This window comes from Xanthomonas massiliensis (genome assembly GCF_900018785.1).
Taxonomy (GTDB): Bacteria; Pseudomonadota; Gammaproteobacteria; order Xanthomonadales; family Xanthomonadaceae; genus Xanthomonas_B; species Xanthomonas_B massiliensis.
On record NZ_FCOY01000007.1, the window covers coordinates 1 to 115,343 of the forward strand.

A 115,343-nucleotide genomic window follows, 5' to 3' on the forward strand; every position below is an offset into this window, starting at 1 on the left:
CCGCCGAACCGGTCATGCGCGGCCAGCGCGAAGGTGGCACCGGCCTGCAGCTGGCGGCCGCTGCCTGCGCCGGCGTGCACGCGGCGGGTCAGGCGCAGGGCGTCCAGGCGCGCCTGGGCGGCTGCCACGGCCTGCTCGCCGGTAGGCAAGGCGCCGCTGCGCGGGGCGACGAAGATCTCCAGTGCCGGCAGCTCCGGCTCCTCCGCGGAGGCCTGGCCGGACACCGCGCCGACCTGCTCGCTGTGCCAGCTGGCGACGACCGCGGCATTGGGCGCGATGCGGCGCTGCTCGCCGAAGGCGGTGATGGCATCCTCGGCCTCGGCATAGTCGGCGCGATGGAAGCGCAGCGTACCGGTATCGGCCAGTTCGGCCTGCGGGTCGAACACCACCAGCGTGTGCGCGGCCTCCCCGTCCTGCGCCTGCTCGTAGCGCCAGGCCAGGCCTGCGTTAGCCAGCAGCCGGGTGACGAACCGTGCGTCGGTCTCGCGGTACTGGGTGGTGATCGCCGGCACGGGCAAGTGGGCGGCCACGTCGAAGCGGTAGCTGGCCTGCGGGTAGTCCGCGAAGACCTGCGTGCAGATCGCACGCACGTCCATCTCCTGGAAGATCACCGCATTGCGGCGCAGGCCCAGCAGCGCCGTCCACGGCTCCATGACCAGCCGGTAACGCGCCAGGCCGCCGTCGCCGCCGAGGCTGTCCACGCCGGTGCACAGGCCGTGCCAGCGGCGCAGGCCGCCATCGGCACGCGCCAGTTCCAGCACCAGCGGTTGCTCGAGCAGGTCTTCCACCGGCAGGAACGCCGACGTCGCCAGGCAGTCGATCTCGAAGCGGAACGGCGCGCAGACCCGTTCCTGGCCCGTGAACCTCTCCACCACCAAGCCCGGCAACGGGGAATGCAGTTGGATCAGGCGCGACTGCTGCGAGGGTGCGGCCAGGCGCGCCAGTGCTGCGGATACGTCCATATTGTCCTTCTCCATGACCATGGCCCTTGCGGGACATGCCGGGCCAGTTATACCAGAGCCCGGACGGCGATGGCCGCGTCCGCATGCCCCGGGAGCGGTCAGTGCGTGATGTCCGTTCCAGTCGCGGCGCCCGGTACATGGCGCCCCTGCCCACTGCGTCGCAGCAGACCATCTCGGACTTCGAGCCGGGGAGCGGAGAAGGTTTCCGCGCGCCGCTTCTGCCCGTTCGCAACAGTTGGATCAGCGGCCGGAGGCCGCTCCCGGGCGGCCCTTGGACGCGTCGCGTTCGATGACGTCCACCTTGGGCTCCTTCCACGGGCCGGTGACGTGGTAGGTGCGCGCGCCGATCTCGCCCAGCGGCCGGGACAGCACCGCGTTGGCGGCCGCGCCCACCGCCGCGCCCACCGGCCCGCCGGCCACCGCGCCGACCACGGTGAGCAGGTTGCCGGCCTTCGGGTTCACGTCCACGGTCTGGTCGAAGGTCTCGCTGCGCAGGTCGGCCTGGCCGCGCAGGGTGATGTCCGCGGCCGGGCCGATCATCGCGATGCGGTCCGTGCGCGCCAGGCCGTCGCCGAACTTCAGGGTGCCTTCCACCCTGTTGAAGGCCAGGCCCTTGGAGAAGAAGTCGCGGAAATCGAACATCACCCGCCGCGGCAGCTGGGCGATGCTGAGCAGGCCGAGCACGCGCCCGGCCCCGGGGTCCACTTCCAGCAGCTGGCCGTTGCGCACCTCGCCGTGCAGCTGCCCCTGCAGGCTGGCCAGGGCGAAGGCGGTGGGGCCGCCGGGCCAGGCCAGGTCCAGGTCCAGCGTGCCCTCGCCGCCGCGCAGCTGGCCACCGTAGCCCAGGTCCTGCATGAACCCGCCCATGTCGCGGGTCTGGATGTGGGTGACCAGGTGGGTGCGGGCGCCGCCGTCCTTGCCCAGCCACTGGCCGGTGACGTTGATCGATTGCCGCGGCGCGCTCATCTGCAGGGTCTGCAGTTGCAGGCCGCCGCTCACCGGGTGGGTGCGCAACACCGCCGAACCCAGCTGCAACTTGCCGAAGCGCAGGTCGGCCACGTCCAGCGCCAGCGGCGGGATGCCGGCCGGGTCGGCCTGTTCGGCGCTCTGGCGGGTCTGCTCGGGCAGCGCCTCCACCAGCACCGAGCCGGTATGGATCACGTCCTGGCCCGGCGGCGGCGCCGGCGGCGGGTTGACCGCCTGCCACCACACCCGGTCCAACGTGCCGGAGACGGCGGCGCTGGGCGCATCGGGAACGCTCAGCGTCCCGGCGAGCGACGGCCCGGCCAGCCCGACCTGCAATCCCGCGCCCTGCGGCCGCAGTTGCAGGCGCGTGTCCGGGAACACGCCGCCGATCAGCAGCAACCGGTCCACCTGCACGTCGACGCGGTTCAACGGCAGCTCCTCGCCGGAAGCCGCGGTGTCCGCGGAGGCCGCCGGGCGGCGGGCCAGGCCGATCCAGTCCAGCGCATCGAGGGCGTCGGCATGCCCGTCCACGTCCAGGCCGTTGGCCGGCGGCTCGCCGGCCACCCGGTCGCTGCCCAGGGTCACGCGTACCCCGGTGTGCTTGCCTTCGGTGCGTGCGGCCAGGGCCAGGCGCTGGCCGAAGGCCACATCGACGCGGCCGGCCTCCAGCGGCAGGGCGGCCCGCACCTGCGTGGCCAGCGTCTCGCCGGCGGGCTTGGCCAGGGGCTGCGGGAACTCGAGCGCGGTACCGGCCAGGTCCGAGGCCAGGGTCAGCTGCGATGGCGCCGTCGCGCCGCCGGCAGCCGCCTTGGGCATCGTCACGCCGACGGTCCATGCCGAGGTGCCGTGGACGTAGGGCTTGAGCCACGCCAGTTCCGGCGCATGGTCGAGCAGCTCGTCGGCGGCCATGGCCGCGGTCAGCCGCGCTTCGAAGGCATTGGCCGGATCGCCGACCCCGCCGCCGGCAAGCAGCGACAGCGTACCCGGCTCGCCCTTGTGCACCACTGCCAGCGCCGGCGCGGAGAAGCCGCCGTCGTCGTAGTCCACCTGCCCGTGCACCTGGTCGAAGGCCAGGTCCCAGCGCTTGTCGGCCAGGTGGTCCCCGCGCAACGCGACCCGGCCGCGCAGGTGGCCGCCGCGCCCGTCCTCCAGCAGCGGCAACAGCAGGTCGAAGTCGGTGCTGGCCGGCCCGGACACGGACACGTTGTCCAGCGTGTCGGCATATTCGGCATGCAGCGGGCTCTGCTTCAGCATCTCCAGCAGGTGCGCGGTATCGCTGTCGGAGGCCGCGCGCACGTACAGGCGCGAGCTGGCGAAGTCGTCGATGCCGGCCTCCAGCCGCTGCACCTGCACGCCGGCCAGGCCACCGTTGCCGGCGATGCGGAAGCCGTTGCCGACGAAGGCCACGTCCGCTTCCAGCCCGGTCATCGCCGGCCAGTCGGGCTGGAAGCGCACGCGGCCATCGCGGATGTGGCCGGTGGCTTCGAAGCGGCCGTTGCGGTCGTTGAAGGGCCAGTCGTCCAGGTCGCCCACCACCAGCCCGGTGCCGCCGGTGATGGTGCCGCCGGCCAGGGCCGTGTCCAGCCAGTCGATGGTGGCCCGGCTCATCTCCGAATGGATCCAGAACTTGCGTGCCACCGTCACCGCGGTGTCGTCGATCTTCGCCGCCAGGCCGATCCACGGCCGCGTGCCATCGCCCTGGAACCACAGCCCGCCACGCACCTCGGCACCGTAGTCCGGCGCCTGCACGCGCAGCGCCGGCGTGGCCACCTGCCAGCCCTGCCCCTGGCGCCAGCCGACGATGCTGCCGGCCAGGTGCAGCTCGTGCACCACGCCGAAACCGGTGGGCCAGTCGAAGCGTACCGTCGCCTGCGCATCCGGATCGAACTGCAGCGCCTGCGCGTCGCCATGGAAGCGCCCGCGCAAGCCGCTCAGGCCCGGGGCCCGGCCCACCGCGGCGAAGCCCAGCGCGTCCAGCCGGCCGCTGGCGCGCATTGGCCCGCCGGCCAGGCCGGCCACCTCGACATCGGCCAGGCGCAGTTGCGGATGCGCCTGCAGCAGCCAGCGCCGGGTGTCGTCGGGCACCTGCCCGGCCAGCGCCAGCAGCGGCAGCAGCGGCGAGGCGTCCAGGGTCCTGGCGGCCAGTGCCCAGCGGCGGCCGCCGGCGAGCAGCAGGCCGTCCAGTTGCTGGCGGCGGCCGGCGGCATCCACGCGCAGGCTGGGCACGTCCACGCGCCAGCCTGCGTCGCCGCGGCTCCAGCGTGCCCGGCCCTGGACCCGGTCCAGGCCGGCCGCCACCGGCGTTCCGGCCAGCGGGGCGCCGGCCAGCCGCAGCTGGCGCAGGTCCGCATCCAGGGTCACCGCCTGCAGCTGGCGCGCACGTACCTGCGCCCAGGCCTGGACCCGGCCCTGGCCCTGCACCGGGTGAGGCCACGATGCCGGCCACAGCGGGGTCCAGGCCGCGAAATCGGTCGGCCGCGCCTGCACGTAGAACTGGCCGTCGCCGCGGCTGCGCGAGAGGTCGAGCACGCCCTCCAGCGGGGCGGCCGCCGGGTCGATCCAGGCACGCGTGCCCACGCGCAGGCGGTCGCCCTGGACGCGCAGGCGCAGGTCCACCTGCGGCAGGCGGGCCTGCCATTGCAGCGACGGGACCGACAGCTGCAGCCGCGCCTGCACCAGCTGCAGCTCGCCCAGCCGCTGCAGCGTGTCCAGCGGATCGGCCTCGCCGCTATGCGGCAGGCCCTGCACGCTCCAGCTGCCGTCGTCGGCGCGCACCAGCTGCAGCGACACCCCGCGCAGGCGCAGTTCGGTCAGGGCGTGGTCCGGCAGCAGGCCGGCGTAGATGGACACCAGCACCTCGGCCTGGCCGATGGCCAGCCCGGGCGCACGGCCGATGCGCAGGCCGTCCAGCTGCAGCAGCGGGCCGCGCCGGGTCCAGCGCGTGGCGATGCGGTCGAAACTCACCGGCTGGCCGGCGCGTGCGCTCAGCCACGCCGCCACCTGCTGCGGATGGCGCTGCACCAGCGGCAGCAGCTGGCTGGCCATGCCGGCCAGCAGCGCCGCGCCCACCAGCAGGCCGGCGGCGGCGTAGAACGCGAGCCGCCGCAGCCGGGCGATCGGGTAGCGCGGGAACAGGCTCATCTCAACGACCGGCCACGCAAGGACGCAGGTATCCCGGCACCGTCAGCATGCACGGACCGGCGATATCCGGTCCTGGCGGCGACGGCCGCGGCCCACGATCCGGCACCTCACAGCAGCACCACGTCGAACTGCTCCTGCAGGTACTGCTCGTCGGCCTGGAAGCGGATGGTCTTGCCGAGGAACTCCTCCAGCTCGGCCACCGCCACCGACTCCTCCTCGGTGATGCGCGCGACCACCTTGGGCGAGGCGATCACCAGCAACCGCGCCGCCTCGAACTGGCGGGTGGCGCGGGTGATCTCGCGGAAGATGTCGTAGGTGACGGTCTCGGCGGTCTTGATGCTGCCGCGGCCGCCGCATTCCGGGCACGGCTCGGACAACTGCCGCTCCAGGCTCTCGACGGTGCGCTTGCGGGTCATCTCCACCAGGCCCAGCGGCGAGAAGTCGTACACCGTGGTCTTGGCATGGTCGCGCGCCAGCGCCTTCTCCAGCGTGCGCAGCACCTGGCGGCGGTGCTCGGCATCGGTCATGTCGATGAAATCGATGATGATGATGCCGCCCAGGTTGCGCAGCCGCAGCTGGCGCGCCACCGCCTGCGCCGCCTCCAGGTTGGTGCGGTAGACGGTCTCCTCCAGGTTGCGCTGGCCGAGGAACGAGCCGGTGTTCACGTCGATGGTGGTCATCGCCTCGGTCTGGTCGATGACCAGGTAGCCGCCGGACTTGAGCGGCACCTGCTTGTCCAGCGCGCGGGCGATCTCGTCCTCGACCCCGTACAGGTCGAAGATCGGTCGGTCGCCGGCGTACAGCTCGATGCGCTCGGCCAGCACCGGCATGTACTTGGCCACGAACGCCTGCAGCTGCGCGAAGGTCTCGCCGGAATCGACCTTCACCTTCTCCACGTCCTTGCGGATCAGGTCGCGCACCGCGCGCAGCGGCAGGCTCAGGTCCTCGTAGATCATCGTGCACGACGGCGCCTCGCGGCCGCGGCGCTCGACCACGTTCCATACCCGCGACAGGTAGGCCAGGTCCTCGGCGATGGCCTCGGCCGGCTGGCCCTCGGCGTTGGTGCGCACGATGTAGCCGTAGCCACCGTACTGCGCGGCCAGCTCGGCGACGATGCCCTTCAGGCGTGCGCGCTCGGCCTCGTCCTCGATGCGCGCGGACACGCCGATGCTGTGCGACTGCGGCAGCAGCACCAGGTAGCGCGAAGGGATGGAGATCTGCGTGGTCAGGCGCGCCCCCTTGCTGCCGATGGGATCCTTGACCACCTGTACCACCACGTCCTGGCCGTCGCGCAGCAGCTCGACGATGGGCATCGAGGCCGGCCCTTCCACCGGGCCGTCCTCGCCCGGCGTGGGCGTGGTGCGGACGATGTCGTTGGCGTGCAGGAACGCGGCGCGCTCCAGCCCGACCTCGACGAAAGCCGCCTGCATGCCGGGCATCACCCGCTGCACGCGACCCTTGTAGATGTTGCCGACCACCCCGCGCCGCCAGCCGCGCTCGATGTGCAGCTCCTGCAGCATGCCGTTCTCGATCACGGCCACCCGTGTCTCGCGCGGTGTCACGTTGACCAGGATTTCCTCGGACACCCTCATCTCCCCTTGGCGCCGGCATCGGGGCCGGGCACGGTGAATCCGGCCCGGCGCAGCAGCTCGGCGGTTTCGTACAGCGGCAGGCCCATCACCCCGGAATAACTGCCGTCCAGGTGGCGCACGAAGCAGCCGGCCACGCCCTGGATGGCATATGCCCCGGCCTTGCCCATCGGCTCGCCGGTGGCCACGTAGTCGTCGATCTGGGCCGGGGACATCGATGCGAAACCGACCTCGGAGACCACCCGGCCGGTCAGCTCGCGGCCATGGCCGACCAGCGCCAGCGCGGTCACCACCCGGTGGGTGCGCCCCGCCAGCGAGGCCAGCATCTCGCGCGCGCTGGCCGCATCGGCCGGCTTGCCGTAGACGCGATCGTCCAGCACCACCTCGGTGTCCGCTCCCAGCACCCAGGCCTGCGGATCGTCCGTGGCGGCCTTCTCCAGCCCGGCGCGGGCCTTGTCCAGCGCGACGCGGGCGACGTAGCCATCCGGGGTTTCGCCGGGCGCACGCAGCTCCGGCACGTCCAGGTCGACGGCCGAGAACGGCACGCCCAGGCGCGCGAGCAACGCATGGCGGCGGGGGGAGCGGGAAGCCAGATGCAGCATGGATCAAGCATAACCCGCCCGGCCTGACTGGACGGCGCCGCGCGCGCCGCGGCGGCGGGTCTCACGGCCCATTCATGGCCTCGCCGCCACCCTTGTCGCCGCCTGTTCAGGAACCCCGAGGATCGACAATGCACAAGACCCCGCTGCGGCCGTTGCTGCTGGCCCTTGCCCTGGCTCTGGGAGCGCCGATGACCACCTTCGCCCAATCCGCCGCGACGGCCCCGCTGGCCGCCGATGCCACGCAGCTCAACGTGTCCGTCCAGGCCGAGGTCAGCCGGGTCCCCGACGTCGCCGGCCTGTCCGCCGGCGTGGTCACCCAGGCCGCCGACGGCAATGCCGCCATGCGCCAGAACGCCGAGCAGATGAGCCGGGTCATGGCCGCGCTGCGGGCCGCCGGCATCGCCGAGCGCGACGTCCAGACCAGCGGCGTGCGCCTGGCCCCGCAGTACCGCTACGCCCAGGGCAAGGCCCCGGCGATCACCGGCTACCAGGCCACCAACACGGTCCGGGTGAAGGTGCGCGACATCGCCGGGCTGGGCAAGGTGCTCGACGCGCTGGCCGCCAACGGCGCCAACCAGATCAACGGGCCGTCCTTCGACATCGACGACCCGGCGCCGCTCTACGACCAGGCCCGCCAGGACGCCGTGCGCCAGGCCCAGCGCCGCGCCGAGCTCTACGCCAAGGCGCTCGGGCTGCGCGTGCGCCGCGTGGTCAGCATCGCCGAAAGCGGCGGTGCCCGCCCGATGCCGGTGATGATGATGGCCCGCGCCGCCGCCGCGCCCGAAGCCGACACCCCGGTCGCCCCCGGCGAGACCACCCTCTCGGTGAACCTGGACGTGACGTTCGAGCTGGGGCGCTGAGCGGGCCACCCGCCTCAAGCGCACTTGTCTGAGTGCAAGGCCCCCCTGGCGAACAGGACTGAAAAATCGATGGTCGCAACCTCGATGCCTCCCCGGGATGTCCCTCGGAACAGCGACAGGTGAGCGCTGAGCGAACCGGACCCGGTTAAGGGGGGCAATGCGACTCGGTCTTCACCTGAGTTCTTTCCCTGCGTTCTTGTTCTTCCCCCGGAGCTTGGGGGTCTGTCATCAGGACAGACGTAATGACCTACGCTCCGTGGCTGCACCCACGGAACCAAAGTTTCCTGCGCAGACATCGCGGCGTAGGGCTGCGGCATAGCCGTGCCTCGACCGTCAGCATCAATTGAGAGAAGGCCGGACAAATCCCCGGGATCCACTGGTGTCTCTTCACCTGGACGTCTTCTCGACCGGCCAAGGAACCGCGTTGCGGACTTCCTGGTTCAGCCATTGACGCGGTCCGGGGACAAGCTGAGACCCAATTGGGATGTCCAAGTGACACATGTGTCGTCTGCGACGATTGTTAGCAACATGTTGTCTTGTCGGCACATTGGGGTTAGGGTTTGGTTAAGCTTGCTCTCGATGAGCTTGCCCGAGCTTTATAAGCTATTGATAAAATTGAAATTTACATTGCCGAGGCTTTGGAGAGAGACCCCCAATGAAGCGACACACCAACGCAAACGCAGCAAAATTGAAGCGCACCGCCCTAGCCGTCATGCTGGGTGCCTGTCTCGCCAATGGGACCGCATTGGCCCAGAGTACGTCCGGCGATATCGTCGGCAACGTCAGCGGCGCCAGCGGACAGACCGTTCAGATCCGGAGCTTGGACTCGGGCATCACCCGTCAAGCGGTAATCAGTGCTGATGGCCGGTTTCGCGCTTCCTCTATACCTACTGGTCAATACGAAGTAACGGTCGCCGGCAAGACCACCACGGTCACCGTTATTGCAGGCCAGGCGGCAACAGCCCAGTTCGCCGATGCAACCCGCCTAGACACCATTACTGTTAAGGGTACTGGGCCGAACAGCATTGATCTAAGCAGTGTCGAAACCCGTACCACCTTCACGGCGCAGCAGCTCAATACACTCCCCGTCTCCCGAGACGTTACCAGTGTCTCGTTGCTGACCCCGGGCACGGTCGCAAGCAGTGGTTACTTCGGACCCGCCTCATTTGGCGGTGCATCAGCAGCCGAAAATAGCTATTACGTTAATGGATTCAACATTACGAATCTTTACGATAGTTTGTCTTTCTCCGAAGTTCCATATCAGGCTATCGATCAGCTTGATATCCAGACCGGCGGCTATGGCGCCCCGTTCGGTTTTTCCACGGGCGGTGTTACGAGCGTTAACACCAAGCGCGGCACCAATGAATGGAAAGGCGGCTTCAGCTGGGCTGGTGTACCTTCCAGCCTGAGGGAAAATATCGATAAAAATTATCGGACGGATGGAAGCCTGTACCGGTCTTACGATAATAACAGCAGTAGCTCCAATAACTACACAGCGTGGGTAGGCGGGCCGCTGATTCAGGACAAGCTGTTCGTCTTCGCGCTGGGAGAATTCGCAAAATCCAATAACACCACCTATGGCTCGCGTGTCGGCAGCCAGGCGCGCGATGCCAGCGGCAATCCGGTAATTCCCACATCGTTGAGCACAACGGGATACGATTACGAGTCGAAGACTCCCTATTGGCTGGTCAAGCTAGACTGGTATCCCAACGACAGCAACCATGTCGAGTACACGGGCTTTGATAACAGCCGCCGTTATACTTACGATTACTATAACGCTGCGTATAGCAGCGCTGATAGCAGCGGTAACCCGTCAAAAACCAGCTATCTCGGTCAGTTGGTTGGAAAAAGTGGGGGCCGGACCGATATCTTCAAGTGGACCAGCTATCTGACTGATGACCTCACTGCCTCTCTGCAATATGGGCGCATGCGCAATCAGAGTTCGCAGTTCACGATCAGTCCTGATGGGGTGATGAGCTATTACGATGGCGAAATCAATAGCCCGGCGGGAACCTGCCCTTATGTGATCGGTACATCGGGAGCCCAGATTGGTTGTGCAGTTGCCAGCTCCGTGGATATGAAGGGAGGATCCAACGAGCGCAAGACCTATCGCCTGGATCTTGACTGGCAGCTTGGCGACCACAAGATTGGATTTGGCTATAGCGACGAAAAGTGGGACTCGGAAGCCGGCTCGTCTTATTCCGCTGGCGCCTACTGGCGGCTATATTCGGCAGGGTATGCCATGCTGGTCAACTACCGTACCGGCGGCACGGTCGGAATTGACCAGAAGTCCTGGTATCTGGACGACCACTGGCAGATTACTGACAATTTCCTGCTTTATGCCGGCATTCGTAACGACTCGTTCGATAACAAGAATGGCTCGGGGGCTAGCTTCGTCAAGCAGGACAACATCTGGCAGCCTCGCTTTGGCTTTACTTGGGACCTGACCGGCAACGGCAATAGCAAGCTGTATGGTTCTCTGGGACGTTATTCGCTACCCATTGCTGCCAATGTCGCTTTGCGCGCCGCATCCGCCTCTTATTACACCGTGGCGTATTACACCTATTCAGGCTACGACGCCACTACAGGCGTGCCTAATGTGACGGGCCCCTTTAATGGCGGCGCGTATGATTACGTCGTCAATGGCGAGGATGGCAGCACTCCTGATCCCAAGGCCGTGGCAGCGAAGGGCTTGAAGCCCTACACCCAGGACGAGGCCATTCTCGGTTACCAGTATGATCTGTCTTCCAATACTGACTGGCTAAACGGCTGGACTTTGAGTGCAAAGGCCACCTATCGTCGCATCAACAACGTCATCGATGACACCTGCGATGTACGTTCTCTCTACGATGCGGCAACTGCAGCCGGCTATACACTTTCCAACTGGGAGGACGAGTGGACCATTCCCGATGGCCTGCCTGGGTGCTATTTGTTCAACCCCGGTAAGGACATGACTCTGACCCTCGACGTTGATGGTGACGGCCAGGGCGACACCATTACCGTGCCAGGATCGACCCTGGGCCCCAAGGCCAAGCGCACGTACAAGGCGTTGACGCTGGGTGCGGAGAAGCATGTCGACCGCTGGTATGCCAGCCTGACCTATACGTGGTCCAAGTTGCAGGGCAACTACGAAGGTCTAGTCAAGAGCACCAATGGTCAGGATGATACGGGCACGACCTCGGACTTCGATTTTGCCGAGATCATGTACGGCGCAGATGGCTATCTCTTCAATGACCATCGCCATAGCTTCAAGCTTTATGGCGGCTTCAAGTTCAATGATGAATGGCAGGTAGGCGCTAACATCTTGGTTCAATCCGGCGCCCCGATCAGCTGCCTTGGTGGTGGATATGGCACCTTCGGTACCGAGTATGGATACTCGGGCGTATTCCATACATGCAATAGCGACAACATTGGAAACGAAGAAATTTCTAAGCTGGGCACGGCTGGACGCACTCCTTGGACCGCGACCTTCAGCCCGAACGTCGTTTATACCCCCAAGTGGCTCGAAGGTCTGAGCGTACAGCTTTCTGTACTCAATGCTTTCAACTCGATCAAGCCGTTGCAGGTGTTCGAAACCAAGTATGGCCTCTCCTCGAGCGGCACCATTACTGACTACTACAACTACAAGGTCGGGAAATACTACACGACCCCTCGATATGTCCGCTTCCAGGTCCAATACGACTGGTAAGTCGACTTTCCTGGCTGTATAGTTAAAAAGAAAAGGCCGCCCAATGGGCGGCCTTTTCTCAATACTCTCATTCTTATATATTCATCCCCGATGGTACGGGTGATTGGCCAGCATTGCGCTGGCGCGGTAGAGCTGTTCGGCCACGACCAGGCGCACCAGCATGTGCGGCAGGGTGAGCGAGCCCAGCGACCAGGCCTCGTCGGCCGCGGCCTTCACTTCAGGGGCGTGGCCCTCGGGGCCGCCGATCAGAAAGGCCAGGTCGCGGCCCTGGCCACGCCAGAATTCCAGGCGCCGGGCCAGTTGTTCGGAGCTGAGCGGGCGGCCCGGGACATCGAGCGCCACCACCAGCGCGTTCCTGGGCAGGGCGGCCAGCACGCGGCGGCCCTCGTCCTCCATCGCCCGGCGCGGATCGCGTCCCTTGCCGCGCAGGCCGGGCTCCACCTCCACCAGCTCCAGCGGGAGCCAGTGCGACAGGCGCTTCTGGTATTCGGCGAAGCCCTCGGCCACCCAGCCGGGCGCGCGCTCGCCGGTGGCGATCAGGCGCGCCTTCATCGCGGACCGATGCGTTCAGGCCGGGGCACGACGACCAACGGCGAAGATCAGGAGGCGGCCGGCTCGGCCAGCGCCTCGTCCACGTCGGCCCCGGCACGCGGCGGCTGGTCGCCGACGGTCCACAGGCGCTCGAGCGCGTAGAACTCGCGCACGCGCGGCAGCATGACGTGGACGATCACGTCGCCCAGGTCCACCAGCACCCATTCGGCCTCGCGCTCGCCTTCCACGCCCAGCGGCATGACGTCGAGCTTCTTGGCGAACTTGACCACCTCGTCGGCGATCGACTTCACGTGGCGGCTGGAGGTGCCGGAGGCGATCACCAGGTAGTCCGCGACGCTGGACTTGCCGCGCACGTCGATTTCCACCACGTCGCGGGCCTTGAGCTCCTCCACGGCCGCACGCACGGTGGCGAGCAGGTCCTCGACGGAGGGGGCGGGAGTCGGCAGCTGGGTCTTGATGACTTGGGCTTGGCTGGTCAAGGCGGAAAAGCTCGATGGAAGTGGCGTGAATTATAGGAGAGCGGGCGTCGGTGCCGTGTTCAGGCTGCGCTGCCGTACAGGCCGTGGCCGGCGATGTAGCGGGCCACGGCAGCCGGCACCCGCGCCTGCCAGCCAGGATCGCCGGCGGCGATGAGCTCGCGCACCTGCGTGGCCGATTCGGGACGCAGCGGCTGGTGCATGACCCAGATGCGGCCGGCGGGCGCGCAAGACAAGTCCTCGCGGCGATCCGTCCTGGCCGTGGCCAGCCAGTCGGCCAGGGCCGGCGGCAGGTGTCCGGCCAGCGGGCTGTCGGCGCGCTCGGCCAGGACCAGGTGGGCCAGCCCGGGCAGCGCCTGCCATTCGTGCCAGCCCTCCAGGCCGGCGAAGCTGTCGGCTCCCATCAGCCAGGCGATGGGAAGCGCCGGGCCCCATTCGGCGCGCAGTTCGCGCAGGGTATCGACGGTGTAGGAAGGGCGTCCCGGCTGCCGCTGGGCACGGCGCAGCTCGCGGTCGTCGACGTACAGCCCCGGTTCGCCGGCGGTACCGAGCTCCAGCATGCGCAGGCGCTGGCGGGCATCGGCACCCGGGGGCGGGCGATGCGGGGGATCGGCCGCCGGCAGCAGCGCCACCGGTACCCCCAGTTCGTCGCGCGCGGCCCGGGCGATGGCCAGGTGCCCGTCGTGGAAGGGATCGAAGGTACCGCCGTAGTACAGATGGAGCCGGGACTGAGGCTGCATGGCGGAGTCAGGGGAGTCCGTCGGCGTTTGCGACGCCAGTTTCCCTGCGTGGTTGCCGGTCGCCGTCGCCATGCCCTCGTCCGGTCCCGTCAGGCGGTGAGCAGCGCGCCGGCCTTCGGCTCGGCCACCGCCAGCAGCAATCGCTCCAGCGCCACCCACGCGTCGCCCTGGCCGCGGCCCTTGGCGATGCGGTCGATGCGCGAGGCCTCGGCCAGGAAACGTTCCCAGCGCCGCGGATCGGGATGGCGCTGCAGCGCGCGCTTGAACGGCGCCTGCCGCGATTCCCAGATGCCCTGCTTCTTCATCTCGGCGCCGAGGTTGCCGCCGCGGGCCTGCACCTGCGCCAGGCCCGCGGTACGCAACAGCTCCCGGATCAGCACCGGCAACAGCGCGGCCACCGCCTCGCCCTCCCCGCGCAGGCCAGCGAGCATGCGCAGCGCCGGCGCGCCCTGGCCGGCGAGCATGACCTCGGCCAGGCGGAAGACGTCGTAGCGGGCGGCATCGGCGACCAGCGCCTCCATGCTGTCCACGTCCAGCTCGCGCCCCTCGGCCAGCAGGACGAGCTTGTCGATTTCCTGGGCGGCGGCCAGCAGGTTGCCCTCCACGCGCTCGGCCAGGCGCTGCACCGCCGCGGCGTCGGCGCGCAGGCCGCGCGCGCGCAGGCGCCGGCCGATCCAGTCCGGCAGCTCGTGCGGCTTGACCGCCCAGGCGATGGACACCACGCCCAGGCGCTCGACCGCCTCGGTCCACTTGCCGTGGTGCGCCTTGCTCCATTCGCCGGCGGTGATCAGCAGCACCACGTCCTGCGGCGGCCGCGCGCAGAATCCGGCGATGACCTCGGCGCCTTCCTTGCCCGGCTTGCCTCCGGGCAGGCGCAGCTCGACCAGGCGCTGGGCGCTGAACAGGCTGGGCGCATCGAAGCTGGAGGAGAGCTGGTTCCAGTCGAAATCGCGGCCGTCGGCATCGAACACCTCGCGCTCACCGATGCCCTGGGCACGGGCACGCGCGCGGATGGCGTCGGCGGCCTCGAGCACGCGCAAGGTCTCCGGCCCGGCGATCAGGTAGACCGGGGCCAGCGGCTGATCCTCGCCCTGCCCCGCCAATTGCTCCGGACGCAGTTCCACCGGATCAGGGCTTGGTGGCCGGCTCCGGCGCCGGCGCATGCCCGGCCGGGCTGGCCGGCAGGTGCTGCATCTGGGCGCGGGCGACGCTGTCGATGCGGCGCAGGATCGAGGCGGACATGTCGCGGCGCAGTTCGTCGGCCAGCAGCTCGCGCTCGGTCGCGGTACCGGTGGAATCGGTCGGCGGGGACAGGTAGTCGCGCGAAAGCTCGATCACCTGCTGCGGCACGAAGGCGGTGCCGTCGGGGCGGCGCAGCACGAACACCACCGCGTAGCGCAGGCTGTATTCCTGCGCGCGGCCCTCGGCATCGATGGCGATCGGCAGGTCGCCCCAGCGCTCGGACAGGACCTGCAGGTGCGAGTACCGGGCGTCGTTGGCCGGATCTTCGTCCTCGGTCACCTGCACCCCGGAGGCGCGCAGGCCGCGGTCGAGCAGCTTGACCAGCTCGCTGTAGGGCGAGGACGAGGTGATCTTCACCTCGGGCAGGTCGGCCGGCAGGACGAGCTTGCCGCGCAGGTGGAAACCGCAGCCGCCCAGGACCAGGGCGATGAACAGCACGGACAGGTATCGAGTCATGGCGACAAGTCTGGAGGAGGTGGGCAGCGGCGGCAACCGGCGACAGCATGGCCGGCGGCCACTGAACCGCGCGGCATGGCCGGCGATGCGCCGGTCATCGGGCGCGGGCCGACCGGCGCCACGGGGTGACCGCCCCGCGCTTTGCGCGCCGTGCGGGCGGCCGTGCGCTGAACCCGGGGGTGGCGTGATTGCCGCTTGAAACCAGGATCGTCCCGACCGGACGCCCCGCACCGCAGCCGCAACATGCGGCGCATGCACACGCCCCCGTTGGCGGGGCCGGACCCGCCCACGATGCCACGGCCCCACTGCCGAGAAGCCGCCGCAGGCCGGTGCGGGATCCGCCGCAGGCCACGGCCTGCGCGCTCAGCCGGCGACCAGGTTGACGATCTTGCCCGGCACCACGATGACCTTGCGGATGCTCAGCCCCTGCAGGAACTGGGCGGCATTGGGTTCGGCCCTGGCCAGGGCCTCGATCTGGTCCTTCGGCGCATCGGCGGGCACCTGGATGGTGCCGCGCAGCTTGCCGTTGACCTGCACCGCCAGGGTCACCGCGTCGCGCGCCAGCGCCTCGGCATCCGGCTGCGGGAACGGCACGTCCTCCAGCAGCGTGGCCGGGTGGCCCAGGCGCTGCCACAGGGCGTGGCAGGCGTGCGGGGTGATCGGGTTGAGCAGCAGCACCGCCGCCTCCAGCGCCTCCTGGCGTACCGCCCGCCCCTGCGCGCCGGCCTCCTCGAACTTGGCCAGCGCGTTGGACAGCTCCATCACCGCGGCGATGGCGGTGTTGAAGCTGCGGCGGCGGCCGTAGTCGTCGCCGACCCGGGCGATGGTCTCGTGGGTCTTGCGGCGCATCGCCTTGTGCGCATCGTCGAGCGCGGCCACGTCCAGGGCCGGTGCCGGCCCTTCGGCGGCATGCCGGTCCACCTGCGCCCACAGCCGGCGCAGGAAGCGCGCCATGCCGTCCACGCCGGCCTCGTTCCATTCCAGCGACTGCTCCGGCGGGGCGGCGAACATCGAGAACAGGCGCACCGTGTCGGCACCGTACTTGGCCACCATCGCCTGCGGGTCCACGCCGTTGTTCTTGGACTTGGACATCTTCTCGGTGCCGCCGATCTCCACCGGCGCGCCATCGGCCTTGAGCACCGCGCCGACCACGCGGCCCTTGTCGTCGCGCTGCACGTCCACGTCGGCCGGGTTGATCCAATCCTTCGAGCCGTCCGGGTTGGGGCGGTAGAACGTCTCGGCGATCACCATGCCCTGGGTCAGCAGGTTGGTGGCCGGCTCGTCGCTGTCCACCAGCCGCGCGTCGCGCATGAGCTTGTGGTAGAAGCGGAAGTACATCAGGTGCAGGATCGCGTGCTCGATGCCGCCGATGTACTGGTCCACCGGCAGCCAGTAGTTGCCGCGCTTGTCGACCATGTCCTTGGCGCCGGGCGAGGTGTAGCGCGCGTAGTACCAGCTCGATTCCATGAAGGTATCGAAGGTGTCGGTCTCGCGCTCGGCCGGGCCGCCGCACTCGGGGCAGGTGGTCTTGCGCCACTGCGGGTCGGTCTTGAGCGGCGAGCCGGTGCCGCTGAACTCGACGTTCTCCGGCAGCGTCACCGGCAGCTGCTCCTCCGGCACCGGCACCGCGCCGCAGGTGTCGCAGTAGATCACCGGGATCGGGCAGCCCCAGTAGCGCTGGCGGCTCACGCCCCAGTCGCGCAGGCGGTAGTTGACCCGGCGCTGGCCCTGGCCCTTGCGCTCGAAGCGCTCGGCCAGCGCCTCGAAGGCGCCCTGGAAATCCAGCCCGTCGAACTCGGCGGAATTGACCAGCTCGAATTCGCGGGTCTTGTCGCCGTACCAGTCGTGCCAGGTGGTCGGATCGTAGCTCGCCTCGGCCTCGGTGCGCGGGCGCTTGAGGGCGATGACCTGGCGGATCGGCAGGCCGTACTTGCGGGCGAACTCGAAGTCGCGCGCGTCGTGGCCGGGCACCGCCATCACCGCGCCGGTGCCGTAGCCCATCAGCACGAAGTTGGCCACCCACACCGGCACTTCCTCGCCGCTGATCGGGTGCACCGCCTTCAGCCCGGTGTCCATGCCGCGCTTTTCCTGGGTCTCCAGCTCGGCCTCGGACACCCCGCCCCTCTTGAGTTCCTCCAGGAACGCGGCCAGCGCCGGGTTGGACTGCGCGGCCTTCACCGCCAGCGGGTGCTCGCCGGCGATGGAGACGAAGGTCACGCCCATCACTGTGTCCGGGCGGGTGGTGAACACCCGCAGCGGTTCCGGTGCCGCGCCGGCGGCGCCGCGCACCTCGAACTGGATCTCCAGGCCCTCGGAGCGGCCGATCCAGTTGCGCTGCATGGTCTTGACCGAGTCCGGCCAGCCGTCCAGGGCATCGAGCCCGTCCAGCAGCTCCTGGGCATAGTCGGTGATGCGCAGGAACCATTGCGGGATCTCGCGCTTCTCCACCAGCGCGCCCGAGCGCCAGCCGCGGCCGTCGATGACCTGCTCGTTGGCCAGCACGGTCTGGTCCACCGGGTCCCAGTTCACCACCGCGTTGCGGCGGTAGGCCAGGCCCTTGCGCATCAACCGGGTGAACATGCGCTGCTCGTGCACGTAGTACTCGGGCCGGCAGGTGGCGAACTCGCGGGTCCAGTCGATGGCGTAGCCCAGCGACTTGAGCTGGCCGCGCATGTGCTCGATGTTCTTGTAGGTCCACTGCGCCGGCGGCACCTTGTGCTTGATCGCCGCGTTCTCGGCCGGCAGGCCGAAGGCGTCCCAGCCCATCGGCTGCAGCACGTTGTGGCCGGTCATGCGCTTGTAGCGGCTGATGACGTCGCCGATGGTGTAGTTGCGCACATGGCCCATGTGCAGCGCGCCGGACGGGTACGGCAGCATCGACAGGCAGTAGTACTTGGGCTTGTCGGACTCTTCCTTGACCTCGAAGGCATGGGTGTCCGCCCAGAACTGCTGGGCGGCGGCTTCGACCTGCTGCGGGTCGTAGGGGGCGGTTTCGGCGACGGACATGGAAAGCGGGCGAACCCGGTTGGGACAAACTCCAAAGAGTACCGCAGCGCGTCATGGCGCTCCAGTTTGGGCCGGCCGCCGCCGCAGCCAGGCCGTCGCCAGCGGCGCCCACGCCAGCCAGGCCAGGAAGGCGGCGCGCTGGGTCAGCGCCGGCACGCCCAGCGGGGCCAGGCCGAGCGCGACCACGCCCGCCGCGACCCAGGCGGCCACCCGCAGCCGGCCGCGGCCCAGGCCGGCGCCCGCCAGTACCAGTCCCAGCAGCGCCGCGATCCACCACAGCAGCCAGGCCAGCGCATGCAGGCGCCCGGCCGCGTTCTCCAGGTCCTGCGGCGCCCACGGCAGCAGCCCCTGCGCGACGAAGGCCAGCCCGGCGATCAGCAGCATCTGCGCGCCCAGGCGCGCGGCGCGTCCGCCCGCCGGCCCGCACCGCCGGCGCAGGCCGGCCGCGAACAGCGCCTCCAGCACGCCCGGCAGGACGAATCCGGCCAGGTTGAAGGCATCGGCACGGGGCACACCGCGCGCGCCGAGCAGGGCGACCGGGTGCCGCGCCTGTTCGAACCCCGGCAAAGCCAGCCCGAAACCGGCCAGCACCAGCACGAACAGCACCGGCGCGCCCCATGCCGCCGCCCGCCACATCCGCTCCGCCATCTCCCGCCACTCCCGCTCTCTTCCGCGCAAGCGCGCATTCTCGCGCGCTTGCATCCCGGCGCGGACGCCTCCATACATGGCGTCTCATTCGAACCCGGCGCTTCCCATGTCCGACAAGCCTCACGTATTCGACGCCACCACCGACACCTTCGAGACCGAGGTCCTGCAGAAATCGCTGCAGACCCCCGTGCTGGTGGACTTCTGGGCGACCTGGTGCGGGCCGTGCAAGACCCTGAGCCCGATCCTGGAGAAGCTGGCGGCCGAGTACCACGGCGCCTTCGAGCTGGCCAAGGTGGACGTGGACAAGGAACAGCAGATCGCCGCGGCCTTCCAGATCCGCTCGGTGCCGACCGTATTCCTGGTCAAGGACGGGCAGCTGGTGGACGGCTTCCCCGGCGCGCTGCCGGAAGGACAGCTGCGCGAGTTCCTCAAGCAGCACGGCATCGAGCCCGCGCCGGCACCGGCCGAGGAAGCCGAGCCCGAGCCGGCACCGCTCGACCCGCAGGCCGAAGTGGCGCGCCTGCGCGCGCTGGCCGAGGCCGAGCCGGACAATGCCGAGCATCGCCTCGACCTGGCCCTGGCGCTGCTCCACGTCGGCCAGGCCGAGGAGGCCGGCAAGCTGATCGAGGCGCTGCCGGCCAACCTGGCCACCGACGACCGCACCGTGCGCGCCAAGGCGCGGCTGGCCTTCGTCGCCGCGGCCAAGGACGCCCCGGCCGACGCCGAGCTGGAAGCGCGCATCGCCGCCGACCCGAAGGACCTGGCGGCGCGGCACCTGCTCGGCGTGCGGCGCCTGGTCGAAGGCCGCGACGCCGACGCGCTGGAACAGTTCATCGAGATGCTGCGCATCGACCGCGGCTTCGAGGACGGGCTGCCGCGCAAGCTGCTGATCGACGCCTTCCGCGTCGTCGACGACGCGGACCTGGTGGGGACCTACCGCCGCCGGATGTCCTCGCTGCTGTTCTGATCGCGGCCCCCGGGCCCGGCATCCGCCCGGGCCCCGGGGAGGCGCACCCCGCAGGAACATACTGCCGCGTATGGCAGAATCGCGGTCCATCCTGCCCTCGCCGCCGCCATGTCGCCCACCGTCTTCCGCCTCGGCCTGAACCTGTGGCCGCCGTTCCTGTTCACCGGCATCCACGTCACCGCGCTGGCGCCGGGCTGGCGCCATGCCCGGGTGGAACTGCGCCAGCGCTTCTGGAACTGCAACTACGTCGGCACCCACTTCGGCGGCAGCCTGTTCGCCATGACCGACCCGTTCTGGATGCTGCTGCTGATGCACCAGATCGGCCGCGACCATTTCGTCTGGGACAAGGCGGCCGAGATCGAGTTCGTCAAGCCCGGCCGCGGCACGGTGGCGACCGAGTTCACCCTCGACGAGGCCACCCTCGCGCAGATCCGCGCCGCCACGGCCAACGGCGAGAAGTACCTGCACTGGTTCACCAACGAGGTGGTCGATGCCGCCGGCGAGGTCGTCGCCCGCGTGCGCAAGCAGGTCTACGTGCGGCTCAAGCCGCGCGCGCGAACCCCGGGCGGGGGCTGAGCCGGACCCGGACCCGGACCCGGGCCGCCGGGCTTCGGCAAGGCCCATTCCGCCACAGCACCGTTGCGCCCAGGGCTATAGCCGCGGTGCGCCGCGCGCACGACAATACGCGCATGACCGAATCCCCCCCCCGCCCGTCCCTGCAACGCCTGTTCCTGACCGGCCTGCTGACCCTGCTGCCGCTGTGGCTGACCTGGGTCGTGGTCAAGTTCGTGTTCGTACTGCTGTCGGGGATCTCCAGCCCGATCGTGGTGCCGATGTCCGAACGCATCGCCGCCTCGTTCCCGCACTACCTGGGCTGGATCAAGGCGCTGTGGGTGCAGAACACCATCGCCATGGTCGCCACCCTGCTGGTGGTGCTGGCGGTGGGCATCCTCAGCCGGCGGGTGATCGGCCAGCGCCTGCTGGGCTGGTTCGAGGCGGTGATGCACCGCATCCCGCTGGCCAACATCGTCTACGACAGCGTGCGCAAGCTGCTGGACATCCTCCAGACCCAGCCGGGCAGCACCCAGCGCGTGGTGCTGATCGACTTCCCGCACCGGGACATGAAGTCGGTCGGCCTGGTCACCCGCGTCATCAAGGAGCACGGCACGGGACGGGAGCTGGCCGCGGTGTACGTGCCGACCACGCCCAACCCGACCTCCGGCTACCTGGAGATCGTGCCGGTGGAGCTGCTCACCCCCACCGACTGGACCGTGGACCAGGCGATGAGCTTCATCATCTCCGGCGGCGCCGTTTCCCCGGAGAGCGTGCCCTTCACGCGTACCGCGGACCGCTGAGGCGATGACCGATTCCACGCTCGACGACCGGGCCGTACGCCTGTTCATCGTGCTGGCCGCGTTCTTCTGCGCCAACGCGGTGCTGGCCGAGTTCATCGGCGTGAAGATCTTCGCGCTGGAGGACACCCTTGGCATCGCGCCGCTGGACTGGAACCTGTTCGGCCAGACCGGCTCGCTCAGCTTCACCGCCGGCACCCTGCTATGGCCGGTGGTGTTCGTGATGACCGACACCATCAACGAATTCTTCGGCCAGCGCGGCGTGCGCTTCATCTCCTGGGTGACCGTGGGCCTGATCGGCTACGGCTTCGTGTTCGCCTACGCGGCCATCCACCTGGCGCCAGCCGCCTGGTGGGTCGGCGCGGCACGCGGGCAGGGCGTGCCGGACTACCAGGCCGCCTTCGCCGCGATCTTCGGCCAGGGCATGTGGACCATCGCCGGCTCGCTGGCCGCATTCCTGATCGGCCAGCTGGTGGACGTGGTGGTGTTCCACCGCATCCGCCGCGCCACCGGCGAACGCCATGTCTGGCTGCGCGCCACCGGTTCCACCGCGGTATCGCAGCTGGTGGACAGCTTCGTGGTCATCTGGATCGCCTTCGTGCTCGGTCCCCAGCACTGGCCGGTGCCGCAGTTCCTGGCGGTGAGCACGGTCAACTATGCCTACAAGCTGCTGTGCGCGATCGCGCTGATCCCGCTGCTGTACCTGATGCGCCACGGCATCGACGCCTACCTCGGCCAGGAGCGCGCCACGCGCCTGCGTGCGGCCGCCGCCGCCGACGGCCCCGCCCTGCCTCGACATTCATGAGCGCGAGCGAACCCGGCGTCGCGGCGTGACCTTCGAGGCTGGCCGTGTGCCGGCGAATGGGGCACTCTGCGGCCTTTGCCGTAGTTCGTGGATCCCCGGATGTCCTTGCCTGCCCCGATCGTGCGCCTGCTGGCGCTGGCCGTCGCCGCCCTGCTGAGCCTGCCCGCGGCCCCCGGCGCCGAAGCCGCCCCGAAGAAGAAGGCCACGCCGGCCGCCAGCCAGGCCAAGGGCACCGCCAAGGCCAAGGCCCCCGCGAAGGCCAAGGGCGCCGACACGGGCAAGGCGTCCGCGAAGGCCAAGAACACCGGCAAGGGCAAGAGCGCCGGCACCGGCAAGGCCAAGGACACCGCCAAGACGAAGAAGGCGACCCGTTCCACGTCCCGCACCCCGGCGCGGAACGCTCCCCGCACCCCGGCACGCGCGGCGGCCCCGGCCAAGGTGGACAAGGCCACCCAGCTCAACCGGCTCTACGACGGCTACTGGGACGCCACGCTCAAGCTCAATCCGCTGCAGGCCACGCTCAACGGCGACTCGCGCTGGGACAGCGAGCTGCCCAACTTCCTGTCGCCGGCCTACCGCCAGCAAAGCCACGAGCTGACCCTGGAATGGCTGGGCAAGGTGCAGAAGCTCGGCCCGGACGGCCTGCAGGGCCAGGACCTGCTGAGCTACCAGGTGTTCGTGCACGACGCGCAGATGGCGCTGGAGGCGGAGAAGTTCCCCTCGTGGATGCTGCCGGTGAACACCTACTACAGCGTGGCCAACGTCATGGCCGTGCTCGGCTCGGGCGCCGGCGCGCAGCCGTTCCGCTCGGTGCAGGACTACGACGCCTGGGCGCATCGCGCGCTCGGCATCCCGGCGCTGTTCGACCAGGCCATCGACAACATGCGCCAGGGCGTGGCCGCCGGGGTGGTGCAGCCGCGCGCACTGATGGAGCAGGTGCTGCCGCAGCTGGACAGCATCATCAAATCCAGCGCCGAGGAGAGCCTGTTCTGGGGCCCGGTGCGCAACATGCCCGACACGTTCGCGCCCGAAGACCGCGCGCGCATCACCGAGGACTACAAGCGGCTTATCGAGAACCGGATCATGCCCGCCTACCGCGCCCTGCGCGGCTTCATCGCCACCCAGTACCTGCCGGCCTGCCGCGCCAGCGACGGCCGCGGCGCCCTGCCCGGCGGCGCGGACTGGTACGCCTTCGACGTGCGCCAGGCCACCTCGACCACGCTGACCCCGGCGCAGGTGCACCAGATGGGCCTGGACGAGGTGGCGCGCCTGCAGGACCAGATCGCCCAGGTGATGAAGCAGGTCCGCTTCCGCGGCACGACGGCCAAGTTCTTCCGCAGCATGCAGACCGAGCGGCGCTTCGCCTTCCGCGACAGCGCGGCGATGCTGGCCGCCTACCGCGACCTGCAGGCCCGTGCCCAGGCCACCGCGCCGCGCCTGTTCGCCACGCTGCCGCGCGCGCCGCTGGAGATCCGCCCGGTCGAGCCGTTTCGTGCCGCCACCGCGCCGGCCGTGTCCTACCTGCCGCCGACGCAGGACGGCAGCCGCCCGGGCATCCTGTGGATCAATACCGCCAATCCCGGCGAGCGCCGCACCTGGGAAGCGCAGGCCCTGTTCCTGCACGAGGGCATTCCCGGGCACCACTACCAGCTCGGCCTGCAGCAGGAGCTGGAAGGCTTGCCGCGCTTCCGCCGCTTCGGCGGGGAGACCGCCTTCATCGAGGGTTGGGGCCTGTATGCCGAATCGCTGGGCCAGCAACTGGGCTTCTACCAGGATCCCTACGACTACTTCGGCTACCTGCAGGGCGACCTGAAGCGCGCCGCGCGCGTGGTCGCCGACACCGGGCTGCATGCGCAGGGCTGGAGCCGCGAGCAGGCCGAGGCCTACCTGCGCGACACCGCGATGTTCGACGAGAACGACGCCGATGCCGAAGTCGAGCGGATGATCGCCATTCCCGGCCAGGTGCTGGCCAACAAGATCGGCGAGATGCAGATCCAGCAACTGTCGCGCCAGGCCCGGGCCCGGCTCGGCGCCGCCTTCGATCCGCGCGAGTTCCACGCGGTGGTGCTGCAGGGCGGCTCGGTGCCGCTGGACATCCTGCAGGCCCGCGTGGAAGGCTGGATGGCGAGCAAGCAGCCGGCCGGGCGCGTGGAGGTCGGGGCTCCCACCCAAGGGGACAAGTGATGGCACGTGGCCGGGCGGGCGTGTGGAAGGCAGGTGGCCTGGTGCTGGCGGCGCTGCTGCCGGCCGCGCTCCAGGCCGCGCCCGTGGTCGCCGCGCCGGATGCCGGCATCGACGGCCTGATGGCGGCCTACGACGGCCAGGTGCCGGGCGCCTCGGTGCTGGTGCTCAAGGACGGCCAGCCGGTGTTCCGCCGCGGCTACGGCCTGGCAGTGCTCGAGGACGGCATCCCCGCCGGCCCCAAGACCAATTACCGCCTGGCTTCGGTGAGCAAGCAGTTCACCGCCGCGGCGATCCTGCTGCTTGCCGAGGACGGCAAGCTCTCGCTCGACGACCCGGTGAAGAAGTGGCTGCCGGGCCTGCCGCCGGTGGCCGACCCGATCACCCTGCGCCAGTTGCTCAGCCATACCGGCGGCCTGATCGACTACGAGGATCTGATGCCGGCCGACCAGGCCACGCAGCTGCACGACATCGACGTGCTGCACCTGCTGGAGAACGAGGACCGGCTGTACTTCGCCCCCGGCACGCACTACCGCTACAGCAACGGCGGCTACGCGCTGCTGGCGCTGATCGTCGGCAAGGCCTCCGGGCAGGACTTCGCCACCTTCCTGCGCCAGCGCATCTTCCTGCCGCTGGGCATGGACGGCACCGTGGCCCACCAGGACGGCGTGGACACCGTCGTCCACCGCGCCTACGGCTACAGCCTGGCCGAGGGCCACTGGCAACGCACCGACCAGAGCATGACCAGCGCGGTGCTGGGCGACGGCGGCATCTATTCCTCCATCGACGACCTGGCCAAGTGGGACGCGGCGCTGTACGACGAGCGCCTGCTCAAGGCCGATTCGCTGCGCCAGGCCTTCAGCCCCGCAACCCGGACCGACCAGCCGGACGTGCCGTTCTACGGCTTCGGCTGGCGCATCAACGGCGACACGCTGTGGCACAGCGGCGAGAGCATCGGCTTCCGCAACGTGATCGTGCGCTGGCCGAAGCAGCACCTGACCGTGATCGTGCTGACCAACCGCAACGACCCGGAACCGTACCGGCTGGCGCTGCGGATCGGCGACCGCTGGCTGCCGCCGCCGGCCCGGCCATAGCCCACCGCGCAGGTGGCGGTGGAGCGGTTCGCTGCCGCCGGCACCGGCCTGCCGGGAACCGCATCGCCGCATGGCCGTGCCTGTTGGCGCGGCGCCGCGGCAGCGAACGCGCGCCGGCCCCATGTTCGCCCGGCGCCGCATCCGGTGGCCGCGATGCCGCACCGCACCACTTCCGCCCTACCACATCGGATGGTGACTTTCGGCGCTTGCCGCGGCGCACGGATGCCGCGAACACTCGGGCATTCGACCAAGGAATGTCCGCATGCTGCAGATCCGCGACCTGACCAAGACCTACGGCAACGGCGTCAGGGCCCTGGACGGGGTCAACCTGGACATCCCGCGCGGCATGTTCGGCCTGCTCGGCCCCAACGGCGCCGGCAAGTCCTCGCTGATGCGCACCCTGGCCACGCTGCAGGAAGCCGACTCGGGCAGCGCCACGCTGCAGGGCAGCGACGGCCAGGTCATCGACGTGCTGCGCGACAAGGACGCGGTGCGCCGCCAGCTCGGCTACCTGCCGCAGGATTTCGGCGTCTATCCCAAGGTCAGCGCGCTGGACCTGCTCGACCACTTCGCCGTGCTCAAGGGCATCACCGCGCGCGGCCCGCGCAAGGAAGTGGTGGAAGGGCTGCTGCAGCAGGTCAACCTGTGGGACGCGCGCAAGCGCCGGCTCGGCACCTATTCCGGCGGCATGCGCCAGCGCTTCGGCATCGCCCAGGCGCTGCTCGGCGACCCGCGCCTGGTGATCGTGGACGAGCCCACCGCCGGCCTGGATCCGGAGGAACGCAACCGCTTCCTCAACCTGCTGGCCGAGATCGGCGAGAACGTGGCGGTGATCCTGTCCACCCACATCGTCGAGGACGTGACCGACCTGTGCCCGACGATGGCGATCATGAACAAGGGCCAGGTATTGCTGGCCGGCCGCCCGGCCGAGGCGATCGAGGCGCTGCGCGGGCAGGTGTGGCGCAAGCAGGTGAGCAAGGCCGCGCTGCCCGGCTACGAGGCCAGCCAGACGGTGCTCTCGACCCGGCTGGTGGCCGGCCACCCGGTGATCCACGTATTCAGCGCCGAACGCCCGGAGGACGGTTTCGAACCGGTGGCGCCGGACCTGGAGGACGTCTACTTCCAGCGCCTGCGCCTGCAGGCGCGTGCGGCCTGAGCGGGGGCCGGCCATGACCCTCGCTTTCCTGCGCTTCGAGCTGCGCGAGCAGCTGCGCTCGCCGTTGCTGTGGCTGATTGCCGTGCTGCTGGCGCTGCTCGGCTTCGCCGCCGCCTCCAGCGATGCGGTGCAGATCGGCGGCAGCGTCGGCAACATCCACCGCAACGCGCCGACGGTGATCGCCACCTTCCTGACGGCGTTCACGCTGCTCGGCCTGCTGGTCAGCGCGCTGTTCGTCAGCAACGCGCTGCTGCGCGACTTCGACCTGGGCACCGACGCGCTGGTGTTTTCCAAGCCGGTGCGCCGCCGCGACTACCTGGCCGGACGCATCGGCGCGGCGCTGCTGGCCTGCCTGGCGATCTACGCGGTGATCGCGCTGGGGATCTTCGTCGCCCAGTTCATGCCGTGGATCGATTCGGCGCGGCTGGGACCGGTGCGGCTGGGTCCCTACCTGTGGACCTTCGCGGTGATGATCCTGCCGAACGTGCTGTTCACCACCGCGCTGCTGGCGCTGCTGGCGGCGGCCACCCGCGGCATCCTGTGGGTGTACATCGGCGTGATCGTGTTCGTGACGCTGTACGGCGTCACCCGCGCGCTGCTCGTCGACGTCGACAACCAGCACCTGTCGGCCCTGCTCGATCCGCTGGGCATCCGGGCCCTAGCGCTGAGCATCCGCTACTGGTCGGCCGAGGAGCGCAACGCCGCGCTGCCGCCGCTGACCGGCTACCTGCTGCAGAACCGCGCGCTGTGGCTGGCCGTGGCCGCCGCCCTGTACGCGGCCACCTTCGCGGTATTCCGCACCACCCGCACCGGCAGCGGCGGCGGCCGCCCGTCCAGGAAGCTCGCCACGGATGCAGTGCCCGCGCGCCCGGCCGTCGCCGCACCGCACGTGGCGCCCACCTTCGGCGCCGGCACCGCCTGGCGCCAGCTGTTTTCCCTGGTGCGCCTGGACAGTGCCGGCGTGCTGCGCAGCGTGCCGTTCCTGGTCCTGCTGGCCATCGGCGTGGCCAACCTCCTGCCGAACGTCTTGTTCCGCCAGAGCATGTACGGCACCGCGATCTGGCCGGTCACCTCGCAGATGCTGCTGGCGATCCACCAGGCCTACAGCTGGCTGTTGATAATCGTGGTGCTGTTCTACGCCGGCGAGCTGGTGTGGAAGGAGCGCGGAGCCGGCACGGCCGGCATCACCGATGCCATGCCGGTGCCGAACTGGGTGCCGCTGCTGGGCAAATTCCTCGTGCTGCTGGTGGTGATCGCCGCATTCCAGGCGGTCGGCGCCCTGACCGCGATCGCCGTCCAGCTGGGCAAGGGCTATACCCACGTCGAGCCGCTGCTGTACCTGAAGACGCTGGCGCTGGGCTCGATCGTCTACGTGCTGATGGGCGGGATGGCGCTGGTGCTGCAGGTGCTGAGCAACAACAAGTTCCTCGGCTATGCGCTGCTGGTGCTGGTCCTGGTCGGGCAGGCGGTGCTGGGCATGCTCGACTACACCCAGAGCCTGTACAACTTCGGGACCTGGCCGGTCGCGCCGTATTCGGACATGAACGGCTACGGCCATTTCCTGGCCGGCCAGCTGGCCTTCCAGGGCTACTGGGCGCTGTGCCTGCTGGCGCTGATGCTGCTGGCGGCGATGCTGTGGGTGCGCGGCAGCGACGGCGCCTGGCGCATGCGCGCCAGGCTGGCACGCCAGCGCGCGCGCGGGCCGCTCGGCGTGGCGCTGGCGGCGAGCGTGCTGGCCTTCGCGCTGGCCGGCGGTGCGCTGTACTGGAGCACCAACGTGCGCAACGAGTTCGTCTCACCCGAACAGCACCTGGACCGCCTGGCCCGCTACGAGCGCGAGTACCGCCGCTACCTGGACCTGCCGCAACCGCGCATCGTCGCCGTGCACAACGAGGTCGATCTGCATCCGGAGACCCAATCGCTGCGCATCGACGGCCGCTACCGGATCCGCAACACCCACGACACGCCGATCGCCGACGTGCACGTCCTGGTGCCCGATGACCGCACGCTCGCCGCCATCGACCTGGGCGGGGCCCGGCTCGTCCGCCACGACGCGCCGCTCGGCTACCGCATCTACCGGCTGGACCGCCCGCTGCAGCCGGGCGAGGAACGCGAGGTGACGTTCCGCGTGGACCTGCACCCGACCGGGATCACCGCCGACGTGGCGCAGAGCCAGGTGGTGGACAACGGCAGCTTCTTCAACAGCGGCATCCTGCCCTCCTTCGGCTACGACCCGGCCGGGGAGATCGAGGATCGCAACGACCGCCGCAAGCGCGGGCTGGGCGAGCCGCACCGCATGCCGAAGCTGGAGGACCGGGCCGCGCGCGCCAACACCTACGTCGCCCGCGACGCCGACTGGATCGATTTCACCACCCGCGTGTGCACCGCGCCTGACCAGATCGCGCTGGCGCCGGGCTACCTGCAGCGCGAATACGTGCGCGACGGACGGCGCTGCTTCGACTACGCCATGGACCGGCCGATGCTGGACTTCTACGCCTACCTGTCGGCGCGCTGGCAGGTGAAGAAGGCCTACTACAAGGACATCCCGATCGAGATCTACTACGACCCCAAGCACCCGTACAACGTCGATCGCATGATCGAGGCGGTGCGCAAGTCGCTGGCCTACTACGAGGCCAATTTCTCGCCCTACCAGCACCGCCAGGTGCGGATCATCGAGTTCCCCGGCTACGCCCGCTTCGCCCAGAGCTTCGCCAATACCATCCCCTACTCCGAGTCGCTCGGCTTCATCGCCGACCTGCGCGACCGCGACGACATCGACTACGTGTTCTACGTCACCGCGCACGAGGTCGCGCACCAGTGGTGGGCCCACCAGGTGATCGGCGCCGACGTGCAGGGCGCCACGATGCTGTCCGAATCCCTGGCCCAGTACTCGGCGCTGATGGTGATGGAGCGCGAGTACGGCCGCGCGCACATGCGCCAGTTCCTGAAGAACGAACTGGACAGCTACCTGTCCGGGCGCAGCGGCGAGGCGGTGGAGGAGCTGCCGCTGTACCGGGTGGAGAAGCAGCAGTACATCCATTACCAGAAGGGCTCGCTGGTGTTCTACCGGCTGCGCGAGGAAATGGGCGAGGCCGCGCTCGACCGGGCGTTGCGCCGGTTCGTGCAGGCCAAGGCGTTCCAGCATGCCCCGTTCACCACCTCCGCCGAACTGCTGGACTTCATCCGCGCCGAGGCCCGTCCGGACCAGCAGGCGCTGATCACCGACCTGTTCGAGAGGATCACCTTCTACGACAACCGCGTCGTCGCGGCCAGCGCGCGCAGGCGCGGCGACGGCCGCTTCGACGTCACCCTGGACCTGCACGCCGCCAAGCGCTACGCCGACGGCCAGGGCAAGGAGAGCGCCGGCAAGCTGGACGACTGGATCGAGGTGGGCGTGTTCGCGCGCAGCCCCTCGGGCAAGGAGCGCGACGAGAAGGTGCTGTACCTGCAGCGCCACCACATCGACACCGGCAACCCCAGGATCACCGTGACCGTGGACGAGCTGCCCTACGAGGCCGGCTTCGATCCCTACAACAAGCTGATCGACCGGGTCCCGGACGACAACCGCAGCCGCGTGGTGCTGCAATGAGGCGCCGCCGCGGACGCTGACTTTGGTCGCGTTCCGTACCCTGGCGGATGGGTATACAGTCGCCCCCTCCACGGCCACGCCGGCCATCGACCGCCCCTGGGAGGGGAAAGACATGCGCAAGATCTTCAAGACCCTGTGGCTGGCCCTGCCCCTGGCGCTGGCGGCGTTCGCCGCGCAGGCCGCCGAATCGCCGGTGGGCCGCTGGAAGACCATCGACGACGAGACCGGCAAGGTGAAGTCGATCGTGGAGATCTTCGAGGCCGACAAGGGCACCCTGGCCGGCAAGGTGGTGCAGGTGCTGCAGTCCGACCACGGCCCGCATCCGCTGTGCGTTAAGTGCGACGGCGAGCGCAAGAACAAGCCGATCGAGGGCATGGTGATCCTGTGGGGCCTCAAGCCCGACGGCCGCGAGGTGTGGAGCGGCGGTTCGGTGCTCGATCCGGCCAAGGGCAAGACCTACAAGGCCAAGGTCAGCCTGACCGACGGCGGCAGCAAGCTGCAGCTGCGCGGCTACATCGGCATCGAGGCGCTGGGCCGCACCCAGACCTGGGTCCGCGAGTAGGGCCCTGCCCCCGCCGTCCGCGCAGGCGCGCGGACGGCCTGACACCGGCGCGCGACCACGGGCCTTCGCCGGGATCGCGCATCGCCGGCCCAGCCGCCACGCGGGGGGTTCCCGCTCCCGCCCTGCCGGGGCCGGATATACCGGGCGGACCGGGCGACACGAGGCCTCGGGCAATGCCGCGCCGGCCCCGCTGCGGCGCGGACCCAGACCTGGGTCCGCGAGTAGGCCCTGCCCTACCGTCCGCGCAGGCGCGCGGACGGCCTGATACCGGAGCGCGACCACGGGCCTTCGCCCGGATCGCGCGTCGCCGGCCCAGCCGCCACGCAGGGATGCCCGCTCCCGCCCTGCCGGGGCCGGAAATACCGGGCCGACCGGGCGACACGAGGCCCGGGGGCAATGCCGCGCCGGCCCCGCTGCAGCGCGCGTGCGATAATCGCCGGTCTCCCCGCACCGTCCCACGCCATGTCCCGCACCGCGCTCGTCACCTCCGCCCTGCCCTACGCCAACGGCCCGCTGCACCTGGGCCACCTGGTGGGCTACATCCAGGCCGACATCTGGGTGCGCGCGCGGCGAATGGGCGGCAACCCGACCTGGTTCGTCTGCGCCGACGACACCCATGGCACGCCGATCATGCTGGCCGCCGAGAAGGCCGGGGTGACGCCGGAGACCTTCATCGCCAACGTCCAGGCCAGCCACCAGCGCGACTTCGCCGCCTTCGGCGTGGCCTTCGACAACTACGACTCGACCAACTCGCCGACCAACCGCGAGCTCACCGAGTCGTTCTACCTGAAGCTGGAACGGGCCGGCCACATCAGCCGCCGCTCGGTCGCCCAGTTCTACGACCCGGTCAAGGGCATGTTCCTGCCGGACCGCTACATCAAGGGCATCTGCCCCAACTGCGGCGCGCCCGACCAGTACGGCGACAACTGCGAGGTCTGCGGCGCCACCTACGCGCCGACCGACCTGAAGGAGCCGCGCTCGGTGGTCTCCGGCACCCCCCCGCAGGTCCGCGAGTCCGAGCACTTCTTCTTCGAGGTCGGCCACTTCGAGGCCTTCCTGCGGCAGTGGCTGGCCGGCGACGTCGCCCTGCCCGGGGTGAAGGCCAAGCTGGCCGAATGGCTGGACAGCGAGGGCGGGCTGCGCGCCTGGGACATCTCCCGCGACGCGCCGTACTTCGGCTTCCAGATCCCCGGCCAGCCGGGCAAGTACTTCTACGTCTGGCTGGACGCGCCGATCGGCTACCTGTCCAGCTTCAGGAACCTGTGCGCGCGCAGCGGCGAGGATTTCGACCGCTTCCTGGCCGACGATTCGCAGACCGAGCTGCACCACTTCATCGGCAAGGACATCGTCAACTTCCACGGCCTGTTCTGGCCGGCGGTGCTGCACGGCACCGGCCACCGCGCGCCGACCGCGCTGCACGTCAACGGCTACCTGACCGTGGACGGGGCGAAGATGTCCAAGTCGCGCGGCACCTTCGTGATGGCGCGCACCTACCTGGACGCCGGGCTGGAACCGGAGGCGCTGCGCTACTACTTCGCCGCCAAGTCCTCCGGCGGCGTGGACGACCTGGACCTGAACCTGTCCGACTTCGTGGCCCGGGTGAACGCCGACCTGGTCGGCAAGTTCGTCAACCTGGCCAGCCGCTGCGCCGGCTTCGTCCACAAGCGCTTCGACGGGCGCCTGGCCGCCGCGCTGCCCGAGCCGGCGACCTATGCGCGCTTCGTCGAGGCGCTGGCGCCGATCCGCGCGGCCTACGAGCGCAACGACCCGGCCAGCGCGATCCGCCAGACCATGGCGCTGGCCGACGAGGCCAACAAGTACATCGACGATCACAAGCCGTGGGTGATCGCCAAGGAACTGGATAACGGCCGGTCGGGCGCCGATGCGCAGCTGCAGGCGGTGTGCACCCAGGGCCTGAACCTGTTCCGGGTGCTCGCCGCCGCGCTCAAGCCGGTGATCCCGCGCACCGCCGAGGCCGCCGAGACCTTCCTGGCCGCCCCGGTGGCCGGCTGGGACGACCTGGCCGCGCCGCTGGCCGGCCACGTGATCCAGCCCTACGCCGCCCTGTTCACCCGTATCGACCCGAAACTGATCGACGCCATGACCGACGCTTCCAAGGACACCCTCTCCGCCCCGGCCGCGGCAGCCGCCGCCAAGCCCGCCGCGCCCACGCCGGCCGCACCGTCGGCCCCGGCCGGCAGCGATGCCGCGCCGCGCCACGTCTCCATCGACGATTTCGCCAGGCTCGACCTGCGCATCGGCAAGGTGCTGGCGTGCGAGTTCGTCGAGGGCTCGGACAAGCTGCTGCGCTTCGAGCTCGACGCCGGCGAACTGGGCAAGCGCCAGATCTTCTCCGGCATCCGCGCCAGCTACGGCGAGCCGGACAGGCTGGTCGGCCGCAACGTGGTGTTCATCGCCAACCTGGCCCCGCGCAAGATGCGCTTCGGCCTGAGCGAGGGCATGATCCTGTCGGCCGGCTTCGACGGCGGCGCGCTGGCGCTGCTCGATGCCGACGCCGGCGCGCAGCCGGGCATGCCGGTGCGCTGAAGCCGGACCGGCCGTGGCAGCGGCGGGAAGCCGGCAGCCGATGCCCGCGTCCGCCCGCTTCCACCCGATGCCCATGCAACTGGCCCTGTTCGACTTCGACCACACCGTCACCCGGTGCGACACCTATGCGCGCTTCCTGCGCCGCATCGCCACGCCGCAGCAGCTGGCGCAGGCGCGATGGCGCGTCGGACCGTGGCTGCTCGGCTACCGTGCCGGGCTGGTATCGGCCGCCGCCATCCGTGCCCGGGTGACGCGCCTGGCCTTCGCCGGCCGCGACGATGTCGAGGCTCTGGCCGACCAGGGCCGCGCCTTCGCCGAGGAGGTGCTGCCGGGCACGCTGCGGCCGGAGATGATGCAGCGCATCGCCTGGCACCGCGACCAGGGCCACGAGGTGGCGCTGGTATCCGCCTCGCTAGACCTGTACCTGCGCCCGTGGTGCCAGCGCCATGGCCTGGCGCTGATCTGCAACCGCCTGGACGTATGCGAGGGCCGGCTGAGCGGCCGCTATCACGGGGCCGACTGCGGCCCGCACAAGGCCCGGCACATCCGCGCGCGCTACGCCCTGTCCGATTACGCCCGCATCCACGCCTACGGCGACAGCAGCGAGGACCGGCCGATGCTGGCGCTGGCGCACGAACGCTGGTACCGCGGCACGCGCGTGGCCTGATGCGCCGCCCACGCCGCCTGCGGCGATAATGCATGAAGGCAGGCCCCCGGCACGCCCCCGGAAAAACCGGTGTCCCGGCCATTTCCTGGACCATCGTTTCCGGGGTCTGCCGCCCGCCGCGGGGACGCCACGCATGCCTCCTTCCGACACCGCCACGCTGGCCGAACGCCTGGACCGGCTCCTGCCGCAGACCCAGTGCGGCCAGTGCGGCTTCGACGGTTGCCGCCCGTACGCCGAGGCCATGGCGCGCGGCGAGGCCGGCGTGGAGCGCTGCCCGCCGGGCGGCGATGCCGGCGCGCGCGCACTGGCCCACGTGCTGGGCGTGGCCGCCGTGCCCTACGATCGCCACCGCGGCACGCACCGGCCGCCGCAGGTAGCGATGATCGTGGAGGCCGACTGCATCGGCTGCACCAAGTGCATCCAGGCCTGCCCGGTCGATGCCATCGTCGGCGGCGCCAAGTACATGCACACCGTCGTCGCGGCGCTGTGCACCGGCTGCGAGCTGTGCATCCCGCCGTGCCCGGTGGACTGCATCGTGATGGAACCGGCGCCGGCCACCGGCGGCTGAGCCGGCCCCGGCGCGGGGTCAGATCGCGGCGGTGACGACGATCTCGACCTTCCAGCCCGGATCGGCCAGCGCCGCCTGCACCGTCGCGCGGGCCGGCGCATGGCCGTGGGTCACCCACTCGTCCCAGGCCCGGTTCATGCCGGCGAAATCGGCCATGTCGGCCAGGAAGATCTGTGCGCGCAGGATCTTGGTCTTGTCGGTGCCGGCCAGGCCGAGCAGGCGGTCGATCTCGGCCAGCACCTGGCGGGTCTGGTCGACGATGCCGACCGACGTGTCCTCGGCCACCTGGCCGGACAGGTAGGCCACGCCGTGGTGGACGGTCATTTCCGACAGGCGCGCGCCGGTCTCGTAGCGTTCCATGATGCGATCTCCTCGTTGCGGTAATTCGGGAAAGCGGCGGGGTGGCTCATGTCGCCGGACCGTTCCAGGGAGGCGGCGGGCAGGGCCGGGCAGCAAGCCGGGAATGCGGCCCCGCCGCGGCATCGGCCACCGGGCGGACCCGGGGACGGGGACAGCCGACGCGCGCGACGCGGAAAGGGCGTGCGGCCCGATCCGCGACGCCGCGCAAGGCATGCGGCCCGTCCGTACCGGGACGGCCGCCGCCGGCAACGGCACTGGCCGTCGCATCGCGGCGCCGCGGCGGCAGCCATGGAGCGCGAGCGGCGGACGAAGCGGACGGGGGCGGGACATCGGTCACCCCGCGATTGTGCCTGCCGGCAGGGCCGCTGCGAAGCGCCGCGGTTCATTGGCTTCCACTATGATCCGCAGCTCCTTCACGCAGCCGCGGCGATCCTGTCCGCGTTCTTCCACCGGACCGCGCGTCCGCCTCCTCGTCCCCTCCATGTCGGCCAAGCCCGTTCCAGAATCCGCTCCCCATGCCCCCACCTGGCGGCGCGTCCTCCCGTTGCTGATCAGCCTCACCATCCTGGCCCTGGCGCTGCACGCGCTGTCGGCCGAGTTCACCGAACACGGCTACCGCCAGATCCGCCAGGCGTTCAAGGCGCTGGGAGACGGCCAGATCGCGCTGGCGCTGCTGCTGGGCCTGGGCAGCTACGCCTGCCTGATCGGCTTCGACAGTATCGGCATCCGCCGCAGCGGCAAGCACCTGCATCCGGCACGCATCGGCATCACCGCCTTCCTCGCCCACGCGGCCGGGCAGACCCTGGGGTTCGCCGCGCTCACCGGCGGCGCGGTGCGCCTGCGCGGCTACGGCGGCGCCGGGCTGAACCTGCTGGAGATCGGCCAGGTGGTGCTGATGAGCACCCTGGGCTTCGTGTTCGGCGCCTGGGTGCTGCTGGGCCTGGCGCTGTGCCTGGAGCCGGATGCGGCCGCGCGCATGCTGCCGGTGTCGGCCGGCTGGGTCCGCATGGCCGGCGTGGCGGTGTTGCTGGCCTACGCGGCGATGCTGGCGGCGGTCGGCCACGCCGGGCGCGAGTTCGGCATCGGCAAGGTGCGGCTGTGGCTGCCGGACCGGCGCACGGTGCTGGGGGTCAGCGCACTGAGCATGGTCGAGCTGGGCCTGGCCAGCGGCGCGTTCTACGTGCTGCTGCCGCAAGCCCCGGGCGTGGGCTATTTCGGCTTCATCGGCCTGTGGCTGGTGGCGGTGCTGGCCGGCCTGGTGTCCACGGTGCCGGCCGGCCTGGGCGTGTTCGAGTGGAGCATGCTCAAGCTGCTGCCGGCGGTGGCGCCGGGCGCGCTGCTCGCCGCCGCGCTGGTCTACCGGGTCACCTACTACGTGGTGCCGCTGCTGATCGCCCTGGCGATGGCGGCGCTGGGCAGCCTGCGCGGGCCGGCGCTGAACGCGGGGGCGGCCGGCGCGCGCGCGGCGTGGACCACGCTGCGGCCGTGGCTGCCGCACATCATCGCGCTGGCGGTGTTCGCCATCGGCGCGGCGATGGTCATCGACGGCACCCTGCCCACCCCGGTGCGCCGGCAGACGGTGGCGCCGCTGCCGCTGATCGAGACCTCGCACCTGCTGGTCAGCCTGGGCGGGGTGGCCCTGCTGCTGATCGGCCAGGGCCTGCAGCGGCGCAGCCATTCGGCCTGGATGCTGGCGCTGGTGGTGTGCGCAGCGCTGGTGCCGCTGGCGCCGCTGCGCGGCAGCCACTACGCGGTGGCGCTGTGGGCCGCCGCCACCGCGCTGGCGCTGTGGGCCTCGCGCCGCGAGTTCTACCGCCAGAGCGCGCTGCTGGACGAGGCCTGGTCGTGGCGCTGGCTGGCCAACCTGGGCCTGGTGCTGGTGGGCACGGTGTGGCTGCTGTTCTTCTGCTACCAGCACGTGGAATACAGCAACGAGCTGTGGTGGGAGTTCGCGTCCTCGGCCAACGCACCGCGCGCATTGCGTGCGCTGCTGGTGATCGCAGTGGTGCTGATCGTGTTCGGCCTGGCACGGCTGCTGCGCAGCACGCGGCGGCCGCTGCCGGTGGCCGGTGCCGCCGAGCTGGCGGCGATCGCCCCGGTGCTGGCCGCCGCGCGCGACACCCAGGCCTGCCTGGCGCTGACCGGCGACAAGGCGCTGCTGCGCGACGATGCCGGCCAGGGGTTCGTGATGATGCAGCGCTACGGCGGCTCGCTGATCTCGATGGGCGATCCGGTCGGCCCGCCGGAGGTGGCGCGCGCGCTGATCTGGCGCTTCCGCGAGGAGGCCGACCGCATGGGCCTGCGCCCGGTGTTCTACCAGGTCGGCGAGGCCTACTGGCAGACCTACCTGGACCTGGGCCTGAGCCTGGTCAAGCTCGGCGAGGAGGCGATGGTGCCGATCGGCGAGTTCACCCTGGAAGGGCGCGAGCATGCCGAACTGCGCCAGGCATTCAACCGCGGCAAGCGCGCCGGACTGGCATTCCGCGTGCTGACGCCGGACGAGGTGGACGCGGCCATGCCGGTGCTGGCGCAGATCTCCGACCAGTGGCTGGAGGAGAAGTCCGGCGAGGAGAAGGGCTTCTCGCTGGGCAGCTTCGACCCGGCCTACCTGCGTCGCTTCCCGGTGGCCGTGGTCGAGCAGGCCGGGCAGATCGTCGCCTTCGCCAATCTGTGGACGGCCCCGGCCGGCCACGAACTGTCGGTGGACCTGATGCGCTACGGCACCGCGGCGCCCAAGGGCACGATGGACTACCTGTTCGTGGAGATGTTCCTGTGGGGCAAGGCCAACGGCTATGCCCGCTTCTCGCTGGGCATGGCGCCGCTGTCGGGCCTGCCCCAGCATCGCCTGGCCGGGCGCTGGAACCGCTTCGCCAACCTGGTCGCCCGCCACGGCGAGCGCTTCTACGGCTTCAGCGGGCTGCGCCGGTTCAAGTCCAAGTTCGACCCGGTCTGGCGGCCGCGCTACCTGGTCGCGCCGGGCGGCGTGCACCTGGCCGCCGCCCTGCTCGATGTCACCCGGCTGATCTCGCTGGACCCGGGCCGCCACGACGAGGACGACGCGCGGCAGGTGCCGCACGCGCAGACCCTGCCGCCGGCGGCGGCGCTCACTTCGCCGGCGCCGGCGCCGGTGCCGCCTGCGATGCCTGCAGATGCTGCAGGATTGCGGTCGCCAGCCGGTCATAGTCACCCTTGAAATGGTGATCCCCCGGCAGCGCCACGAGCTGGACCTGCCCGGCCGGCAGGTGCGGGCACACCGTGTCGCCGTCGTCCACGCCATAGACGCATAGCGTGGTCGCCGCCGGCATGCGCGCGACCTCCGGCGGAATGGCCAGGCCCACGCCGTCGTCGTGCAGCCAGTTGGAGACGTGGAACTCGTAGTCGGCGGTGGAGGCCAGCGACAGCAGCGCGGTCATCGCCACCGCCTGGCGGGTGGCGGCTGGCAGCTGGTTGTAGGCGGCCGGCAGCACGTCCGCGCCCTGCGAGAAGCCGATCAGCAGCACCCGGCTGCGGTTCCAGTGCGGGGCGTAGTAGCGCACGATCCGGTCCAGGTCCGCGGCGAACGAGGCCGGGGTGCGGGCGCTCCAGAAGTAGCGCAGCGAATCCACGCCCACCACCGGGATGCCGGCCTGCGCCAGCGCGCCGGCCACGTTCTTGTCCAGCCCGGCCCAGCCGCCGTCGCCGGAGACGAAGATGGCGAAGGTGTCGCGGTCGCTGCCGCCGGCGGCGGCCGGCACTTCCACGATCGGCAGGCCGGCCAGGCTGGCCGGCGGCGGCGGCAGGCTCACGCCCTTCTGCGCGGCCATCGTGCGCGCCGCGGCCAGCAGCCCCGGCAGCGCGTCGCCGCCGTGCGCCAGGCGGTAGCGGCGTGCCTGCGGCACCTGCCGCACGAACGCGTCCAGCGCCGCCCGCCCGGCCGCGGCCGGCGCCGCGCCATGCCCGGCCGGCGCATCCTCCGGCAGCAGCCAGGCCAGCGGCAGCGGCACCGGTTGCACGTGCCCGGCCGCGTCCACGCCCTTGCCGCAGATCATCGTGCCCAGCTCGGCATGCGGCGGCAGGCCGTCGGTGACCAGGCCGGCGAACAACTGCGGCGGCGCCTGCGCGGCGACCGCATAGGCCAGGGCGGCGCCGTCGCCGTCGCCGCCGAGCAGCGGCAGGCGGTAGCTGGGGATGTGCAGGTAGGCCTGGACGAAGCGCGAGAAGTTCTCCACGTCGCCCGCACCGAAGCCGCAGCGCCCGTTCTCCTGGCGCATGCGCGCCTGCAGGCGCTCGGTGTCCACCTCGATCACCAGTGCGCCGTCGTCGCGCAGCGCGCGCAGCCGGCGCGCGCGCGCGGCCTCCTCACCGCGGCCGGCGAACCAGAACATCACGCGGGCCGGATCGCCCTGGGGCTGCAGCACCGGCTCGCGCTCGAAGCGGCCATGGCTCAGTTGCAGTGCTTGCTCGGCCGCCGCCGGCGCCGTCGCCAGGAGCAGTGCCAGGCTGGCGGCCCAGCGCCAATTCGCGATACCACGCATCGATCGTCCCGTGTCGGAGTCAGTTGGGGAGGCGCGCACGATACGCCGGCCGCCGTGCAGCACAAGTGGCGACGGTCAGGCGTCCGCCCCGGGGTGGCGCTGGTGCCATTCCGCCAGTGCCTGCCGGTAGCGCGCCAGCTCCTCGGCATACAGGTCCAGCACGCAGATCGGGCAGCCGCTGCCGCAGCATTCGTTCGGGCCCGGCTCCTCCGGCGGCTGCGGGCGCGGATCGAGGGCGGGATCTGGCGTGTTCATGCCTGCGGGGATGGAGGCGGCGGCGGCGATTGCAATCCCGTCTGCAGCCGGGCCAGCGCCCGGGCCAGGTTGGCCCGGGCCGGCGCGTCGCAGCGGGCGTGGAAATCGTCGCTGAGGAAGATGCGCGGCGCGGCGAGCAGCCCGCGCAGGAACCGCGCGCGCCCGTCGCGGTAGCGCACGGCGTCCACCCGCGGCCGGTATTCCTCGGCGATGGCGCGCTCGTAGGCGTCGTAGACCGGCATCGGCGCGGCCAGGATCGCCATGTCGCAGTCCAGCAGCAGCGCCTCGTCGCGGCCGACCGCGCCCGGGCCGAGTTGGCCGTGGCGGGCGGTGAGCTCGATCAGGCGGGCGACGCGGCCGGCGTCCAGCCCGGCACGCGGCAGCCAGCGCGCGATGTCCCGGCGCGCCAGCCCGGCCGAGCGCGCCTCGTTGTCGGTCCGGCCGGCCTCGTAGACGGCGTCGTGGTAGAGCAGCGCCAGCCAGGCCTCGCGCGGGTGGTCCCAGCCGAGGCGCTCGGCCACGTCGGCGTAGTGGCCGAGCACCGCCTGCACGTGGCGCCAGTCGTGGTAGGCCCGCGGCGGTGCCGCGTAGCACGCATGCAGGGCCTGCCATTGCGCCGCCGGCAGCGGCAGCGGACCGGGCAGCGCCTGCGTGCTCATGGCGCCGCCAGGGGCCAGCGCCCCTCGATGTCGTAGCGCCCCTGCCCCAGGTGGCTGCGCACCAGCACGAACGCATCGGCCCTCCAGCCGACGCGCGTTGCCAGCGCCTGCCACGGCACGCGGGCATGGCCGTAGGCCAAGGTCAGGTGCGGGGTGAACCGGGTATCGCCGCGCAGGCCGCGGCGCGCCATCGCCTGCGCCAGGGCCGCGTGCAAGGCGCACACGCCGGCCGCGGCAGGGCCCTCGGCGCGCAGCACGAACGGATGCTGGCGGTGGCCGGCGAAACTGCCGGCCGTGTCGAATGCGATGTCGAATGGGGCCATCGCCACCTGCGCGGCGGCCTGGCGTGCCGCGGCCAGCAGGTCCGGCGGCAACCGCGGGAAATCGCCCAAATGGTGCAGGGTCACGTGCAGGCGCGCGGCCGGCAGGAGGCGGCCGCCCGGCGCGCACGACGTCTGCAGCGGTACCGCCAGGGCCGCGATCGCCGCCGCCGTGGCCGGGTCGGGCATCAGGGCGAAGAACAGCCGCTCGCGCGGGACCGCGTCCGCCTCGCCCAGCAGGGAGGGTTGGCTCGTCATCGGCGCCAGCTTAGGGCCTGCCCCGGCCGGGGGCCACGGGCGCGCCGCGCGCACCGGCTCACGCCGTCGGCGCGTGCCGGCCCGCGGCCTGCCGGTCGTAGCGTCGCGCCAGCACGTACACCAGCAGCCCGGCCACGGTGGTCGCCGCGCCGACGTAGCCGGTGACGGACCAGCCGTAGCCGGCGCCGATGGCCAGCCCGCCCAGCCACGGGCCCAGCGCGTTGGCGACGTTGAAGGCAGCATGGTGCGAGGCCGCGGTCAAGGTCTGGGCCCCGGTCCCCACGTCCATCAGCCGCATCTGCAGGGCCGGCCCCAGCGCGCCGATGCTGCCCACCAGCGCCACCGCCGGCAGCAGCGTCCACGCCGAACCGGTGGCGAAGGGCCAGAACGCCAGCACCGCGGTCACCCACAGCAGGATCCCGCCGACCGCGGCGAACCCCAGGCGGTCGTAGAGCCAACCGCCCAGCGGCGTGGCGACGATGCTGCCCAGGCCGAAGCAGGCCAGCGCCAGCGGCACCCAGTGCGGGCCCAGGCGGGTGACCTCGGCCAGGGTCGGCACCAGGTAGGCGAACACGCAGAACATGCCGGCGAAGCCGACCGCGCCGATGCCCAGTGCCAGCCAGACCTGCGGCCGGTTGAAGGCGCGCATCTCCGCGCGTGGATCGTCCGCCGGCTGGCCCGGATCGTCCGGCAGCAGCCAGGCCACCGCGGCCACGGTCAGCAGCGCGATCGCGCTCACCAGCGCGTAGGTCCAGCGCCAGCCCGCCACCTCGCCCAGCCAGCTGGCCAGCGGATTGCCGACCAGCACCGCCGCCGACAGGCCCATCATGACCCGGCCGACGGCGCTGCCGCGCTGGTCCGGACGGCTCACCGCGGCGGCCACCAGCGCCGCGACGCCGAAATAGGCGCCGTGCGGCAGCCCGGCGACGAAGCGCGCCAGCATCATCCCCCAGTAGCCGGGCACCACCGCGCTGGCCAGGTTGCCCAGCGCGTAGAACACCATCAGCGCCAGCAGCAACGGCTTGCGCCGCAGGCGTGCGCCGAGGATGGCCAGCGCCGGCGCGCCGACCACCACCCCCAGCGCGTAGGCGCTGACCAGGTGGCCGGCCCGCGGCACGTCGACGTGCAGGTCGGCGGCGATATGGGTCAGCAGCGCCATGCTGCCGAACTCGCTGGTGCCGATGGCGAAACTGCCCAGCGCCAGCGCCGACAGGATGAGGAGGTACTGGCCGCGCCCGAGGGGGCGGCCGGCGTAGATAGCGGGGGATACCACGAGGGGGCTGTCCGGCGAAACGGAAAGCGCACCATTATCCCGTCCGCAGCGCGGCGCGGGAAGCATTTCCCGTGTGCGGCGCGGGCACGCGGCAGCGCCGGGGTCAGGCCTTGCGCAGGAAGCAGGTCTTGAGCACCAGGCCCTTGATGCGCTCGGAATGGCCTTCCACGTGCGCGGCGTCGCCGGCGACCAGGCGGATGTTGCGGATCACCGAGCCCTGCTTGAGCGGAACCGAGGCGCCCTTCACCTTCAAGTCCTTGATCACCACCACGGTGTCGCCGGCCGCCAGCGGCGTGCCGTTGCAGTCGCGCACGCCGGGATCGGACGCGGCGTCCGGCGCGTCGCCTTCGCCCCATTCGTGGCCGCAGTCCGGGCAGATCCACAGCGCGCCGTCGGGATAGGTGTTGTCCTGGCGGCATTCCGGGCAGGCGGGAAAGGAGTCGGTCATGGCCGGATCCGGCGCGGAAAGGACGCGCATTCTAGCCGGTCGGCCGGACGTTTAACGGGTAAATAACCATGATTCGGTATAATCCCCCGCGACGGCTGGTGATCGTTCCATCGCTGTAGCCAACCGTATCCACGGATGCCTGTTCAGGCGTCAGGCCCATCGGAGCGTCCCCGCTCCCTTTCGCCGTCCCGCGGATGCCCGTGGCATCCGGCTGCTTCCGGCAGCCCGGGGACGGCGACCCAGCAAGGAGACATACGCATGGCTCGTCCCGCTACCAAGTCCTCGTTCACGGCCCGCTCCTCGCGCTCCGGCGCGCATGGCCAGCCGCTGACCAGCGAGCGCATCGCCGCCGACCTGGCCGCTTTCCGCAAGTCCGGCGGCCGCATCGAGGTGCTCGGCAACACCCAGGCCCTGAAGAAACAGGACGAGCAGCCCGCCGACTGAGGCGCGGCATCCTCGCAGGAAACGGCCCGCGTGCCCGGCACGCGGGCCGTTTCGTTTCCGCCATCGCTTGCCGATGCAACCTTCGCGCGCCGCCGCCCCGGCAGGTGCACGTCGTATCCTTTGCCGTCGATCCGTTTCCCGCCTTCCATCATGAACCCGTCCCTGCCCGTGCCCGCCAGCCATGTCATCGGCGCCAGCCAGCCCCCGCTCCTGGAAGAGACCGTCGGCCAGTTGCTCGCGCGCATCGCCGCGCGCTGGCCCGACCGCCCCGCACTGGTGGTCCCGGCGCAGGGCGTGCGCATGAGCTACGCCGAACTGGACCGGGCCGTGACCCGGCTCGCGGCCGGGCTGCTCGCCCTGGGCCTGGAGCCGGGCGACCGCATCGGCATCTGGTCGCTCAACCGCAGTGAGTGGGTGCTGATGCAGTTCGCCACCGCGCGCGCCGGCCTGATCCTGGTCAACATCAATCCCGCCTACCGCAGCCACGAGCTGGAGTACGCGCTGACCCAGGTGGGGTGCAAGGCGCTGGTGCTGGCGCGGCACTTCAAGACCTCGGACTACCCGGCGATCCTGCGCGAGCTGGCGCCGGAGCTGGACCACGCGGTGCCGGGCCGGCTGCAGGCCGCGCGCCTGCCGGCGCTGCGCCACGTGATCCTGCTCGACGACGCGCCGGCGCTGCCGGGGACCGAGCTGTTCGGCCCCATCGCCGCCTGCGACGAGCCGGCCGCGCTGCAGCGCGTGCAGGCGCTGCAGGCCACCCTGGACCGCAACGACGCGGTCAACATCCAGTTCACCTCGGGCACCACCGGCACCCCCAAGGGCGCCACGCTGACCCACCGCAACATCGTCAACAACGGCTACTTCATCGGCGAGTGCATGCGCCTGAGCGAGCAGGACCGGCTGTGCATCCCGGTGCCGTTCTACCACTGCTTCGGCATGGTCCTGGGCAACATGGCCTGCCTCACCCACGGCAGCTGCATGGTCGTGCCCGGCGAGGGCTTCGACCCGCTGCTCACCCTGCAGACGGTGCAAGACGAGCGCTGCACCGCCCTGCACGGGGTGCCGACGATGTTCATCGCCGAACTGGAGCATCCGCGCTTCGCCGAGTTCGACCTGACCTCGCTGCGCACCGGCATCATGGCCGGCTCGACCTGCCCGATCGAGGTGATGAAGAAGGTCGTCAACCTGATGCACATGGACCAGGTCACGATCGCCTACGGCATGACCGAGACCAGCCCGGTCAGCTTCCAGACCACCCCGGACGATCCGCTGGACCGGCGCGTGGATTCGGTCGGGCGCATCCACCCGCACGTGGAGGTGCGCCTGGTCGACGGCGAGGGCAACGTCGTGCCGCGCGGGGCGGTCGGCGAACTGCAGACCCGCGGCTACTCGGTGATGAAGGGCTACTGGAACGATCCGGTGCGCACCGCCGAGGCCATCGACGCCGACGGCTGGATGCACACCGGCGACCTGGCGACGATCGATGAGGAAGGCTATTGCCGCATCGTCGGCCGGCTCAAGGACATGCTCATCCGCGGCGGCGAGAACATCTACCCGCGCGAGATCGAGGAATTCCTGCATACCCACCCGGCGGTCGCCGACGTGCAGGTGTTCGGCGTGCCCGACGAGAAGTTCGGCGAGGAAGTGTGCGCCTGGGTGCGCCTGGCCGAGGGCGAGAGCTGCACCGCGCAGGACATCCGCGATTTCTGCCGGGGCGCCATCGCCTACTACAAGGTGCCGCGCTACGTGGAGTTCGTGAAGGAGTTCCCGATGACCATCACCGGCAAGGTGCAGAAGTTCGTCATGCGCGAGGCGATGGGCGAGCGCCTGCGCGCGGGATGATGGCGGCCGCGCTTCCGCCCACCGCCCACGCGGCCGCGACGCCCGCCACCGGCCGGTTCGGCACCCGCCTGCTGCACGAGACCCTGCCGGCCTGGGCCCAGGGCTCGCTCGAGGCCATCCTCCTCGCCCTCCAGATCCTGGCGATCGTGGTGGCGGCCTGGCTGCTGCGCATGCTGGCGCGGCGCGTGCTGGAGCGCCTCGGTGCCCGCTACGCGCTGCCGCCGGAGATCGTCGTGGCGCTGCGCCGCACCGGCAACGTGCTGATCGCCGGCGCCGCGGTGCTGCTGGTCCTGGACCGGCTGGGGGTGTCCGGCACGGTGCTGTGGACCGCCTTCACCGGCTTCGCGGCGGTCGGCGCGGTGGCCTTCTTCGCCGCCTGGAGCGTGCTGTCCAACCTGTTCTGCACCTTCCTGATCGTGGTCACCCGCCCGTTCCGGCTGAACGACTACGTCGAACTGCTGGAAAACGGCGAGAAGCCGGGCCTGAAGGGCAAGGTGATCGACGTCAACATGGTCTACACCACGCTGCAGGAAACGCGCGAGGGCCAGCCGCCCAGCGTGCTGCAGATCCCCAACAACCTGTTCTTCCAGCGCACCCTGCGACGCTGGCCGGCCGGGACCCTGCCCGAGGCGCCCGCGCCCGGGGCCACCCGCCCGCCGCCGGCCTGAGGCTCAGCGCAGCTGGCTGTCCTTGCTGCCGCGGCGGTTGTAGCCGGCGAAGGCGTGCTGCTCGCGGTCCGCGGCCGCCTGGCAATCCACGCACAGGCGCACGCCGGGCACGGCCTTGCGCCGCGCCTCGGGAATGGGCGCATCGCACTCCTCGCACCGGCTCAGGCTCGGTCCGTCCCCGAGCTGGCTGCGCGCGCGCTTCACGGCATCTTCGACGGTGGCGTCGATCTGCTCCTGCACCGCGCTATCGCCTGCCCAACCCACCGCCATGTCGACCTCCGCAACGTCTTGATTCAACTGCGATGATGCGGCCGCCCGGCGCGGATGCAAGGGCCGGGCCCGCCCCCGTTCAAGCAGCCGACAGGGCCGTTCCCCGGTGGACACCCCGCCACCGCCGCGACACCATGGCCGCGTCAACCACAGCCCCTGAAACCGCCATGGAAGAGACCGTCCACCCGTTCCACGAACTGTTCGCCCAGCTCGGCCTGCCCTGCGACGCGGCGGGCATCCGCGCCTTCATCGCCGCCCACGCCCCGCTGCCCGCCGCGATGCGGGTGGAGGACGCGCCGTTCTGGAACGCCGCCCAGGCCAGCCTGCTGCGCGAGGAACGCGCCGAGGACGCCGACTGGGCCGAAGTCGTCGACCAGCTCAACGAGGCCCTGCACGCCGACCCGGCGCCCTGACACCGGCCGGCATCGCGGCTCTCCGCACCGAAGGCCGCCCGGCTCGCGCCGGGCGGCCTTTTTCGTGGGCCGGACATGACACGCAATGGAATCCAACGGCATCCATTGCAAAACCACGACACAATGGCCTACGTTAAACATTCGTTCACGTTGACGGGACCGTACCCGCCCGCTGGACCGGACGGCATGGGGGCGTACGTGGCAGCGGCCTGGTGCATGTCTTCACCACACTTCTGCCACGCCCTCGGAGATCAAGCAGTTCCATGGAAAGAGCAACTCGTGGCAAAGCCGGCGCCAAGCGCGCGTCCCGCACCGCTCCGGCCCATTCGCACCTGAGCAAGGCCCTGATCCTGGCCCTGGCACTGGGTGCCGGGCCGGCCCTGGCGCAGGCCGCGCCGGACGGCGGCAAGACCGGATCCCCGGAAAGCTGGGTCGATGACGAATTCCAGGCCGACTGGGGCCTGGCGGCGATCAACGCCCAGTACGCCTACGCCCGCGGGCTGAGCGGCAAGGGCATCCGCCTGGGCATCTTCGACAGCGGCGTGGGCGCGGACCATCCGGAGTTCGACGGCAAGGACCTGCGCAGCATCCACATGGCCGATCCCGGCTGCGCGAGCGGGGACATCCTCGGCGGCCCCGACGGCTGCTTCATGACCGACGGCAACACCGTGGCGATCGACTACCTGGACTACACCGCCAACGACAAGGCCCTGGTGGAGTGGCTGGTCCGGATCGGGTTCCTGATTCCCAACGCCGAGTCGATCATCTCCTCCTGGGCGGGGCTCAGCTACAACACCCATGGCACCCACGTGGCCGGCACCATGGTGGGCAACCGCGACGGCGAAGGCAGCCACGGCGTGGCCTATGCCGCCGACCTGACCACCGCGCGCCTGTTCGCCAACAGTTACGAGGACATGAGCGCGTACCTGGGCGATGCCTTCGGCTACGACTTCGGCGACTTCGGCTATCCCGGCACCCAGCTGTCCCAGGGCCCCTATCCGGAATCGGTGGCGGCCATGTACGAACAGATGGCCGCCGACGGGGTGCGTGCCATCAACCACAGCTGGGGCCTGGCCAACGAGCCCACTTCCGTCGCGGCGATGGACATGCTGTATCGCTACAACGCGGACTACTTCGACACCTACGTCCAGCCCTCGCTGCAGCACGGCATGCTGCAGGTGTTCGCGGCGGGCAACAACTACGGCGAGATCGCCGGCATCTACGCCTCGCTGCCGCGCTACGTGCCCGAACTGGAGAAGTACTGGGTCAGCGTCGTCAACGTCAACCAGAGCGGCGCGATCGACGAGAGCTCCAGCATCTGCGGGCAGACCAAGGACTGGTGCGTGGCCGCGCCGGGTACCGGCATCACCTCCACCGTGGTGACTGGCGACATCGAGGGCGAGGCGATCCGCGACGACGAGGGCAACGTCATCGGCTTCAAGGCCGTCTCGCAGTCGCCCGAATACGGCTACGGCGACATGACCGGCACTTCGATGGCGGCCCCGCACGTGACCGGTGCGCTGGCGCTGCTGATGGAGCGCTTCCCGTACCTGGACAACCCGCAGGTCCGCGACGTGCTGCTGACCACCGCCACCGACCTGGGTGCGCCGGGCGTGGACGAGATCTACGGCTGGGGCCTGATCGACCTGAAGAAGGCCATCGACGGCCCGGGCCAGTTGCGCGTGGATACCGACGTGGTGATGAACCAGCGCGCCGGCGGCACCCAGGTCTGGGAAGGCGCCGCCTGGGACGACTGGAGCAACGACATCGGCGGTCCCGGCAAGCTGACCAAGGACGGCATCGGCTGGCTGCGCCTGAGCGGTGCCAACAGCTTCGCCGGCGCCAGCGTCAGGCAGGGCATCCTGGAGCTGACCGGGGCCAACACCCTGGCCGGCGACGTCAGCGTCGACGGCAGCACCGGCGTGCTGTACCTGACCGGCACCGGCACGCTCGACGGCAGCAACCTGTGGGTGAACCAGGGCCTGGCCGTGGTCAACGGCACGGTGAGCGGCGGCAGGACCGTGGTGGGCGCGGAAGGCACCCTGGGCGGCAACGGTACCGTCGCCGACCTGGAAGTGCTGGGCACGATCTCGCCCGGCAATTCGATCGGCACCCTGAGCGTCACCGGCAACTACGTGCAGAAGGCCGGCTCGACCTACTACGTCGAACTGCTGCCGCCGTCGGCCTCGGACACGTTGAACGTGGCGGGCACCGCCAGCATCGAGGGCGGCACGCTCAAGCTGGTGCAGACCGGCGGCGAGTTCCTGCTGGGCCAGCAGTACACCCTGCTGACCGCCGCCGGCGGCCTGACCGGTGCGTTCGACACGCTGGACGTCTCGGCCCTGTCGCCGTTCCTCAAGCCCACCGCGCTGTTCACCGCCAACGCGCTGCAGCTGGCGATCAGCCGCGGCCAGGCACTCGCCGCGGCCGCCGGTACCGACAACCAGAAGGCCGTGGCGGGCGCTGCCGACCAGCTGGCCGATGCGAGCCCGTTGCTGCAGCACCTGGTGCTGCTGTCGGCCGACCAGGCTTCGTCGGCGTTCGACCAGCTCAGCGGCGAGATCCATGCCAGCGCCAAGTCGTTGCTGGTGCAGGATTCGCGGCTGCTGCGCGACAGCACGCTGGCCCGTGCCCGCTACGGCCAGGATGCCTTCACCGGCCAGGCCGAGGCGGAATCGGGCATCGGCGCCTGGGTGGACACCCAGCACGGCAGCAGCCGCCTGGACAGCGACGGCAATGCCGCGCAGGCACGCCTGAGCGGCAACGTCGCGCTGGCCGGCATCGACCTGCAGCTGGACAGCGGCTGGCGGCTGGGCCTGCTCGGCGGCACCGGCAGGAGCGACCTGCGCGTGTCCGAGCGCGGCGCCAAGGCCGACGTGCACGGCGATCATGCCGGCGCCTACGTGGGCCAGCACTGGGGCGGCCTGGCGCTGCGCGCGGGTTACGCGCAGTCCTGGCAGACGCTGAAGACCGACCGCAAGGTGGCCTTCGCCGGCGTCCAGGACAGCGCCCACGCCAAGTACGACGTCAGCACCCGGCAGGCGTTCGTCGAGGCCGGCTACCGCTGGAGCTTCGGAGCCGCCGAGCTGGAGCCGTTCGCCCAGTTCGCCCAGGTCCGGGTCAAGACCGATGCCGCCCGCGAGGCCGGCGGCCTGTCCGCCCTGGACGTGGCCGGCGACAGCCACAAGGTGAACCTGTCCACCGCCGGCGTGCGGTTCAACGCCAACCTGGCCGCCACCGGGCAGGCCCAGAGCTGGCTGAGCCTGCGGGGCAGCCTGGCCTACCGCCGCGCCAGCGGCGACCTGGCCATGACCGCCACGGAGGCCCTGGAGGGCGGCAGTGCCTTCACCGTCGCCGGCGCCCCGCTGTCGCGGAACGCCACCCTGGCCGAGGCCGGCATCGGCGCGCGCCTGTCGCCCAACTCGCTGCTGGAGCTGGGCTACACCGGTGCGCTCGCCGACGACGGGCACGACACCGGCCTGAGCGCGCGGTTCTCCGTGCAGTTCTGAGCCGGCGGACGCGAAGGGGCGGTGGCGACACCGCCCCTTCGCCGTCTTGCCGATTCCGGGGCTTGTTTCATCGCGCGTCCCGGCGTCTTCCCGTTCCCATTCCTTCCCGTTCGTCCGGAGCCTGCATGCCGCCGCTTCGTCCTTTCCCGCCGCTGGCCCTGGCAACCGTCCTGCTGGCCGGTTGCGCCAGCGCCCGGGAGACTGCCGCCACACCCCCGTCGCTGCAGATCCGCCGGCCCGACCCGCGGCCCGACGCGGTGATCCTGCTGCCGCGCCGGCTGGCGCCCGGAGTCCCCCTGACCGGCCGCATCCCGCCGGGTTCCACGCTCAGCGTCGATGGCCGGGACATCCCGGTGGCCGCCGACGGCGGCGTGGACTGGCCCGTGCCGGCCGGTACCCGCACGCTGCGGTTGCGGGTACGCCGTCCCGACGGCCGCGTGGTCGTCCAGCAGGTACGGATCGACGCGCGTTGACAATCGGCGCCAAGCCCGGCAACTGCTGATACAATGGGCCCCATCGCGACGCCCGGCGCTGCCGGACCCGTCGCTTTTTCTTTTTACGCACCTCCGACGCCGGCTGGCTCCACGCCCGGCGCGAGGGAGTCATCGCCAATGGATTTCGAAACCCTCCAGACCTCCGGCCACGAGCAGGTCGTGTTCTGCAACAGCCCGGAGGCGGGCCTGCGGGCCATCATCGCCATCCACAGCACCGTGCTGGGGCCGGCGCTGGGCGGGGTGCGCATGCGCCCCTACCCGAGCACCGAGGCGGCACTGGACGATGCCCTGCGCCTGAGCCGGACCATGACCTGCAAGAACGCGCTGGCCGGGCTGAACCTGGGCGGCGGCAAGGCGGTGATCATCGGCGATCCGCGCAAGGACAAGACCGAGGTGCTGTTCCGCGCCTTCGGCCGCCACGTCGAGTCGCTGGGCGGGCGCTACATCGCCGCCGAGGACGTGGGCACCGACGTCAACGACATGGAGCACATCTACCTGGAGACGGGGTGCGTCACCGGCGTGCACCAGATCCACGGCGGCTCGGGCGACCCGGCTCCGTTCGCGGCCTACGGCGCGCTGCAGGCGCTGATGGCCACGCTCGCCCGCAAGCACGGCCACGAGGACGTGGGCAAGGCAAGCATCGCCGTGCAGGGCCTGGGCCACATCGGCATGGAGCTGGTGAAGCTGCTCAAGGAGCGCGGCGCCAAGCTGTTCGTCACCGACCTGGATCCGGCACGGGTCGATCGCGCGGTCAACGAGTACGGGGCCGAGGCGGTCGCGCCGGCCGACATCTACGGCGTGGACGCAGACGTGTTCTCCCCGTGTGCGCTGGAGGGCTCGCTGGACGAGACCACGGTGCAGCGACTGAAGGCCGGCATCGTCTGCGGCACGGCCAACAACCAGCTGGCCTCGCCGCAGGTCGGCGAGGAATTGCAGCGGCGCGGCATCCTGCATGCGCCCGACTGCGTGGTCAACGCCGGCGGGGTGATGAACGTCTCGCTGGAGATCGACGGCTACAACCGCGAGCGCGCCATGCGCCTGATCCGCGGCATCTACCACACCCTGGGCAAGCTGTTCGACCTGGCCGAGCGCGAGTCGATCACGCCGCAGCAGGCCGCCGAGCGCATGGCCCGCGCGCGCCTGGAGGCGATCGGCCGGCTCAAGCTGCCGATGGGCCGCAACCAGCCGCGCTTCCTCGACAAGCTGCGCAGGGATTACTGACCGCCCCACCGAATCTTTGCCTTCCCGGCCAGGATCGCTCGTCACGAGCCCCCGGTCGCCCTGCCCGTTCGCAGGCCCCACCGCCCCCGACCCGCATCGCACCGACGTCCTGGCCTCCTTTCAACCAGTCCCCCCGAAAAGGAGTCGTCGCATGAAAACCCCACTCGTCCAGACCGCCCTCGTCGCAGGCCTCGGCCTCGCCCTGGCGTGCGCCCAGGCCTTCGCCCAGAAGGCCCCCGAGCACGATCTGGACTATGACCACCAGGAGACCTGGCACGGCGTGCTCGACCACGCGCAGTCGCCGGTGAACATCGTCACCACCTCGGCCGCCAAGGCCGACACCGAGGAGTCCGGTGCGCTGTTCATCGAGAGCAAGCGCGCCCCCGGCAAGGTCACCGATACCGGCCATGCCATCCAGGTCAACACCGACGTGGCCGAGGCGCTGATCCGCGGCCGCCACTTCAAGCTGACCCAGTTCCACTTCCATACGCCCAGCGAGCACACCATCGACGGCCGCAGCTATCCGCTGGAAGGCCACTTCGTGTTCCGTGCCCAGGACGGGCGCCTGCTGGTGGTCGGGGTGATGTACGAGGAAGGCCAGGCCAACCCGGCCATCGAGCCTGTGCTGGAGCAGCTGCGCCACAAGGACACCCAGCAGGCCGAGGTCGACGTCGCCAGCCTGATGCCCGACGACAAGAGCTACTACCACTACCTCGGCTCGCTGACCACGCCGCCGCTGACCGAGAACGTGGAGTGGTACGTGCTGGCCAAGCCGATGCAGCTGTCGCACAAGGAGATCGAAGAGCTGCACGCGCGCTATCCGCACAACAACCGCAAGGTCCAGCCGATGAACGACCGCCCGCTGGTGTACTTCCAGCAGTAAGGCGATCGCCGCGCCGGCCACTGCCGGCGCATGGCGGCAGGACGAAAGAGGCGGCCGCGCGGCCGCCTCTTTTTTTTGGGTCTGCCTTTACATCTGCCTGCCTGAGGCCTGTCCGCGCCGCGCGTTGCGCACTGGCCCGTGCACCGGCAACCCGCCGGCCACGTGGCGACCTTCAGGGGGCAGGCTTGAATTCGGTGCGGCAGTCCACGCGGATCTGCTTGCCCGAGGATGCCCACAGGAAGGTGCGGCAGTGCCGGTTGCCGTCCTGCCGGTCCTCGACCTTCACCGCGTAGAACGCCTGCGCCAGCTCGGTGCGGCTGACCGTGCCGTCGCCGTTCCAGTCCATCTCGCGCGGCGCCACGCCGCGGGTGATGGCCATGCCCACGTAGCTGGCCCAGCCCAGCACCGCCAGTACCACCAGCAGCAGCACCAGCAGGACCCGGCGCCGGCGCCCGAACGGCCCGCGCAGGATCACGCCGGCACCCGGCGGATGCGCGCGCCGAGCGCGCCGAGCTTCTGCTCGATGCCCTCGTAGCCGCGGTCGAGGTGGTAGATGCGGTCGATCGTCGTCTCGCCCTGCGCCACCAGGCCGGCCAGGATCAGCGAGGCCGACGCGCGCAGGTCGGTGGCCATCACCGGGGCGCCGCTCAGGCGCTCGACGCCGCGCACCACCGCGGTGTGGCCTTCGACCTGGATGTCCGCGCCCAGGCGCAGCAGCTCGTTGACGTGCATGAAACGGTTCTCGAAGATCGTCTCGTTGATCACGCCCACACCCTCGGCCACGCAGTTGAGCGCCATGAACTGGGCCTGCATGTCGGTCGGGAAGGCCGGGTACGGCGCCGTGGTCAGGCTCACCGCGCGCGGGCGGCGGCCCTGCATGTCCAGGGTGATCGAGTGGCTGTCCTGGGTGATCGACGCGCCGGCCTCGGCCAGTTTGTCCAGCACCGCATCCAGCGTGTGGCGCCGGGTGCGGCGCGCGGTCACCCGCCCGCTGGTCATCGCCGCGGCCACCAGGAAGGTGCCGGTCTCGATGCGGTCCGGGATCACCTCGTGGCTGGCCCCGGACAGGCGGGCCTTGCCGCGGATCACGATGCGCGGCGTGCCGGCGCCCTCGATGTCCGCGCCCATGGCGATCAGGCACTGCGCCAGGTCCACCACTTCCGGCTCCATCGCCGCGTTCTCCAGCACCGTGGTGCCCTCGGCCAGGGTGGCGGCCATCAGCACGTTCTCGGTGCCGGTGACGCTGACCATGTCGAACACGTAGCGCCCGCCCTTCAGGCGCGACGCCTTGGCCTTGATGTAGCCGTTCTCCAGCACGATCTCCGCGCCCAGCGCCTGCAACGCCTTGATGTGCTGGTCCACCGGCCGCGAGCCGATCGCGCAGCCGCCGGGCAGCGACACCTCGGCCGCGCCGTGGCGCGCCAGCAGCGGGCCCAGCACCAGGATCGAGGCGCGCATGGTCTTGACCAGCTCGTACGGCGCCACGAACTGGTCCACGCTGCGCGGATCCACGGTGACCGAACCGCCGCGCGCGAGCGTGCCGCAGTCGGCCTGCAGCCCGGCGCCGAGCTCGCCCAGCAGCTTGATGGTGGTCAGCACGTCGTGCAGCTGCGGCACGTTGGTGATCGTCACCGGGGCGTCGGCCAGCAGCGTGGCGCACAGGATGGGCAGCACCGCGTTCTTGGCGCCGGAAATGTCGACTTCGCCCTGCAGCGCGATGCCGCCTTCTACAACGATCTTGGCCATGGGGGGATTCTTGGAGGACGGTGGGGAGGAACGGAAAACGCGCGCTCAGGCTTCGTCGGGGGTCACGGTGCGCAGCGCCAGGGCATGGATCTCCCCGCCCATGCGTTCGCCCAGCGTGGCGTAGACCAGGCGGTGGCGGGCCAGCGGCAGCTTGCCGCGGAACGCCTCGCTGACGACCGTCGCCTCGAAGTGCACGCCGTCCTCGCCGCTGACCTCCGCCCGGGCGCCGGGCAGGCCGGCCTCGATGAGTTCACGGATGGTTTCGGCGTCCAAGGGGCGTTTCCTCATAAAATGGCCGGTCATTCTACTACCCGCCCGGTGCGCCGCATGGCCACGTCCCCGCACATCCCCGCCGTCACCGATGCCGGCCTGGTCGCCAGCGCGCACCGCGTGTTCGCCACCGAGCGCCAGGCGCTGGAAGCGGTGGACGCCCGCCTCGGCGAGGACTTCGCCCGCGCCTGCCGGCTGGTGCTGGCCTCGCCCGGCCGGGTGGTCGCCACCGGCATGGGCAAGTCCGGCCACGTGGCGCGCAAGATCGCCGCGACCCTGGCCTCCACCGGCACCCCGGCGTTCTACGTGCATCCCGGCGAGGCCGGCCACGGCGACCTGGGCATGATCACCCCGGCCGACGTGGTGCTGGCGCTGTCCTACTCCGGCGAATCGGACGAGGTGCTGATGCTGCTGCCGGCGCTCAAGCGCCAGGGCAACCGCCTGATCGCGATGACCGGCCACGCCCGTTCCACCCTGGCGCGTGAGGCCGACGTGCACCTGGACGTGGCCGTGCCCGGCGAGGCCTGCCCGCTGGCGCTGGCCCCCACCTCCAGCACCACCGCCTCGCTGGCGATGGGCGATGCGCTGGCGGTGGCGCTGCTGGAGGCCCGCGGTTTCACCGCCGACGATTTCGCCCGTTCGCACCCGGCCGGCAGCCTCGGCCGGCGCCTGCTGCTGCGCATCGCCGACGTGATGCACACCGGCGAGGAGATCCCCAGCGTGCCGGCCGACGCCACCCTGGCGCAGGCGCTGGTGGAGATCAGCCGCAAGCGCCTGGGCCTGACCGCCGTGGTCGACGGCGGCAACCACCTGCTCGGCATCTTCACCGACGGCGACCTGCGCCGCGCCCTGGACAGCGAGGCCCTGGACGTGCGCCATACCCGCATCGACACGCTGATGACCCGCAACCCGGTGACCATCGGCGCCCAGGCCCTGGCTGCCGAGGCCGCGCACCTGCTGGAGGAGAAACGCATCGGCAGCGGCCTGATCGTGGTGGACGGCGAGCATCGCGTGGTCGGCGCCCTGAACATTCACGACCTGTTGCAGGCGCGGGTGGTTTAACCGCCATGCCCATGCGCATTCATCTCCCGGCCCGCCCCCTGCCCCTTCCGTCGTGCCCGGCCGTGCCCGGCGCCGGCCCGTGCCGCCCGGACGCGACCGCGGAGGCCTGCGCATGAACACGCGCACCTGGATCGGCCTGGGCCTGCTGGTGGCCGCGGTGGCGAGCGGCTGGTCGGTCCTGCACCAGCGTGCCCGCCCGGTCGTGGCCACGGCCGAGGAGGACAGCTACGACTACGTCGCCCACGACGTGCGCGTCACCGCGTTCAACGCCGACACCGGCAAGATCTCCGGCGTGCTGCAGGCGCCGATGCTGCGCCGCCTTCGCGCCGACCAGACCCTGGACCTCCAGACGCCGCTGTTCCTGCTGCCGGACAACCAGGGCCGCGACTGGCACCTGGCCGCCCAGCGCGGCTGGGTCAGCGCCAAGGGCGACGAGATGCGCCTGACCGGCGAGGTGTCCGGCGACAGCCCCACCACCGGCGACGTGCCGCCCACCACGCTGCGCACCGCCACGCTGACCGTGTTCCCGGACAAGCACCTGGCCACCACCGCCGATCCGGTCACCCTGACGCGCCCCGGTATCATGCAGAGCGGCACCGGCATGCAGGTCAATCTGCAGAGCCGCCAGTATTCCCTCCTTTCCCAGGTCAAGACCCGCTATGAACCCAACAAGGTCCACTAGGCCGGTCGCGCTCGTCCTGCTGGCCGCGCTGGTGCTGCCGGGCATGGCGCTGGCGCGTTCCTCCGACCGCGACCAGCCGATGACCATCGATGCCTCGCGCAACGACTGCAGCCAGAACGGCGACGATGCCAAGTGCCGGTTCAGCGGCGACGTGGTGATCATCCAGGGCACGCTGGAAATCCACGCCGATACCGCCGACGTCTACCAGACCAACGGCGAAGTCGACCGTGTCGTGCTCAACGGCAAGCAGGCAACGCTGAAGCAGCAGATGGACGACGGCACGACCATGCACGCCCAGGCCGACAACATGGACTACAAGGTCTCCGCCGATACCGTCGTGCTGACCGGCAACTACCAGGTGCAGTCGCAGCGCGGCACCAACGCCGGCCAGCGCATGGTCTACAACACCCGCACCGGCGACATGAGCAGCGGCGGCGACGGCACCCGCGTGCGCACCGTGATCCAGCCCAAGCCCAAGCCGGCCGCCGCTCCGGCCAAGCCGCAGGGAGATCGCTGATGCTCGTCGCCGAAGGCCTGCGCAAGCGCTACCGCCACCGCGAGGTGGTGCACGACTTCGGGCTGAGCCTGGACGCCGGCGAGGTGGTCGGCCTGCTCGGCCCCAACGGCGCCGGCAAGACCACCTGCTTCTACATGATCGTCGGCCTGGTCGAGGCCGACGCCGGCCGCATCGTGCTCGATGGCCGCGACATCACCGGCGAGCCGATGTACAAGCGCGCGCGCCTGGGCGTGGGCTACCTGCCGCAGGAACCCTCGGTGTTCCGCAAGCTCACCGTGGCCGACAACCTGCGCCTGGTGCTGGAGCTGCGCGAGGACCTGGACGAGGCCGGGCGCGAGCGCGAGCTGAACGCGCTGCTGGACGAGCTGCAGATCGGCCATGTCGCCGAGCAGGCCGGCGCCAGCCTGTCCGGCGGCGAGCGCCGCCGCTGCGAGATCGCCCGCGCGCTGGCCGCGCGCCCGCGGCTGATGCTGCTGGACGAGCCCTTCGCCGGCGTCGACCCGATCTCGGTTGGCGAGATCCAGCGCATCGTCACCCACCTCAAGCAGCGCGGCATCGGCGTGCTGATCACCGACCACAACGTCCGCGAAACCTTGGGAATCTGTGACCGGGCGTATATCCTCGCCGAGGGAGGCGTGCTGGCGCAGGGTGCGCCGGAGGCGCTGTTGGCCAATCCGGACGTGCGCCGCGTCTATCTGGGGGAGAGCTTCCAGCTCTGACCCGCAGTCGCGGCCGTCCCTCCATTCGGCGCAGGGGATGAAGGCAGGACTGCAGACATCGCTGGGGCAACAACTGGTGATGACGCCCCAGCTGCGTCAGGCGATCCGGTTGCTGCAGATGTCCGCCGCCGAGCTCGAAGCGGAGATCGCCCTGGCCGTGGAAAGCAATCCGCTGCTGGAATGGGACGACGAGGCCGGCGCCGTGCCGGCCAGCGCCGACGAGGCCGCGCCGGCCGCGACGGAGGCCCCGGCCGACGAGCCTGCCGGGCCCGCGGACGAGGGCGACTGGAACCTGGAAGACCCGGCCTGGACCGCCACCGGCGGCGGCAGCTTCGACGGCGAGGAGGACAACCCGGCCGAGCGCATCGTGGCCCCGCTGACCCTGGCCGACCACCTGCTCGAACAGCTGCGGCTCTCGCCGATCTCCGCGCGCGACCTGGCCATCGCCACCACCCTGGTGGACGCACTGGAGGAAGACGGCTACCTGCGCGTGCCGCTGGCCGACATCGCCGCCGCCCTGCTGCCGGAGATCCGCGCCGGCGAGGACGAGATCCACGCCGTGCTGCGCCTGGTCCAGGGCCTGGACCCGGTCGGCGTCGGCGCGGCCGACCTGGCCGAGTGCCTGCGCCTGCAGTTGCTGGCGCTGCCCGGGGGCAGCCCCGGCCGGGCGCTGGCGCTGCGGATCGTCGACGGCCCGCTCGAGCGCCTGCCGCGCGCCGGCGTCGCCGGCGTCGCCGCCGAGCTGGGCTGCCCGCGCGAGGATGCCGAGGCCGCCATCGCCCTGCTGCGCTCGCTCGACCCGCGCCCGGGCAAGCGCATCGGCGAGGTCGATACCCGCCAGTACGTGACGCCCGACGCGGTGATCTGGCGCCAGCACGGGGTCTGGCAGGCGGCGCTGGCCGCCCATGCCGGACCGAAGGTGACCATCCACCATGGCTACGAGCAGCTGATCCGCCGCTGCGGCGAGGCCGACGCCAGCTACCTGCGCAGCCAGCTGCAGGAGGCGCGCTGGCTGATCAAGGGGCTGGAGGCACGCGGGGAAACCCTGCTCAAGGTGGTGCGCAGCCTGCTGCGCTACCAGGCCGGCTTCCTGGAGTTCGGCGCGCAGGCGCTGCGCCCGCTGACCCTGCGCGAGATCGCCGCCGAGCTGGGCCTGCACGAATCCACCATCTCCCGCGCCATCGCCGGCAAGTACGTGCGCACCCCGCGCGGCACCCTGCCGCTGCGCGCCTTCTTCGCCTCCGGCATCGAGACCGGCAGCGGCGGCGAGGCCTCCAGCACCGCCATCCAGGCGATGATCAGGCGCCTGATCGAGGCGGAGAACCCGCGCAAGCCGCTTTCTGACGCCAAGCTGGCCGACCTGCTCAAGACCTCCGGGGTACCGGTGGCGCGGCGCACGGTGGCGAAGTATCGTGAGGCCATGAACATCGCCGCATCGCACGAGAGAGTCCGTATCGCCTGAGCCCTTCGCGGCGCGTGTTCATGCACAACCCGACCAGAGGAGGTATCCGATGCGCATCGAAACGTACGGCCAATCCGTGGAGGTCACGCCGGCCCTGAAGGACTACGTGGAGACCAAGCTCCAACGTGTCGCCCGGCACTTCGACCAGCACTGCGAGATCCGCACCCAGCTGGCCCTGCGCAAGCCCGACCACTACGTGGTGGCCACGGTCAACCTCCCGGGGCGCACCCTGCACGCCGACGCCAGCGCCCCGACGATGTACGCGGCCATCGACCTGCTGGCGGACAAGCTCGACCGCCTGCTGATCAAGCACAAGGGCAAGCAGCAGCAGGTCAACGCCCGCGAAGTGCGCGACGAAGTGCGCGAGAATGCGGGCTGACGCCATCGCTCCGTTCCCGCCATGCCGCTGATCGACTCCCCTCCGGCCGGCCTTCGCCGGCCGGATCCCCGCATCGCTGCCGCCCTTGCCCGCCGCGACGGCGCCGGCCCGTTCCGGGAAGCGGCATGAGCCCGGCGCTGGTCAGCACGCGCAGCATCACCGCCCGGGAACTCTTCGACCAGCAGGCCGAGCGCCTCGGGCTGCGCTGGGTCGCCGGGCAGAAGGGCGGCGAGCGCGCGCTCGAATCCGGCGGCAGCGACGGCCGGCGGCCGTCGCTGGCCGGCTACCTCAACACCATCTATCCCAACAAGGTGCAGATCCTGGGCACCGAGGAACTGGACTGGCTGGACGCGCTGGAAGCGCGCCAGCGCTGGGAGACCATCGAGAAGATCATGCAGGGCCGGCCGCTGGCGCTGGTGATCACCCGCAACCTGCCCTGCCCGGAGGACCTGCGCGAGGCCGCCGAGGAATCGCAGACCCCGCTGTGGGTGTCCCCGCGCCGCGGCCACGAGCTGCTCAACCACATCTCCTACCACCTGGCGCGCACCCTGGCCCCGCGCATCACCCTGCACGGGGTGTTCATGGAGATCTATTCCATCGGCGTGCTGATCACCGGCGAGGCCGGCTCGGGCAAGAGCGAGCTGGCGCTGGAGCTGCTCAGCCGCGGCCACCGGCTGGTGGCCGACGACGCGCCGGAGTTCACCCAGATCGCCCCGGACGTGCTCGACGGCACCTGCCCGGAACTGCTGCAGGACCTGCTGGAAGTGCGCGGCCTGGGAGTGCTGGACATCCGCGAGATGTTCGGCGACACCGCCATCAAGCGGAACAAGTACCTGCGCCTGATCGTGCACCTGACCAAGCCGATGACCGAGCCCAGCCCGCACGGCTACGAGCGCCTGACCGGCGATTCGGGCACGCGCCACGTGCTCGACCTGGACGTGCCGCTGATCACCCTGCCGGTGATGCCCGGCCGCAACCTGGCGGTGCTGACCGAGGCGGCGACCCGGCTGCACATCCTGCGCAGCAAGGGCGTGGACCCGGCGGCGATGTTCATCGCCCGCCACAGCAGCATGCTGCAGAAGCGCACGCCATGAGCGCCACCGAGAACGGGGCCGCCGCCGGCGCCACCCTGCTCATCGTCAGCGGCCTGTCCGGGGCCGGCAAGTCGGTGGCATTGAAGACCTTCGAGGACCTGGACTACTACTGTTCGGACAACCTGCCGGTGTCGCTGCTGCCGGATTTCGTGCGCGCGGTGTTCGGCGCCAGCGCCGCGCCGCCCTCGCGGGTGGCGGTCGGCATCGACGTGCGCAGCCGCAGCGACCTGTCGCAGCTGGCGCATTGGCGCGGCAAGGCGCGCGAGCACGGCATCGACGCGCGCCTGCTGTTCTTCGAGGCCAGCGACGAGGCCCTGCTCAAGCGCTACGCCGATACCCGCCGGCGCCACCCGCTCAGCCAGCAGGGCCTGTCGCTGCCGCAGGCCATCGCCCGCGAGCGCGAGCTGACCGCGCCGCTGCGCCAGGCGGCCGACGCGGTGGTCGATACCTCGGCATTGAACGTGCACCAGCTGCGGCGCAAGGTGGTCACCGAGTTCGCACTGCAGCGCGAGGGCACGCTGTCGTTGCTGTTCGAATCCTTCGCCTACCGCCACGGCGTGCCGGCCGAGGCGGATTTCGTGTTCGACGCGCGCGTGCTGCCCAACCCGCACTGGGATCCGGAACTGCGCCCGCTCACCGGACGCGACGGCGGGGTGCGCGACTACCTGGACCAGCAGCCGGAAGTGAAGCGCTACGTCGCCCAGCTGGTGGACTTCCTCGACACCTGGCTGCCGCGCCTGCGCAACGACACCCGCAGCTACGTCACCGTCGCCTTCGGCTGCACCGGCGGCAAGCACCGCTCGGTGTACCTGGCCGAGCGCATGGCCCGCCACGCCCGCGAACAGGGCTGGCCGGAAGTGGCCACCTTCCACCGCGAACTGGCCTAGCGCGACCGGCCGCTCGCGGGCCACCGCGGCAAGGCAGGGGAAGGCAGGCGATGGACGCGGGCAGCCCCGCGCATTTCCCGGGCGCGCGATGCGCGGCGATGTGGCGCGCGCGGCCGTTCCGCGCACGTCATGTCGTCCCGTCGCATGCCCTGCCGGCGTCGCGCACACGCGCCCGGCGCCTACCGCGTTCAGCCGCGAAATGTTAAGTTCCTGCAATGAGCTGCGGCGTTCTCCTGGTCACCCATCCCGGCATCGGCCCTTCCCTGCTGGAGGTGGCCGGCAGGCTGCTGAGCCCGCTGCCGCTGCGTACCGAGGCCTTCGAGGTGGCGCTGGACGCCGACCTGGACGCGCTGCTGCCGCAGGCCTCGGCCGCCCTGCGCCGGGTCGACGGCGGCGACGGCGTGCTGGTGCTCACCGACCTGTACGGGTCCAGCCCCAGCAACCTCGCCCGTCGCCTCGCCCAGCTGGGCACGCCGGTGCGCCGCGTGGCGGCGCTCAGCCTGCCCATGCTGCTGCGGGTGATGAACTACCCGGAAAAGGACTTGCAGGAACTGCCCGCCATCGCCGCGGCGGGCACGCGCAACGGAGCGATCATCGACGATGCTTGAACGCGAACTCACCGTATCCAACCGCCTCGGGCTGCATGCCAGGGCGACCGCCAAGCTGGTGCAGGCGGTGGCGCCGTTCCGCAGCAGCGTGACGCTGGCGGCCAAGGGCCGCGAGGTCAACGCCAAGAGCATCATGGGGGTGATGCTGCTGGCCGCCGCGCAAGGCACGCAGGTGACCGTGCGGGTGGAAGGCGAGGACGAGCAGGACGCCATGCAGGCGATCGCCGACCTGTTCGACCGGCGCTTCGACGAGGACGCCTGAGCGGTGTCCACGACGGCGCCCCGGTTGCTGCCCGGCGGGCGCCGGCCGTGACGCCGCTGCGCCTGCACGGCACCGGCGCCTCGCGCGGCTGCGTGCTGGGCCGCGCCCGGATCCGCCAGTCGCCCAGCATCGAGCCCGCCCGCAAGCACGTTCCCGCCGAACAGGTCGAGGCCGAACTGCAGCGCCTGCATGCCGCCGTGGAGGCCGCGCGCGCGGAGATGCAGGCCCTGCGCGGGCGCCTGCAGGGCGCCCTGGCCGGCGAGGTCGGCGAGTTCCTCGACCTGCACGCGCTGCTGCTGGACGATCCGGAACTGCTGTTCGGCCTGGACGAGCTGGTGCGCGAGGGCCGCTACGGCGCCGAGTACGCCCTGCGCGTGCAGCGCGACCGGCTGGCGAGCGTGTTCGAGAACATGGACGACGCCTACCTGCGCAGCCGCATGGACGACCTGGACCATGTGATCGACCGCATCCTCGCCTTCCTGCAGGCGCGCCCGGCCGACGCCAAGGGCCTGGCCGGCGAGATCCTGGTATGCGCCACGGTGGCGCCGTCCGAGCTGGCCCAGCTGCAGGCCCAGGGCGTCGTCGGCGTGGTCGCCGCCGCCGGCAGCCCGCTCTCGCACAGCGCGATCCTGGCACGCAGCCTGCACCTCCCGCTGGTGGTCGGCGCGCCCGAGGTGCTGCGCCAGGTGCGCGACGGCGCGGCGCTGATCATCGACGGCGAGAGCGGCGAGGTGATCGCCGAGCCCGGCCCGCAGGACCTGCGCGGCTACCGCGCGCGCATCCGCGAGCAGGCCCGCGAACGGCGCGAGCTGGCGCGCCTGCGCGACAAGCCCAGCCGTACCCGCGACGAGGTGGACATCACCCTGCGCGCCAATGCCGAATCGCGCGAGGACATCGCCCGGGCCCATGCCCTGGGCGCGGCCGGGCTGGGGCTGTACCGCACCGAGTTCCTGTTCCTGCAGCGCGACAGCCTGCCCGGCGAGGAGGAACAGTTCCGCGTCTACCGCGACGCCGTGCTGGGCATGAGCGGGCGCCCGGTGACCTTCCGCACCCTGGACCTGGGCGCGGACAAGGCCGACCGCGCCGGACTGGTGGCCGAGGGCGAGGCCAACCCGGCGCTGGGCCTGCGCGGGCTGCGCCTGTCGCTGGCGCGCCCGGCGATCTTCGACGCCCAGCTGCGCGCCCTGCTGCGCGCGTCCGGCTACGGCCCGGTGCGCATCCTGCTGCCGATGGTCACCGCGCGCGCCGAGATCCTGGCGGTGCGCCGCCGCCTGCGCCGGCTGGAGAAGCGCCTGCGCGAGGAGGGCCACGAGGTGGCCATGCAGGTACCGCTGGGGGCGATGATCGAGGTGCCGGCCGCCGCGATCGCCCTGGCCGGGTTCGTGCGCGAGGTGGACTTCCTGTCCATCGGCACCAACGACCTGGTGCAGTACCTGCTGGCCGCCGATCGCGACAACGCCGCGCTGGAGACGCTGTATTCGCCGCTGGAACCGGCGGTGCTGCAGCTGCTGGCGCAGGTGATCGCCACCGGTGCCGCGCACGGGCGGCCGGTGGCGGTGTGCGGGGAGATGGCCGGCGACCCGCGCCTGGCGCCGATGCTGCTGGCCCTGGGCCTGACCGAGTTCAGCCTGCACCCGGCGGGCCTGCTGGAGCTGCGCCAGGCGATCCGAGCCACCGACCTGCGGGCCCTGCGCGCGCGCGCCGGCAAGCTGCTGCAGGCACGCGACCGGCGCGCGGTCGAGCGCTGGCTGCAGGCGCCCCCGGCCTGATCGCGGTGCCGCCGCCGCAGGCACGCAGCCGGCGTGCATGCGTCATCGGCCGCGGGCGATAATGCCGCACTGACCTGCGCGCGCCCCGCGCGCCCGCCCCCGGAGACCGCCCGCGCATGGCCGAGATCGCACGCCACGACAAGACCGCGCGCCAGTTGCGCCTGCTGTCCGACGCCCTGGACAGCGGCCGGCTGGGCCCGGTGCGGCGTCTGGTCAACACCCTCTCGCCGGCCGAGATCGGCAACCTGCTCGAATCGCTGCCGCCGGGCAAGCGCGAGGTCGTGTGGGGCCTGGTCGACCAGGAGGACGATGGCGAGGTGCTGGTCCACGTCGGCGACGAGGTGCGCGAAAGCCTGCTGGCCGACATGGACCCGGACGAGATCATCGCCGCGGTCGAGGACCTGGACATCGACGACCTCGCCGACCTGGTCGAGGACCTGCCGGACACGGTCATCGACGAGGTCCTCAAGTCGATGGACCGGGAGAACCGCGAACGGCTGGAGCAGGTGCTGTCCTATCCCGAGGACACCGCCGGGCGCCTGATGAACCCGGACGTGGTCACCGTGCGCGCCGACGTCAATATCGACGTGGTGCTGCGCTACCTGCGCCTGCGCGGCGAGCTGCCCGACCACACCGACCACCTGTTCGTGGTCACCAAGCGCCACCAGTACCTGGGCCGGGTGCCGCTGGCCGCGCTGGTCACCCACGAGCCGTCCACCCCGGTCAACCGCCTGATCGACGACGAGCAGCCAGCCATCGACGTGGAGGAGCACGCCAACGAGGTCGCGCGCAAGTTCTCCGACCACGACTGGGTGTCCGCGCCGGTGGTGGACGACAACAACATCCTGGTCGGGCGCATCACCATCGACGACGTGGTCGACATCATCCGCGACCAGGCCGAGCACCGGGTCATGGGCGCGGCCGGCCTGGACGAGGAGGAGGACCTGTTCTCGCCGGTATGGCGCGCCATGCGCCGGCGCTCGGTGTGGCTGTCGGTGAACCTGTGCACCGCCTTCGTCGCCTCCAGCGTGGTCGGCCAGTTCGAGGGCACCATCGACAAGCTGGTGGCGCTGGCGGTGCTGATGCCGATCGTCGCCGGCCTCGGCGGCAACGCCGGCACCCAGGTGCTGGCGCTGATGGTGCGCGGCCTGGCGCTGGGCCAGGTCGGCGCCTCCAACGCGCGCACCCTGCTGTGGAAGGAAGTGCGCGTGGCCCTGCTCAACGGCCTGATGCTGGGCGCGGTGCTGGGCACGATCGTGCTGCTGTGGTTCCACAATCCGGGCCTGTCGCTGGTGATCGCCACCGCGCTCACCCTGAACCTGCTGCTGGCCGCGCTGGCCGGCGTGCTGGTGCCGCTGACCCTGAAGCGCTTCGGCTTCGACCCGGCGCTGGCCAGCGGCATCTTCCTGACCGCGATCACCGACTCGATGGGCTTTTTCAGCTTCCTCGGCCTGGCCACACTGATCCTGCTGCGCTGAGGCCGCCGGCGATGGAACGGCTTGCCCGGCTGGTGGAATGGAACGATGCGCGCGGCTACGGCTTCGTCGAACTGGTCGAGCCCGGCGCCGGCCTGCCGCACCGCCTGTTCCTGCACATCGCCGACTACCGCCTGATGGGGCGCCGCCCGGAAGCCGGCGAGCTGCTGCACGTCGTCCCGGTGCGCCAGCCCGACGGCCGCTGGCGCGCCAGCCGCGCGGTGCGGGCGGCATCGCGCGCGCACCGGCGGGTCCGCGCCGACGCCGCGCAGGCACGTCATCTCGCCTCGCCGACCACCTGGCTGCCGCCGCTGCTGGTGGCGGCGTTCGCGGCCCTGGCCGGCTGGGCCGCGTGGCGGCAGCGCCTGCCCGCGCCGCTGGCCTGGGCGCTGGCCGCGGTCAACCTGCTGGCGTTCCTGGCCTACTGGCAGGACAAGCGCGCGGCGCAGGCCGGCGCCCGGCGCACCCCGGAAACCACGCTGCACGCGCTGGAACTGCTCGGCGGCTGGCCCGCCGCCTGGCTCGCCCAGCAGTGCTTCCGCCACAAGACGCGCAAGCCCGCGTTCCGCTGGACATTCCTGCTGGCATCGCTGCTCAATCTCGCGCTGCTGGCCGCTTTCATCCTGGGGAGGGGCCGGTGAAATGGCGATGGCGCCGCCGGCCCGCGCCCCGAAGACCCGGAGGTTCCGATGACCCGCTGTTCCCTGTTGCGTCCGCTGCGTGCAGGCCTGTGCCTGCTCGTGCTGCTTGCCCTGTCGGCCTGCGCCGCCGTGCGGCCTGACCCGGCACCGGCGGGCGGCCGCTTCGTCGCGCGCACGCTGCAGCTGGACGGCCACGCCTGGCGCTACCAGGTGTTCGTGCCGGCGCGGCGCGATCCCGCCGGCACGCCGGTGGTGCTGTTCCTGCACGGTTCCGGCGAGCGCGGCGACGACGGGATCGCCCAGACCCGGGCCGGCCTGGGCCCGTACCTGCGCGCGCACGCCGCCGACTTCCCCGCCATCGTGGTGCTGCCGCAGGTCCCGGAAGGGGCCGAATGGGCCGGGGCCAACGTGCGCATGGCGCTGGCCGCGCTGGATGCGGCCAGCCGCGAGTTCGGCGGCGATCCGCGCCGCACCTACCTGACCGGCATGTCGATGGGCGGCTACGGCACCTGGGAGACCGCGCTGGCCGCGCCCGGCCGCTTCGCCGCGCTGGTACCGGTGTGCGGCGGCGTGCGCGTGCCGCATCCCGACCGCCCCACCCTGCGCGTGGCCGAGGTCGCCGACCTGCCCGATCCCTACGCCGCCCTGGCCGCCCGCATCGGCAACACCCCGGTGTGGATGTTCCATGGCGCCCTGGACGACCTGGTGCACCCGGACGACGACCGCCGCCTGTACCGGGCGTTCCTGCAGGCCGGGGCCGCCGACGTGCGCTACACCGAATACCCGCGGGGCAACCACAACGCCTGGGACGCCACTTACGCCGATCCGGCGATGTGGGCCTGGCTGTTCTCGCAGCGCAATCCCGCCGCGGCCGCGGAGCCGGCACGATGAACCGCGGGCGTGCCGGCGCGGCGCTGGTCGGGCTGGTGCTCGCCGCGTGCGCCGGCGCGCAGGCGCAGAACGTGGTGGAGACACGCCTGCCGGCCGCCGCGGCCGCCCCGGCGGTCGGCAGCGGGTACCGGGAGCAGGTGGACCGGGCCACGCGCGCCGTCCTCGCCGGGGATGTCGAGGCGGCCATGCCGGCCCTGCGCCAGGCCGTGGCCTATTGCGACCGGCAGTTGGCGCAGCCCGGCCTGCGCTTCGTCAGCGTCGGCACGGCGCGGGAATACGAGCGCTACGCCGCCACGCACCCGGCCGCCACGCCGCTGGAATGGCTGGACATGGCCTGCCCGCGCGCCTACCACATGACCGGCTACGTGCTGGCCGGGCAAGGCCGGCACGCCGAAGCGCTGCCCTGGCTGGACAAGGCCATCGCCCTGGCCCCGTACTTCCCGGACCCGGCCAACGAACGTGCTGCGGCACTGAACCGGCTCGGGCGGCTGGACGAGGCGATCGCCGGCTACCGCCAGGTGCTGGAGCTGGCACGGGCCGATCCCGGCGCCGCCTACATCGCGCCGCTGGCCTGGCGCGGCATCGGCTGGGCCCTGGCCGAGAAGCGCGACTGGGGCGCGGCCAGGACGGCCTACGAGACCTCGCTCCGGCTCGATCCGGGCAATGCGCTGGCGCGCTCGGAGCTGGACTACATCGCCCGCCAGGCGGACGCATCGCCGCCCTGAGACCGGCGCCGCGCGGCCGGTGCGGCCTCAGCCCGGTGCCCGGCCCCAGCGATGGGTCGCCGCGCAGGCCAGCGCGATGGCCGCGGTGAGCGCCACCATCGACAGGAACTGGGCACGCGAATCCGGCGAGAGCAGCAGCAGCACGAACACCAGCGCCAGGATCGCCAGGCCGGCGGCGGTCAGCCACGGGAAGCCGGCCATGCGGAACGGCAGCGCCCGGCCGGCGCGGTCCGCGCGCCGGCGCAGCACCAGCTGCGAGACCAGCGAGATCGTCCACACCAGCAGGCAGGTGGCGCCGACCACGTTCAGCAGCACCGGCAGCACCCGGCCCGGGAACAGCAGCTCCAGCACCGCGGCGGCGAACCCGAAGGCGACGCTGGCCAGCACCGACGCACGCGGCACGCCGCTGGCGCTGGCCCGTCCCAGCGCGTGCGGGGCCTCGCCGCGCCGCGCCAGCGAGGCGAGCATGCGCGAGGCGCCGTACAGGTTGGCGTTGAGCGCCGACAGCAGCGCCACCACCGCCACCAGGGTGATCGCGGTGGCCGCGCCCGGGATGTGGGCGATCTGCAGCACCGCGGCGAACGGCGACTTCAGCGCCGGGCTGGTCCACGGCACCGCCGCCACGATCACCGCCAGCGAGCCGATGTAGAACACCAGGATGCGCCAGGCCACGGTGCGGATGGTGCGCGCCAGGCTGCGCGCCGGATCGGCGGTCTCCGCCGCGGCCAGGGCGACGATCTCGGTGCCGCCGAAGGCGAACACCACCACCAGCAGCGCCGCGCCGATGCCGCGCATGCCGGCCGGGGCGAAACCGCCCTGGCCCAGCAGGTTGGCCAGCCCGGGCGAGGCCGCATGCGGCAGCCAGCCGGCCAGCAAGGCGACGCCGATGGCGATGAAGGCCAGGATCGCCACCACCTTGAGGATCGCGAACCAGAACTCGAACTCGCCGAAGTTGCGCACGCCCAGCAGGTTGATCGCGGTGAACGCGGCCATGAACGCCAGCGCCAGGCCCGGCACCGGCAGCGCCGGCCAGACCGTGGCCAGCAACCCGGCCGCACCGACCGCCTCGGCGGCGATGACGATCACGATCTGCAGCCACCACAGCCAGCCCACGGTGGCCCCGGCGGTGGCGCCCAGCGCATCGGCCGCGTACACCGAGAACGCGCCGCTGGCCGGCTTGGCCGCGGCCATCTCGCCGAGCGCGTTCATCACGATGATCACCAGCGCGCCGGCCACCAGGTAGGACACCAGCACCGCCGGCCCGGCCAGCTGCACGCCCACGCCCGAGCCCAGGAACAGGCCCGCGCCGATGGCGCTGCCCAGCCCCATCATCACCAGCTGGCGCGGCTTGAGGGCATGGCCGGCGGCCGGCGCGGACACGGGCGGGGAGGAGGCGGGGGTCTGTGGCATCGCGACGCGGTCCGGACGGCAAAGCCGGACACGATAGCCTGTTTTCCGCCCCCCGCGGACGCACCGCGGCGGCGGCACGGGCTCCGGTCGCGGCCGGCCCTCACGCGCCGCCGACAGCCGCGCCGCTATGACGACGGCCATCCCACCGCAACGGCCACGTCCATGAAGATCGCCCTGATCGGCGCCTCCGGCAATGTCGGCACCCGCATCCTCCAGGAGCTGGTGCAGCGCGGCCACGCGGTGACCGCCATCGCCCGGCACCCGGCGCGCATCCCGCTGCTGCCCGGCGTGCATGCCGAACGCGGCGACATCGCCGATCCGGTGGCCCTGGCCGCCCAGCTCAAGGGCCACGAGGTGGTGGTCAGCGCGGTGCGGTTCCTGGACGCCGATCCGGTCATCCTGATCGGCGCGGTGAAAGGATCCGGCGCGCGGCGCTACCTGGTGGTCGGCGGCGCCGGCAGCCTGGAGATCGCCCCCGGCAGGCGGCTGCTCGACGCACCGGACTTCCCCGCCGCCGCCCGGCCCGAGGCCGAGGCCGGGGTGCGCTTCCTGGAGGTGCTGCGGCGCGAGCACCCGCTGGACTGGGTGTTCGTCTCGCCCTCGGCGCTGTTCGCGCCGGGCGAACGCACCGGCCACTTCCGCATCGGCGGCGACCGGCTGCTGACCACGGCCGACGGCCAGAGCCGCATCTCCTTCGAGGATTTCGCCATCGCCCTGGTGGACGAGATCGAGACCCCGGCCCACCACCGCGAGCGTTTCACCGTCGGCTACTGACGCCCGGCGCGCACCGCTGCGCGTCGATCGGTGCCTGCAACCTGAACCGATTCGTCCGATACTGGTGCCCTTGGAATGCACCGGCGCCGCCGGCTGTCCGCGCAAGAGGGGTTTGTTCCGACGATGCCAGCCGCGACGCGCTTGCCGCCGTCACGCAGTCGGCGACTGCCGGGACTGCGGCTGTACCTGCTCGCCCTGGTCGCGGCCGCCCTGTTGCCGCTGCTGCTCGTGGGTGCGCTCACCGCCGGCATGGCCGGGCAGGCCTTCCGCCGCGAATCGAGCGACCGCCTGCAGCAGACCGCGCGCACCCTGGCCGCCGCGGTGGACAACCGCATCGGCGACAACATCGCCCTGCTCGGCATGTTCGACGACCCGTCCGGCCCCCGCCGTGCGGCACCGGACCTGGTGCTGCCGCGCGCGACCGGCGCGGGCATGCCCGGGGGCGAGGCCAGGATCCGCCGGGTGACGCCGGGCGAGGACAGCGCCGGACTGCCCGCCCTGCCGGCGGACATCGCCAGGCGCCGCACGCCATGGGTCTCGGACCTGTACCGGATCGACGCCGCCGCCACGCCGCTGGTGGCCATCGCCCTGCCGCCACGGCCCGGGCACGTCCAGGTCCCGGTGATGGTGCAGCCGTCCAACGCGCTGATCGATGCGATCCAGCACGGCGATACGCGTTCGGACCTGGTCGTGGCGGTGGTGGACAGCCATGGCCGCATCGCCGCGCGTTCGCGCGACCCGCAACGCCAGCTCGGCCGCCCGGCACCGAACTGGCCGTACCTGAGCGACGAGCACGACCACGGCCTGATCCAGGGCCACTCGCTGGAAGGCGCTCCCATCGCCCTGGCCTACCAGCGCCTGCATGCCGCGCCCGGCTGGACGCTGGTGGTGGGCGAACCGCTGACCGTGTTCCGCTCGCGCTGGCGCGCGCCACTGGCCAACATCGCCCTTGGCGGAGTGCTGGCCGCGATCCTGGCACTGGTGGCCGCGCAGCTGGTGGCACGACGCATTCTGGCGCCGGTACGCGCCCAGTCGCGGCGCGGCCGCCACATCGCCGCGGGCGAAACTGGTGACCTTGCCCCTCAGCCCTCCTCGATCCGCGAATTCGAGGAGATGCGCGAGCACCTGGCCCAGGCCGAGACCGCGTTGCGCCAGCGCGCCGACCATGCCCAGGCGTTGGCCGACAACCTCGCCCGCAGCGAACAGCGCTACCGCACCCTGGCCGAGGCCGGTGCCCTGGTGCTGTGGCGCTCGGACACGGCTGGCGAGGTGCAGACCTGCACTGGCTGGCAGGAGCTCACCGGCGAGCCGGACGCGACGGCGCACGGGCGCGGCTGGCTGCGCCGCGTGCATCCGAACGCATTGTCGCGGGTGGAGGCCGTGCTCAACCTGGCCGTTGCCGGGCGCACCCCGTTCGATGCCGAATTCCGTCTGCTCGATGCCGACAGGCACTGGCGCTGGGTGCGCGCACGCGGGGCCGAGGTCCGCGCCGACGATCCCGAAGCGCCGCGGGAATGGGTCGGCGTGCTGGAGGACGTGGACGCCCGCCGCCGCGCCCAGGAACACGTCGCTTACCTGGCCCAGCACGATCCGCTCACTGGCCTGGGCAACCGCGCCCTGTTCCAGGAGCGGCTGCGCGGCATCCTGCGCCAGGCGCGCCACGGCATCGGCGGCGCGCTGCTGTACCTGGACCTGGACCGGTTCAAGGAAGTCAACGATTCCCTGGGCCATTCGCTCGGCGATGCGCTGCTGTGCGAGGTCGTCACGCGCCTGCGCACCCACGCCGGCACCGTGGACCTGATCGCGCGCCTGGGCGGGGACGAGTTCGCCGTTCTGCTGCTGGCCCGCGAGCCGGCGCAGGAGGCCGCCGCGCTGGCGGCAGGGCTGCTGGATGCGATCGGCCGGCCCTACCGTCTGCAGGATCATCGCGTGGACATCGGCGCGAGCATCGGCATCACCGTGATCGATGCCGATTCGCCGCCGGAACGACTGCTGCAGAACGCGGACATGGCGCTGTACCGCGCCAAGGAGGACGGCAAGGGCTGCTTCCGCTTCTTCGAGCCGGGCATGGACACGCGCATGCAGCAGCGCCGGCAGATGGAGCTGGACCTGCACCAGGCGATCGCCGAGGGCGAGTTCCGGGTCCACTACCAGCCGCTGGTGGAGCTGCGCAGCCGGCGCCTGGCCGGGTTCGAGGCGCTGCTGCGCTGGCAGCACCCGCAGCGCGGCCTGCTCGGCCCGGACGACTTCCTGCCGCTCGCCGAGGAAGTACACCTGATGGAGCATATCGGCCAAGCCGTGCTGCAGCAGGCCTGCCAGGATGCGGCGGCGTGGCCGGCGCCGCTGTACGTGTCGGTCAACCTGGCGGCGGTGCAGCTGGCCCGGCCCGGCCTGGCCGACGACGTGCGCCAGGTGTTGCGCCAGAGCGGCCTGCCGCCGGCGCGGCTGCAACTGGAGGTAAGCGAGAACACGCTGCTGGCCCACCTGGAGCGCGCCGCCGCGCACCTGCACGCGCTGCGCGGCAACGGTGTGCGCATCGCCATGGACGATTTCGGCACCGGCCGCGCCTCGCTGAGCTACCTGCGCGCGTTCCCGTTCGACAAGATCAAGATCGACAAGGCCTTCGTGAAGGACCTGGCCTGCGACCGCGATGCCGGCCTGATCCTGCATGCACTGCTGGAACTGTGCGCGCAGCTCGGCCTGGCCTCCACGGTGGAGGGCATCGAGACCGAGGCGCAGCTGCGCCAGGTGCTGGCCGGCGACTGCGACGAGGGCCAGGGCTTCCTGTTCGACCGCGCGTTGCCGGCCAGCCAGATACCGGCACGGATCCTCGCCCCGTTCCCCGCCTGAGCGGGCCGGCCGCATCGCCGCGGCACGTTCGCGCCGCCTGGACGGAAGCCCGGCGATGCTGGCGGTCCCCGCATGTCCCAGGCCCGCCACCGCATGAACCACGCCGTTGCCGGCCCATTTCCGCCGCCACCCGCGTGCCGGCCGCGATGGCGCCGGCTCAGCATCATCGTCCTGGGCTGGCTGTGCCTGTGGCCGGCGGCCGCCGGAGCCGGCGAGCCCGGGACCGGCTGCCGGGAACAGGTGCTGCAGGCACTCGGCTGGCGCATCCACGACGACGGACCGCCGGTGCCGCGTATCGCCGGCGGCCAGCCGTGCCGGCACGGATCGCTGGCGCAGGCCCGCGCCGCCGGCGACCTGCAGCTGTGGCTGCCGCGCGGCCTCGACGCCGTCGCGCGCCAGCGGGTGCTGGCCGAGGCGCTGGACGATCCGGCCAGCCGCTGCGCCTGGTCGATCGCGCTGGGCCAGGCCACGCGCCGCGCCGCCGCCCGGTTGCAGGGCAATCCCGGCTACCGCTTCACTGCCGTGCAACTGGGCTGGATCGGCTTCGGCCTGGCCGGCGCACGCGCCCAGGGCTGGGCGCCTACGCGCAGCTTCGGCCGCGGCTACCGCCCGGCCGGCACCAACGCGGGCGCGATCGAGGCGTTCTATTCCGGCCACGTGCGCAGCGAATGCGGCGTGGGCCGCCAGGTCGCGCAACTGGCCGGCCTGCGCGAGCTGTTCGGCGATGCCGGTTTCGACCGCGACTTCGCGCCCGGCGAGCTGACCATCGGCACCTTCGCCACGCTGCACGACAGCGACAGCATCCTGCTCGGCCGCCACGCCGGCCCGCTGGTCGCCGACGGCAAGGGCCGGCGCGCCGCGCAGGCCGGGCGCCAGGCCTTCATGGGCCTGCCCGGCTTCATCGAACACGTGCGCCCCCGGCGCTACCTGGACGACCTCAACAACCAGGCCGAGAACTTCGTGGTGACCGACATGACCGCCGACGCCGCCGATGCCCTGGCCGCCCACGACGGCCTGGCCCACTACGACGCGCTCAACGACCAGCTGTGGCGCCTGTCGCAACAGCTGCCGCGGCTGGCGCGCCACCAGTACCAGCGGCTGCTGGACGGCCGCGACGCGCGCCTGCTGGCGCGCTTCACCCCCGCCCAGCGCGAACGGCTGGCACGCATGCAGGCGCTGCTGGACGATCCGTTCTACCGGGGCTTCATGGTCTACGTGCATCCGCAGGGCATACGCCCGATCGGCTTCCACGTCGTGCGCCTGCTCGACCTCAACCCGCGCACGCCATACGCCATCGAGCTGACCCTGCACAACCTGCCCACCACAATCTACCGGCGCTGGCTGGAGGGCCGCCTGCGCGACTGCGCCGCCACGGCCACGCCGGCTACAGCGAGGACAGCAGGCGGTTGACCGCCTGCACCGCCGGGTCGGTGGCGTCGATCTTGTGCAGGCGCTGGGCCAGTTCCTCCTCCGACAGCACCCCTTCGGCGTGCAGCCAGCGGAAGCGCCGCCGCAGCTGCTCGGCATCCTCGCCCTCGGGGAAGAAGTCGTACTCGCGGCGCAGCCGTCCGGCGCGACGCGTCTCGATCTCGCGCAGGATGCGCTCGCCGTTGGCATCCTGGATCACCAGCAGGTTGCCCTGCCCGGTCGGCACGACGGTGAAGCCGATCGTGCGCCAGCGGTAGGCGAGCAGGCAGGCGATGCCGATCGGCAACCAGATCGACGGCACCAGGTCGTGCCCGCCCATGAAGCGGACCGCGGTCAGCACCGCGCCGAGCGCCAGCCAGAACCAGCCGGCATTGCGCAGCCAGGCGTTGCGCTCCACCAGGGTCTGGCGTTCGCGGCTGATCTCCGGGTAGGCCACGGTGAAGCTGCGGCTGCCGGACGGATGCCGCCAGGCATAGCGCAGCCCCTCGTCCTCGAACACGTAGTCGGTGTGGTGCGACAGGCGCTTCTGCTTGATCTCCATGGGGTCTCCCAGCCTTCGCCGCGCGGGGCGCGGACGGGCCGGCGCACGCGGCACCGGCCCGTCCGGGCGGCGCTCAGCCGGCCACCGTGGCTTCGTTGTTGCCGCGATCGGCGTCGGGCAGCTTGTGGTCCGGGTCCAGGGTCACGTGCAGCACCTTCTGCGTGGTCGGCACCACGATGCGCGGGGCGGACTGCTGCAGCCACGCCTCCACCGGCACGCGCTTGTCCAGGTGGCTGCCGTCGGCCAGGTCGATGCGCAGGGTCGCCGGCATCACCAGCTTGTGGCGGCTTTCCAGGGTCACCGCCAGGCCGTGGCTGGCATCGCCGTCCACGTATTCGGCCTTGGTCACGCCCATGTCCAGCTGCCAGTTGTTGAAGTACCAGCCGCGCCACCACCACGACAGGTCCTCGCCGGCCTCGCTCTCCATGATGCGGAAGAAGTCCGACGGGGTGGGATGCTTGTAGGCCCAGGTGGCGATGTACTTCTTGAACGCCGGGTCGAAGCGCGCCGGGCCGAGGATCTGCTCGCGCAGCAGCACCAGCCCCAGCGCGCCCTTGAAGTAGGTCAGCGGGTGGCGGTACTTCTCGCTGACGCTGTCGGCCGGGGCCATCAGCGTCGGCGCCTCGGCGTCGGCCAGCAGCGGCAGGATCTCGTCCACCGGGTTGCCGCCGCCGGGAGCGTACTCGCCGTCGCGCTTGGGCGCGTACTCGCCGTGGTTGAAGGCATCGGACGCATAGACGTCGATGAAGGTGTTGAAGCCCTCGTCCATGAACGCGAAGCGGCGCTCGTTGGAGCCGACGATCATCGGGAACCAGCCGTGGCCCAGCTCGTGCGCGGTGATCCAGAACAGCGGCTTGCCGCCGTCGTCGAAGCCGTCGAAGACGATGCCGGGGTATTCCATGCCGGCACCGTGGCCGCCCAGGTTGATCGCCGCCGGCCACGGGTACGGGTACCACTGCGAGAAGTGCTCGATCGCGCCCTTCACGTACTCGGTGGAGCGGTCCCACTTCTGCGGGCCCACGCCTTCGGCCGCGTACACCGACATCGCCAGCGCCGACTTGCCGTCGGGCAGGTTGATGCGCGCGGCGTCCCAGACGAACGCCGGCGAGGCGGCGAAGGCCACGTCGCGGGTGTGCTCCATGCGGAAACGCCAGGTCTTGGTGCCGCTGGCGGTGGGCCGCGAGGACGGCTGGCCGATCTCCTCGGGCTTGACGATGTAGACCGTGCCGTCGCTGCCGCGGGCCTGCTGCAGGCGTTGCTGCTGCTCGGCGGTGAGCACGTCCTTCGGGTTGACCAGCTCGCCCGAGCCGGCCACGAACCAGTTCCACGGCACGGTCACGGCGTAGTCGAACGTGCCGTACTCCAGGTAGAACTCCGAGCCCAGGTAGGGCTGGGTGTCCCAGCCGCGCAGGTCGTCGTACACGGCCATGCGCGGGTACCACTGGGCGATCTCGTAGATCTCGCCGTTCTTGGACGGCGTGACCGCGGTGCGCCCGCCCCAGGTGCCGGGCACGGTGTAGGCATAGCGCACGTGCAGCTTGAGCGTGCCGCCGTTGCCGGCCAGCGCCGCCGGCAGGTCCACGCGCATGCGGGTGTCATCGACCAGGAACCGGGCCGGCATGCGCTTGCCGCCCTGCTCGACCTCCACCGCCGCGATGCGGTAGCCGTCGGTGACCGGGGTCGGCGCCCACGGCCGCGCCGGCTGGCCCGGCCGCGGCGGCCGCGGGGCGCGCACGTCGCGCGCCTTGGCGTCGGCGCGGTAGATGTTCTGGTCCAGCTGCAGCCACAGCACGTCCAGGGTGTCCGGGCTGCGGTTGCTGTAGGTGATGGTTTCCTCGCCGCTCAGCGTGCGGCTGGCCGGGTCGATCGTGGCCTTGAGGTCGTAGTCGGCGCGGTTCTGCCAGAACAGCGGCCCCGGCTTGCCGCTGCCGGAACGGAAGGCGTTGGGGGCATCGGGCAACTGCAGCGGCGCGAACAGCGCGCGCGGATCGAACGTGCCGTCGTCGGCGGCGACGGCGGGAACGGAGGCGGACAACACGACGGCAGCCGCCAGGCTGCGGGACAGGAGGCGAATCATGGATGGGCTGCGGGGAGGTGGAAGACGTTCCCGATCTTAGCGCCGCGCCGCCGTGCATGGGCCGGCGCCGGGCAAATCGGCGTGGCCCGGCGCGGAAGCGCGAACCGGTTCGCGCTTCAGTCGCGCGTACCCGGGTCGTGGTCGTCCTGGGCCAGGTGCCCTGCCCCCAGGCCCGCACCCATGCCCAGTCCCAGTCCCGCGCCGCCTCCGCCACCACCACCGCCGCCACCTGCACCGCCGCGGCCACCGCCGTCGCCCTTGTCGCCACCGCCCTTGCCTGCGCCGCCGGTCGCGATCCGCAACGGCCCCTGCTCGGGAATGTCGACCGAGGCCGGGATCGCCTCCAGGTCCAGCGCCTGGCGGATGAACACGCGCAGCGACACCACCAGCTCGCGGGTGCGCACCGGCCGCCCCGCCACCATGTCGCGCGCCGCACGCGCGGCCAGCGCCACCTGCTCCTCGGTGCCGAGCAGGATCACGTCCGCCAGCGCCGCCTCCACCGCGTCGCGGATGCGGCGGCGGCGCTCGGACATCGATTCGGCCGGCACCGCCTCGCCTTCCGCGGCGGCTTCCGCGCGCCGGCGCAGGTCGCGCAGGTGCGAGGGATCGACCTCCAGTTCGCCGGTGAACGCCCCGCCCAGCGTCTTGTAGGCGGCGATCAGCGTCTTCAGGCGCTCGTTGATCTGGCGGTTCTCGCGCTCGCGGCGGCGCTGCACCGTCTGCATCACCAGCATGCGGATGCCGACGGCGACCAGCGACACCAGCACCAGGCCCATCAAGGTGCTGAGGACCGCGCCCCAGGAACTGAAATCGAGATTGCGCATGCATCCTTCCGCGACAGGGAAACCCGCACAGGGTGGGCGAAGCGGTGCGGGCTGGCAATGCGGCCGCCTTCCGTCCGCATCGGGCCGGACGCGCGCGGCGGATCGAGGCATGGCGGGCCGGGGCAGGCACGGGAGCAGGCCGCATGCGGCACGCCGCCCTGGATGGAGCCCATCGTCGCCGCTGTTCCGCCCGCGGACCTGCGGACGCGAGCGTGCCGGAGACGTGGAGCGTGGAGGACGGCCGGCCGGAGACGTCCGGGGCGATCGCAGCGATCACGCCTGGCGGTCGCCGGCCCCTGTGCAGCAGCTGCGATGCGAACCGAGGCGACGGAACGGCCGGCCCCGGTCGCGGGATGGCATCGGAAGCATCGCCGCGGCCACCGGCCAGGTACTTGAAGCACTCCAGCCCTCGGAGCACTCCAGCACTCAGACACTCCGAGCACTTGGGCACTCGAGCACTCAGGCACAGGCACTCAGAGCATTAGGCATTCAGAGCACTCAGGCACTCAGGCACTCAGGCAAGCCTGCCGGACCTCGTGCGGGCCGATCCGGCCTCCGGCATCGTCCCGGGCCGAGGCGCCGCATGCCCGGCCAGGACCGCATCGTCCGCGGGCTGGCCAGGACCGCATCGTCCGCGGGCCGGCCGGTGCCGCCGGCGCCAGGCGGGTCCCCGGCACCGGCGACGCAGTGCCGGCCGCTCAGCCCAGCAGCGTCTCCAGCACCGCCATGCGCACCGCCACGCCGTTGGCGACCTGGCGCAGCACCCACGACTGCGGGCCGTCGGCGACCTCGTCGGTGATCTCCACGCCGCGGTTGATCGGGCCCGGGTGCATGACGATGGCATCGGCGGCGGCACGCTTCAGGCGCGCGGCGGTGAGGCCGTAGTGCTCGTGGTAGTGGTCGAGCGAATCCACCAGCCCTTCCTCCATGCGCTCGCGCTGCAGGCGCAGCATCATCAGCGCGTCCACGCCCTCGAGCATGGCGTCCAGGTCCTGGCCGACCTCGCAGCCGGCCAGGACGTCGTCGCCGGGCAGCAGCGCCGCCGGGCCGCACACGCGGATGCGGCCCACGCCCAGCGTGCGCAGCGCATGCAGGTCCGAGCGCGCCACCCGCGAATGCTTGACGTCGCCGACGATCAGCACGGTCAGCCGGGAGAAGTCGCCGCCCTTGGCCTGGCGCAGGGTCAGCATGTCGAGCAGGCCCTGGGTGGGATGCGCGCTGCGGCCGTCGCCGGCATTGATCAGTGCGGTGCCCTCGCCGGCCGCATCGGCCAGCGCCTCGACCGCGCCGTCCCCGGGGTGGCGCACGACGAAGCCGCGCACGCCCATCGCCTCCAGGTTCTTCATCGTGTCGCGCGCGGTCTCGCCCTTGCGCGTGGACGAGGTGGAGGCGTCGAAGTTCAGCACGTCCGCGCCGAGGCGCTGCGCGGCCAGGGTGAACGAGCTGCGGGTGCGCGTGGACGGCTCGAAGAACAGCGTGCACACCGCGGTGCCGGCCAGCACCCCGCGCTTGCCGACGCGCCCGACCGCCGCGTCGCGGATCTGGCCGGCGCGGTCGAGCAGCTGCAGCAGGGTGGCGCGCGGCAGGCCTTCCAGGGTCAGCAGGTGGCGCAGGCGTCCATCGGAATCCAGTTGCGAAGTCATCGGTCTACTCGGTAGCGGGAGGCGGGGAAGGGATCAGGGCAGCAGCGAGGCCTCGTCCGGGGCGGCCAGCCAGCGCTCGACGATGACGGCCGCGGCCATGGCGTCCAGCACCTCGGCATCGCGCCGGCGCCGGCGCCCGGCGGCGCGGTCGGCGGCGAACCGGTGCGCGGCCTCCACCGAGGTGGAGCGCTCGTCCACCATCACCACCGGCAGGCCGTAGCGCTGGCGCAGCTGGCGGGCGAAGGCGTGGGCGCGCTTGCGGTTGGGCTGGTCGCCGCCGTCCAGGGTAAGCGGGTCGCCGACGATCAGGCCCTGCGGGCGCCAGTCGCGGTGCAGGCGGTCGAGCGCGGCCCAGTCCGGGCCGTTGGCATGCACGTCCACCACCGCCACCGCGCGCGGCGCGCCGAGCGCACTGCCCAGGGCCACGCCGATGCGACGCGAGCCGACGTCGAACCCCAGCACCACCGCATCCGGCGCGGGCGCGGCCGGCTCAGGCATGGCCGCTGTAGTCGGTCATGCGGAACATGTCCACGCCGATGCGCCCGGCCGCGGCCTGCCAGCGCTCGGCCAGCGGCACCTCGAACAGCAGCGCCGGGTCGGCGGGCGCGGTCAACCAGCTGTTCTCGGCCAGTTCGGCCTCCAGCTGGCCCGCGCCCCAGCCCGCGCAGCCCAGCGCCATCAGCGCGCTGGCCGGGCCGCCGCCCTCGGCCATGGCCTGCAGGATGTCGCGCGAGGTGGTCAGGTACAGGCCGGTGTCGATGGTGAGGCCGGAATCGCGGGGGCGCGGATCGTCGTGGATGACGAAGCCGCGCTCGGGATGCACCGGCCCGCCGGCGAGCACCACGCGCTCGCGCAGGCCTTCGTCGGCGGTGGCGATGTCCATCTGCGCCAGGATCTCCCCCAGTGTGTAGTCCGAGGGCCGGTTGACCACCACGCCCATCGCCCCTTCCTCGTCGTGCTGGCACACCAGCACCACCGCGCGTGCGAAATTGGAATCGGCCAGGCTTGGCAGCGCGATCAGCAGCTGGCCGGACAGTCGGTCGGAAACGTGGGTCATGGCGCCATTCTAGGCGGTCGCGGCCACCACGGGCAGTGAAACGCGCGGACCGGACCCGCCGGGACCCCGCCGCGCGCGGGGTCCCGGCCCAACCTCAGAACTTCACCCGCAGGTCCAGGCCGTAGGTGCGCCCGCCGATCCGGCTGCCGTGCTCGGACAGGTAGTCCAGGCCGATCGACACGCCGTCGCGCTGGTAGTACAGGCGCGAGCTCCAGCGCAGGTACGGGCTGGCCACCGGCACCTGCACGTCGGCCGGCGCCGAAGCGTCGTTGGCGCCGATGAAGCGCAGCGGCAGGTTGACCGCGTCGCGGGTGGAGACCTCGTAGGACACCGTGCTGGACAGGCCGACCGCGCCGTCGCGGAGACCGTGGTCGAAGGCGAACCGGACGCTGGGCACCACCGAGAACAGGCTCTGGTCGTGCGCCTGCGCGCGATAGCCGATCTCGCCCAGGCCCTGCTCGCGCATGCCGTCGTAGTGCAGCAGCGTGTAGCGGGCATCCACCCGCGGACGCAGCGACCAGTCGCCATGGGCGAGCACCGTCCCCAGGCCGGCGCTGCCGGTGAGGTAGCCGGTGCGCGGGTGCGAGACCGCCTGGGCGTCGGCGTCGAACACCGGCGACAGGCGGGTGCTGGCATACCGCGACCAGCCGCCGGCCAGGGTCAGCCGGGTCTGCGCCCCGTCGTGCTCGTGCTCGAAGCCCACGCCGAGGTTGACGCCGCGCGAGGACGCCTCGGTGTTGCCCGCGTCGACCTGGATCTGCGACATGCGGTCGAACTCGAAGGCGGTGGACAGCCTCCAGTCCGCGTCCAGCGTCCCGTCGAAGCCGAACCGGGCGTAGCTGCCGGACAGCGCGATCGGCAGGTCGTCCGCGGTGCGGTCGCGCTGGGCGTTGTAGTTGCCGACGTTGCCCCATGCGCACGCTCCGTCGCTCGCACCGTCGGTATCGCGCCCGGCACAGCCGAACAGGCTGCCGGAGAACGCGCGCTGCACCTGCACCTGGGCGTAGAGCGGCGCGGCCAGGCCATCGGGGTTGATCATGTCGAAGATCGCCCGGTAGGCGCCCTCCTGCCCGGCCTTGAGGTTGCCAAGCAGGGCCATCAGCCGGCCGATGCCGTCGCTGCTGCCGGTCAGCAGCGCGCTGTCCATGTGCACGCCGAGCGCGTTCTGGTTCGGGCGCAGGAACGCCTGCTCGAAGGCCGGGTCGTAGGACAGGTAGACGCCGTCGCTGCGGTACTGCGCCTTGTAGGTCAGGGCGATGGAGTTCTCCATGGCGAAGCCGTCGTCGCGCGTGCCCTGCGGCGCGGTGATGATCGGCAACCAGTCGGCATTGGCCAGCGAGGTCAGGGTGAAGTAGCCCATGCCCGCCAGTGCCGCCGAGCCGGTGGCCGCCAGCCGGTCGGATGCCGGCGTGCCGAAGGCCACGTCCATGTACAGCGCGCCGCTGGCGGACTGGACGAAGTTGCCGTCCAGCGCGACCTGGCTGATCACCCGTGCCCCGTAGAGCAGGTTCCGGGTCGGATCGAGGTCGGCATCGGTATCGGCGAACACCTCGCCGGCGTACAGGTCGATCGGGAACTGCGGCGCACGCAGGCCGAAGTACAGGTCGCCATGGTTGACCAGGGTGTTGCCGGTGTCGGCCGCCAGCGCGGCCACCGCGGTGCCCGTGCCCAGGGCGACGTGGTCCCAGGTGACCATCGACGCACCGGCCTCGTTCACCAGCCGGTTGCTGCCGCCGCCCAGGTCCACGTTGCCGTACAGCGTGCCCAGGTTGTCGAGCAGGTCGTTGCCGTAGCCGCCGAGCGCGGCCTGCGCGGACACCGCCGAGAGCGAGCCCTGGACCAGGATGCGGTTGTCCGCCCCGCCTTCCAGCACCACGCCGGCGCCGCTGCCCGAGCCGCCGCGCACGTCGCCGCCGAGGGCCACGTCGATGTCGCCGCCGCCCTGGCCGCCGTCGCTGGCCGCCTGCACGGCGACCGAGGCATCGCCGGTCTGCAGGACGTCGCCGTCGATCGCCACCGCCACCGCGCCGCCGCGACCGGCACCGCCGGCCGTGCCGGAGATGCCCCCGGCGACCCAGCCACCGCCGCCGCCCAGCGACTGCGCCAGCACGCCGTAGCTGGCGGCCTGGCCGCCGATCACGCTGCCGTCGACCTGCACGTCGACCGCACCGCCGTCGCCCTGGTTGGCGTCGGAGAAGGCGACGCCGGTGGCGTCGCCGGAGGCCATCACGAAGCCGCCGCCGCCGCCGATCGACTGCGCCACCACGCCGTAGCTGTTGCCGCCGGCGTTGAACACGCTGCCCTGCACCGCCAGCGTCACCGCGCCGCCGTCGCCGGCCGCGCCGCCGCGGCCGCCGAGCGTGGCCGCCACCGCATCGGCCCCGGACGCCACCACCTGGCCGCCGCCGGCACCGATCGACTGGGCGATCACCGCGACGGAGTTGTCGGCCAGGTCCGCGACCGCGCCTTCGATCGTGCCGCTGACCGCGCCGCCGTCCAGGCCGCTGCCGCCGTTGGCGCCGAGCGTGGCGTCCACCTGGCCCGACAGCCCGCCCTCGAACACCTCGTTGGCCCAGCCGCCGCCGCCGCCGATGCTCTGCAGCACCAGGCCCTGTGCATCCTGGCCGGCGACCACCACGTCGCCCTGCTGGCGGTAGTCCAGGGTGCCGCCGGCACTGGCGCCGGCCTGGGTGGCACCCAGCGCCAGCGAGACCTGCACCACCGCGCCGCTGCCCTGGCTCAGGTCGGACTGGTTGCCGCCGCCGCCGCCGATGGTCTGCTGCAGCGAGGCCACGCCGTAGTCGCCGTCGAGCACGATCGTGCCGGCATGGCTGGCCTGGATATCGCCGCCGGCATTGCCGCTGCCCTCCACCGCGCCGAGCACGATCTGCTTGACCAGCACCTGCGACACGGCCGCCGCCAGCGGCGATACCGGCAGCGAGAGCAGGCTGAAGGGCGAGAGCGAACCGGCCTTCTCCAGCAGCGAGGTATCGATCAGGCCGCTGCCGCCGCCACCGCCGATGGACTGGGCCAGATCGCCCAGCGAGAACGCACCCGAGGCGCTGTAGTCGCCCGTCGAGGTGGTGGCGACATCGCCGCCGGCGCTGTCGGAAGTGCCGATGCTGCCCAGCAGCGTGCTGATCGCCGAGGTCACCTTGGCCGCGGTGCCGTCGTCGTCGGAGCTGCTCTCGGCCGCCGACAGGTCCACGCCGGCATAGTGCTGGTCGAGCACGCCGCCGCCGCCGTTGATGGCCTGGGTGCGGATCGCCACCGCGCCCAGGCCCGACACGCTGATGCTGCCGTTGTTGGTCACGCTCACGGCGCCGGCCTGGCCGCCGGTGGCGCCACTGGCGCCCAGCATGCTGGCCAGGTTGCCGTACAGCGAGATCCCCGATTCCCCGCCGTCCGCGCTCAGGAAACCCAGGCGGCTGTTGCCGCCGCCGCCGCCGATGGACTGGGCGACGATGCCGTCGGCCCCGTCGCCGGTGGTGACGATGCGGCCGTTGTTCACCACCGACACGTCGCCGCCGTCGCCACCGCTGCCGCCCGAACCGCCCACCGCCATGATCAGGTCGGTCGATTGCGAGAACAGCTGCTGCGGGTCGCTGACCAGGGCACCGGCCATGCCCTTGAGGTCGAGGTTGGCGATGGCCACCGACTGGCCGCCATCGCCGCCGCCGCCGCCGATGGACTGCGCCAGGATGCCGTAGGCGGCCGCGCCGCTGGTCTGGATGATGCCGTCGTTGACCACGCTGACGTCGCCGCCGGCGTTGCCGCTGCCGCCGTTGCCGCCCAGCGCCAGGTTGAGCGACACCGCGCTGGCGTCGGCGCTGCCGGCGTTGGCCACCGCCAGGTCGGCACTGCCGCCGCCGCCGCCGACCGACTGGGCGAAGATGCCGTGCGCGCCATCGCCGCTGGTGACGATCACGCCGCTGTCGGCGATCCCGTCCACGCTGCGGTTGACCACCGTCACCGCGCCGCCGCGGCCGCCCTCGCCGCCGCTGCCGCCCAGGGCCAGGCTCAGCTGCATCGCACCGCCGCCGGCCTGCGACTCGGTCGCATCGCCCTCGGACTTGCCGCTGCCGCCTTCGTCGCCGGCATCGTCGTCCTGTGCATCGGCGGCGTCGCGGCTGGCCAGGGTCAGCGCGGTATCGCCGCCGCCGCCGCCGACCGACTGGGCGAAGATGCCGTAGGCACGCGCGCCGGTGGTGCCGATCCAGCCGGTATTGGTGATCGACACCTCGCCGGCGGCGGCGCCGCTGCCGCCGCTGCCGCCCAGCGCCAGGGCCAGGGTCTTGCTGCCGTCGCCGGTGTTGGCCGCGCCGGTGACGGTCACTCCCGCGGCACCGCCGCCGCCGCCGATCGACTGGCCGTACACCGCGTGCGCGGCATCGCCCGCGGTCAGCACGTAGCCGCCGTTGACGATATCGACGTTGCCGCCGGTGTTGCCGCTGCCGCCGCTCGCGCCCAGGGTCAGCCCCAGCTCCAGCGCGGTGCCGGCACCGTCCTGGCTGCTGCGGCTGGAGGTCATCGCCCCGTCGCCGCCGCCGCCACCGATGGAGCGCGCGTAGATGCCGTAGGCCTGGTCGCCCAGCGTATGCACGACCGGTGCGGCATCGCCCGCGGCGACGGCGACGTTGCGCACGCTGACCTCGCCGCCGGTGCCGCCCGAGCCGCCGCTGCCGCCGAGCGCCAGCGACAGCGACAGGCTGGTGGAACCGGTGCCCTCGTCGCCGGTGGCGATCGAGGACTCCACCGCGGACACGCCGCCGCTGCCACCGCCACCGCCCACCGACATCGCGCCGATGCCGTAGGCGCGTTCGCCCGCGGTCTGCACCAGGCCGGCGTTGTCCACGCTCACGCTGCCGCCGGCCGCGCCCTGCCCGCCGGCGCCGGACACGGCGATGTTGCCCATCACCAGGGTCAGGTCGTTGCGGGTGGAAACCTCGTCCTTGGCCGAGCTGGCGCCACCGACGCCGCCGCCGCCGCCGACCGATTGCGCATTGATGCCCACCGAATCGGTGCCCCAGGTGAGGATCGAACCGGTGTTGGCCACCGTCACCGCACCGCCGACCGCGCCCTCGCCGCCCTGTCCGCCCAGCGCCAGGTTCACGCCCACGGCGGTGGTGATCTGGCTCGCGTCCTGCTGCTGGCCTTCGTCCTGCTGGGCGAGCGCAGTCTGGTCCTCGCCCCCGTCCTTGCCGTCGTCCTTGTCGTCGTCTTTCTGCTTGTTGGCGGAACTGGCGCTGGCCGAACCGGCCACGCCGCCACCGCCGCCGACCGACTGCGCCAGCAGGCCGTCGGCGTTGTCGCCATGGGTCTCGATGGTGCCGCCCTGGCGCACCGCGACGCTGCCGCCGGCGGCTCCCTCGCCGCCGGCACCGCCCAGCGCCAGGTTCAGCGATACCGACGCGTCGCTGCTGCTGGAGGAGGCACTGCCGCCGGTCCCGCCGCCGCCGCCGATCGACTGCGCCAGGATGCCGCGCGCATCGTCGCCCCGGGTGAGGATGACGGCCCCGGCGGCGGTGTCCACCGCCACCTCGCCGCCGGCCGCGCCGGTGCCGCCGGCGATGCCCAGGCTCAGGCCCACGGAAAGCGCCTGCTGCTTGTCCTGCTGGTCCTTGTCGGCCTCGCCGGTGGCCGCCGTGGCGGAACCGTCCGTCGTGCCCGCCTCGTCCGAACCGCCGGCGCTGTCGCTGCCGCCGGCGATCGCCACGTCCAGCGAGGTGCTGCTGGACGTACCGCCGCCACCGCCGATGGACTGGGCGATCACCGCGGTCGCGCCCTGCCCGGCGGTCTGCACGGTGCCCTGCTGCAGCTGCACCGCCACGCGGCCGCCCTCGCCGCCGCTGCCGCCCTGGCGGCCCAGCGCGAACGACAGGCTGTTGCTGCCCAGGCCGTCGCCCAGGTCGTCCACCGCGGCATTGCCGCCACCGCCTCCGATCGATTGCGCCTGGATGCCGTAGGCGTAGTCGCCGGCCGTCACCAGGTCGCCCTGCGAGCGCACCTGCACGTCGCCGCCGGTGCCGGCGGCCCCGGTCGCCCCGCCCAGCGAGATGCTCAGGCCCACGTCGACATCGTCCATGCCGCTGGCCTTGCGCACGTTCTGGCCGGCATTGCCGCCACCGCCGCCGATCGACTGCGCCACGATCGCCGAGGAATGCGCGCCGCTGGTGTAGACGTTGCCGACGTTGGTCACGTCCACCGCCGCGCCCGAGCCGGCGCCGGCACCGCTGCCGCCGATCTGCAGGCTGGCGGCGACGCTGGTGTCCTCGTCCCCGGAGCCGGAGCCGCTGCCGGTTCCCGCACCCGTCCCCGTTCCCGTTCCGGCGCCGCTTCCGGCTTCGGCCGTGGCGCCGTCGCCGCCACTGGCATTGGCGCTGGCGTACTTCTCCAGCACCAGCGTGCCGCCGCCGTTGCCGCCGCCGCCGCCGATGGACTGCGCCAGGATGCCGGTGGCGTTGTCGCCCCCGATGTAGAGGCTGGAGGCGGGCACCACGTCCGTGCCCCAGTCCGCCGCGTTGCCGCGGGTCACCGACACCGTGCCGGCATTGCCGCCGCTGCCGCCGTTGCCGCCCACGCCCAGCGTGATCGGCACCGTGGCCGAGGAGTACAGGCCGCTGACGGTGCCGCCGCCGGCACCGCCGCCGCCGCCGATCGACTGCGCCAGGATGCCGGTGCCGCCCTCGCCCGCGGTCTCGCCGTTGGCGTTGACGTAGAGGTTGCCGTCGCTGGCCACGCTGACCGCCCCGGCATCGCCGCCCTCGGCACCGTCGCCGCCCACGCCCGCCGATACCGCCAGCATCTGCTCGCCCTTGGCCGCCGAGGCGCTGATGTTCTGGCCGCCGGCACCGCCGCCGCCGCCGATCGACTGCGCCAGGATCGCCGAGGCGAAGCTGCCGACCACGTTGACGTCGCCCCGCTGGCTCACGTCCACCGCGCCGGCGGTGTTGCCGATGCCGCCGGCACCGCCAAGCCCGACCACCAGCGACACCGAATCATCCGAGGAGGGCTTGCTGAGGGTCGCGCTGATGTTGATGCCGCCGGCACCGCCGCCGCCGCCGATCGACTGCGCCAGGATGCCGCGGGCATGGTCGCCGTAGGCGAACACGTCGGTGGCCGCATCCACCACCACGTCGCCGCCGGCGCCGCCATTGGCGCCGTTGCCGCCCAGGCCCACCGTGATGCTGCTGCCGGTGCTGATGGCCGCGCCGATGTTGATGCCGCCGTTGCCGCCACCGCCGCCGATCGACTGCGCCAGGATCGCCGACTTCTCGTCGCCCACCGCCAGCACGTAGTCGTCCTGGCCGGCCACCGCCACCGCGACGTCGCCGGCGTCGCCGCCGGTCCCGCCGTTGCCGCCGATGCCGAACACGATGCCGACGCTGGTGGATTCGTCGCTGCCGCCGCTGCCGCCGGAGGACGCCTGGGAGCCGGCACCGGTCCCGCCCGTGCCGGCCGTATCCTCGGCATCGTCGCTGCCGAACACCGAGGTCGGGTCCACCGACAGGCCGCCCTGGATGTTGATGCCGCCGTTGCCGCCACCGCCGCCGATGGACTGCGCCACGATGCCGTTGGAGCCATTGGCCAGGTCGGTGGCGGCGACCTTGAAGTTGCCGCCGTCGCCCAGGGTGATGTCCGCCCCGTGCCCGCCGGTGGCGGCCACCGTGCCGCTCACCTGCACGTCCACGTCGCCGGCGACGGCGCCTTCGCCGCCCTTGCCGCCGATGCCGACCGCCACCGTGCCATTCTTGCTGTCGCCCAGCGCCAGGGTGCCGGCGACGTTGAGCCCGCCGTTGCCGCCGCCGCCGCCGATCGACTGGGCCACGATCGCATCGGCATTCGCGCCCTGGGTCACGACGTTGCCCGCCAGGCTCAGCTGCACGTCGCCGGCGGTGTTGCCGCTGCCGCCGGTCCCGCCGATGCCGATGCTGGCCGCACCGTTGTCGCCGAGGCTGGCGGCGATGCCGCCGGTGATGGTGATGCCGCCGTTGCCGCCACCGCCGCCCAGGCTCTGGGCAAGCACCGCGGTGGAGCCATCGCCCAGGGTCAGGTAGTCGCCCTGCAGCACGCCGGTGACATCGCCGGCGCTGCCGCCGGAGCCGCCGTTGCCGCCGATGCCCACCGCCACGGCCAGGTTCCTGGAACCCTCGCCCAGGTTCAGGCCGCCGGCGCCGCTGACGGTCAGGCCGCCGTTGCCGCCACCGCCGCCCAGCGACTGCAGCACCAGGCCCTCCGCGTTCGCGCCGGTGGTCACCACGTTGCCGGCATGCACCACGCTTACCGCGCCCGCACTGCCGCCGCTGCCGCCGCTGCCGCCCACGCCCACGCTCACCGCCAGCTGGTTCTCGGCCTCGGCCGAGACCGTCAATCCGCCGCTGATGGTCATGCCGCCGTTGCCGCCGCCCCCGCCGATGCTCTGGAACAGGCCGCCATAGGCATGGTCGCCCTCGGTCAGCAGGTCGCCCTCGAGCGCGGCGCTCACTGCGCCGCCGCGGCCGCCGCTGCCGCCTGAACCGCCAACGCCAATGCTGGCGGTGACGTTGCCGCTGCCGTCGCCGGATGCCGCCAGCGAGCCGCTGATGGTCATGCCGCCGTTGCCGCCGCCGCCGCCGATGCTCTGGTAGGTGACCGCGCCGGCATCGTCGCCGGCGGTCGCCACGTTGCCGACCAGCGTGCCGCTCACGTTGCCGCCGTCGCCGCCGTCGCCGCCGCTGCCCCCCACGCCCACGGCGATGCTGCCGCCGTTGGACTGGGCCACGTTGAGCGCGCCGGCCACGTTGAAGCCGCCGTTGCCGCCGCCACCGCCGATCGACTGCAGCAGGATGCCCTGTGCGCCGTCGCCGCCGGTCTGGATGTTGCCGACCACGTCCACGTCCACGTCGCCGGCGTCGTTGCCGGTGCCGCCGCGACCGCCGATGCCCACGCCGATGCTGGCGCTGTTGCCGTTGGACACCGTCAGCGCGCCGGCCACGTTGAAGCCGCCGTTGCCGCCGCCGCCGGCCAGCGACTGCGCCACCACCGCGTTGGCCGACTGGCCCTGGGTGACGACCGCATAGCCGTCGTGGCCGCTGCCGGCCTGGATGTGGCCGGTGACCGCCCCGGACACGCCGCCGGAGCCGCCGTTGCCGCCCAGGCCGACGCTGATCGAGCCGCCGTCGCCGCCGGTGACCGCCATCGTGCCGGCGACGTTGAAGCCGCCGTTGCCGCCGCCGCCGCCGATCGACTGCAGCACCACGCCGTCGCTGTCCTCGCCCTGGGTGAACACCAGGCCGGAGGTGCTGCCGTCCACGTCGCCGGCACTGCCGCCGTCGCCGCCGGTGCCGCCCAGGCCGACGCTGATGGCGCCGCCGTCGCCCACCGATGCCGACAACCCGCCCGTCACGTTGAAGCCGCCATTGCCGCCACCGCCGCCGATGCTCTGGTAGGTGATCGCATCCGCGCGCTGGCCCAGGGTGGCGACATCGCCGCTCACCGCGCCGGTGACGTCGCCGCCCTCGCCGCCGCTGCCGCCGTTGCCGCCCAGGCCGACGCTGACGGAGGCGGACCGGCCTGCCGACGCACTCAGCCCGCCGCTGACGTCGAAGCCGCCGTTGCCGCCGCCGCCGCCGATGCTCTGGTAGGTGATCGCCCCGGCGTCGTCGCCGGCGGTCAGCACGTTGCCGGTGACGCTGCCGCCGACGTTGCCGGCATTGCCGCCGTCGCCGCCGCTGCCGCCCACGCCCACCGCCACCGCGCCGCCGTTGGAACCGGTGGCGCTGAGCGTGCCGGTGACGTTGAAGCCGCCGTTGCCGCCGCCCCCGCCGACCGACTGCTGCAGCACGCCCAGCGCCGCATCGCCCTGGGTCTGGATGTTGCCGACCACGTCCACGTCCACGTCGCCGGCATCGTTGCCCTGCCCGCCGCGGCCGCCGATGCCCACGCCGATGCTGGCGCCGTTGCTGCCGGCCACCGACAGGGCGCCGGCGACGTTGAAGCCGCCATTGCCGCCGCCGCCGGCCAGCGACTGCGCCACCACCGCCGAGGCGCCATCGCCCTGGGTCATCACCGCATAGCCGTCGCGCAGGTCGGTCGCGTTGATCGAGCCGGTCACGTTGCCGGAGGTCCCGCCGGTACCGCCGTTGCCGCCCAGGCCGACGCTGACCGAGCCGCCGCTGCTGCCGGTGACCGTGGCCGCGCCGGCGACGTTGAAGCCGCCGTTGCCGCCGCCGCCGCCGATCGACTGCAGCACCACGCCGTCGCTGCCGTCGCCATCGGTGCTCACCAGGCCGGAGGTGAACCCGTCCACGTCGCCGGCACTGCCGCCGTCGCCGCCGTCGCCGCCCAGGCCGACGCTGACCGAGCCGCCGGCACCGCCGGAGGCGGTCAGCGCACCGGTGACGTTGAAACCGCCGTTGCCGCCACCGCCGCCAATCGACTGCGCCACCAGGCCGGTGGCACCGTCGCCCAGCGTGGCCACGGCGAGACCGTCGTTGCCGGAACCGTCGGGCGCGGCCGCCACGGCGCTGGCATGCACGTCGCCGCCGCTGCCGCCGCTGCCGCCGCGACCGCCCAGGCCGACCGAGACACTGAGCGATTCGCCGCCGCTGACCTGCACGCCGCCGCTCACGTTGAAGGCACCGTTGCCGCCGCCGCCGCCCACCGACTGGGCCACGATGCCGGTGCTGCCGGCACCGGAAGTGACCACCGCACCGGTGCTGTCGAGGATGACCGAGCCGGCACTGCCGCCATCGCCGCCGCTGCCGCCCAGGCCCACGGCCACGGCCGCGCCGCCCTCGGCACCGGCACTGATGCCGCCGCTGACGTTGAAGCCGCCGTTGCCGCCACCGCCGCCCACCGACTGGGCCAGGATGCCGACGGCATCGGCGCCTTCGGTCTGCACCTGGCCCTGCTGGGTCAGCACGACCGAGCCGGCGCTCGCGCCGGAGCCGCCGTTGCCGCCGATGCCCACCGCCACGCTGCCGCCGACGCCGGCGCTGGCCGCGAGCGTGCCGCTGACGTTGAAGCCGCCGTTGCCGCCGCCGCCGCCGATCGACTGCGCCACCAGCGCGGCGGAGCCGTCGCCGCGGGTGTAGGTCAGTCCCTGCTTGTCCAGGCTCACCGCGCCGGCGCTGCCGCCATCGCCGCCGGTACCGCCCAGGCCCACCGATACGCCGACCGCGCCGGTGGACGCCACCGCCGCGCCGCCGGCGATGTTGAAGCCGCCGTTGCCGCCGCCCCCGCCCACCGATTGCACCAGCACGCCGGTGGCGTCGTCGCCCTCGGTCAGCACGTCGGTGCGGACCACCGCGCCGGCGCTGCCGCCGCGCCCGCCGGTGCCGCCGGTGCCGCCGATGCCCACGCCGACCGTGCCGGCCACCTGGGACACGGCGACGCCGGCCCCGACGTTGAAACCGCCGTTGCCGCCACCGCCGCCCACCGACTGCACCACCACGCCGGCCGCATTGCCGCCATAGGTATGCACCCAGCCGTCATCGAGCGTGGCCGCGGCATCCCCGGCGACGCCGCCGCTGCCGCCGTTGCCGCCGATGCCCACCGCCACCGCGGCGGCCCCCGTGGAGGCCGCGCTGACACTGCCGGCGATATTGAAGCCGCCATTGCCGCCACCGCCGCCCACCGACTGCACCAGCACGCCGGTGGCGTTCCCGCCGGCGGTCTGCACGTGGACGCGTTCGAGGCTGGCGCTCGCCAGGGCGGCGGTGCCGCCGCTGCCGCCGGTCCCGCCGATGCCGACGGAGGCCCCCGCGGCGCCCTCGCCCGCCAGGCTCGCGCCGCCGGCGACGTTGAAGCCGCCGTTGCCGCCGCCGCCGCCGATCGACTGCACCACCACGCCGGCCGAATCGTCGCCCTCGGTCACCACGTCGCCGTCGGCCAGGTGGCCGCTCGCCTGGCCAGCGACACCGCCGCTGCCGCCGACGCCGCCGATGCCGATGGAGGCGTTGCCCGCCATGCCCTGGGCGATGGACAGGCTGCCGCCGACGGTGAAGCCGCCGTTGCCGCCGCCGCCGCCCACCGACTGCACCAGCATGCCGGTGGACTGGTCGCCCGAGGTGCCGATGTCGCCTGCCAGCGTGCCCGTGGCATTGCCGGCGTCGCCGCCGCTGCCGCCGCTGCCGCCGATGCCGATGGCCGCCTGCAGCGCACCGGTGGCCGCGACCCCGACCGACACCGCCAGCCCGCCGGCCACGGCGAAGCCGCCGTTGCCGCCGCCGCCGCCCAGCGACTGCACCACGTAGGCATCGGACTGCTGGCCCTGGGTGACCGATGCGCCGGTCAGGCTGGCGCTGACGTCGCCGCCGTCGCCGCCGTTGCCGGCGCTGCCGCCGATGCCCATGGTGGCGCCGGCACTGACGCCGGCGAACGGATTGGCCGAGATGTTGAGCTGCGCGGCGATATCGAAGCCGCCGTTGCCGCCGCCGCCGCCCACCGACTGCACCACCGCGCCGCGCGACTGGTCGCCCAGGGTGGACAGGTTGCCGACGATCGCGGCGTCGACCGTCCCGCCATCGCCGCCGTTGCCGCCCGACGCGCCCATCGACAGCGTGCCCGACACCGCGGCGGCCACGCCCACGCTGGCACCGGCATCGATGGTGTAGCCACCATTGCCGCCACCGCCGCCCACCGACTGGATCAGCACCGCGTCGGACTGGTTCCCCTGGGTGGCGACGTCGGCCGCCACCGTGGCGCTCACCGCGCCGCCGTCGTTGCCCGCACCCGCGCTGGTGCCGCCGATGCCCAACGACAGGCTGCCGGACGCCAGTCCCGCCTGCAGGCTCGCCTGGATCTTGTTGCCGCTGTTGCCGCCGCCGCCGCCGACCGACTGGATCACTGCACCGCCGGCGTTGTCGCCCCCGGTCTGGATCGACCCGCCCAGATGGGCATCGATCGTGCCGCCGCGGCCACCGTCGCCGCCGCTGCCGCCGAGGGTCTGGTTCACGTTCAGGCCCGCCAGCGACAGGCCGGCCTGCGCGGAGATCACGCTGCCGCCGCTGCCGCCGCCACCGCCGATCGACTGGATCAGCGCACCGGTGGAACCGAATCCGTCGCTGCCGCCCGCCTGGCCGGCCTCGATCCCGGTGGCGATGGCGCCGTTGTAGGTCAGCTCGATGTCGCCGCCGGCGCCGCCCTTGCCGGCCGTACCGCCCAGGGCAGCGGTATAGGCCAGCGAGTAGGCGCTGCCCACCGTGCCGGTGACCGCGATCGTGTCGCCGCCGGAGCCGCCGCCGCCGCCGATCGTCTGCGCCAGCAGGCCGGTGGAGAAGTCGCCCGAGGTCTGCAGGACACCGTCCGCATCGTCGCCGGTATCCATCTCGATGTCGCCGCCGCGGCCGCCGTCGCCGCCGCTGCCGCCCTTGCTGGAATTGAAGTTCAGGCTGTACCCGCCGATGCTGGCCGCCAGCGAGACCCCCACGGCGTTGCCGCCGCTGCCGCCGCCGCCGCCGATCGTGGACAGGTACAGCGCGTCGGCGTTGTCGCCGGACGTGGCGATCCGCGCATTGCCCTGCACCGTCACCAGGCCGCCGTCGCCGCCGTCGCCGCCGCTGCCGCCCTGCGAGAAGCTCACCGACAGCGGCACGCCGAGCCCGATCGACGCCGCCGCCGCGGTACCGCCGTTGCCGCCGCCGCCGCCGACCGATTCCAGCTTGATGCCGGCCGCGTTGTCGCCGCCGGTGATGATCGTGGGCAGCGCCGGCCCCTGGCCCAGGGTCGCGGACACGTTGCCGCCGTCGCCGCCCTCGCCGCCGCTGCCGCCCAGGGCCACGGCGACGAACGGCGCCGCCGATACCGCCAGTCCGCCGTTGCCGCCGCCGCCGCCGATGGATTGCGCCAGGATGCCGTCCGCGTGCGCGCCGGAGGTGATGATGTCGCCGACATTGGCGATGGCGACGTCGCCGCCCGCACCGCCCTTGCCGCCGCTGCCGCCGATGCTCAGGAACGCGGCACCCGCGTTGCCGCCGTCGCCGCCGCCGCCGCCGATCGACTGGGCGAGGATGCCGTAGCCGTAGTCGCCCGCGGTCCGCAGGCTACCGCTGTTCTCCACCGACACGGCACGGCCGTCGTCGCGCTCGTCGGCGCTGCCGCCGATGCTCGAGCACAGGGTCGCGGAAGTGCATCCGGCATCGCCGCCGCTGCCGCCCATGCCGGCCAGCGACACCAGCCCGCCGGCACTGCCGCCGCGGCCACCGCCGCCGCCGATCGACTGCGCCACGATCGCCGCCCCGCCCTCGCCCTGGATCGTGATGTCGCCGCTGTTGACGACCGCCACCGCGTCCGCGGTACCGCCCTTGCCGCCGCTGCCGCCCAGCGCCACCAGCCCGCCGGCGCTGGAACCGGAACCGCCGCCGCCGCCGATCGACTGCGCCACGATGCCGTCGGCCTGAACCCCGGACGTCTGCAGGGCGCCGCTGTTCTCCACCCGCACCACAGCGGCATTGCCGCCGGCCGCGCCGGCGGCCCCCAGCGCCACCAGCCCGCCGGTGGCGCCACCGGCACCGCCGCCGCCGCCGATCGACTGCGCCAGGATCGCCGCGCTGTGGTCGCCGCCGGTGACGATGGTGGCCGTGTTGTCCACCGCCACCTGGCCCGCATTGCCGCCGGCCCCGCCGGCCGACCCCAGCGCGACCGCGCCGACGTGGGTGCCGCCCTTGCCGCCGCCGCCGCCGATGGACTGGGCGAGGATGCCGTTGGCCGCCTCGCCGCCGGTGATGATCGTGCCGCTGTTGTGCACCGCCACCGCCCCGGCATTGCCGCCGGCCGCGCTGCTGCCGCCCAGGGTCACGATGCCCACCGCCGTGCCGGTGCGGCCGCCGCCGCCGCCGATCGACTGGGCGGAAATGCCGTCCGAGCCGTCGCCGGCGGTCTTGATGACGCCGCTGTTGGTCACGTCCACCGTGCCGCCATTGCCGCCGATGGAGGTGCTGTCGCTGCCCAGCACCACGATCGCCACGGTGGTGCCGCCGTTGCCGCCGGTACCGCCGATGGACTGCGCGTTGATGCCGGCCGAATCGTTGCCGTGCGTGGTCAGGTTGCCGCTGTTGTCCACGACCACCGCACCGGCGTCGCCGCCGGCACCGCCGCTGGCGCCCGAAGTCGGGAACAGGCCGAAGGAATCGCCGCCCTTGCCGCCGCCGCCGCCCAGCGACTGCACCAGCAGCGCGGCCGAGTTGTCGCCGGAGGTCTCCACGTTGGCCGAGGTGGTCAGGCTCACGTTGCCGGCGGTCTTGGTGCCGCCGCCGCCGGCCGCGCCGCCGCCGGCGTAGGACGAGCCGCCTTCGCCGCCCTGGCCGGACTTGCTCTGCACGGCGATGCCCGGTGCCGGCGTATTGCCGTCGGCGGAGGTGACGATCGTGCCGTGGCCGCTCACCGTCACCGTGACGTTGCCGCCCGAGCCGCCGTTGCCGCCCGGCTTGGCCTTGGACGCGGACAGCCAGATGTCGCCGCCGTCGCCGCCCTTGCCGCCGGTACTGGACACGAAGATGCCCGCGTGCCCCGGCGCGATGGTGGAGATCTCCTGCACGTTCAGGCCGGCATTGGTCGCGGCATTGGCGATGATGTCCGGTCCGCGCCCGCCGTCGCTGCCGGCCTTGGCCGGCACGAACAGCGCACCGGTGCGCCCGTTCTTGCCCTTGGCGCCGGCCCGGTCGATGGAGACCCGCGACCCGGCCGCATAGCCGCCGTCCGAGCCGTCGTCCCCGTCGTCGTCCGCCGGCAGCTTCACCGCCACGTCCACCACACCGGCCACGCTGACCGTGGGGTTGCCGTCCTCGTCGGTCCCGGTGCTGCCGTAGGCGATCCGGGCGATCTGCACCGCCTGGCCGCTGCCGTCCACCCACTGCCCGGCGGTGGCGTCGTAGCTGACATCCGTGGACAGCGTCTGGGAAACCCCGCCGCCGGCATAGAGGTAGTAGCCGACCACCGTGACCGACTGCACCTGGGTCGGCGCATCGCTGCCGGACACGCCGGACGAGCCGTCGCCGGCCACCAGCAGCGTCTGGCCGATGCCCGCGATGTCGCGCACCAGGTAGTCGCTGGTGCCGTCGGTGGCGATCACGCCGATGCGCTTGCCGTCGATGACGTCGCCGTCGTCGTCGGTCTGGCCGGCCACCTCGGAGGTCAGCACCAGCGAGGTGTCCTGGTAGTTCCCGTCCCCGTCCAACACCGGATAGGTCCCGCTGGCATCGGCCCAGGCGCCGCCGGCGACCAGCGCCAGGCCGAGCATCGCCATGCGCGCACCGGCCATTCCCGAGCCGGATCGTGCGCACGCGGCCGCCACCGCCGCGGCCAGCGCGGACGGGACCGGCAGGCGGCGCCTGGCGCCTGCCGACAGCCGCGACCCGTGCCTTCCGACCAGCTCCGAAACGACCTGGACGATACCCAGGGACGCGTTGAACACCAGCTTGTAGATCCTGTTCATTCGGTTCTCTCTCGAATCGGAAGGCGGCGGCGCGCGACGCGCGTCGCAAAAAGGCGGTCACTTCCTGCCAAACCGGGATCGAAACGACGAAACCATCACATGGACAATTTCAATTTATTTTATGTTCATATTTGTGATTACCGCTGGGCAAGCGCCGGGAGGATCGCTCCGCTCGAGGCATGAGCGGCTATTGCGACCTCGCGCCGGGCCATCCGGTCCACGGCGCCTACCACGACGGCGAGTACGGCTTCCCGCAACGCGACGAAGCCGGGCTGTTCGAGCGGCTGGTGCTGGAGATCAACCAGGCCGGGCTGAGCTGGGAGACGATCCTGAGGAAGCGCGCCGGCTTCCGCGCCGCCTATTCCGGCTTCGACGTGGATGCGGTGGCCGCCTACGGGCAGGCCGACGTGGCGCGGCTGCTGGCCGACGCCGGCATCGTCCGCAACCGGCTGAAGGTGGCCGCGGCCATCCACAACGCCCGGGTGATCCGCACCCTGCGCGATTCGCACGGTGGCTTCGCCGCCTGGCTCGACGCGCACCACCCGCTCGACAAGGCCGGCTGGGTGAAATTGTTCAGGCGCACGTTCCGTTTCACCGGCGGCGAGATCACCGGCGAATTCCTGATGAGCCTGGGCTACCTGCCCTGCGCGCACCGCCCGGATTGCCCGGCGTACGCACGCATCGCGGCGCTGTCCCCGCCCTGGATGCGCGGCTAGCCCGTTTGCGCCGCCGGATCCTTCCCGGTGCGGAGGTTCCCGCGCCGGGATGGCCGCCGCTTCGGCGGGTACGGGACGCTACCGCCGGCCCCGTGCCGCGGTCCGATCGCCCGGATCGCGCCGGTGCTGGAGCCGCGCCGCACGCCGCCGGCGAACGCCGCCCGCGCCCGGGCACACGGCGCGCGACCGTACCGGAATCAGACGCCCATGTAGCGGTTGGGGCGGTGGTTGAACATCAGCACCAGGCTCAGCAACACCGCGCCCAGCGCCGACCAGGCCACCTTGGCCGGGCTGAGCAAGAAGAACGCGGCCACCATCAGCAGCGCGTCGAAGCTCATCTGCACCTTGCCCGCGCTGATGCCGCGGTCGCGCTGCAGGTACACCGCCAGGATGCCGATGCCGCCGAGGCTGGCGTGGTGGCGGATGAAGAACAGGATGCCCAGCCCCACCAGCGCCCCGCCGACCCCCGCCGAATACAGCGGGGTCATGTGCGAGTAGTCCGCCCAGCGCGGCAGCAGGTCGGTCAGCAGGCCGCAGGCGCCGACCGCGGCGAAGGTCTTCAGGGTGAACTCCCAGCCCATCTGCCGCACCGACAGCCAGTAGAACGGCATGTTGAGCAGCACGAACATCAGGCCGAAGTTCCAGCCGGCCGCGTAGTGCAGCAGGAACGCGACCCCGGCGATGCCGCCGATCATGATCCCGCCCTTGGCGAACACCGCCAGGCCCAGCGAGGACACCAGCGTGGCCAGCAGCAGGCCCTGCACGTCCTCGGCCGGCGAGTGGTGGAAGCGCGGGTCGTGTTCGTGCGGCAGGCCGTCGCGCGAATCGGCGGGCGTGATCGGGCCGGCGGTGACCGGGCCGGGTTCGACCACGGCCGGCGCTTCCGCGGCGGGGTCGGAATGCGAGGTGTTCACGGGGAAATGGGCGACGCGGGGGAGCGGACATTAGACACCAATGCCGGGCCTCGTGCAGCCGTACCGCGGGGGCGGGAACGACACCCGATCTACCCCGCCTGCGCCAGGTCGCCGGCGTCGCGGCAGGCTTCGCCGGCGCGACCGCTGCCGCGCGGGGAGGCCGGCCGCGGGCGCACCCGCCCCGCCCCACGGCGGTGCCGGAAACGGCGGCGGGGCGGCCGTGCGACCGCCCCGCGCGAGGACCGGCGCTGCGCCGCGCGCGGCTCAGCGCACCTCGGCGATGTCCACCCCGTCCAGCCCCTGCGACAGGGTCTTGGCGTCGCCGCCCTGGGAGAGCTTGATGCGCAGGCGCACCTCGTTCTGCGAGTCGGCGTAGCGCAGCGCGTCGTCGTAGCTGATCTCGCCGGCCTGGTACAGCTCGAACAGGCTCTGGTCGAAGGTCTTCATGCCCAGGTTGGTGGAATCCTTCATCACTTCCTTGAGCTTGTGGATCTCGCCGTCGCGGATGTAGTCCTGCACCAGCGGCGTGCCCAGCAGGATCTCCAGCGCCGCGCGCCGGCCCTTGCCGTCCGGGGTCGGCACCAGCTGCTGGGCCACCACCGCCTTGAGGTTGAGCGAGAGGTCCATCAGCAGCTGCTGGCGGCGGTCCTCGGGGAAGAAGTTGATGATGCGGTCCATCGCCTGGTTGGCGTTGTTGGCGTGCAGCGTGGCCAGCACCAGGTGGCCGGTCTCGGCGAAGGCGATGGCGTGGTCCATGCCCTCGCGGGTGCGGACCTCGCCGATCATGATCACGTCCGGCGCCTGGCGCAGGGTGTTCTTCAGCGCCGCGTCCCAGCTCTCGGTGTCGATGCCGACCTCGCGCTGGGTGATGATGCAGCCGGCGTGCTGGTGCACGAACTCGATCGGGTCCTCGATGGTGATGATGTGCCCGGTGGAGTTCTGGTTGCGGTAGCCGATCATCGCCGCCAGCGAGGTCGACTTGCCGGTGCCGGTCGCGCCGACGAACAGGATGATGCCGCGCTTGGTCATCGCCAGCGTCTTGATGATCGGCGGCAGGCTCAGCTCCTCCACCGTCGGGATGCGCGTCTCGATCCGGCGCAGCACCATGCCGACCTGGTTGCGCTGGTAGAAGCAGCTCACGCGGAAGCGCCCCACCCCGGCCACGCCGATGGCGAAGTTGCACTCGTGGGTCTTCTCGAACTCCTCGCGCTGGGCCGGCGTCATCACGTTGAGCACCAGGTCGCGGCTCTGCTGGGCGGTCAGCGGCGACTGGGTGATCGGGCTGAGCTTGCCGTGCACCTTCATCGCCGGTGGCATGCCCGAGGTGATGAACAGGTCCGACGCCTTCTGGTGCGCCATCAGCTTGAGGAACGAGGTGAAGTCGATGGTGCTCATGGGCGCTCCTGCGGAACCTGGATCTGGAAGGGAATATCGGGAATCGCGGGGACCGGCGCGCGGGCGCCGGGACAACGGCGGCCGCACCCGTGTCCCGGCCCGCGGTCACTCGAACAGGCGCTTGTCCTTGGCGTACTCGCGGGCCTGCTGGCGCGTGATCAGGCTGCGCTTGACCAGGTCCTGCAGGTTCTGGTCCAGCGTCTGCATGCCGTACTGCTGGCCGGTCTGGATGGCCGAGTACATCTGCGCCACCTTGTCCTCGCGGATCAGGTTGCGGATGGCGGGGATGCCGACCATGATCTCGTGCGAGGCGATGCGCCCGCCGCCGACGCGCTTGAGCAGCGTCTGCGAGACCACCGCGCGCAGCGACTCGGACAGCATCGAGCGCACCATCGGCTTCTCGCCGGCGGGGAACACGTCGATGATGCGGTCGATGGTCTTGGCCGCCGAACTGGTGTGCAGGGTACCGAACACCAGGTGGCCGGTCTCGGCGGCGGTCAGCGCCAGGCGGATCGTCTCCAGGTCGCGCAACTCGCCGACCAGGATGAAGTCCGGGTCCTCGCGCAGCGCCGAGCGCAGCGCCTCGGTGAAGCCGTGGGTGTCGCGGTGCACCTCGCGCTGGTTGATCAGGCACTTCTGCGGGGTATGGACGAACTCGATCGGGTCCTCGACGGTGAGGATGTGCCCGTACTCGGTCTTGTTGAGGTGGTCCACCATCGCCGCCAGCGTGGTCGACTTGCCCGAGCCGGTCGGGCCGGTCACCAGGATCAGGCCCTGCGGCTGCTCGATCAGCTGGCGGAAGATCGGCGGGCAGCCCAGGTCCTCCAGGGTCAGCACCTCGGAGGGAATGGTGCGGAACACCGCCGCCGCGCCGCGGTTCTGGTTGAAGGCGTTGACGCGGAAGCGCGCCAGCGACGGGATCTCGAAGGAGAAGTCGACCTCGAGGAACTCCTCGTAGTCGCGCCGCTGCTTGTCGGACATGATGTCGTAGACCAGCGCGTGGACCTGCTTGTGGTCCAGTGCCGGGATGTTGATGCGGCGCACGTCGCCGTCCACGCGGATCATCGGCGGCAGGCCGGCCGACAGGTGGAGGTCGGAGGCCTTGTTCTTGACCGAGAACGCCAACAGCTCGGCGATATCCATGCGCGGTTTCCCCAGGAAGCGACTGGAACGATATTTCCCCGGGCGGCAGTATAGCGGTCCCGTCCCCACGCGAAACCGCCCGTGTCCGCCGCTTCCGCACTGCACCACGTCCAGGCCGAGATCGATGCCGCCGCCCGCGCCGCCGGCCGCTCCGGCGTGCGCCTGCTGGCCGTGTCCAAGACCCGCCCGGCCGCCGACGTCGCCGCGCTCGCCGCGCTGGGCCAGCGCGCCTTCGGCGAGAACTACGTGCAGGAAGCGCAGGGCAAGATCGAGGCCCTGGCCGGCGCGGCGCTGGAGTGGCACCTGATCGGCCACCTGCAGTCCAACAAGGCCGACGTGGCCGCGCGCCTGTTCGACTGGGTGCAGACCGTGGACCGGCCCAAGCTGGTCGGCGCGCTGGCCCGGCACCGGCCCGAGGCCAGGCCGCCGCTGAACGTGCTCGTCCAGGTCAACGTCGACGACGAGGCCAGCAAGAGCGGTTGCGCGCCGCAGGACGTGGATGCCCTGGCCGCGGCGATCGCCGCCGAACCGCGCCTGCGCCTGCGCGGGCTGATGGCCATTCCCGCGCCCTGGCCGGAGGAGGCGCCGCGGCGCGCCGCGTTCCGCCATATGAAGGCGCTGTTCGATGCCCTGGCCGCGCGCCATCCGGGGGTGGACACGCTGTCGATGGGCATGAGCGCGGATTTCCCGCTGGCCATCGCCGAAGGTGCGACCATGGTCCGCGTCGGCACCGCCCTGTTCGGTGCCCGCCCGCCCCGGCCCTGACCCCAGCCCCTGGTCCATCCGTCCCCCGACGCCGCCGTGCAGACGATCGCCTTCGTCGGCGGCGGCAACATGGCGCGCAGCCTGATCGCCGGCCTCGTCCGCCAGGGCACGCCCGGCCGCCACATCCGCGTCGGCGAGCCGGTGGCGGCCCTGCGCGAGGCGCTGGCGCGCGATTTCGGCGTGCAGACCTTCGCCCGCGCCGAGGACGCCGTGGCCGGCGCCGGTACCTGGTTGCTGGCGGTCAAGCCGCAGGTCATCCGCCAGGTGTGCCAGGCGCTGGCGCCGCAGGCGCAGGGCGCGCGACCGCTGGTGGTCTCCATCGCCGCCGGCATCACCCTGGCGCAGCTGCAGCGCTGGCTGGGCGGCGAGCTGGCCGCGGTGCGCGCCATGCCCAACACGCCCGCGTTGCTCGGCGCCGGCGTGACCGGCCTGTGCGCCAGCGCCGGGACGAGCGCCGAGCAGCGCCATCGCGCCGAGCGGCTGCTGGCCAGCGCCGGCTCCACGGTGTGGATCGACGAGGAAAAACTGATGGATGCGGTGACCGCCGTGTCCGGCAGCGGCCCGGCCTACGTGTTCCTGCTGGCCGAGGCGATGGAGGCGGCCGGCATCGAGCTCGGCCTGCCGGCCGAGGCGGCGCGCACGCTGGTGCTGCAGACCGTGCTCGGCGCGGCGCGCATGCTCACCGAATCGGGCGAGGCCCCGGCGGAATTGCGGCGCCGCGTGACCTCGCCCAACGGCACCACCCAGGCGGCGATCGAGGCCTTCCAGGCCGGCGGTTTCCAGTCGCTGGTCGATGCCGCGCTGGCCGCCGCCGCCCGCCGCGGCGGCGAATTGTCGGCCGCCAACGACAGCGCCTGAAGCACCTGCCCCGGGGCGGCAAATAGCGCCCATCCGAGCGAACTGCGTCACACACTGCGGCATTGGTGTCCCCATTGCCGCGGCCATTGGCCAGAATGGCTGACAGGTGGTCCGACCGGCCGGCGGTTGCCCAGGCAGGCGCCACCGGCATGTGCGACGACCAGGGGGAGTGCGTGACGATGACGAAGCTGCCGGCGCAGGCGCCGCCCGATCCGCCCGTCGTTCCCGGTACGGCGGCCTTGCTGGAACTGCGCGATTTCGGCGTGTCCTCCGGCACGCGCCCCATCCTCGAGGACATCACCCTGCGCCTGGAACGGGCCGGCGGCGTGACCGTGCTGCTGGGCCCGAAGGCCTCGGGCAAGTCCTCGCTGCTGCGTGCCATCGCCGGCCGCGGCCTCGGCTGCTTCCAGGTAAGCGGCACGCGCCTGCACCGCGGCCACGACCCGGGCCACACGCTCGAGCCGGCGCTGGCGATGCATCGTCCCGGCGACCTGAGTCTTCCCCTCGGCCATGTCCTGGCCAGCGCCGCGCGCCGGCACCCGGAGGCCCGCGCCCTGTCGCGCCCGCAGCTGACCGCGTGGATCGAGCAGCAGCTGGACACCCTGGAACTGGCCTCCATGCGCGCCTACCTGGACACCCCGCTGGTGTCCCTGCCGCGCGCCTCGCTGCGCGTGGCCGGCCTGCTGCGCAGCGCCTTCACCGGCAGCGAGCTGCTGCTGTTCGACGGGCCGACGCGCGACCTGTCCGAGGCCGACGGCGAACGGGTGCTGCAGCTGGTCGCGCAGCTGGGCCGCTCGCACGCCTGCCTGGTGGTGCTCGACCGGCCCGCGCAGGCGCGCCACGTCGCCGACCGGATCGTGCTGCTCGACCAGGGCCGGCTCGCGCTCGATGTCGCCGCCCCGCACTTCTTCTCCGGGACCGGCCTGCATCCACTGCAGGCCCGCTTCCTGGCGCAGGACGGGTTCGCGCCCAAGCGCGCGCCCGAGCCGCCCCTCCACGCCGGGAATGCCGCGCCGGGCACTGTCGCCGGCGCGTCCTCCGCCGCGTCCCCGGCCGTGTCCGCGGCGCCGCGTGTCGCGATCGCCGCGGTGCAATCCGTGCCCACGCCGGCGCCACCGGCGATGCCCGCCGCGGCGGACGAACCGCCGATGCCGGATCCGGCCGACTGCGACCTCGCCCGCCCCGGCCCCTACGGGTTCCACTGGCTCGTCCCCGGGCGGCTGGCCGGCTGCCAGATGCCCGGCGTGGTCGCCCCGCTGGACTACGACCTGGACCTGCTGCGCTCGGTCGGCATCACCCGCCTGGTCAACCTGACCGACCGGCGCCTGCCGGCCGAGGCGCTCAAGCGCCACGGGCTGACCGACTTCCAGCTGCCGGTCGAGGACCGCAAGGCGCCGCCGATCATGTGGACCAAGCTGCTGCTGGCACGCATGGACGCGTTCATGCGCGCCGGCGACGTCATCGCCGTGCATTGCCTGGCCGGGCTCGGGCGCACCGGCGTGGTGCTGGGCTGCTGGCTGGTGCGCGAGGGCCTCAACGCCGAGGCCGCGCTGCAGCGGCTGCGCGCGATCGACCCGCGCTATGTCCAGTCCGCCGAGCAGGAGGCGCTGCTGCAGGAGCTGGAAACCAACCTGCTGGTCCGGCTCGGCTCCGGCCTGGACCAGATCGCCGGCCACGGCTGAGCGCCTCGGACCCCGGGTTCAGTCCGGGACCGGGTACGGCACCGGCTCGCCGCGCGCGTAGGCGGTGGCGTTGGCCAGCGTCGCCGCGGCGATCTCGGCCAGCGCCTCGCGGGTGAAGAACGCCTGGTGGCCGGTGACGATGACGTTGGGGAACGACAGCAGCCGCTCGATCACGTCGTCGGTGATCACCGTGGCCGACAGGTCCTGGAAGAACAGGCCCGCCTCCTGCTCGTACACGTCCATGCCCAGCCCGCCCAGGCGGCCGTCCTTGAGCGCGACGATCGCCGCCTCGCTGTCCACCAGGCCGCCGCGGCTGGTGTTGACCAGCAGCGCGCCGCGCTTGATGCCGGCCAGGCGCGCCGCGTCGATCAGGTGCCGGTTCTCCGGGGTCATCGGGCAGTGCAGCGACACCACGTCGCTGCGCGCCAGCAGGTCCGCCAGCGTGGTGTAGCGGCCGATCGCCCGGAACGCGTCGTTCTCGAACGGGTCGTAGCCCAGCAGCTCGCAACCGAAGCCGGCCATGATCCCGGCGAAGATGCGGCCGATGCGGCCGGTGCCGACCACGCCCACGGTCTTGCCGTGCAGGTCCGAGCCGATCAGCCCGTCCAGCTCGAAGTTGCCGTCGCGGGTGCGCGCGCTGGCCCGGGCGATGTGGCGGTTGACCGCCTGCACCAGCCCGACGGCGAACTCGGCGACCGAGTACGGCGAATAGTTGGCCGCGCGCCCGAGCTGGAGGCCGAGCCGGCGCGCGGCGGCCACGTCGATCTGGTTGTAGCCGGTGGAGCGGGTGCACAGCAGGCCGATGCCCTGGGCCTTGAGCGCGGCCAGCACCGGCGCGTCCACCCGGTCGTTGACGAACACGCACGCCGCATCGCAGCCGTGCGATGCGGCGACGCTGTCCAGGGTCAACGCATCGGCCACGTATACCAGGGTGTGGTCGTGGGCCGCATTGGCGGCCTGGAACGCGTCGCGATCGTAGCGACGCGCGCTGTACAGGCAGATGCGCATGGCAACGGACTCCGCTTCGGGAACAGGCGGCCAGCCTGCGCGCCGGTCCGGCAAGGGGCCGTCAACGCGGCACCGCGCTCAGCGCATCGGGAACAGCGACTCGTCCACGAACACCGCCGGCACTTCCCAGGGATGATGCGGATGGATGCCCTGCTCGATCACCCGGCGCAGGCGTTCGGGATCGCGCGGGATGGCGAACTCCAGGCGCACGCTGGAGGCGCGCTCGAGCTGGCCGACGTTGCCGAGCGTGGGATGGGCGCCGGGCAAGGGCCGGAACTGCTCCTCGCCGGGCACCTGGATCCACATGACCTGGTCGTAGGCGCCGGCACCGAGCGGATCGACCGCGCAGATGCCGCGCTTGAGCGCGTCCAGGTGGGCGGGCGGGACGAACACGGTGATGCGGTAGACCGGCACGAGCTGCATGGTCGCCTCCGTCGGCGCCAGGGATCAGGGGTACAGCATGCGCTTGCTCCAGCGCCCGCCGGCGGCATCGGCGTCGTAGCGCCAGCGCTCGTGCAGGCGGAAGCGCGCGCCGTACCAGAACTCGAAGCTGCGCGGCACCACGCGATAGCCGCCCCAGCCTTCCGGGCGCGGCACCTCGCGCCCGGCGAAGGTCGCCTCGGCGCGCGCCAGGCGTTCCTCGAAGACTTCGCGCGAGTCCAGGGTCTGCGACTGGATCGAGGCCCAGGCGCCGAGCTGGCTGGTCCGCGGCCGGCTGGCGAAATAGCTGTCCGACTCGGCCACCGAGGTGCGCTGCGCCTCGCCCTCCACGCGCACCTGCACCCCGGCCTCGCCCAGGCTGCGCCACAGGAACAGCAGCGCCACCCGCGGATTGAGCTGCATGTCGCGCCCCTTGGCGCTGTCCACGTGGGTGTAGAACACGAAGCCGCGCGCGTCGAAGCCCTTGAGCAGCACCGTGCGCGCCGCCGGGCGCCCGTCGGGCGAGGCGGTGGCCAGCACCATCGCGTTCGGCTCGATCTCGCTGCCGGACGCCTGCGCCTGCTCGAACAGGCGGGTAAAGGTGGAAAAGGCTTCGGCACGCAGATCGGCTTCGGGCATGGCGTTGGCCTGGCACGGGTTCGCCGGCTATTGTGGCGGCATGGCTCACGATCCGCACACTTCGGCCGCACGCGGCTTCCCGGACACGCTGGTCCAGGCCGTGCTCGAGGATGCCCTGGCCAGCGGCGCGCGCCCGGCCGTGCTGGCGATCAGCGGCTTGCAGGGCAGCGGCAAGTCGACCCTGGCCGACCAGGTGGTGGCCGAAGCCGCCGCCCGCGGCCTGCGCGCGGCCACGCTGTCCATCGACGACGTCTACCTGACCCGCGCCGAGCGCCAGCGCCTGGCGGCCGAGGTACACCCACTGCTGGCCACGCGCGGGCCACCCGGCACCCATGACCTGGCGCTGGCGCTGCGCACGCTGGACACCGTGGCCGAAGGATCCCCGACCCTGCTGCCGCGATTCGACAAGCTCGCCGACGATCGCCTGCCCGGCCACGCCTGGACGCGCGTGGACCGGCCGCTGGATCTGCTGGTGGTCGAGGGCTGGTTCCTGGGCACCGCCGCCGAGGACGAGGCGGCCCTGGACGCGCCGCTCAACGAACTGGAGCGCGAGCAGGACGGCGACGGGCGCTGGCGCCGCCACGTCAACGCCGCATTGGCGCGCGACTACCCGGCGCTGTGGCAGCGCTTCGACCGGCTGTGGTTCCTGCAGCCGCCGGGCTTCGAGATCGTGCCGCAGTGGCGCTGGGAGCAGGAGCAGGCGCTGCAGGCCGCCCGTCCCGGCCGCGGCGGCATGGACCGCGCCCAGGTCGAGCGCTTCGTGCAGTTCTACGAACGCGTCAGCCGCCAGGCGCTGCGCACGCTGCCGGCGCGCGCCGATCGCATCGTGCCGCTGGACGAACGCCGGCGCCCGCTGCCGGCCTGAGCCGGCCCGTCGGTTGCGGTTGCAAGCGGATGCGGGTGCTAGCATCCGCGACCATGAATCCCGCTCCCAACCTCGTGCTGGTCGGACCCATGGGCGCCGGCAAGAGCAGCATCGGCCGGCGCCTGGCCGAGCGCTTCGGCCTGGCGTTCGTCGATGCCGACCAGGCCATCGTCGAGCGTGCCGGCGCCAGCATCAACACGATCTTCCAGCATGGCGGCGAGGCCGCCTTCCGCGAGCACGAATGCCAGGTGCTGGCCGAGCTGCTGGCCGGCAGCAACCGCCTGGTCTCCACCGGGGGCGGCGCGGTGCTGCATCCGGACAACCGCCGCCACATCCGCGAGCGCAGCTTCGCCGTGTACCTTAGCGTGGGCGTGGCCTCGCAGCTGCAACGCCTGGAGCGCGACCGCAGCCGCCCGCTGCTGGCGCGCGGCGACCGCGAGCAGGTGCTGCGCGAGCTGACGCGCCAGCGCGAACCGCTCTACCGCGAGGTCGCCGACCTGGTGCTGGAAACCGACGACCTGACCCCGATTGAAGCCACCACCCGGCTGGCGCTGACCCTGGCGCCGCTGTGGCAGATCAAGGAATTGCCCGCATGACCGAACCCCTGCGCTGCGTCGCCGTCGCCGGCGCCACGCCCTACACCATCGCCATCGGCCCGGGCCTGCTCGACGACGGCGAACGCCTGGCCGCGCATGTGCGCGGCCGCCACGTGCTGCTGGCCAGCGACGACCAGGTCGCGCCGCTGTACGCCGCGCGCGTGGTCCGGGCGCTGCACGAGGCGCGCCCGGAACTGCTGCTGCGCCCGTTCGTGCTGCCCGCCGGCGAGGCCTCCAAGACGCTGGACGGCTTCGCCGCGGCGATCGCTGCGCTGGCCGAGCTGGGTGCCACCCGCGACGCCTGCGTGTTCGCGCTCGGCGGCGGCGTGGTCGGCGACCTGGCCGGCTTCGCCGCCGCCTGCTGGATGCGCGGCGTGGACTGCGTGCAGCTGCCGACCACGCTGCTGGCGATGGTCGATTCCTCGGTCGGCGGCAAGACCGCGGTGGACATCCCGCAGGGCAAGAACCTGGTCGGCGCGTTCCACCCGCCGCGCGCGGTGGTCGCCGACACCGCGGTGCTGCGCACGCTGCCGCCGCGCGAGCTGCGTGCCGGGCTGGCCGAGGTGATCAAGTACGGCGCGATCCGCGATCCGCTGTTCCTGGAATGGCTCGGCGCCGAGCGCGAGGCGCTGCTGGCCGGCGACGACGACGCCCTGACCCAGGCCATCGCCCGCAGCTGCGAGCACAAGGCCGAGATCGTCGCCCGCGACCCGCTGGAGAAGGGCGAGCGCGCGCTGCTCAACCTCGGCCACACCTTCGGCCACGCCATCGAGACGGCGCAGGGCTACGCCGCGCCCGGCCGCGATGCGCTGGTGCACGGCGAGGCGGTGGCGGTCGGCATGGTGCTGGCCGCACGCCTGTCCGCGCGCCTGGGCCTGGCGCCGGCGGCCGATGCCGACACGCTGGAAGCCCTGCTGCGCGGCTTCGGCCTGCCGGTGGCGGTGCCGGCCGGGCTGGACCCGCAGGCGCTGCTGGCGCGCATGCGCCTGGACAAGAAGAACGTGGCCGGCCGCCTGCGGCTGGTGCTGTGGCACGGCATCGGCCGCGCCTTCGTCGCGCCCGACGTCGACGAGGCGGCGGTGCTCGACCTGCTGCGCGCGGGCTGAGCGCGGCGCCCGCCGCGACAGGCCGGCAGCCTGGCGGGGCCGGCCTCGCCGCGGCATTGCTGGACGGCACCGGCGGCCAGGCGATGCGCGTCCCCGATGCCCCGCCCGCTGCCGCCGCACGGCCCCCTTTGGATTCGGACCGGCGATTGGATTCGGACCGGCGATGCCGCTGCTCGCCACGGCGCCACGACGTCGACGAGACGGCGGTGCTGGACCTGCTGCGCGCGGACTGAGCACGGCGCCTGCCGCGACAGGCCGGCAGTCTGGGGGCCGGCCTCGCCGCGGCATTGCTGGCCGGCATCGGCGGGCAGGCGATGCGCATTCCCTATGCCCTGCCCGCTCGCGCCGCACGGCCCCCTTTGGATCCGTACTGTCGAAGCCGCTGCTCGCTACGGCGCCACGGCGCGGAGGGTTTCCGGGACGCATGGCGTCCGGCGCCTCCGTACGACGTGGACCCTCGCGTCGATACCTGTCCCGATCCGCTCCGCGCATCGGCCATGGCCGCGTCGCGGGCAGGGCGCCGGCTACAATTCGCGCATGCAGATCCTTCTTCAGCAAACGCCGCCCGATGGCGGTGCCCCCCGCTACTTGCAGCTGGCCCTGCAGGCCGACCTGTTCGGCGGCTGGGAACTGGTGCGCGAGTCGGGCCAGATCGGCGGGCGCAAGCAGTTGCGCCGCGACCAGTACCTGCAGGAAAGCGAGGCCGTGGCCGCCTTCGAGAAGGTGCGCGACAGCCAGTTGCGTCGCGGTTTCGAACAGGTGCTGCGCATCTGATCCCGCCGTCCATCCCCATGCCAGGAAATCCCGCGTGACCGACTCCGCCCCGCTCGCCAACGACCGCCTGCTGCGCGCGCTGCGCCGCCAGCCCGTGGACCGCACCCCTGTCTGGCTGATGCGCCAGGCCGGCCGCTACCTGCCCGAATACCGTGCCACCCGCGCCCGCGCCGGCAGCTTCCTGGCCATGGCCAAGACCCCGGAGCTGGCCTGCGAGGTGACGCTGCAGCCGCTGGCGCGCTTCCCGCTGGATGCGGCGATCCTGTTCTCGGACATCCTCACCGTGCCCGACGCGATGGGCCTGGAGCTGTTCTTCGTCGACGGCGAGGGACCGAAGTTCCGCCACCCGGTGCGCAGCGAGGCTGACATCGCGCGCCTGGCGGTGCCGGACATGGAAGGCGAGCTGGGCTACGTGATGGACGCGGTGCGCCTGATCCGCCGCGAACTGGACGGCAAGGTGCCGCTGATCGGGTTTTCCGGCAGCCCGTGGACGCTGGCGTGCTACATGGTCGAGGGCGGCGGCAGCGACAACTACGCCCGGATCAAGGCAATGGCGCTGGACACCCCGGCGTTGCTGCACCGGCTGCTGGAGGTGGTCACCGACGCGGTGATCGCCTACCTGGGCGCGCAGCGCGCGGCCGGGGCCCAGGCGCTGCAGGTGTTCGACACCTGGGGCGGGGTGCTGTCGCCGGCGATGTACCGGGAATTCTCGCTGCCCTACCTGGAGCGCATCGCGCGCGAGCTGGCACGCGGCACCGGCGAGGCCCGCACCCCGCTGATCCTGTTCGGCAAGGGCAACGGCCCGTACCTGGAGGCGCTGGCCGGCAGCGGCGCGGAAGCCATCGGCGTGGACTGGACGGTGACGCTGGAGGAAGCCGCGCGCCGCACCGGCGGGCGCGTGGCGCTGCAGGGCAACCTCGACCCGGCCACGCTGTATGCCCGGCCCGAGGCGATCGCCACCCAGGTGCGCGCCGTGCTCGACGGCTACGCGGCCGGCAACGGCGGCTCGCGCGAGGGCCATGTGTTCAACCTCGGCCACGGCCTGTCGCCGGACATGGACCCGGCCCACGTGGCCGCGCTGGTGGAGGCCGTCCACCGCCTCAGCGCACGCGAGCCGGCGTGAACCGGGCAGCGCGGGCACACGGCGGCACGGAGGCACGCGGATGAGCAGTCCCGGGCCGGCGGCGACGCCCAGCTACGCCAGTTTCCGGCCGCTGCTGTGGCTGGTGTCGCTGGCGATCTTCATGAACATGCTGGACTCGACCATCGTCAACACGGCGCTGCCGGCGATGGCGCTGAGCCTGGGCGAGAGCCCGCTGCAGATGCAGTCGGTGGTGTTCAGCTACGCCCTGGCGGTGGCCAGCTTCATCCCGGCCTCGGGCTGGATCGCCGACCGCTACGGCACGCGCCGCACCTTCCTGGTGGCGATCGTGGTGTTCACCGCCGGCTCGCTGGCCTGCGCGTTGTCGTCGCGGCTGCCCTGGCTGGTGGCCGCGCGCGTGCTGCAGGGCATCGGCGGGGCCATGCTGCTGCCGGTCGGGCGGCTGGCGGTGCTGCGCTCGGTGCCGCGCCCGTACTTCCTGCAGGCGATGAGCTTCATCGCCATCCCGGCGCTGATCGGTCCGCTGGTCGGCCCCACCCTCGGCGGCTGGCTGGTCGAGGTGGCCTCCTGGCACTGGGTGTTCCTGATCAACCTGCCGATCGGGGTGATCGGTTTCGCCGCCGCGCTGCGGGTGATGCCCGACCGCTACGCCCAGCAACGCCAGCGCTTCGACCTGACCGGCTACGTGCTGCTGTCGTTCGCGATGATCGCGCTGTCGCTGGCGCTGGACGGGCTCTCCGGCACCGGCCATGGCGCGGTGATGGTGCTCGCCTTCGCCGGCCTGGCCGCACTCGCCGGCTACTGGCTGCACGCGGCCGGCTCGCGCGCGCCGCTGTTCCCGCTGTTGCTGTTCAAGGTGGTGAGCTTCCGCATCGGCATCCTCGGCAACCTGTTCTCGCGCGTGGGCAGCGGCGCGATGCCGTTGCTGATCCCGCTGTTGCTCCAGGTCGGCCTGGGCATGAGCCCGATGGACGCCGGCCTGATGATGGTGCCGGTGGCGCTGGCCGGCATGGCCTCCAAGCGCGCGGCGGTCAAGCTGGTGAACGTGTACGGCTACCGGCGCGTGCTGATGGTCAACACCGTGCTGGTCGGCGCGACCATGGCCAGCTTCCTGATGGTGCAGCCGGGCCAGGCGCTGGCCTGGCGGCTGCTGCAGCTGGCCGTGTTCGGCGCGGTCAACTCGCTGCAGTTCACGGTGATGAACACCGTCACCCTGCGCGACCTGGACTACCAGCAGGCCAGCGCCGGCAACAGCCTGCTGTCGATGGTGATGATGCTGGCCACCGGATTCGGCGCGGCGGCGGCCGGCAGCCTGCTGGCCGCCTTCGACGCGCACCTGGGCGGCATCCACGGTGCGCTGTCGGCGCTGCATGCCACGTTCCTGTGCGTGGGCGCGATCACCCTGACCTCGACGCTGATCTTCTGGCAGCTGCCCGAGACCGGGCCGCATCCGGAGAAGGTCGAGGACGTGGCCGAGTAACCGGCGCGGCTCAGGCCCCGCGCCGGCGCTGCTGGGCGGCGATCGCCTCGGCTAGCATCGCGCTGGTCACCGGCTTGCGCAGGAAGCCGTCGAAGCCGGCCTCGCGCGCCAGGGCCTCGGCCTCGGCATCGACGCGCGCGGTCACCGCCAGCAGCGGCATGTCGTGGCCGAACACGCGCAGTTGCCGCGCCAGCGCCAGGCCGTCCAGCCCGGGCAGGTCCAGGTCCAGCAGGGCCAGGTCGAAGCGCGCCGAGGCGATCTCCCCCAGCGCGGCCAGGCCGTGGGCCACGTGCACCACCGTGTGGCCCTGCAGGCGCAGCAGCCCGGCCACGACCTCGGCCACGGTGGGATCGTCCTCCACCAGCAGGATGCGCAGTGCCTCGGCGCGCGCATCCGGGGCGGCGGCGACGGAGGCCGGCCCTCGCGAGGCCACCCAGGCCAGCGGCAGGTCCACCGAGAAGCGCGAGCCGACCCCGGGCTTGCTCTGCAGCTGGATGAACCCGCCCATCGCCGCGGCCAGTTCCTGGCAGATCGCCAGGCCCAGGCCGCTGCCGCCGTAGCGCGCGGTGGTGCGCGCGCCGTCGGCCTGCTCGAAGCGCCGGAACAGGCGCTGCTGCTGCTCGATGCTGATCCCCGGCCCGGTGTCGGCGATCTCGAAGCGGATGCCCCGCGGCTCCAGCGGCATGACGCGCAGGGACACTTCGCCGCGCTCGGTGAACTTGATCGCGTTGCCGAGCAGGTTGAGCAGGATCTGGCGCACGCGCAGGGCATCGCCGTCGGCCACGGTCTCGGCCGGCATGCGGTAGTCCACGCCGAAGCGCAGGCCGGCGCTGTCGGCCATCGGCGCCATCAGGCCCTCGACCTCGGACACCAGCTGGCGCAGGTCGAAGGGCTGCACGTCCAGATCCAGCTTGCCGGCCTCGATGCGCGCCAGGTCCAGCGCGTCGTTGACCAGGCGCAGCAGGTGCGCGCCGGCGCGGCGGATGGCCTCGGTGTAACCGTGCTGGCGCGCGTCCAGCGGCGTGGCCAGCAACAGCTCGCTCATGCCCAGCACGCCGGTCATCGGCGTGCGGATCTCGTGGCCGAGGGTGGCCAGGAAGCGGGTCTTGGCCTGCGAGGCCTGCTCGGCCACCTCGCGCTTGTGCTCGGCCAGCTGCAACTCGTGGCGGCGCCGCAGCCGGCGCCAGTACATCCACGCCGCCAGTCCCAGCAGCGCCAGCGCCATCACCGCGAACAGCGCCAGTCCCCAGGGGCTGCGCCACCACGGCGGCAGGACGCGGAAATGCAGGATGCGCACCGCCGACCACGTATTGTCGGCATTGCGCCCCTGCACCTGCAGGGCATAGCGCCCCGGCGGCAGGCGCGAGAACATGCGCTCGCCGGAGGCGCCGACCACGACCCAGTCCGGATCGTAGCCGTCCAGGCGGAAACGGTAGAGCTGGCTGCCGGCATCGGACAGCGTCGGCAAACGCGCCACCACCTGCAGGTCGCGGTCACCGTCGCGCATCACCAGCGGCGCGGCCGGATCGAGCTCGATGCGCTGCTCGCCCCGCCGCAGTTCGACCCGTTCGAGCATCAGCGCCGGTTGCCGCGTCGAGGTGCGCACCTGTTCCGGATCGAACAGCAGCACCCCGTCCAGGGTCGCGGCCATGATCGGCCCGCGCGTGGACTGGACCAGGGTGGAGCCGCGCAGGCTCGGGTTGGGCAGGCCGTCGTGCGCGCCGAACAGGCGCACCCCGCGCGTGGCCGGATCGACCCGGATCAGGCCGCGCTTGCTGCTCAGCCACGCCACCCCGTCCGGATCCACCACTAGGCCGTCCGGGGTGAGCTCGGGGAAGCCCTGTGCGGCGTCCACGTCGTCCAGCCACTCCAGCCGGCCGTCCTTCCACAGGTACTTGTCCAGTTGCCCCTGGCGCGCCAGCCAGGCCACGCCGCTGGGCATCAGCCGGAAGGCGTGGACCGGCGCGTCCGGCGAGCCGGCGATGGCCACGAAGCGCCGCGCGCCCGGATCCCAGCGGAACATGCCGCGGCCGGTTCCCAGCCACAGGTAGCCGTCCGGGCCAGCACGCATGGCGTTGACCACCGCCTGCGGCGGCAAGCCGTGGCCGACCGCGTCGACGAAGCCGGTCACCCGCCCGTCCTCGTCGCGCAGCTGGAAGCCGCTGCCCGGCACGTGGATCCACAGCGTGCCCTGCCCGTCCTGGCGGATGAAATCGGGTTCGCTGGCCGGCGCGGCATCGATGCGGTCGTGCACGTCCCAGCGTCGCACCTCGCCGCTGGCCGGGTCGTAGCGCACCAGGCCGGCGTACATGCCGATCCACACCTTGCCGTTGCGGTCCTCGGTCACGGTGGAGGGCCAGCGCCGGTCCCAGATCGGCGCCAGGCGGTGCTCCACGGCACCGGTGGTCGGATCCAGCAGGTCGAGCACGCCGTGGCTGCCGACCATCCAGATCCGGCCGTCGGGCGACGGCGCGGCCGACCACACCAGCGGGTTGCCCAGCGCCCCCTTGCCCTCGCCGCCGATCAGCCAGGAAAACTGGCGCCAGCCGGCCGGCAGGCGCCACAGGCCGGAACGGCCGCTGGCGAACCACAGCCCGCCTTCGCTGTCCTGGAAGGCCTCGGACCAGTTCGGCTTGACCAGCCCCATCGCCGCCTTGCTGTAGAGCGGCACGTTGCGCTGGCGATGCCCGTCCAGCCAGCCCAGGCCGTCGAGCGTGTCCAGCCAGTAGACCCCGGAGCGGTCGTGCAGCAGCACGTTGAGGATGCGCTCGCCGTCGGGCAGGTCGCGCCACGGGTCCTGGTCGATGCGCCCGTCGGGCAGGCGCAGGTTGCCGCGCACCGAGGTGGCGATCCACAGCCGCCCGTCGGCCTCCGCGCGCAGCGCATTGATCGCCGGCGAGGACAGGTCCTGGACCGGTACCCGGTGGATGCGCTGGCCGTCCCACCAGGCCAGGCCGTTCTTGGTGCCGATCCACAGGCGTCCGTCCGGCGTCACCGCCAGGGCCGCCACCGCGAAGGACGGCAGGCCGTCCGCATCGCCGTCCCCGGGCATGAAGCGCGTCAGCCGGCCCTGCGGATCCAGGCGGAACAGCCCCCGGGTCGAGGTGCCGAACCAGAGGCTGCCGTCGGGGGTGGAGGCGATGCTCCACACCGCGGTGTTGGCCAGTGCCGGATCGACGCTGCCGTCGTAGTAGCGGAACCGCTGGCGGGTGGCGTCCAGCATCGCCAGGCCGGCATTCTCGGTGCCGACCCAGACGCGGTCGCGCGCGTCCACGTAGACCGTCCACAGGGCATTGTCGCGCAGGCCCTGCTCCATGCGCCAGAGGCGGAAACCGCGGCCGTCGTAGCGTGCCAGGCCGTCATCGGTGGCCAGCCACAGGTAACCCTGCGCATCCTCGTCCAGGCCGTTGACGCTGCCCGAGGGCA

General features: G+C 72.0%; 87 protein-coding genes and 1 pseudogene (1 of these 88 running past the window's edge). 51 read left to right on the forward strand and 37 right to left on the reverse strand.

All coding sequences use genetic code 11. The annotated features are described in order from the left end of the window. The 4 genes from BN3794_RS10260 to BN3794_RS10275 form a co-directional block, all read right to left on the reverse strand. Positions 1–962 (reverse strand): type VI secretion system Vgr family protein (locus BN3794_RS10260; protein WP_147675818.1); only part of this gene is annotated, 962 nt, incomplete at its 3' end. A 240-nt stretch (positions 963–1,202) separates the two neighbouring features. Further along, on the reverse strand, positions 1,203–5,069 hold the full coding sequence (locus BN3794_RS10265) for a YhdP family protein (protein ID WP_066097242.1): 3,867 nt from the start codon (positions 5,067–5,069) through the stop codon (positions 1,203–1,205). 107 nt (positions 5,070–5,176) lie between these two features. Then, positions 5,177–6,655 (reverse strand): ribonuclease G, encoded by a 1,479-nt coding sequence (rng, locus tag BN3794_RS10270; RefSeq protein ID WP_066097244.1) that lies wholly within the window; start codon positions 6,653–6,655, stop codon positions 5,177–5,179. A gap of 2 nt (positions 6,656–6,657) precedes the next feature. After that, complete coding sequence (locus BN3794_RS10275; RefSeq protein ID WP_066097246.1) at positions 6,658–7,260, reverse strand: Maf family protein; 603 nt, start codon at positions 7,258–7,260, stop codon at positions 6,658–6,660. A gap of 128 nt (positions 7,261–7,388) precedes the next feature. Between BN3794_RS10275 and BN3794_RS10280 the strand changes: the two genes are divergently transcribed. Then, a complete protein-coding gene (locus BN3794_RS10280; protein ID WP_066097248.1) occupies positions 7,389–8,120 on the forward strand; it encodes an SIMPL domain-containing protein in 732 nt (243 codons plus the stop codon). Positions 8,121–8,775: 655 nt separating this feature from the next. Next, positions 8,776–11,808 carry a TonB-dependent receptor gene (locus BN3794_RS15970; protein WP_078059709.1) on the forward strand — a complete coding sequence of 1,011 codons (3,033 nt, stop codon included), beginning with the start codon at positions 8,776–8,778 and terminating at the stop codon, positions 11,806–11,808. A gap of 81 nt (positions 11,809–11,889) precedes the next feature. Here the strand turns inward: BN3794_RS15970 and rlmH are convergent, their stop codons facing one another. From rlmH to BN3794_RS10320, 7 genes are all read right to left on the reverse strand, one after another. Further along, a complete protein-coding gene (rlmH, locus tag BN3794_RS10290) occupies positions 11,890–12,360 on the reverse strand; it encodes a 23S rRNA (pseudouridine(1915)-N(3))-methyltransferase RlmH (RefSeq protein ID WP_066097251.1) in 471 nt (156 codons plus the stop codon). 47 nt (positions 12,361–12,407) lie between these two features. Then, positions 12,408–12,839, reverse strand: a complete 432-nt coding sequence (gene rsfS, locus BN3794_RS10295; protein ID WP_066097252.1) for a ribosome silencing factor — start codon at positions 12,837–12,839, stop codon at positions 12,408–12,410. A 59-nt stretch (positions 12,840–12,898) separates the two neighbouring features. Further along, positions 12,899–13,576, reverse strand: coding sequence for a nicotinate-nucleotide adenylyltransferase (gene nadD / locus BN3794_RS10300; protein WP_066097253.1), 678 nt, complete (start codon positions 13,574–13,576; stop codon positions 12,899–12,901). 89 nt (positions 13,577–13,665) lie between these two features. Beyond that, positions 13,666–14,700 (reverse strand): DNA polymerase III subunit delta, encoded by a 1,035-nt coding sequence (gene holA / locus BN3794_RS10305; RefSeq protein WP_066097254.1) that lies wholly within the window; start codon positions 14,698–14,700, stop codon positions 13,666–13,668. Positions 14,701–14,704: 4 nt separating this feature from the next. Beyond that, a complete protein-coding gene (locus BN3794_RS10310) occupies positions 14,705–15,274 on the reverse strand; it encodes an LPS-assembly lipoprotein LptE (RefSeq protein WP_066097255.1) in 570 nt (189 codons plus the stop codon). Between the two features lie 363 nt (positions 15,275–15,637). Then, a complete protein-coding gene (leuS, locus tag BN3794_RS10315; RefSeq protein ID WP_066097256.1) occupies positions 15,638–18,280 on the reverse strand; it encodes a leucine--tRNA ligase in 2,643 nt (880 codons plus the stop codon). Between the two features lie 51 nt (positions 18,281–18,331). After that, on the reverse strand, positions 18,332–18,928 hold the full coding sequence (locus tag BN3794_RS10320) for a DUF998 domain-containing protein (protein WP_066097257.1): 597 nt from the start codon (positions 18,926–18,928) through the stop codon (positions 18,332–18,334). A 106-nt stretch (positions 18,929–19,034) separates the two neighbouring features. Between BN3794_RS10320 and trxA the strand changes: the two genes are divergently transcribed. The 12 genes from trxA to rnfB all read left to right on the forward strand — a co-directional run bounded on the left by trxA (position 19,035) and on the right by rnfB (position 34,416). After that, complete coding sequence (gene trxA, locus BN3794_RS10325; protein WP_066097258.1) at positions 19,035–19,895, forward strand: thioredoxin; 861 nt, start codon at positions 19,035–19,037, stop codon at positions 19,893–19,895. 108 nt (positions 19,896–20,003) lie between these two features. After that, positions 20,004–20,471 (forward strand): DUF4442 domain-containing protein, encoded by a 468-nt coding sequence (locus tag BN3794_RS10330; protein ID WP_066097259.1) that lies wholly within the window; start codon positions 20,004–20,006, stop codon positions 20,469–20,471. A 113-nt stretch (positions 20,472–20,584) separates the two neighbouring features. Continuing rightward, positions 20,585–21,250, forward strand: coding sequence for a DUF502 domain-containing protein (locus BN3794_RS10335; protein WP_066098785.1), 666 nt, complete (start codon positions 20,585–20,587; stop codon positions 21,248–21,250). A 4-nt stretch (positions 21,251–21,254) separates the two neighbouring features. Next, complete coding sequence (locus BN3794_RS10340; protein ID WP_066097260.1) at positions 21,255–22,052, forward strand: queuosine precursor transporter; 798 nt, start codon at positions 21,255–21,257, stop codon at positions 22,050–22,052. 105 nt (positions 22,053–22,157) lie between these two features. Further along, on the forward strand, positions 22,158–24,236 hold the full coding sequence (locus BN3794_RS10345; RefSeq protein ID WP_425476721.1) for a DUF885 domain-containing protein: 2,079 nt from the start codon (positions 22,158–22,160) through the stop codon (positions 24,234–24,236). Continuing rightward, positions 24,236–25,327: a serine hydrolase domain-containing protein gene (locus tag BN3794_RS10350; RefSeq protein WP_066097262.1), complete on the forward strand. Its 1,092-nt coding sequence runs from the start codon at positions 24,236–24,238 to the stop codon at positions 25,325–25,327. Before BN3794_RS10345 ends, BN3794_RS10350 begins: the two co-directional genes overlap by 1 nt. A gap of 262 nt (positions 25,328–25,589) precedes the next feature. Further along, on the forward strand, positions 25,590–26,483 hold the full coding sequence (locus tag BN3794_RS10355) for an ABC transporter ATP-binding protein (protein WP_066097263.1): 894 nt from the start codon (positions 25,590–25,592) through the stop codon (positions 26,481–26,483). Between the two features lie 13 nt (positions 26,484–26,496). Next, positions 26,497–30,072, forward strand: coding sequence for an ABC transporter permease/M1 family aminopeptidase (locus tag BN3794_RS10360; protein WP_066097264.1), 3,576 nt, complete (start codon positions 26,497–26,499; stop codon positions 30,070–30,072). A gap of 112 nt (positions 30,073–30,184) precedes the next feature. Beyond that, entirely contained in the window at positions 30,185–30,634 is a 450-nt protein-coding gene (locus tag BN3794_RS10365; protein ID WP_066097265.1) for a DUF2147 domain-containing protein, read from the forward strand. A gap of 462 nt (positions 30,635–31,096) precedes the next feature. Continuing rightward, complete coding sequence (metG, locus tag BN3794_RS10370; RefSeq protein WP_066097266.1) at positions 31,097–33,181, forward strand: methionine--tRNA ligase; 2,085 nt, start codon at positions 31,097–31,099, stop codon at positions 33,179–33,181. 73 nt (positions 33,182–33,254) lie between these two features. Beyond that, complete coding sequence (locus tag BN3794_RS10375) at positions 33,255–33,848, forward strand: HAD family hydrolase (RefSeq protein ID WP_066097267.1); 594 nt, start codon at positions 33,255–33,257, stop codon at positions 33,846–33,848. Positions 33,849–33,981: 133 nt separating this feature from the next. Then, positions 33,982–34,416, forward strand: a complete 435-nt coding sequence (gene rnfB, locus BN3794_RS10380) for an Rnf electron transport complex subunit RnfB (protein WP_066097268.1) — start codon at positions 33,982–33,984, stop codon at positions 34,414–34,416. An 18-nt stretch (positions 34,417–34,434) separates the two neighbouring features. On the opposite strand, the gene BN3794_RS10385 is transcribed toward rnfB, so the two are convergent. Then, positions 34,435–34,776, reverse strand: coding sequence for a RidA family protein (locus BN3794_RS10385; protein ID WP_425476714.1), 342 nt, complete (start codon positions 34,774–34,776; stop codon positions 34,435–34,437). Between the two features lie 481 nt (positions 34,777–35,257). Between BN3794_RS10385 and mprF the strand changes: the two are divergent. After that, positions 35,258–37,825: pseudogene (gene mprF / locus BN3794_RS10390) on the forward strand (bifunctional lysylphosphatidylglycerol flippase/synthetase MprF); the annotation flags it as partial. A 55-nt stretch (positions 37,826–37,880) separates the two neighbouring features. Here the strand turns inward: mprF and BN3794_RS10395 are convergent. The 6 genes from BN3794_RS10395 to BN3794_RS10420 form a co-directional block, all read right to left on the reverse strand. Further along, entirely contained in the window at positions 37,881–39,290 is a 1,410-nt protein-coding gene (locus BN3794_RS10395; protein ID WP_066097269.1) for a virulence factor family protein, read from the reverse strand. A gap of 75 nt (positions 39,291–39,365) precedes the next feature. Then, the gene (locus BN3794_RS10400; protein WP_066097270.1) at positions 39,366–39,545 is read right to left on the reverse strand and encodes an oxidoreductase-like domain-containing protein; all 180 of its coding nucleotides are present in this window, start codon (positions 39,543–39,545) and stop codon (positions 39,366–39,368) included. Continuing rightward, positions 39,542–40,204, reverse strand: a complete 663-nt coding sequence (locus BN3794_RS10405; protein ID WP_066097271.1) for an HD domain-containing protein — start codon at positions 40,202–40,204, stop codon at positions 39,542–39,544. Before BN3794_RS10405 ends, BN3794_RS10400 begins: the two co-directional genes overlap by 4 nt. Continuing rightward, positions 40,201–40,782, reverse strand: coding sequence for an RNA 2',3'-cyclic phosphodiesterase (thpR, locus tag BN3794_RS10410; protein WP_066097272.1), 582 nt, complete (start codon positions 40,780–40,782; stop codon positions 40,201–40,203). Before thpR ends, BN3794_RS10405 begins: the two co-directional genes overlap by 4 nt. Before the next feature lie 58 nt (positions 40,783–40,840). Then, complete coding sequence (locus tag BN3794_RS10415) at positions 40,841–42,055, reverse strand: MFS transporter (protein ID WP_236493241.1); 1,215 nt, start codon at positions 42,053–42,055, stop codon at positions 40,841–40,843. 103 nt (positions 42,056–42,158) lie between these two features. Beyond that, positions 42,159–42,503, reverse strand: coding sequence for a zinc ribbon domain-containing protein YjdM (locus tag BN3794_RS10420; RefSeq protein ID WP_066097273.1), 345 nt, complete (start codon positions 42,501–42,503; stop codon positions 42,159–42,161). Positions 42,504–42,761: 258 nt separating this feature from the next. Here BN3794_RS10420 and BN3794_RS10425 point away from each other — a divergent pair, with 258 nt between their 5' ends. From BN3794_RS10425 to BN3794_RS10435, 3 genes are all read left to right on the forward strand, one after another. After that, a complete protein-coding gene (locus BN3794_RS10425) occupies positions 42,762–42,947 on the forward strand; it encodes a hypothetical protein (protein WP_066097274.1) in 186 nt (61 codons plus the stop codon). Between the two features lie 150 nt (positions 42,948–43,097). Further along, positions 43,098–44,789, forward strand: coding sequence for an AMP-binding protein (locus BN3794_RS10430; protein WP_066097275.1), 1,692 nt, complete (start codon positions 43,098–43,100; stop codon positions 44,787–44,789). A 71-nt stretch (positions 44,790–44,860) separates the two neighbouring features. Then, the gene (locus BN3794_RS10435; RefSeq protein ID WP_066098790.1) at positions 44,861–45,457 is read left to right on the forward strand and encodes a mechanosensitive ion channel domain-containing protein; all 597 of its coding nucleotides are present in this window, start codon (positions 44,861–44,863) and stop codon (positions 45,455–45,457) included. 3 nt (positions 45,458–45,460) lie between these two features. Here BN3794_RS10435 and BN3794_RS10440 read toward each other — a convergent pair whose 3' ends face one another. Next, complete coding sequence (locus tag BN3794_RS10440) at positions 45,461–45,727, reverse strand: DksA/TraR family C4-type zinc finger protein (protein ID WP_066097276.1); 267 nt, start codon at positions 45,725–45,727, stop codon at positions 45,461–45,463. 167 nt (positions 45,728–45,894) lie between these two features. Here BN3794_RS10440 and BN3794_RS10445 point away from each other — a divergent pair, with 167 nt between their 5' ends. The 5 genes from BN3794_RS10445 to BN3794_RS10465 all read left to right on the forward strand — a co-directional run bounded on the left by BN3794_RS10445 (position 45,895) and on the right by BN3794_RS10465 (position 52,247). Continuing rightward, entirely contained in the window at positions 45,895–46,140 is a 246-nt protein-coding gene (locus tag BN3794_RS10445; protein ID WP_066097277.1) for a DUF2789 domain-containing protein, read from the forward strand. A 263-nt stretch (positions 46,141–46,403) separates the two neighbouring features. Next, positions 46,404–49,649 (forward strand): autotransporter domain-containing protein, encoded by a 3,246-nt coding sequence (locus BN3794_RS10450; protein ID WP_066097278.1) that lies wholly within the window; start codon positions 46,404–46,406, stop codon positions 49,647–49,649. Between the two features lie 125 nt (positions 49,650–49,774). Continuing rightward, entirely contained in the window at positions 49,775–50,122 is a 348-nt protein-coding gene (locus BN3794_RS10455; protein ID WP_066097279.1) for a hypothetical protein, read from the forward strand. Between the two features lie 138 nt (positions 50,123–50,260). Then, on the forward strand, positions 50,261–51,364 hold the full coding sequence (locus BN3794_RS10460) for a Glu/Leu/Phe/Val family dehydrogenase (RefSeq protein WP_066097280.1): 1,104 nt from the start codon (positions 50,261–50,263) through the stop codon (positions 51,362–51,364). Positions 51,365–51,515: 151 nt separating this feature from the next. Further along, positions 51,516–52,247 (forward strand): carbonic anhydrase, encoded by a 732-nt coding sequence (locus BN3794_RS10465; RefSeq protein ID WP_066097281.1) that lies wholly within the window; start codon positions 51,516–51,518, stop codon positions 52,245–52,247. Between the two features lie 172 nt (positions 52,248–52,419). Here BN3794_RS10465 and BN3794_RS10470 read toward each other — a convergent pair whose 3' ends face one another. Genes BN3794_RS10470 through BN3794_RS10480 form a run of 3 tightly spaced genes read right to left on the reverse strand, consistent with a single transcriptional unit; the run spans position 52,420 to position 54,266 of the window. Continuing rightward, the gene (locus tag BN3794_RS10470; protein WP_066097282.1) at positions 52,420–52,722 is read right to left on the reverse strand and encodes a hypothetical protein; all 303 of its coding nucleotides are present in this window, start codon (positions 52,720–52,722) and stop codon (positions 52,420–52,422) included. Next, on the reverse strand, positions 52,719–53,993 hold the full coding sequence (gene murA / locus BN3794_RS10475; RefSeq protein WP_066097283.1) for a UDP-N-acetylglucosamine 1-carboxyvinyltransferase: 1,275 nt from the start codon (positions 53,991–53,993) through the stop codon (positions 52,719–52,721). Before murA ends, BN3794_RS10470 begins: the two co-directional genes overlap by 4 nt. A gap of 45 nt (positions 53,994–54,038) precedes the next feature. After that, complete coding sequence (locus tag BN3794_RS10480; RefSeq protein WP_066097284.1) at positions 54,039–54,266, reverse strand: BolA family protein; 228 nt, start codon at positions 54,264–54,266, stop codon at positions 54,039–54,041. A gap of 54 nt (positions 54,267–54,320) precedes the next feature. On the opposite strand from BN3794_RS10480, the gene BN3794_RS10485 reads away from it, so the two are divergent. The 15 genes from BN3794_RS10485 (at position 54,321) to BN3794_RS10555 (ending at position 67,436) form a co-directional block, all read left to right on the forward strand. After that, positions 54,321–55,325 carry a KpsF/GutQ family sugar-phosphate isomerase gene (locus BN3794_RS10485; RefSeq protein ID WP_066097285.1) on the forward strand — a complete coding sequence of 335 codons (1,005 nt, stop codon included), beginning with the start codon at positions 54,321–54,323 and terminating at the stop codon, positions 55,323–55,325. 106 nt (positions 55,326–55,431) lie between these two features. Next, entirely contained in the window at positions 55,432–56,007 is a 576-nt protein-coding gene (lptC, locus tag BN3794_RS10490) for an LPS export ABC transporter periplasmic protein LptC (protein WP_147675820.1), read from the forward strand. After that, positions 55,985–56,524 (forward strand): lipopolysaccharide transport periplasmic protein LptA, encoded by a 540-nt coding sequence (lptA, locus tag BN3794_RS10495; RefSeq protein WP_066097287.1) that lies wholly within the window; start codon positions 55,985–55,987, stop codon positions 56,522–56,524. The genes lptC and lptA overlap by 23 nt, the downstream gene beginning before the upstream one ends. Further along, positions 56,524–57,243, forward strand: a complete 720-nt coding sequence (gene lptB / locus BN3794_RS10500) for an LPS export ABC transporter ATP-binding protein (protein WP_066097288.1) — start codon at positions 56,524–56,526, stop codon at positions 57,241–57,243. Before lptA ends, lptB begins: the two co-directional genes overlap by 1 nt. A gap of 37 nt (positions 57,244–57,280) precedes the next feature. Continuing rightward, on the forward strand, positions 57,281–58,705 hold the full coding sequence (locus BN3794_RS10505) for an RNA polymerase factor sigma-54 (RefSeq protein WP_066097289.1): 1,425 nt from the start codon (positions 57,281–57,283) through the stop codon (positions 58,703–58,705). Between the two features lie 49 nt (positions 58,706–58,754). Further along, on the forward strand, positions 58,755–59,084 hold the full coding sequence (gene hpf, locus BN3794_RS10510) for a ribosome hibernation-promoting factor, HPF/YfiA family (protein WP_066097290.1): 330 nt from the start codon (positions 58,755–58,757) through the stop codon (positions 59,082–59,084). 125 nt (positions 59,085–59,209) lie between these two features. Further along, positions 59,210–60,178, forward strand: a complete 969-nt coding sequence (hprK, locus tag BN3794_RS10515; protein ID WP_066097291.1) for an HPr(Ser) kinase/phosphatase — start codon at positions 59,210–59,212, stop codon at positions 60,176–60,178. Beyond that, positions 60,175–61,065: an RNase adapter RapZ gene (rapZ, locus tag BN3794_RS10520; RefSeq protein ID WP_066097292.1), complete on the forward strand. Its 891-nt coding sequence runs from the start codon at positions 60,175–60,177 to the stop codon at positions 61,063–61,065. Before hprK ends, rapZ begins: the two co-directional genes overlap by 4 nt. A gap of 215 nt (positions 61,066–61,280) precedes the next feature. Continuing rightward, positions 61,281–61,673, forward strand: coding sequence for a PTS sugar transporter subunit IIA (locus BN3794_RS10525; protein WP_066097293.1), 393 nt, complete (start codon positions 61,281–61,283; stop codon positions 61,671–61,673). Further along, positions 61,666–61,935 carry an HPr family phosphocarrier protein gene (locus BN3794_RS10530; protein WP_066097294.1) on the forward strand — a complete coding sequence of 90 codons (270 nt, stop codon included), beginning with the start codon at positions 61,666–61,668 and terminating at the stop codon, positions 61,933–61,935. Before BN3794_RS10525 ends, BN3794_RS10530 begins: the two co-directional genes overlap by 8 nt. A 47-nt stretch (positions 61,936–61,982) precedes the next feature. After that, on the forward strand, positions 61,983–63,704 hold the full coding sequence (gene ptsP / locus BN3794_RS10535; protein ID WP_236493242.1) for a phosphoenolpyruvate--protein phosphotransferase: 1,722 nt from the start codon (positions 61,983–61,985) through the stop codon (positions 63,702–63,704). 116 nt (positions 63,705–63,820) lie between these two features. Beyond that, complete coding sequence (gene mgtE, locus BN3794_RS10540; protein WP_066097295.1) at positions 63,821–65,182, forward strand: magnesium transporter; 1,362 nt, start codon at positions 63,821–63,823, stop codon at positions 65,180–65,182. Positions 65,183–65,193: 11 nt separating this feature from the next. Next, on the forward strand, positions 65,194–65,820 hold the full coding sequence (locus tag BN3794_RS10545; protein ID WP_066097296.1) for a DUF1294 domain-containing protein: 627 nt from the start codon (positions 65,194–65,196) through the stop codon (positions 65,818–65,820). A gap of 48 nt (positions 65,821–65,868) precedes the next feature. Continuing rightward, positions 65,869–66,711: a carboxylesterase family protein gene (locus tag BN3794_RS10550; protein WP_066097297.1), complete on the forward strand. Its 843-nt coding sequence runs from the start codon at positions 65,869–65,871 to the stop codon at positions 66,709–66,711. Further along, positions 66,708–67,436: a tetratricopeptide repeat protein gene (locus tag BN3794_RS10555; RefSeq protein WP_066097298.1), complete on the forward strand. Its 729-nt coding sequence runs from the start codon at positions 66,708–66,710 to the stop codon at positions 67,434–67,436. Before BN3794_RS10550 ends, BN3794_RS10555 begins: the two co-directional genes overlap by 4 nt. Positions 67,437–67,463: 27 nt before the next feature. Here BN3794_RS10555 and BN3794_RS10560 read toward each other — a convergent pair whose 3' ends face one another. After that, complete coding sequence (locus tag BN3794_RS10560) at positions 67,464–68,846, reverse strand: amino acid permease (protein WP_066097299.1); 1,383 nt, start codon at positions 68,844–68,846, stop codon at positions 67,464–67,466. A 162-nt stretch (positions 68,847–69,008) separates the two neighbouring features. Between BN3794_RS10560 and BN3794_RS10565 the strand changes: the two genes are divergently transcribed. The 3 genes from BN3794_RS10565 to BN3794_RS10575 all read left to right on the forward strand — a co-directional run bounded on the left by BN3794_RS10565 (position 69,009) and on the right by BN3794_RS10575 (position 73,880). Beyond that, the gene (locus BN3794_RS10565) at positions 69,009–69,620 is read left to right on the forward strand and encodes an NAD(P)-dependent oxidoreductase (RefSeq protein ID WP_066097300.1); all 612 of its coding nucleotides are present in this window, start codon (positions 69,009–69,011) and stop codon (positions 69,618–69,620) included. Between the two features lie 141 nt (positions 69,621–69,761). Next, the gene (locus BN3794_RS10570) at positions 69,762–72,470 is read left to right on the forward strand and encodes a putative bifunctional diguanylate cyclase/phosphodiesterase (RefSeq protein WP_066097301.1); all 2,709 of its coding nucleotides are present in this window, start codon (positions 69,762–69,764) and stop codon (positions 72,468–72,470) included. Positions 72,471–72,563: 93 nt separating this feature from the next. After that, complete coding sequence (locus BN3794_RS10575) at positions 72,564–73,880, forward strand: hypothetical protein (protein ID WP_236493243.1); 1,317 nt, start codon at positions 72,564–72,566, stop codon at positions 73,878–73,880. On the opposite strand, the gene BN3794_RS10580 is transcribed toward BN3794_RS10575, so the two are convergent. The 7 genes from BN3794_RS10580 to BN3794_RS10610 all read right to left on the reverse strand — a co-directional run bounded on the left by BN3794_RS10580 (position 73,855) and on the right by BN3794_RS10610 (position 96,454). Beyond that, the gene (locus tag BN3794_RS10580; RefSeq protein ID WP_066097302.1) at positions 73,855–74,439 is read right to left on the reverse strand and encodes a hypothetical protein; all 585 of its coding nucleotides are present in this window, start codon (positions 74,437–74,439) and stop codon (positions 73,855–73,857) included. The genes BN3794_RS10575 and BN3794_RS10580 overlap by 26 nt on opposite strands. A gap of 73 nt (positions 74,440–74,512) precedes the next feature. Next, a complete protein-coding gene (locus BN3794_RS10585) occupies positions 74,513–76,516 on the reverse strand; it encodes a M1 family metallopeptidase (protein WP_066097303.1) in 2,004 nt (667 codons plus the stop codon). 116 nt (positions 76,517–76,632) lie between these two features. Continuing rightward, a complete protein-coding gene (locus tag BN3794_RS10590) occupies positions 76,633–77,340 on the reverse strand; it encodes a hypothetical protein (RefSeq protein WP_066097304.1) in 708 nt (235 codons plus the stop codon). A 698-nt stretch (positions 77,341–78,038) separates the two neighbouring features. Next, positions 78,039–78,983: an aspartate carbamoyltransferase catalytic subunit gene (locus tag BN3794_RS10595; protein ID WP_066097305.1), complete on the reverse strand. Its 945-nt coding sequence runs from the start codon at positions 78,981–78,983 to the stop codon at positions 78,039–78,041. Positions 78,984–79,016: 33 nt separating this feature from the next. Further along, the gene (gene ruvX, locus BN3794_RS10600) at positions 79,017–79,481 is read right to left on the reverse strand and encodes a Holliday junction resolvase RuvX (RefSeq protein ID WP_066097306.1); all 465 of its coding nucleotides are present in this window, start codon (positions 79,479–79,481) and stop codon (positions 79,017–79,019) included. After that, positions 79,474–80,040: a YqgE/AlgH family protein gene (locus BN3794_RS10605; RefSeq protein WP_066097307.1), complete on the reverse strand. Its 567-nt coding sequence runs from the start codon at positions 80,038–80,040 to the stop codon at positions 79,474–79,476. Before BN3794_RS10605 ends, ruvX begins: the two co-directional genes overlap by 8 nt. A 94-nt stretch (positions 80,041–80,134) precedes the next feature. Then, positions 80,135–96,454 (reverse strand): ESPR-type extended signal peptide-containing protein, encoded by a 16,320-nt coding sequence (locus tag BN3794_RS10610; RefSeq protein ID WP_066097308.1) that lies wholly within the window; start codon positions 96,452–96,454, stop codon positions 80,135–80,137. 179 nt (positions 96,455–96,633) lie between these two features. Here BN3794_RS10610 and BN3794_RS10615 point away from each other — a divergent pair, with 179 nt between their 5' ends. Beyond that, positions 96,634–97,170 carry a DNA-3-methyladenine glycosylase I gene (locus BN3794_RS10615; protein ID WP_066097309.1) on the forward strand — a complete coding sequence of 179 codons (537 nt, stop codon included), beginning with the start codon at positions 96,634–96,636 and terminating at the stop codon, positions 97,168–97,170. Positions 97,171–97,367: 197 nt separating this feature from the next. On the opposite strand, the gene BN3794_RS10620 is transcribed toward BN3794_RS10615, so the two are convergent. From BN3794_RS10620 to BN3794_RS10630, 3 genes are all read right to left on the reverse strand, one after another. Continuing rightward, positions 97,368–98,042, reverse strand: a complete 675-nt coding sequence (locus tag BN3794_RS10620; protein ID WP_066098794.1) for a YitT family protein — start codon at positions 98,040–98,042, stop codon at positions 97,368–97,370. 306 nt (positions 98,043–98,348) lie between these two features. Then, positions 98,349–99,479, reverse strand: a complete 1,131-nt coding sequence (locus BN3794_RS10625) for a PilT/PilU family type 4a pilus ATPase (RefSeq protein ID WP_066097310.1) — start codon at positions 99,477–99,479, stop codon at positions 98,349–98,351. 105 nt (positions 99,480–99,584) lie between these two features. Beyond that, the gene (locus BN3794_RS10630) at positions 99,585–100,622 is read right to left on the reverse strand and encodes a type IV pilus twitching motility protein PilT (protein WP_066097311.1); all 1,038 of its coding nucleotides are present in this window, start codon (positions 100,620–100,622) and stop codon (positions 99,585–99,587) included. Positions 100,623–100,703: 81 nt separating this feature from the next. Here BN3794_RS10630 and BN3794_RS10635 point away from each other — a divergent pair, with 81 nt between their 5' ends. From BN3794_RS10635 to BN3794_RS10645, 3 genes are all read left to right on the forward strand, one after another. Then, positions 100,704–101,387: a YggS family pyridoxal phosphate-dependent enzyme gene (locus BN3794_RS10635; protein ID WP_066097312.1), complete on the forward strand. Its 684-nt coding sequence runs from the start codon at positions 100,704–100,706 to the stop codon at positions 101,385–101,387. A gap of 9 nt (positions 101,388–101,396) precedes the next feature. Further along, positions 101,397–102,245, forward strand: a complete 849-nt coding sequence (proC, locus tag BN3794_RS10640) for a pyrroline-5-carboxylate reductase (RefSeq protein ID WP_147675748.1) — start codon at positions 101,397–101,399, stop codon at positions 102,243–102,245. Positions 102,246–102,424: 179 nt separating this feature from the next. Beyond that, the gene (locus tag BN3794_RS10645; protein ID WP_147675749.1) at positions 102,425–103,927 is read left to right on the forward strand and encodes a phosphatase domain-containing protein; all 1,503 of its coding nucleotides are present in this window, start codon (positions 102,425–102,427) and stop codon (positions 103,925–103,927) included. 18 nt (positions 103,928–103,945) lie between these two features. On the opposite strand, the gene BN3794_RS10650 is transcribed toward BN3794_RS10645, so the two are convergent. The 3 genes from BN3794_RS10650 to pdxH all read right to left on the reverse strand — a co-directional run bounded on the left by BN3794_RS10650 (position 103,946) and on the right by pdxH (position 105,994). Further along, a complete protein-coding gene (locus tag BN3794_RS10650) occupies positions 103,946–104,935 on the reverse strand; it encodes a 2-hydroxyacid dehydrogenase (RefSeq protein ID WP_066097314.1) in 990 nt (329 codons plus the stop codon). A 78-nt stretch (positions 104,936–105,013) separates the two neighbouring features. After that, a complete protein-coding gene (locus BN3794_RS10655) occupies positions 105,014–105,358 on the reverse strand; it encodes a YqfO family protein (RefSeq protein WP_066097315.1) in 345 nt (114 codons plus the stop codon). Positions 105,359–105,382: 24 nt separating this feature from the next. Next, positions 105,383–105,994, reverse strand: a complete 612-nt coding sequence (gene pdxH, locus BN3794_RS10660) for a pyridoxamine 5'-phosphate oxidase (RefSeq protein ID WP_066097316.1) — start codon at positions 105,992–105,994, stop codon at positions 105,383–105,385. Positions 105,995–106,034: 40 nt separating this feature from the next. On the opposite strand from pdxH, the gene BN3794_RS10665 reads away from it, so the two are divergent. The 6 genes from BN3794_RS10665 (at position 106,035) to mdtD (ending at position 111,917) form a co-directional block, all read left to right on the forward strand. Continuing rightward, on the forward strand, positions 106,035–106,859 hold the full coding sequence (locus BN3794_RS10665; RefSeq protein ID WP_066098797.1) for a kinase: 825 nt from the start codon (positions 106,035–106,037) through the stop codon (positions 106,857–106,859). 53 nt (positions 106,860–106,912) lie between these two features. Then, positions 106,913–107,455 (forward strand): shikimate kinase, encoded by a 543-nt coding sequence (locus BN3794_RS10670; RefSeq protein WP_066097317.1) that lies wholly within the window; start codon positions 106,913–106,915, stop codon positions 107,453–107,455. Next, on the forward strand, positions 107,452–108,561 hold the full coding sequence (gene aroB, locus BN3794_RS10675; protein WP_066097318.1) for a 3-dehydroquinate synthase: 1,110 nt from the start codon (positions 107,452–107,454) through the stop codon (positions 108,559–108,561). Before BN3794_RS10670 ends, aroB begins: the two co-directional genes overlap by 4 nt. Before the next feature lie 537 nt (positions 108,562–109,098). After that, positions 109,099–109,335 (forward strand): WGR domain-containing protein, encoded by a 237-nt coding sequence (locus BN3794_RS10680; RefSeq protein ID WP_066097319.1) that lies wholly within the window; start codon positions 109,099–109,101, stop codon positions 109,333–109,335. Positions 109,336–109,369: 34 nt separating this feature from the next. Then, positions 109,370–110,458, forward strand: coding sequence for a uroporphyrinogen decarboxylase (hemE, locus tag BN3794_RS10685; protein ID WP_066097320.1), 1,089 nt, complete (start codon positions 109,370–109,372; stop codon positions 110,456–110,458). Between the two features lie 40 nt (positions 110,459–110,498). Continuing rightward, positions 110,499–111,917: a multidrug transporter subunit MdtD gene (gene mdtD, locus BN3794_RS10690; RefSeq protein WP_066097321.1), complete on the forward strand. Its 1,419-nt coding sequence runs from the start codon at positions 110,499–110,501 to the stop codon at positions 111,915–111,917. A 10-nt stretch (positions 111,918–111,927) separates the two neighbouring features. Here mdtD and BN3794_RS10695 read toward each other — a convergent pair whose 3' ends face one another. Further along, on the reverse strand, positions 111,928–115,343 hold the 3' portion of the coding sequence (locus BN3794_RS10695) for a hybrid sensor histidine kinase/response regulator (RefSeq protein WP_066098799.1). 121 nt of this gene lie beyond the right edge of the window; 3,416 of the gene's 3,537 nt are visible here — the last part of the coding sequence; its start codon lies beyond the right edge, outside the window; it ends in the stop codon at positions 111,928–111,930.

Excerpts from the sequence above, each read along its gene's own strand:
- BN3794_RS10265 (WP_066097242.1), bottom strand. The coding sequence starts at position 5,069 with ATGAGCCTGTTCCCGCGCTACCCGATCGCCCGGCTGCGGCGGCTCGCG.
- BN3794_RS10275 (WP_066097246.1), bottom strand. The coding sequence starts at position 7,260 with ATGCTGCATCTGGCTTCCCGCTCCCCCCGCCGCCATGCGTTGCTCGCG.
- BN3794_RS10280 (WP_066097248.1), top strand. The coding sequence starts at position 7,389 with ATGCACAAGACCCCGCTGCGGCCGTTGCTGCTGGCCCTTGCCCTGGCT.
- BN3794_RS15970 (WP_078059709.1), top strand. The coding sequence starts at position 8,776 with ATGAAGCGACACACCAACGCAAACGCAGCAAAATTGAAGCGCACCGCC.
- rlmH (WP_066097251.1), bottom strand. The coding sequence starts at position 12,360 with ATGAAGGCGCGCCTGATCGCCACCGGCGAGCGCGCGCCCGGCTGGGTG.
- nadD (WP_066097253.1), bottom strand. The coding sequence starts at position 13,576 with ATGCAGCCTCAGTCCCGGCTCCATCTGTACTACGGCGGTACCTTCGAT.
- BN3794_RS10310 (WP_066097255.1), bottom strand. The coding sequence starts at position 15,274 with ATGACTCGATACCTGTCCGTGCTGTTCATCGCCCTGGTCCTGGGCGGC.
- leuS (WP_066097256.1), bottom strand. The coding sequence starts at position 18,280 with ATGTCCGTCGCCGAAACCGCCCCCTACGACCCGCAGCAGGTCGAAGCC.
- BN3794_RS10320 (WP_066097257.1), bottom strand. The coding sequence starts at position 18,928 with ATGGCGGAGCGGATGTGGCGGGCGGCGGCATGGGGCGCGCCGGTGCTG.
- trxA (WP_066097258.1), top strand. The coding sequence starts at position 19,035 with ATGTCCGACAAGCCTCACGTATTCGACGCCACCACCGACACCTTCGAG.
- BN3794_RS10330 (WP_066097259.1), top strand. The coding sequence starts at position 20,004 with ATGTCGCCCACCGTCTTCCGCCTCGGCCTGAACCTGTGGCCGCCGTTC.
- BN3794_RS10335 (WP_066098785.1), top strand. The coding sequence starts at position 20,585 with ATGACCGAATCCCCCCCCCGCCCGTCCCTGCAACGCCTGTTCCTGACC.
- BN3794_RS10340 (WP_066097260.1), top strand. The coding sequence starts at position 21,255 with ATGACCGATTCCACGCTCGACGACCGGGCCGTACGCCTGTTCATCGTG.
- BN3794_RS10350 (WP_066097262.1), top strand. The coding sequence starts at position 24,236 with ATGGCACGTGGCCGGGCGGGCGTGTGGAAGGCAGGTGGCCTGGTGCTG.
- BN3794_RS10355 (WP_066097263.1), top strand. The coding sequence starts at position 25,590 with ATGCTGCAGATCCGCGACCTGACCAAGACCTACGGCAACGGCGTCAGG.
- BN3794_RS10360 (WP_066097264.1), top strand. The coding sequence starts at position 26,497 with ATGACCCTCGCTTTCCTGCGCTTCGAGCTGCGCGAGCAGCTGCGCTCG.
- BN3794_RS10365 (WP_066097265.1), top strand. The coding sequence starts at position 30,185 with ATGCGCAAGATCTTCAAGACCCTGTGGCTGGCCCTGCCCCTGGCGCTG.
- metG (WP_066097266.1), top strand. The coding sequence starts at position 31,097 with ATGTCCCGCACCGCGCTCGTCACCTCCGCCCTGCCCTACGCCAACGGC.
- BN3794_RS10375 (WP_066097267.1), top strand. The coding sequence starts at position 33,255 with ATGCAACTGGCCCTGTTCGACTTCGACCACACCGTCACCCGGTGCGAC.
- rnfB (WP_066097268.1), top strand. The coding sequence starts at position 33,982 with ATGCCTCCTTCCGACACCGCCACGCTGGCCGAACGCCTGGACCGGCTC.
- BN3794_RS10385 (WP_425476714.1), bottom strand. The coding sequence starts at position 34,776 with ATGGAACGCTACGAGACCGGCGCGCGCCTGTCGGAAATGACCGTCCAC.
- BN3794_RS10395 (WP_066097269.1), bottom strand. The coding sequence starts at position 39,290 with ATGCGTGGTATCGCGAATTGGCGCTGGGCCGCCAGCCTGGCACTGCTC.
- BN3794_RS10400 (WP_066097270.1), bottom strand. The coding sequence starts at position 39,545 with ATGAACACGCCAGATCCCGCCCTCGATCCGCGCCCGCAGCCGCCGGAG.
- BN3794_RS10405 (WP_066097271.1), bottom strand. The coding sequence starts at position 40,204 with ATGAGCACGCAGGCGCTGCCCGGTCCGCTGCCGCTGCCGGCGGCGCAA.
- thpR (WP_066097272.1), bottom strand. The coding sequence starts at position 40,782 with ATGACGAGCCAACCCTCCCTGCTGGGCGAGGCGGACGCGGTCCCGCGC.
- BN3794_RS10420 (WP_066097273.1), bottom strand. The coding sequence starts at position 42,503 with ATGACCGACTCCTTTCCCGCCTGCCCGGAATGCCGCCAGGACAACACC.
- BN3794_RS10425 (WP_066097274.1), top strand. The coding sequence starts at position 42,762 with ATGGCTCGTCCCGCTACCAAGTCCTCGTTCACGGCCCGCTCCTCGCGC.
- BN3794_RS10430 (WP_066097275.1), top strand. The coding sequence starts at position 43,098 with ATGAACCCGTCCCTGCCCGTGCCCGCCAGCCATGTCATCGGCGCCAGC.
- BN3794_RS10440 (WP_066097276.1), bottom strand. The coding sequence starts at position 45,727 with ATGGCGGTGGGTTGGGCAGGCGATAGCGCGGTGCAGGAGCAGATCGAC.
- BN3794_RS10445 (WP_066097277.1), top strand. The coding sequence starts at position 45,895 with ATGGAAGAGACCGTCCACCCGTTCCACGAACTGTTCGCCCAGCTCGGC.
- BN3794_RS10450 (WP_066097278.1), top strand. The coding sequence starts at position 46,404 with ATGGAAAGAGCAACTCGTGGCAAAGCCGGCGCCAAGCGCGCGTCCCGC.
- BN3794_RS10455 (WP_066097279.1), top strand. The coding sequence starts at position 49,775 with ATGCCGCCGCTTCGTCCTTTCCCGCCGCTGGCCCTGGCAACCGTCCTG.
- BN3794_RS10460 (WP_066097280.1), top strand. The coding sequence starts at position 50,261 with ATGGATTTCGAAACCCTCCAGACCTCCGGCCACGAGCAGGTCGTGTTC.
- BN3794_RS10465 (WP_066097281.1), top strand. The coding sequence starts at position 51,516 with ATGAAAACCCCACTCGTCCAGACCGCCCTCGTCGCAGGCCTCGGCCTC.
- murA (WP_066097283.1), bottom strand. The coding sequence starts at position 53,993 with ATGGCCAAGATCGTTGTAGAAGGCGGCATCGCGCTGCAGGGCGAAGTC.
- BN3794_RS10485 (WP_066097285.1), top strand. The coding sequence starts at position 54,321 with ATGGCCACGTCCCCGCACATCCCCGCCGTCACCGATGCCGGCCTGGTC.
- lptA (WP_066097287.1), top strand. The coding sequence starts at position 55,985 with ATGAACCCAACAAGGTCCACTAGGCCGGTCGCGCTCGTCCTGCTGGCC.
- lptB (WP_066097288.1), top strand. The coding sequence starts at position 56,524 with ATGCTCGTCGCCGAAGGCCTGCGCAAGCGCTACCGCCACCGCGAGGTG.
- BN3794_RS10505 (WP_066097289.1), top strand. The coding sequence starts at position 57,281 with ATGAAGGCAGGACTGCAGACATCGCTGGGGCAACAACTGGTGATGACG.
- hpf (WP_066097290.1), top strand. The coding sequence starts at position 58,755 with ATGCGCATCGAAACGTACGGCCAATCCGTGGAGGTCACGCCGGCCCTG.
- hprK (WP_066097291.1), top strand. The coding sequence starts at position 59,210 with ATGAGCCCGGCGCTGGTCAGCACGCGCAGCATCACCGCCCGGGAACTC.
- rapZ (WP_066097292.1), top strand. The coding sequence starts at position 60,175 with ATGAGCGCCACCGAGAACGGGGCCGCCGCCGGCGCCACCCTGCTCATC.
- BN3794_RS10525 (WP_066097293.1), top strand. The coding sequence starts at position 61,281 with ATGAGCTGCGGCGTTCTCCTGGTCACCCATCCCGGCATCGGCCCTTCC.
- BN3794_RS10530 (WP_066097294.1), top strand. The coding sequence starts at position 61,666 with ATGCTTGAACGCGAACTCACCGTATCCAACCGCCTCGGGCTGCATGCC.
- mgtE (WP_066097295.1), top strand. The coding sequence starts at position 63,821 with ATGGCCGAGATCGCACGCCACGACAAGACCGCGCGCCAGTTGCGCCTG.
- BN3794_RS10545 (WP_066097296.1), top strand. The coding sequence starts at position 65,194 with ATGGAACGGCTTGCCCGGCTGGTGGAATGGAACGATGCGCGCGGCTAC.
- BN3794_RS10550 (WP_066097297.1), top strand. The coding sequence starts at position 65,869 with ATGACCCGCTGTTCCCTGTTGCGTCCGCTGCGTGCAGGCCTGTGCCTG.
- BN3794_RS10555 (WP_066097298.1), top strand. The coding sequence starts at position 66,708 with ATGAACCGCGGGCGTGCCGGCGCGGCGCTGGTCGGGCTGGTGCTCGCC.
- BN3794_RS10560 (WP_066097299.1), bottom strand. The coding sequence starts at position 68,846 with ATGCCACAGACCCCCGCCTCCTCCCCGCCCGTGTCCGCGCCGGCCGCC.
- BN3794_RS10565 (WP_066097300.1), top strand. The coding sequence starts at position 69,009 with ATGAAGATCGCCCTGATCGGCGCCTCCGGCAATGTCGGCACCCGCATC.
- BN3794_RS10575 (WP_236493243.1), top strand. The coding sequence starts at position 72,564 with ATGAACCACGCCGTTGCCGGCCCATTTCCGCCGCCACCCGCGTGCCGG.
- BN3794_RS10580 (WP_066097302.1), bottom strand. The coding sequence starts at position 74,439 with ATGGAGATCAAGCAGAAGCGCCTGTCGCACCACACCGACTACGTGTTC.
- BN3794_RS10585 (WP_066097303.1), bottom strand. The coding sequence starts at position 76,516 with ATGATTCGCCTCCTGTCCCGCAGCCTGGCGGCTGCCGTCGTGTTGTCC.
- BN3794_RS10590 (WP_066097304.1), bottom strand. The coding sequence starts at position 77,340 with ATGCGCAATCTCGATTTCAGTTCCTGGGGCGCGGTCCTCAGCACCTTG.
- BN3794_RS10595 (WP_066097305.1), bottom strand. The coding sequence starts at position 78,983 with ATGACTTCGCAACTGGATTCCGATGGACGCCTGCGCCACCTGCTGACC.
- ruvX (WP_066097306.1), bottom strand. The coding sequence starts at position 79,481 with ATGCCTGAGCCGGCCGCGCCCGCGCCGGATGCGGTGGTGCTGGGGTTC.
- BN3794_RS10605 (WP_066097307.1), bottom strand. The coding sequence starts at position 80,040 with ATGACCCACGTTTCCGACCGACTGTCCGGCCAGCTGCTGATCGCGCTG.
- BN3794_RS10610 (WP_066097308.1), bottom strand. The coding sequence starts at position 96,454 with ATGAACAGGATCTACAAGCTGGTGTTCAACGCGTCCCTGGGTATCGTC.
- BN3794_RS10615 (WP_066097309.1), top strand. The coding sequence starts at position 96,634 with ATGAGCGGCTATTGCGACCTCGCGCCGGGCCATCCGGTCCACGGCGCC.
- BN3794_RS10625 (WP_066097310.1), bottom strand. The coding sequence starts at position 99,479 with ATGAGCACCATCGACTTCACCTCGTTCCTCAAGCTGATGGCGCACCAG.
- BN3794_RS10630 (WP_066097311.1), bottom strand. The coding sequence starts at position 100,622 with ATGGATATCGCCGAGCTGTTGGCGTTCTCGGTCAAGAACAAGGCCTCC.
- BN3794_RS10645 (WP_147675749.1), top strand. The coding sequence starts at position 102,425 with ATGACGAAGCTGCCGGCGCAGGCGCCGCCCGATCCGCCCGTCGTTCCC.
- BN3794_RS10650 (WP_066097314.1), bottom strand. The coding sequence starts at position 104,935 with ATGCGCATCTGCCTGTACAGCGCGCGTCGCTACGATCGCGACGCGTTC.
- BN3794_RS10655 (WP_066097315.1), bottom strand. The coding sequence starts at position 105,358 with ATGCAGCTCGTGCCGGTCTACCGCATCACCGTGTTCGTCCCGCCCGCC.
- pdxH (WP_066097316.1), bottom strand. The coding sequence starts at position 105,994 with ATGCCCGAAGCCGATCTGCGTGCCGAAGCCTTTTCCACCTTTACCCGC.
- BN3794_RS10665 (WP_066098797.1), top strand. The coding sequence starts at position 106,035 with ATGGCTCACGATCCGCACACTTCGGCCGCACGCGGCTTCCCGGACACG.
- BN3794_RS10670 (WP_066097317.1), top strand. The coding sequence starts at position 106,913 with ATGAATCCCGCTCCCAACCTCGTGCTGGTCGGACCCATGGGCGCCGGC.
- aroB (WP_066097318.1), top strand. The coding sequence starts at position 107,452 with ATGACCGAACCCCTGCGCTGCGTCGCCGTCGCCGGCGCCACGCCCTAC.
- BN3794_RS10680 (WP_066097319.1), top strand. The coding sequence starts at position 109,099 with ATGCAGATCCTTCTTCAGCAAACGCCGCCCGATGGCGGTGCCCCCCGC.
- mdtD (WP_066097321.1), top strand. The coding sequence starts at position 110,499 with ATGAGCAGTCCCGGGCCGGCGGCGACGCCCAGCTACGCCAGTTTCCGG.